This is a genomic window from Schumannella soli, assembly GCF_006517435.1.
GTDB lineage: Bacteria > Actinomycetota > Actinomycetes > Actinomycetales > Microbacteriaceae > Schumannella > Schumannella soli.
The window spans coordinates 870,361-985,703 of record NZ_VHQG01000002.1 but is presented as its reverse complement, the minus strand read 5'-3'; the positions used below and the strand labels follow the sequence as shown (position 1 = coordinate 985,703).

The 115,343-nt window shown below is 70.9% G+C and carries 94 protein-coding genes, 3 tRNA genes and 1 other RNA gene (1 of these 98 running past the window's edge); 31 read left to right on the top strand and 67 right to left on the bottom strand.

Features of this window, described 5'->3' with window-relative positions; translation table 11 throughout:
- The 3 genes in view from FJ657_RS10250 to dut are tightly spaced (each overlapping or abutting the next) and all read right to left on the bottom strand, a layout consistent with a single transcriptional unit that may run on beyond the window.
- Positions 1 to 628 carry the 5' portion of a DUF3159 domain-containing protein gene (locus tag FJ657_RS10250; RefSeq protein WP_141163536.1) on the bottom strand. It extends 143 nt beyond the left edge of the window, so only the first 628 of its 771 coding nucleotides appear in the window; the start codon lies at positions 626 to 628; its stop codon lies beyond the left edge, outside the window.
- The gene (locus FJ657_RS10245; RefSeq protein WP_141163535.1) at positions 625 to 1,371 is read right to left on the bottom strand and encodes a DUF3710 domain-containing protein; all 747 of its coding nucleotides are present in this window, start codon (positions 1,369 to 1,371) and stop codon (positions 625 to 627) included. Before FJ657_RS10245 ends, FJ657_RS10250 begins: the two co-directional genes overlap by 4 nt.
- Positions 1,368 to 1,892, bottom strand: a complete 525-nt coding sequence (dut, locus tag FJ657_RS10240; protein ID WP_181408939.1) for a dUTP diphosphatase — start codon at positions 1,890 to 1,892, stop codon at positions 1,368 to 1,370. The genes FJ657_RS10245 and dut overlap by 4 nt, the downstream gene beginning before the upstream one ends.
- A gap of 97 nt (positions 1,893 to 1,989) precedes the next feature.
- On the opposite strand from dut, the gene FJ657_RS10235 reads away from it, so the two are divergent.
- Positions 1,990 to 2,430, top strand: a complete 441-nt coding sequence (locus tag FJ657_RS10235; RefSeq protein ID WP_141163533.1) for a DUF3093 domain-containing protein — start codon at positions 1,990 to 1,992, stop codon at positions 2,428 to 2,430.
- Positions 2,431 to 2,509: 79 nt separating this feature from the next.
- Here FJ657_RS10235 and FJ657_RS10230 read toward each other — a convergent pair whose 3' ends face one another.
- Positions 2,510 to 2,803 carry a DUF4193 domain-containing protein gene (locus FJ657_RS10230; protein ID WP_141163987.1) on the bottom strand — a complete coding sequence of 98 codons (294 nt, stop codon included), beginning with the start codon at positions 2,801 to 2,803 and terminating at the stop codon, positions 2,510 to 2,512.
- A 200-nt stretch (positions 2,804 to 3,003) separates the two neighbouring features.
- Here FJ657_RS10230 and sepH point away from each other — a divergent pair, with 200 nt between their 5' ends.
- A complete protein-coding gene (gene sepH, locus FJ657_RS10225) occupies positions 3,004 to 4,068 on the top strand; it encodes a septation protein SepH (protein ID WP_141163532.1) in 1,065 nt (354 codons plus the stop codon).
- A gap of 63 nt (positions 4,069 to 4,131) precedes the next feature.
- On the opposite strand, the gene FJ657_RS10220 is transcribed toward sepH, so the two are convergent.
- Complete coding sequence (locus FJ657_RS10220; protein WP_141163531.1) at positions 4,132 to 5,244, bottom strand: alkaline phosphatase family protein; 1,113 nt, start codon at positions 5,242 to 5,244, stop codon at positions 4,132 to 4,134.
- Between the two features lie 12 nt (positions 5,245 to 5,256).
- On the opposite strand from FJ657_RS10220, the gene FJ657_RS10215 reads away from it, so the two are divergent.
- A complete protein-coding gene (locus FJ657_RS10215; RefSeq protein WP_141163530.1) occupies positions 5,257 to 7,728 on the top strand; it encodes a DNA gyrase/topoisomerase IV subunit A in 2,472 nt (823 codons plus the stop codon).
- Between the two features lie 58 nt (positions 7,729 to 7,786).
- Here FJ657_RS10215 and FJ657_RS10210 read toward each other — a convergent pair whose 3' ends face one another.
- Both FJ657_RS10210 and FJ657_RS10205 read right to left on the bottom strand, forming a co-directional pair.
- Positions 7,787 to 9,349 (bottom strand): carboxylesterase/lipase family protein, encoded by a 1,563-nt coding sequence (locus FJ657_RS10210; protein ID WP_181408938.1) that lies wholly within the window; start codon positions 9,347 to 9,349, stop codon positions 7,787 to 7,789.
- A gap of 73 nt (positions 9,350 to 9,422) precedes the next feature.
- On the bottom strand, positions 9,423 to 11,498 hold the full coding sequence (locus FJ657_RS10205; RefSeq protein WP_141163529.1) for a DNA gyrase/topoisomerase IV subunit B: 2,076 nt from the start codon (positions 11,496 to 11,498) through the stop codon (positions 9,423 to 9,425).
- Positions 11,499 to 11,738: 240 nt separating this feature from the next.
- Between FJ657_RS10205 and FJ657_RS10200 the strand changes: the two genes are divergently transcribed.
- Together FJ657_RS10200 and FJ657_RS10195 are read left to right on the top strand one after the other, a co-directional pair.
- Positions 11,739 to 11,948 (top strand): DUF7455 domain-containing protein, encoded by a 210-nt coding sequence (locus FJ657_RS10200; protein WP_141163528.1) that lies wholly within the window; start codon positions 11,739 to 11,741, stop codon positions 11,946 to 11,948.
- 136 nt (positions 11,949 to 12,084) lie between these two features.
- Positions 12,085 to 13,086 carry a sugar-transfer associated ATP-grasp domain-containing protein gene (locus FJ657_RS10195; protein WP_255447254.1) on the top strand — a complete coding sequence of 334 codons (1,002 nt, stop codon included), beginning with the start codon at positions 12,085 to 12,087 and terminating at the stop codon, positions 13,084 to 13,086.
- Positions 13,087 to 13,093: 7 nt separating this feature from the next.
- Here the strand turns inward: FJ657_RS10195 and FJ657_RS10190 are convergent, their stop codons facing one another.
- The 5 genes from FJ657_RS10190 to FJ657_RS10170 form a co-directional block, all read right to left on the bottom strand.
- Positions 13,094 to 13,846, bottom strand: a complete 753-nt coding sequence (locus FJ657_RS10190; RefSeq protein ID WP_141163527.1) for a hypothetical protein — start codon at positions 13,844 to 13,846, stop codon at positions 13,094 to 13,096.
- Positions 13,843 to 15,213, bottom strand: a complete 1,371-nt coding sequence (locus FJ657_RS10185; RefSeq protein WP_141163526.1) for a Mur ligase family protein — start codon at positions 15,211 to 15,213, stop codon at positions 13,843 to 13,845. Before FJ657_RS10185 ends, FJ657_RS10190 begins: the two co-directional genes overlap by 4 nt.
- A 13-nt stretch (positions 15,214 to 15,226) precedes the next feature.
- A complete protein-coding gene (locus FJ657_RS10180; protein WP_141163525.1) occupies positions 15,227 to 16,552 on the bottom strand; it encodes an RNA polymerase sigma factor in 1,326 nt (441 codons plus the stop codon).
- Between the two features lie 184 nt (positions 16,553 to 16,736).
- A complete protein-coding gene (locus FJ657_RS10175) occupies positions 16,737 to 18,053 on the bottom strand; it encodes an MFS transporter (RefSeq protein ID WP_141163524.1) in 1,317 nt (438 codons plus the stop codon).
- 94 nt (positions 18,054 to 18,147) lie between these two features.
- Positions 18,148 to 19,059, bottom strand: a complete 912-nt coding sequence (locus FJ657_RS10170; RefSeq protein ID WP_141163523.1) for a proteasome assembly chaperone family protein — start codon at positions 19,057 to 19,059, stop codon at positions 18,148 to 18,150.
- A gap of 102 nt (positions 19,060 to 19,161) precedes the next feature.
- Here FJ657_RS10170 and FJ657_RS10165 point away from each other — a divergent pair, with 102 nt between their 5' ends.
- The 3 genes from FJ657_RS10165 to sucB all read left to right on the top strand — a co-directional run bounded on the left by FJ657_RS10165 (position 19,162) and on the right by sucB (position 23,772).
- Positions 19,162 to 20,634 (top strand): leucyl aminopeptidase, encoded by a 1,473-nt coding sequence (locus FJ657_RS10165; RefSeq protein ID WP_141163522.1) that lies wholly within the window; start codon positions 19,162 to 19,164, stop codon positions 20,632 to 20,634.
- 147 nt (positions 20,635 to 20,781) lie between these two features.
- Positions 20,782 to 22,155, top strand: a complete 1,374-nt coding sequence (lpdA, locus tag FJ657_RS10160; RefSeq protein ID WP_141163521.1) for a dihydrolipoyl dehydrogenase — start codon at positions 20,782 to 20,784, stop codon at positions 22,153 to 22,155.
- 60 nt (positions 22,156 to 22,215) lie between these two features.
- The gene (gene sucB / locus FJ657_RS10155; protein ID WP_141163520.1) at positions 22,216 to 23,772 is read left to right on the top strand and encodes a 2-oxoglutarate dehydrogenase, E2 component, dihydrolipoamide succinyltransferase; all 1,557 of its coding nucleotides are present in this window, start codon (positions 22,216 to 22,218) and stop codon (positions 23,770 to 23,772) included.
- A 1-nt stretch (position 23,773) separates the two neighbouring features.
- Here the strand turns inward: sucB and FJ657_RS10150 are convergent, their stop codons facing one another.
- On the bottom strand, positions 23,774 to 25,618 hold the full coding sequence (locus FJ657_RS10150; RefSeq protein WP_181408937.1) for a protein kinase domain-containing protein: 1,845 nt from the start codon (positions 25,616 to 25,618) through the stop codon (positions 23,774 to 23,776).
- A gap of 158 nt (positions 25,619 to 25,776) precedes the next feature.
- Here FJ657_RS10150 and lipB point away from each other — a divergent pair, with 158 nt between their 5' ends.
- The 4 genes from lipB (at position 25,777) to glnA (ending at position 29,845) form a co-directional block, all read left to right on the top strand.
- Positions 25,777 to 26,487 (top strand): lipoyl(octanoyl) transferase LipB, encoded by a 711-nt coding sequence (gene lipB / locus FJ657_RS10145; protein WP_141163518.1) that lies wholly within the window; start codon positions 25,777 to 25,779, stop codon positions 26,485 to 26,487.
- Positions 26,484 to 27,476 (top strand): lipoyl synthase, encoded by a 993-nt coding sequence (gene lipA, locus FJ657_RS10140; protein WP_141163517.1) that lies wholly within the window; start codon positions 26,484 to 26,486, stop codon positions 27,474 to 27,476. The genes lipB and lipA overlap by 4 nt, the downstream gene beginning before the upstream one ends.
- A gap of 79 nt (positions 27,477 to 27,555) precedes the next feature.
- Complete coding sequence (locus tag FJ657_RS10135) at positions 27,556 to 28,263, top strand: DUF4191 domain-containing protein (protein WP_141163516.1); 708 nt, start codon at positions 27,556 to 27,558, stop codon at positions 28,261 to 28,263.
- A gap of 157 nt (positions 28,264 to 28,420) precedes the next feature.
- Positions 28,421 to 29,845 (top strand): type I glutamate--ammonia ligase, encoded by a 1,425-nt coding sequence (glnA, locus tag FJ657_RS10130; protein WP_141163984.1) that lies wholly within the window; start codon positions 28,421 to 28,423, stop codon positions 29,843 to 29,845.
- Between the two features lie 159 nt (positions 29,846 to 30,004).
- On the opposite strand, the gene FJ657_RS10125 is transcribed toward glnA, so the two are convergent.
- Complete coding sequence (locus FJ657_RS10125) at positions 30,005 to 31,279, bottom strand: tyrosine-type recombinase/integrase (protein ID WP_181408936.1); 1,275 nt, start codon at positions 31,277 to 31,279, stop codon at positions 30,005 to 30,007.
- Positions 31,280 to 31,384: 105 nt separating this feature from the next.
- On the opposite strand from FJ657_RS10125, the gene FJ657_RS10120 reads away from it, so the two are divergent.
- Positions 31,385 to 32,575 carry a hypothetical protein gene (locus FJ657_RS10120; RefSeq protein ID WP_141163514.1) on the top strand — a complete coding sequence of 397 codons (1,191 nt, stop codon included), beginning with the start codon at positions 31,385 to 31,387 and terminating at the stop codon, positions 32,573 to 32,575.
- Here the strand turns inward: FJ657_RS10120 and FJ657_RS10115 are convergent.
- The 9 genes from FJ657_RS10115 to FJ657_RS10075 all read right to left on the bottom strand — a co-directional run bounded on the left by FJ657_RS10115 (position 32,572) and on the right by FJ657_RS10075 (position 49,788).
- A complete protein-coding gene (locus tag FJ657_RS10115) occupies positions 32,572 to 36,648 on the bottom strand; it encodes a PDDEXK-like endonuclease domain-containing protein (RefSeq protein ID WP_141163513.1) in 4,077 nt (1,358 codons plus the stop codon). The two genes, FJ657_RS10120 and FJ657_RS10115, sit on opposite strands and share 4 nt — an antisense overlap.
- 385 nt (positions 36,649 to 37,033) lie before the next feature.
- Positions 37,034 to 38,536 (bottom strand): hypothetical protein, encoded by a 1,503-nt coding sequence (locus FJ657_RS10110; RefSeq protein ID WP_141163512.1) that lies wholly within the window; start codon positions 38,534 to 38,536, stop codon positions 37,034 to 37,036.
- A gap of 452 nt (positions 38,537 to 38,988) precedes the next feature.
- Positions 38,989 to 39,636 (bottom strand): DUF1345 domain-containing protein, encoded by a 648-nt coding sequence (locus FJ657_RS10105; protein ID WP_141163511.1) that lies wholly within the window; start codon positions 39,634 to 39,636, stop codon positions 38,989 to 38,991.
- A 64-nt stretch (positions 39,637 to 39,700) separates the two neighbouring features.
- Positions 39,701 to 40,111: a PNPOx family protein gene (locus FJ657_RS10100; protein WP_141163510.1), complete on the bottom strand. Its 411-nt coding sequence runs from the start codon at positions 40,109 to 40,111 to the stop codon at positions 39,701 to 39,703.
- A gap of 241 nt (positions 40,112 to 40,352) precedes the next feature.
- Entirely contained in the window at positions 40,353 to 41,795 is a 1,443-nt protein-coding gene (locus FJ657_RS10095) for a UDP-glucose dehydrogenase family protein (RefSeq protein WP_141163983.1), read from the bottom strand.
- A 110-nt stretch (positions 41,796 to 41,905) separates the two neighbouring features.
- Positions 41,906 to 43,354, bottom strand: a complete 1,449-nt coding sequence (locus tag FJ657_RS10090; RefSeq protein WP_141163509.1) for a glycoside hydrolase family 26 protein — start codon at positions 43,352 to 43,354, stop codon at positions 41,906 to 41,908.
- On the bottom strand, positions 43,347 to 44,993 hold the full coding sequence (locus tag FJ657_RS10085) for a glycosyltransferase family 2 protein (protein WP_141163508.1): 1,647 nt from the start codon (positions 44,991 to 44,993) through the stop codon (positions 43,347 to 43,349). The genes FJ657_RS10090 and FJ657_RS10085 overlap by 8 nt, the downstream gene beginning before the upstream one ends.
- A 460-nt stretch (positions 44,994 to 45,453) precedes the next feature.
- Positions 45,454 to 48,405, bottom strand: a complete 2,952-nt coding sequence (locus FJ657_RS10080; protein WP_141163507.1) for a bifunctional [glutamine synthetase] adenylyltransferase/[glutamine synthetase]-adenylyl-L-tyrosine phosphorylase — start codon at positions 48,403 to 48,405, stop codon at positions 45,454 to 45,456.
- Between the two features lie 45 nt (positions 48,406 to 48,450).
- The gene (locus tag FJ657_RS10075) at positions 48,451 to 49,788 is read right to left on the bottom strand and encodes a glutamine synthetase family protein (RefSeq protein WP_141163506.1); all 1,338 of its coding nucleotides are present in this window, start codon (positions 49,786 to 49,788) and stop codon (positions 48,451 to 48,453) included.
- Between the two features lie 35 nt (positions 49,789 to 49,823).
- Between FJ657_RS10075 and FJ657_RS10070 the strand changes: the two genes are divergently transcribed.
- From FJ657_RS10070 to FJ657_RS10055, 4 genes are all read left to right on the top strand, one after another.
- Entirely contained in the window at positions 49,824 to 51,557 is a 1,734-nt protein-coding gene (locus FJ657_RS10070) for an NAD+ synthase (protein ID WP_141163505.1), read from the top strand.
- Between the two features lie 104 nt (positions 51,558 to 51,661).
- Positions 51,662 to 52,348, top strand: a complete 687-nt coding sequence (locus FJ657_RS10065) for a lysoplasmalogenase family protein (RefSeq protein WP_141163504.1) — start codon at positions 51,662 to 51,664, stop codon at positions 52,346 to 52,348.
- Positions 52,349 to 52,384: 36 nt separating this feature from the next.
- Positions 52,385 to 53,200 (top strand): 3-methyl-2-oxobutanoate hydroxymethyltransferase, encoded by an 816-nt coding sequence (panB, locus tag FJ657_RS10060; protein WP_141163503.1) that lies wholly within the window; start codon positions 52,385 to 52,387, stop codon positions 53,198 to 53,200.
- Between the two features lie 2 nt (positions 53,201 to 53,202).
- Complete coding sequence (locus tag FJ657_RS10055; protein WP_141163502.1) at positions 53,203 to 53,409, top strand: hypothetical protein; 207 nt, start codon at positions 53,203 to 53,205, stop codon at positions 53,407 to 53,409.
- 11 nt (positions 53,410 to 53,420) lie between these two features.
- On the opposite strand, the gene FJ657_RS10050 is transcribed toward FJ657_RS10055, so the two are convergent.
- The gene (locus FJ657_RS10050) at positions 53,421 to 53,594 is read right to left on the bottom strand and encodes a methionine aminopeptidase (protein ID WP_141163501.1); all 174 of its coding nucleotides are present in this window, start codon (positions 53,592 to 53,594) and stop codon (positions 53,421 to 53,423) included.
- Between the two features lie 56 nt (positions 53,595 to 53,650).
- Between FJ657_RS10050 and map the strand changes: the two genes are divergently transcribed.
- Positions 53,651 to 54,517: a type I methionyl aminopeptidase gene (map, locus tag FJ657_RS10045; protein ID WP_141163500.1), complete on the top strand. Its 867-nt coding sequence runs from the start codon at positions 53,651 to 53,653 to the stop codon at positions 54,515 to 54,517.
- 45 nt (positions 54,518 to 54,562) lie between these two features.
- A complete protein-coding gene (gene ppgK / locus FJ657_RS10040; RefSeq protein ID WP_141163499.1) occupies positions 54,563 to 55,369 on the top strand; it encodes a polyphosphate--glucose phosphotransferase in 807 nt (268 codons plus the stop codon).
- Positions 55,370 to 55,405: 36 nt separating this feature from the next.
- Here ppgK and rnpB read toward each other — a convergent pair.
- From rnpB to FJ657_RS10005, 7 genes are all read right to left on the bottom strand, one after another.
- Positions 55,406 to 55,784, bottom strand: an RNA gene (gene rnpB / locus FJ657_RS10035) — RNase P RNA component class A.
- A gap of 11 nt (positions 55,785 to 55,795) precedes the next feature.
- The gene (locus FJ657_RS10030; RefSeq protein ID WP_141163498.1) at positions 55,796 to 56,959 is read right to left on the bottom strand and encodes an NAD(P)/FAD-dependent oxidoreductase; all 1,164 of its coding nucleotides are present in this window, start codon (positions 56,957 to 56,959) and stop codon (positions 55,796 to 55,798) included.
- Positions 56,960 to 57,007: 48 nt separating this feature from the next.
- The gene (locus FJ657_RS10025) at positions 57,008 to 57,742 is read right to left on the bottom strand and encodes a zinc ribbon domain-containing protein (RefSeq protein WP_141163497.1); all 735 of its coding nucleotides are present in this window, start codon (positions 57,740 to 57,742) and stop codon (positions 57,008 to 57,010) included.
- A 61-nt stretch (positions 57,743 to 57,803) separates the two neighbouring features.
- Positions 57,804 to 58,616: a Nif3-like dinuclear metal center hexameric protein gene (locus FJ657_RS10020; protein WP_141163496.1), complete on the bottom strand. Its 813-nt coding sequence runs from the start codon at positions 58,614 to 58,616 to the stop codon at positions 57,804 to 57,806.
- A 9-nt stretch (positions 58,617 to 58,625) separates the two neighbouring features.
- The gene (locus tag FJ657_RS10015) at positions 58,626 to 61,748 is read right to left on the bottom strand and encodes a cytosine permease (protein WP_141163495.1); all 3,123 of its coding nucleotides are present in this window, start codon (positions 61,746 to 61,748) and stop codon (positions 58,626 to 58,628) included.
- 107 nt (positions 61,749 to 61,855) lie between these two features.
- A tRNA-Val gene (locus FJ657_RS10010) sits at positions 61,856 to 61,928 on the bottom strand.
- Between the two features lie 70 nt (positions 61,929 to 61,998).
- The gene (locus FJ657_RS10005) at positions 61,999 to 62,475 is read right to left on the bottom strand and encodes a peroxiredoxin (RefSeq protein WP_141163494.1); all 477 of its coding nucleotides are present in this window, start codon (positions 62,473 to 62,475) and stop codon (positions 61,999 to 62,001) included.
- A gap of 271 nt (positions 62,476 to 62,746) precedes the next feature.
- Between FJ657_RS10005 and aceE the strand changes: the two genes are divergently transcribed.
- The 3 genes from aceE (at position 62,747) to FJ657_RS09990 (ending at position 67,793) form a co-directional block, all read left to right on the top strand.
- Positions 62,747 to 65,473, top strand: a complete 2,727-nt coding sequence (aceE, locus tag FJ657_RS10000) for a pyruvate dehydrogenase (acetyl-transferring), homodimeric type (protein ID WP_141163493.1) — start codon at positions 62,747 to 62,749, stop codon at positions 65,471 to 65,473.
- A 41-nt stretch (positions 65,474 to 65,514) separates the two neighbouring features.
- On the top strand, positions 65,515 to 66,660 hold the full coding sequence (locus tag FJ657_RS09995; protein ID WP_141163492.1) for a PucR family transcriptional regulator: 1,146 nt from the start codon (positions 65,515 to 65,517) through the stop codon (positions 66,658 to 66,660).
- Positions 66,661 to 66,791: 131 nt separating this feature from the next.
- Positions 66,792 to 67,793: a chitinase gene (locus FJ657_RS09990; protein ID WP_141163491.1), complete on the top strand. Its 1,002-nt coding sequence runs from the start codon at positions 66,792 to 66,794 to the stop codon at positions 67,791 to 67,793.
- Positions 67,794 to 67,856: 63 nt separating this feature from the next.
- On the opposite strand, the gene FJ657_RS09985 is transcribed toward FJ657_RS09990, so the two are convergent.
- Entirely contained in the window at positions 67,857 to 68,750 is an 894-nt protein-coding gene (locus tag FJ657_RS09985; RefSeq protein WP_141163490.1) for an alpha/beta fold hydrolase, read from the bottom strand.
- 102 nt (positions 68,751 to 68,852) lie between these two features.
- Between FJ657_RS09985 and FJ657_RS09980 the strand changes: the two genes are divergently transcribed.
- The 4 genes from FJ657_RS09980 (at position 68,853) to FJ657_RS09965 (ending at position 72,396) form a co-directional block, all read left to right on the top strand.
- The gene (locus FJ657_RS09980) at positions 68,853 to 69,776 is read left to right on the top strand and encodes an ACP S-malonyltransferase (RefSeq protein WP_141163489.1); all 924 of its coding nucleotides are present in this window, start codon (positions 68,853 to 68,855) and stop codon (positions 69,774 to 69,776) included.
- Positions 69,773 to 70,771, top strand: coding sequence for a beta-ketoacyl-ACP synthase III (locus tag FJ657_RS09975; protein WP_141163488.1), 999 nt, complete (start codon positions 69,773 to 69,775; stop codon positions 70,769 to 70,771). The genes FJ657_RS09980 and FJ657_RS09975 overlap by 4 nt, the downstream gene beginning before the upstream one ends.
- 40 nt (positions 70,772 to 70,811) lie before the next feature.
- A complete protein-coding gene (locus FJ657_RS09970) occupies positions 70,812 to 71,060 on the top strand; it encodes an acyl carrier protein (RefSeq protein WP_141145614.1) in 249 nt (82 codons plus the stop codon).
- A 100-nt stretch (positions 71,061 to 71,160) separates the two neighbouring features.
- Entirely contained in the window at positions 71,161 to 72,396 is a 1,236-nt protein-coding gene (locus tag FJ657_RS09965; protein ID WP_141163487.1) for a beta-ketoacyl-[acyl-carrier-protein] synthase family protein, read from the top strand.
- A 232-nt stretch (positions 72,397 to 72,628) separates the two neighbouring features.
- Here FJ657_RS09965 and FJ657_RS09960 read toward each other — a convergent pair whose 3' ends face one another.
- Positions 72,629 to 73,132 carry a DUF3145 domain-containing protein gene (locus tag FJ657_RS09960; protein ID WP_181408934.1) on the bottom strand — a complete coding sequence of 168 codons (504 nt, stop codon included), beginning with the start codon at positions 73,130 to 73,132 and terminating at the stop codon, positions 72,629 to 72,631.
- A gap of 322 nt (positions 73,133 to 73,454) precedes the next feature.
- On the opposite strand from FJ657_RS09960, the gene FJ657_RS09955 reads away from it, so the two are divergent.
- Entirely contained in the window at positions 73,455 to 74,084 is a 630-nt protein-coding gene (locus FJ657_RS09955; RefSeq protein ID WP_141163486.1) for an Ig-like domain-containing protein, read from the top strand.
- 96 nt (positions 74,085 to 74,180) lie between these two features.
- On the opposite strand, the gene FJ657_RS09950 is transcribed toward FJ657_RS09955, so the two are convergent.
- The 4 genes from FJ657_RS09950 to FJ657_RS09935 form a co-directional block, all read right to left on the bottom strand.
- A complete protein-coding gene (locus tag FJ657_RS09950; protein WP_141163485.1) occupies positions 74,181 to 75,839 on the bottom strand; it encodes a bifunctional 3'-5' exonuclease/DNA polymerase in 1,659 nt (552 codons plus the stop codon).
- Positions 75,840 to 75,930: 91 nt separating this feature from the next.
- Entirely contained in the window at positions 75,931 to 76,347 is a 417-nt protein-coding gene (locus FJ657_RS09945; protein WP_141163484.1) for a DUF779 domain-containing protein, read from the bottom strand.
- Between the two features lie 211 nt (positions 76,348 to 76,558).
- Positions 76,559 to 78,082 (bottom strand): acetaldehyde dehydrogenase ExaC, encoded by a 1,524-nt coding sequence (exaC, locus tag FJ657_RS09940; protein ID WP_141163483.1) that lies wholly within the window; start codon positions 78,080 to 78,082, stop codon positions 76,559 to 76,561.
- Positions 78,083 to 78,239: 157 nt separating this feature from the next.
- Entirely contained in the window at positions 78,240 to 79,526 is a 1,287-nt protein-coding gene (locus tag FJ657_RS09935) for a helix-turn-helix domain-containing protein (RefSeq protein ID WP_141163482.1), read from the bottom strand.
- A 269-nt stretch (positions 79,527 to 79,795) separates the two neighbouring features.
- On the opposite strand from FJ657_RS09935, the gene FJ657_RS09930 reads away from it, so the two are divergent.
- Positions 79,796 to 80,341: a hypothetical protein gene (locus tag FJ657_RS09930; RefSeq protein ID WP_141163481.1), complete on the top strand. Its 546-nt coding sequence runs from the start codon at positions 79,796 to 79,798 to the stop codon at positions 80,339 to 80,341.
- Here the strand turns inward: FJ657_RS09930 and FJ657_RS09925 are convergent.
- The 8 genes from FJ657_RS09925 to FJ657_RS09890 form a co-directional block, all read right to left on the bottom strand.
- Complete coding sequence (locus FJ657_RS09925) at positions 80,319 to 81,353, bottom strand: LLM class flavin-dependent oxidoreductase (protein WP_141163480.1); 1,035 nt, start codon at positions 81,351 to 81,353, stop codon at positions 80,319 to 80,321. The two genes, FJ657_RS09930 and FJ657_RS09925, sit on opposite strands and share 23 nt — an antisense overlap.
- Before the next feature lie 87 nt (positions 81,354 to 81,440).
- Positions 81,441 to 82,274 (bottom strand): DUF1684 domain-containing protein, encoded by an 834-nt coding sequence (locus FJ657_RS09920; protein ID WP_141163479.1) that lies wholly within the window; start codon positions 82,272 to 82,274, stop codon positions 81,441 to 81,443.
- A gap of 118 nt (positions 82,275 to 82,392) precedes the next feature.
- Positions 82,393 to 83,076, bottom strand: coding sequence for a hypothetical protein (locus FJ657_RS09915; RefSeq protein ID WP_141163478.1), 684 nt, complete (start codon positions 83,074 to 83,076; stop codon positions 82,393 to 82,395).
- A gap of 14 nt (positions 83,077 to 83,090) precedes the next feature.
- Positions 83,091 to 83,903, bottom strand: a complete 813-nt coding sequence (locus tag FJ657_RS09910) for a putative protein N(5)-glutamine methyltransferase (RefSeq protein WP_141163477.1) — start codon at positions 83,901 to 83,903, stop codon at positions 83,091 to 83,093.
- Entirely contained in the window at positions 83,900 to 84,346 is a 447-nt protein-coding gene (locus FJ657_RS09905) for an ester cyclase (RefSeq protein ID WP_141163476.1), read from the bottom strand. Before FJ657_RS09905 ends, FJ657_RS09910 begins: the two co-directional genes overlap by 4 nt.
- A 112-nt stretch (positions 84,347 to 84,458) precedes the next feature.
- A tRNA-Ile gene (locus FJ657_RS09900) sits at positions 84,459 to 84,532 on the bottom strand.
- Between the two features lie 70 nt (positions 84,533 to 84,602).
- Complete coding sequence (locus tag FJ657_RS09895) at positions 84,603 to 85,868, bottom strand: glycosyltransferase (protein ID WP_255447253.1); 1,266 nt, start codon at positions 85,866 to 85,868, stop codon at positions 84,603 to 84,605.
- 44 nt (positions 85,869 to 85,912) lie between these two features.
- The gene (locus FJ657_RS09890) at positions 85,913 to 87,082 is read right to left on the bottom strand and encodes a DMT family transporter (RefSeq protein ID WP_141163475.1); all 1,170 of its coding nucleotides are present in this window, start codon (positions 87,080 to 87,082) and stop codon (positions 85,913 to 85,915) included.
- Positions 87,083 to 87,124: 42 nt separating this feature from the next.
- Here FJ657_RS09890 and def point away from each other — a divergent pair, with 42 nt between their 5' ends.
- Entirely contained in the window at positions 87,125 to 87,691 is a 567-nt protein-coding gene (gene def / locus FJ657_RS09885; protein ID WP_141163474.1) for a peptide deformylase, read from the top strand.
- A 278-nt stretch (positions 87,692 to 87,969) separates the two neighbouring features.
- On the opposite strand, the gene FJ657_RS09880 is transcribed toward def, so the two are convergent.
- The 14 genes from FJ657_RS09880 to dusB all read right to left on the bottom strand — a co-directional run bounded on the left by FJ657_RS09880 (position 87,970) and on the right by dusB (position 104,565).
- Positions 87,970 to 88,875, bottom strand: a complete 906-nt coding sequence (locus FJ657_RS09880) for a sensor histidine kinase (RefSeq protein ID WP_141163473.1) — start codon at positions 88,873 to 88,875, stop codon at positions 87,970 to 87,972.
- A gap of 148 nt (positions 88,876 to 89,023) precedes the next feature.
- Positions 89,024 to 89,356, bottom strand: coding sequence for an SHOCT domain-containing protein (locus tag FJ657_RS09875; RefSeq protein WP_141163472.1), 333 nt, complete (start codon positions 89,354 to 89,356; stop codon positions 89,024 to 89,026).
- A 256-nt stretch (positions 89,357 to 89,612) separates the two neighbouring features.
- A complete protein-coding gene (locus FJ657_RS09870; protein WP_141163471.1) occupies positions 89,613 to 90,278 on the bottom strand; it encodes a response regulator in 666 nt (221 codons plus the stop codon).
- Positions 90,275 to 91,612 (bottom strand): sensor histidine kinase, encoded by a 1,338-nt coding sequence (locus FJ657_RS09865; RefSeq protein WP_141163470.1) that lies wholly within the window; start codon positions 91,610 to 91,612, stop codon positions 90,275 to 90,277. Before FJ657_RS09865 ends, FJ657_RS09870 begins: the two co-directional genes overlap by 4 nt.
- A 310-nt stretch (positions 91,613 to 91,922) precedes the next feature.
- Positions 91,923 to 91,998, bottom strand: a tRNA-Asn gene (locus tag FJ657_RS09860).
- A gap of 63 nt (positions 91,999 to 92,061) precedes the next feature.
- Positions 92,062 to 93,162 carry a lactonase family protein gene (locus FJ657_RS09855; RefSeq protein ID WP_141163469.1) on the bottom strand — a complete coding sequence of 367 codons (1,101 nt, stop codon included), beginning with the start codon at positions 93,160 to 93,162 and terminating at the stop codon, positions 92,062 to 92,064.
- 72 nt (positions 93,163 to 93,234) lie between these two features.
- On the bottom strand, positions 93,235 to 94,056 hold the full coding sequence (locus FJ657_RS09850) for an ATP-binding cassette domain-containing protein (RefSeq protein WP_255447252.1): 822 nt from the start codon (positions 94,054 to 94,056) through the stop codon (positions 93,235 to 93,237).
- Between the two features lie 99 nt (positions 94,057 to 94,155).
- On the bottom strand, positions 94,156 to 95,826 hold the full coding sequence (locus FJ657_RS09845; protein WP_141163468.1) for an ABC transporter ATP-binding protein: 1,671 nt from the start codon (positions 95,824 to 95,826) through the stop codon (positions 94,156 to 94,158).
- Positions 95,823 to 96,935, bottom strand: a complete 1,113-nt coding sequence (locus tag FJ657_RS09840; protein WP_141163467.1) for an ABC transporter permease — start codon at positions 96,933 to 96,935, stop codon at positions 95,823 to 95,825. The genes FJ657_RS09845 and FJ657_RS09840 overlap by 4 nt, the downstream gene beginning before the upstream one ends.
- The gene (locus FJ657_RS09835) at positions 96,935 to 98,026 is read right to left on the bottom strand and encodes an ABC transporter permease (RefSeq protein ID WP_141163466.1); all 1,092 of its coding nucleotides are present in this window, start codon (positions 98,024 to 98,026) and stop codon (positions 96,935 to 96,937) included. Before FJ657_RS09835 ends, FJ657_RS09840 begins: the two co-directional genes overlap by 1 nt.
- Positions 98,027 to 98,140: 114 nt before the next feature.
- On the bottom strand, positions 98,141 to 99,784 hold the full coding sequence (locus FJ657_RS09830; protein ID WP_141163465.1) for an ABC transporter substrate-binding protein: 1,644 nt from the start codon (positions 99,782 to 99,784) through the stop codon (positions 98,141 to 98,143).
- A gap of 171 nt (positions 99,785 to 99,955) precedes the next feature.
- Positions 99,956 to 101,911: a DNA primase gene (gene dnaG, locus FJ657_RS09825; protein ID WP_141163464.1), complete on the bottom strand. Its 1,956-nt coding sequence runs from the start codon at positions 101,909 to 101,911 to the stop codon at positions 99,956 to 99,958.
- A 226-nt stretch (positions 101,912 to 102,137) separates the two neighbouring features.
- On the bottom strand, positions 102,138 to 103,418 hold the full coding sequence (locus FJ657_RS09820) for a deoxyguanosinetriphosphate triphosphohydrolase (protein ID WP_141163463.1): 1,281 nt from the start codon (positions 103,416 to 103,418) through the stop codon (positions 102,138 to 102,140).
- Positions 103,411 to 104,565, bottom strand: coding sequence for a tRNA dihydrouridine synthase DusB (gene dusB / locus FJ657_RS09815; protein WP_255447251.1), 1,155 nt, complete (start codon positions 104,563 to 104,565; stop codon positions 103,411 to 103,413). Before dusB ends, FJ657_RS09820 begins: the two co-directional genes overlap by 8 nt.
- 238 nt (positions 104,566 to 104,803) lie before the next feature.
- On the opposite strand from dusB, the gene FJ657_RS09810 reads away from it, so the two are divergent.
- Positions 104,804 to 105,274, top strand: coding sequence for an aminoacyl-tRNA deacylase (locus FJ657_RS09810; protein ID WP_141163979.1), 471 nt, complete (start codon positions 104,804 to 104,806; stop codon positions 105,272 to 105,274).
- A gap of 10 nt (positions 105,275 to 105,284) precedes the next feature.
- On the opposite strand, the gene FJ657_RS17400 is transcribed toward FJ657_RS09810, so the two are convergent.
- From FJ657_RS17400 to FJ657_RS09790, 5 genes are all read right to left on the bottom strand, one after another.
- Positions 105,285 to 105,413: a hypothetical protein gene (locus FJ657_RS17400; RefSeq protein ID WP_255447250.1), complete on the bottom strand. Its 129-nt coding sequence runs from the start codon at positions 105,411 to 105,413 to the stop codon at positions 105,285 to 105,287.
- The gene (locus FJ657_RS09805; RefSeq protein WP_219995893.1) at positions 105,410 to 106,093 is read right to left on the bottom strand and encodes a DsbA family oxidoreductase; all 684 of its coding nucleotides are present in this window, start codon (positions 106,091 to 106,093) and stop codon (positions 105,410 to 105,412) included. Before FJ657_RS09805 ends, FJ657_RS17400 begins: the two co-directional genes overlap by 4 nt.
- Before the next feature lie 27 nt (positions 106,094 to 106,120).
- A complete protein-coding gene (locus FJ657_RS09800) occupies positions 106,121 to 107,197 on the bottom strand; it encodes a type IV toxin-antitoxin system AbiEi family antitoxin domain-containing protein (protein ID WP_141163461.1) in 1,077 nt (358 codons plus the stop codon).
- Positions 107,198 to 107,495: 298 nt separating this feature from the next.
- Positions 107,496 to 108,881 carry a glycine--tRNA ligase gene (locus FJ657_RS09795; RefSeq protein WP_141163460.1) on the bottom strand — a complete coding sequence of 462 codons (1,386 nt, stop codon included), beginning with the start codon at positions 108,879 to 108,881 and terminating at the stop codon, positions 107,496 to 107,498.
- Between the two features lie 63 nt (positions 108,882 to 108,944).
- The gene (locus tag FJ657_RS09790; RefSeq protein WP_141163459.1) at positions 108,945 to 110,024 is read right to left on the bottom strand and encodes an aminotransferase class V-fold PLP-dependent enzyme; all 1,080 of its coding nucleotides are present in this window, start codon (positions 110,022 to 110,024) and stop codon (positions 108,945 to 108,947) included.
- Positions 110,025 to 110,100: 76 nt separating this feature from the next.
- Here FJ657_RS09790 and FJ657_RS09785 point away from each other — a divergent pair, with 76 nt between their 5' ends.
- Complete coding sequence (locus FJ657_RS09785; protein WP_255447249.1) at positions 110,101 to 111,045, top strand: LysR family transcriptional regulator; 945 nt, start codon at positions 110,101 to 110,103, stop codon at positions 111,043 to 111,045.
- A gap of 396 nt (positions 111,046 to 111,441) precedes the next feature.
- On the opposite strand, the gene FJ657_RS09780 is transcribed toward FJ657_RS09785, so the two are convergent.
- Genes FJ657_RS09780 through nadB form a run of 3 tightly spaced genes read right to left on the bottom strand, consistent with a single transcriptional unit; the run spans position 111,442 to position 115,243 of the window.
- Complete coding sequence (locus FJ657_RS09780) at positions 111,442 to 112,662, bottom strand: cysteine desulfurase family protein (RefSeq protein WP_141163457.1); 1,221 nt, start codon at positions 112,660 to 112,662, stop codon at positions 111,442 to 111,444.
- Positions 112,663 to 112,670: 8 nt separating this feature from the next.
- Complete coding sequence (gene nadC, locus FJ657_RS09775; protein WP_141163456.1) at positions 112,671 to 113,519, bottom strand: carboxylating nicotinate-nucleotide diphosphorylase; 849 nt, start codon at positions 113,517 to 113,519, stop codon at positions 112,671 to 112,673.
- Positions 113,516 to 115,243, bottom strand: coding sequence for an L-aspartate oxidase (gene nadB, locus FJ657_RS09770; protein WP_255447248.1), 1,728 nt, complete (start codon positions 115,241 to 115,243; stop codon positions 113,516 to 113,518). The genes nadC and nadB overlap by 4 nt, the downstream gene beginning before the upstream one ends.
- Positions 115,244 to 115,343 lie beyond the last annotated feature (100 nt).

Sequence of the window (115,343 nt, the reverse complement as noted above, 5' to 3'; positions counted from 1 at the left end):
CCAGGTAGAGCGGAAGCTGCACGGCGAGGCGCAGCAGCGAGAGCGCGGCCCAGAAGATCGAGGCGACCGTGGCGACGCGGAGCTTCGCGCGGTCCTTCGGCCAGCCGGTATCGCCGGTCAGGAAGCCGGCGATGATCCCGACGATCGGACGGCGCACGAGGATGGTGATGATCACGAGCAGGGCCGTGCCGCCGTTGATGAAGAAGCCCGGCACGAAGTTGTCGCGCGCATTGCCGGTCCACAGCGCGAGCGCCGCGGAGATGGCGATGCCGAGCAGACCGGCCACCGCGGTCATCACCGGCTGGCGCTGCACCGCCCGCGCGACGATCAGCAGCACGGCCAGCACCGCCGGCGCGATGACCGACGGCAGCAGCCGCTGCGTGATCGTGTAGGTCACGAGGAAGCCGACCCCGGGCAGGATCGACTCGATCAGCCCGCGGATGCCGCCCATGGCGCCGAGCAGAGCACCGGCCGTCGGGGCCTCCCCCGGCGTCACATGCCCCAGACCCGAGCGGCGAGCGGCCTGGGCCATCGCCTCCTGGAACGTCGGCTGCCGATCCGCGTCACCCGCCGCGGTCGCGTCGCTCGCGTCCGCAACGGGCTTGTCGCTGTCGTGCGCGTCGCTCATCCGGCGTCGGGCTGAGCGCCGGCCGGCACGTGCAGCGGGATGAGGTCGCGCGGGGGCATCGGCTGACCGCCGCGCACGACGACGATGCTGCGGAACAGCTCCTCGATCTGCGCCCCGGCCTTCTCGTCGACGGCCGCCTTGCCGCTGATGACGCCGCGCAGGAACCAGCGCGGGCCGTCGACGCCGATGAAGCGGGCGACGCGGGTGCCCCCCTCGGCGCCGGCCGGAGCCGGGATGCGGGTCAGCAGCTCGGGTCCGAGCGCGCCGTCGCGCTCCTCGACCTCGCCGCCCTGGCGGCGCAGCTGCTCGGCGATCTGCTCACGGATCTCGTGCCAGAGCCCGCTCGATCGCGGCGCGGCGAAGGGCTGCACCTGCAGCGTGGACTCCGCGAAGTCGAGCGCGACGGCGACGACCCGCTGGCTGCCCTCCTCGACCTCGAGGCGCAGGCCGAGCTCGGGGCGCGGCAGGATCTTCACCCCGCCGAGGTCGACATAGGGGCGCACCGGGTTCGACTCGGCCTCGTCGAGGGGACCCTCGGTGTCGCGGTCCTCCGGCGCCGACTTCGGCTGATCGACGACGGCGTCCTCGTCGTTCGCGCTGCTCTCGACCGCGGCGGTCGTCGCCTCGAGCTCCTCGTCGGCGACCTCGGTCTCGAGATCGGCCTCGATCTCGGCCACCTCGGCGGCCTCGACCGCGCTGTCGGCGTCGGCCTTGCGGGACTTGCGGGACTGGCGGGGGCTCATCGCTGCTCTCCTGTCGTAGCGGCATCCCCGGTCGGGGCGGCGCCGTTCGCATCGCTGTCGGCGGCCGACGCGGCGCCGGCGTTGCGGTGCGCGTAGCCGGTGGATCCGAAGCCGCCTTCGCCGCGCTCGCTGCCCGGCAGGCGATCCACGGGCACGAAGCGGGCGCGGGTCACGGGCATCACGATCAGCTGGGCGATCCGGTCGCCGACCGCGACAGAATACGGCACCCGGGCGTCGGTGTTGAGGAGCGTCACCTTGATCTCGCCGCGGTAGCCGGCATCCACCGTTCCCGGGCTGTTCACGATCGTGATGCCGTGCTTCGCCGCGAGGCCGCTGCGCGGCACCACGAAGGCGGCGTAGCCGTCGGGCAGGGCGATCGCAACGCCGGTGCCGACGACAGCGCGCTCTCCGGGGGGCAGCACCGCCGGCTCGGCCGCGCGCAGGTCGGCGCCCGCGTCGCCGGGGTGCGCGTACTCCGGCACCGTCTCGGACACGATCAGGACCTCGCACGCCTCACTCACGCTGTCGAGGCTAGGGGGTCGAGACCGCCGGGCGCACGCGGGCGGTCCGCACCCGCCGCGGTCGGCCGTGCGGTCCCCGTGCCCGACAATGGAGACCATGGAGATCTACCGCGAGCGGCTGTCGCCCACGCCGTGGCTGTTCGTCGCGACCGCGCTGCTCATCCCCGCGAGCCTGCTCGTGTTCCTGCCCATCAGCATGGTCGCTGGCGTCATCGCCGCGATCGTGAGCTACGCGGCGGCGGTGGTGATCCTTCTCGCGACCACGCCCAAGCTGGTCGTGACGAGTGACGAGCTCATCGCGGGCCGGGCTCGCCTCCCCCGCGATGTGGTCGGCGAGGTGAGCGCCTACCGCGGAGCCGAGGCGACCCTGCAGCGGGGTCGCCTGCTGGATGCGCGCGCGTGGCTGCTCATCCGCGGCTGGATCCACCCGGTCGTCAAGGTCGAGCTGCGTGACGACGAGGACCCGACGCCGTACTGGCTGGTGTCGACCCGACGGCCGGACGAGCTCGTCGCCGCGCTCGCGCGCTCCTCGGACTAGTCGGCTCGCTGTCCGATGAGACGACGCAGCGCCCGCAGCCTGAGGCTGCGAGCGCTGAAGTCGGTCGGTCGGGTGTCGCTCAGGCGGCGCACTCGTGGCAGATCGGCCCGAGCTTGCCCTCGTGGTCGAGCTGCGAGCGGTGCTTCACGAGGAAGCAGCTCATGCAGGTGAACTCGTCGGCCTGCGGAGGAAGCACGACGACGTCGAGATCGACATCGGCGAGGTCCTGGCCGGCGAGTTCGAAACTGCCCGGGTTGTCGGCGTCTTCGACGTCGACGACACCCGACATCTTGTCGGGAACCCGCTCCTGGAGGGCCTGGATCGACTCGGTGTCGTCGTCGGTCTTCCGGGGAGCGTCGTAGTCGGTTGCCATTCCCATCCATTCCAGAATCAGCCGGACCCGGCGGTTCGGCGGCGTCAGTCTGCATCATCGTCCCTGGTTTGGCAAACCCGTTCCCGGGCGCCTTTCGAGACGTCGATGGAACTCGCGGCGCGCCCGCGATATTCCCGGCTTCCGGGCCCCTCGCGTGGCACTGTTGTCGCGACCATCGAGAGCGGGAGAAGGACCTCATCATGCAGGAGCTGAAGGTCACCGGAGTCGAGGACGGAGCGCTCGTCGTCGTCGACATCCACGGCACCGAGTACCGCGTCGCAGTCGACGACGCCACGGCCGCGCGCCTGCGCCGCCCCCGTGCGGTCGCGCGTGGGGAGCGCAAGGTCGCGCCGCGTGAGATCCAGGCGCACATCCGCGCCGGCCTGTCGGCCGACGACGTCGCCGCGATCACCGGCGCCGACGTCGACGACGTCAAGCGCTACGAGGGTCCGGTGCTCGCCGAGCGCGAGTACATCGTCGAGTCGGCGCTGAGCGTCGCCGTGCACACGCCGCAGGATGCGGACGACGAACGCCCCAGCTTCGGCTCGGTCATCCGCGCCCGACTCGCCGACGCCGAGGCGATCGACGAGCGCTGGAGCAGCTGGAAGGACCCGGAGCAGGGCTGGGTGGTCAAGGTCACCTTCGCCGCGAACACGGTCGAGCACGACGCCCGCTGGGGCTTCGATCCGCGCAAGCGCTCCCTCTCCCCGCTCAACGCCGACGCGATCACGCTCTCGCAGCAGGAGGTCGAGACCCCGGCGCCGCTGATCCCCCGTCTCCGCGCCGTGCCGAGCGAGGGCGCGGGCGAGTCGGCGCGTTTCGACAGCAACGCCTTCCGCGTCGAGCCGGGCAGCGCCGGTCCCGAGGTGCAGCAGGTCGGCTTCGGACGGGAGTCCGAGCTGAACCAGACCGCCGACCTGCTCGAGGCGCTGCGTCGCCGCCGGGGCGAGCGCGAGCCGCTGCCGATGGATGAGCCGGAGCCCGAGATCGACCACCCGTCGCTGTCGACGCCGCCGAGCATCCGTCTCGTCGAGGTGCCGCTCGACGGTCTCGAGGGCGCGTCGTCCGCGACGCCGGCCGTCGACGACGAGCACCCGGACTGGGACGCCGCGGCCGACGCCGCCGCCGAGAGCGACCCGGCCCCCGCTGCGGCCCCGCAGCGCGTCGCGGAGACGACCGGCGCCGCTCGAGCGTCGCGCCGCAGCCGGGCCGCCATGCCGAGCTGGGACGAGATCGTCTTCGGCGCTCGCACCGACGACGACTGAGCCCACGACGTCGCCAGACCGCCGTGCGCGGTTGACGGACGGTCGCCGCCGCCACGGCTCGGATCAGGCTCCGCGGAAGCGCAGCAGCGGCACGAGGGTCTCCTCGGGCGTCGCCGACCCGTGCTGGCCGACCATTCCGCGCGCCGGCGAGCCGGCGTCCTGGTAGAAGGCGACGCGACCGCGCGCGCCGACGAGCACATCGCCGATGCGCGGGGCGATGACCGGATCGACGGTCGCGCCGAAGAGCCCGCCGTCGATGGCCTCATCGCGGGTCGCGACCCACGCCAGCTTGCCCAGGCGGCGCTGCCAGCGGTCGGCGATCGCGACGGCATCCGCTCCGGCCTCGAGATGCAGCTGCAGGCAGCGCGGCTCGCCCGCGACGTGACGCACGCCGTCGAACAGCTCCGGCTCGGGGATGACGTGCCCGTCCTCCGGCACGTCGACCACGCCGTGGTCGGCGGTGACGAGCAGCAGATCCTCGGGGCCGAGCCGGCCGATGAGGTCGCCGAGCGCGGCGTCGGCCTGCTCCAGCGCCGACGTCCACTCCCCCGACTCGATGCCGTGCCGGTGGGCGACCTGGTCGAGCTCGGGGATGTAGAGGTAGGCGAGCAGCCGATCGTGACGCCGCAGCTCCTCGGCCGCGCGTGCGGTCCTGTCGTCGATCGACTGGCCGGGCACGAACTCGGCGCCGCGGAGCGCGGCGCGCGTGAAGCCGGAGTCGCGATAGCGCGGCGGCGCGATCACGACCGCGGGCACCCCGGCGGCGACGGCCCGCTCGAACACGGTCGGCACGCGCTGCCAGTCGAGCGGGTCGCTCAGGGCATCCCAGCCGTTCAGCAGGTTGAGCACCCGGTCGTTGGCCGCATCGAGCGCCGAGTATCCGACGAGACCGTGGATGCCGGGCTCGACCCCGGTGGTGAGCGTCGTGATCATGGCGGCGGTCGTCGACGGGAACCCGACCGCGGCCGTCGCCCCCTTGACGAATCCGGGAGCCAGCCGCCGGGCGTGCCCGAGACGCTCGCGCAGCGCCGCGGCGCCGAGCCCGTCGACCAGTGCGACGATCACCCGGCGCGCCGGCGGCAGGCCGAGGGAACCGGGTTCGCCGAGCACCGTGCGCAGCGAATCCGGCAGCACCTCGGAGAGTCGGAACCGGGTGTCCTGGCGCGCCGGTAGCATGCAGGCGATCTTATGACTCCCCCAGCGAAGAGCCCCGCCAGCGCGGGCGACACCACCGGCCCCGGAGAGCGCATCGAGGACATCGACCTCGCGCTCGAGATGCAGGGCTCGTTCCTCGAATACGCCTACTCGGTCATCTACTCGCGGGCGCTCCCCGACGCGCGCGACGGACTCAAGCCGGTTCAGCGCCGCATCCTCTTCCAGATGGGCGAGATGGGACTGCGTCCCGAGCGCGGGCACGTGAAGAGCGCCCGCGTCGTCGGCGACGTCATGGGCCGCCTGCACCCGCACGGCGACAGCGCGATCTACGACGCCCTCGTGCGGCTCGCGCAGGACTTCGCGCTGCGCGTGCCGCTCGTCGACGGCCACGGCAACTTCGGCTCGCTCGACGACGGTCCGGCCGCCTCGCGCTACACCGAGGCCCGCCTGCAGGCCGCCGCCATGGCGATGATCGACGGACTCGACGAGGACGTCGTCGACTTCGTGCCCAACTACGACAACCAGCTCGAGCAGCCCAGCGTGCTGCCCGCCGCCTACCCGAATCTGCTCGTCAACGGCACGAGCGGCATCGCGGTCGGCATGGCCACGAACATGGCGCCGCACAACCTCATCGAGGTCGTCGCGGCCGCGCGTCACCTGCTCGACAACCCCGAGGCCACGCTCGACGACCTCATGGCCTTCGTGCCCGGCCCCGACCTGCCGACCGGCGGCACGATCGTCGGCCTCGACGGCATCCGCGACGCCTACGCCACCGGCCGCGGCTCGTTCAAGACCCGCGCCAAGGTCAGCGTCGAGCAGCTCGGCCCGCGCCGCACCGGGCTCGTCGTCACCGAGCTGCCCTATCTCGTCGGCCCCGAGCGCGTGATCGAGAAGATCAAGGACGGCGTCGGCGCGAAGAAGATCAACGGCATCGCGGATGTCGTCGACCTGACCGACCGCAAGCACGGCCTGCGGCTCGTGATCGGCATCAAGACCGGGTTCAGCCCGGAGGCGGTGCTCGAGCAGCTCTACCGCCTCACCCCGCTCGAGGACGGCTTCTCGATCAACAACGTCGCGCTCGTCGGCGGCAGCCCTCAGACACTGGGCCTGCGCGAGCTGCTGCGGGTCTACCTCGACCACCGCATCGACGTCGTCACCCGCCGCTGCCGCTACCGTCTCGCACGCAAGCAGGAGCGCCTGCACCTCGTCGACGGGCTGCTCATCGCGATCCTCGACATCGACGAAGTCATCCAGGTCATCCGCTCCTCCGACGACACCGCGCAGGCGCGCAGCCGCCTCATGGACGTCTTCGACCTCAGTCAGCTGCAGGCCGACTACATCCTCGAGCTGCAGCTGCGCCGTCTGACGAAGTTCAGCCGCATCGAGCTCGAGAAGGAGCGCGACCAGCTGCGCGCCGAGATCGCCGACCTCGAGGAGCTGCTGGCCAGCCCGGTCAAGCTGCGGTCCCTCGTCTCGACGGAGCTCGACGAGGTGGCCGAGCGGTTCGGCACCCCGCGTCGCACCCTGCTCACGAACGCGCGCCCCTCGGTCGCGACGGCGGGCGCCCGCAAGGCCGCCGCCGCGGCGAGCCTGGAGATCGCGGATGCGCCGACCGTCGTCGCGCTCTCGACGACCGGCCGCGCCGTGCGCATCGATCTGCCGGAGGGCGTCGAGGAGATCACCCCGCCGGCACGTCGCAGCCGGCACGACGCGATCCTCTCGACCGCGCGCACGACGACGCGGGCGGAGCTCGGCGCGATCACCTCGCGCGGCCGCCTGGTGCGATTCACGCCGATCGACCTGCCCGCGGTTCCGCCGAACTCGGTGCAGCTCGCGGCCGGGGCGAAGATGCGCGAGTACCTCGGGCTCGCCGACAAGAAGGAGCGCGTGCTCGCTCTCGTGCGCCTCGACTCCGAGACGCCGCTCGCACTCGGCACCCGCGACGGCGTGGTCAAGCGCGTCATCCCGAACGCCTGGCCGAACCGGCCCGACTTCGAGGTCGTCGCGCTCAAGGGCTCGGACGAGGTCGTGGGCGCCGCCCCGGCGGACGACGATCGCGAGCTCGTGTTCGTCACCTCGGATGCGCAGCTGCTGCACTTCGCCGCGGGCGGAGTGCGTCCGCAGGGAGCCGCCGCGGGCGGGATGGCGGGCATCAAGCTCGGCAGCGGGGCGACCGCGATCTTCTTCGGCGTCGTCGACCCGGAGGGCGCGGTCGTCGTCACGATCTCGACCTCGGGCGAGACGCTCGTGGGTGCCGACCCGGGCCGCGCGAAGGTCTCCGACTTCGCCGAGTTCCCCGGAAAGGGCCGCGCGACCGGCGGTGTGCGCGCACACGCCTTCCTCAAGGGCGAGACGCAGCTGTCGCTCGCCTGGGTCGGACGCGGTCCGGCGCTGGCCGTCGGCTCGGACGGCCAGCAGCGCGCGCTGCCCGAGGGAGGCGCGCGTCGCGACGCCTCGGGCACCCCGCAGGACGCGGTGATCGGCTCGGTCGGCTCGGGGATCTGACCCCGCGTCACCGCCGAGACTCGAACGGCCCGCCGGTCACCCGGCGCGCCGTTCGTCGTCACACGTGCGGGACGAAGCGCTCCCACGCGCGACGCCGGTCGCCGCGCGGATCGGACTCGATGCGGTCATCGACGTCGATGATGAGCGTGAGTCGCGACTGCTCGTCGTAGCGCGGCCATCCGGGGTCGACCTCACCCGCGTAGGCGAAGTGCAGCCAGTTCGTCCGCACCCGGCGCCCGGCGCGCTCGAAGTCGCGGTATCCGCCGAGCGCGCCCATGACGCGGCCGAGCACGCTGCGGGCCTTGTCGAAGACGGCGAAGAGCTCGATGCCGTGCGTCGCATCCAGCCCCAGCAGTCGCGCCAGCCGGGGCGCGAGGTCGAAGCGGTACATGTAGGTCGGCGCGTAGCGGGAGTGACCGGACGCCGCAGCGACCGACGGGAACCAGAAGGCGTGGTCGCCGGCGAGGTCCATCGCGTGGCGCTGCTTCGGCAGCCCCGGATAGGTCGCGGTCAGCGCCGTCACGGCGTCGGCGGCGGTGCCGGAGAGGATCGCGCGGATGCGGTCGGGCGTCGTCGCGAGGATGTCGAGCCGGCCGCGGAACAGAGAGCCCTCGCGGTCGTTCGTGCCGATGATGAGCGGGATCGGCATCGCGCTGCCGTCAGCGAAGGCCTCGGTCGGCCGCTGCGGCAGGAAGTCGCCGTCGAGCACCCCGACCCAGGCGACCGTGCCCGGTGTGCGGTCGATCGCCCCCTCGGCGAAGCGCTGCGAGGCGATCACCCACGCGGTCGCGGCGGCGTGGTCGAGCACCTCGACCTCGGAGCGCCCCGCGGTCACGCCGGGATGCTTCTCTTCGATGACCTCGCGCAGGATGCGCACGAAGTCGGCGGCCCACTCGGCCTGCAGCTCGCGCGAGTAGACCGCCTCGACGGGCGAGCTCTCGGCGATGGCCTTGGCGAAGAGACCGCGAGCTGCGGGTGCGGTCATCAGGGTCGTCACGACACCGGCTCCGGCGGATTCGCCGAACAGGGTGACGTTGTCGGGGTCGCCGCCGAAGGCCGCGATATTGTCGCGGATCCACTCGAGCGCCGCGACGACATCCCGCAGCCCGAGGTTCGCGTCGATCGGACGCTCCGCCGTGCCGTAGCGGGAGAAGTCGAGCCAGCCGAGCCCGGCGAGCCGGTAGTTGAGGTTGACGAAGACGACGCCGCCGTCGTGCACGAGCCCCTCGCCCTGCTCGGGCATCTCGCGCGAAGAGCCGACCGAGAACGCGCCGCCGTGCACGAACACCATCACCGGGCGCAGCTTCGCGGTCGTCGGCCGCGGGGCGATCACGTTGAGCGTCAGGCAGTCCTCGTCCTGATCGCTCGGCAGCGTCGGGATCGCGACCGGACCGCGCGGATCCTGCGGGGCGACCGGCCCGAACTCGATCGCCGGTCGGACGCCCGACCAGGGCAGGGCCGGTTCGGGCGCGCGCAGCCGGCGCGCTCCGACGGGCGGCGCCGCGTACGGGATGCCTCGCCACATCCGCAGGCCGCGGCGGATGACGCCCTCGACCACGCCGGCGGTCGTCGACACCGTCAGCGTGCCCTCGAGCTGGGTCTCGCCCGCCGTATCCGTCACCTTCCGGATGCTAGGACGCGAGGTGCGCGGTGCGCTGGGAACACGATCCGTGCTCACTCCTCGACGCCTCGGCTCAGGCGTCGATGCGGGCCCGGTTGAGGCCCTGGCCGGCGATGATGAAGTCCTTGCGGGGGGCGACGTCGTTCCCCATCAGCAGCTCGAAGACGTTCGCAGCCGACTCGGCGTCGGTGACCTGCACACGACGCAGGGTGCGGTGCGAGCCGCTCATCGTCGTCTCGGCCAGCTGGTCGGCATCCATCTCGCCGAGGCCCTTGTAGCGCTGGATCGGCTCCTGGTAGCGCCGGCCCGACTTCTTCAGCGCGGCGAGCACCGAGTGCAGCTCCTGCTCCGAGTAGGTGTAGATCACGTCGTTCGGCTTCGAGCCGTTGTTGATCGCGACGACCCGGTGCAGCGGCGGCACGGCGGCATAGACGCGGCCGTCTTCGATCATCGGCCGCATGTAGCGGAAGAACAGGGTCAGCAGCAGGGTGCGGATGTGCGCGCCGTCGACATCCGCGTCGCTCATGATGATGACCTTGCCGTAGCGCGCCTGCTCGAGGTCGAAGGTGCGACCAGAACCGGCTCCGACGACCTGGATGATCGACGCGCACTCGGCATTCGAGAGCATGTCGGAGACCGAAGCCTTCTGCGTGTTGAGGATCTTGCCGCGGATGGGCAGCAGCGCCTGGAACTCGCTGTCACGGGCGAGCTTCGCCGTGCCCAGCGCCGAATCGCCCTCGACGATGAACAGTTCGCTCTCGGCGACGTCGTTCGAGCGGCAGTCGACGAGCTTGGCCGGCAGCGACGACGACTCGAGCGCGTTCTTGCGGCGCTGGGTCTCCTTGTGCGCGCGAGCCGCGATGCGGCTCTTCATCTCGGCGACGATCTTGTCGAGCACGCTCGCCGCCTGCGTCTTGTCTTCCCGCTTGGTCGAGGCGAAGCGCTCGGCCAGGGCGGCGTTCACGACGTTCGAGACGATCGCGCGCACGGCCGGGGTGCCGAGCACCTCCTTCGTCTGACCCTCGAACTGCGGCTCCGGCAGGCGCACGGTCAGCACCGCGGTGAGGCCGGCGAGGATGTCGTCCTTCTCGAGCTTGTCGCTGCCCATCTTGAGCTTGCGGGCGTTGCGCTCGGTCTCGGCGCGGAAGAACTTCATCAGCCCCTGCTCGAAGCCGGTCTGGTGTGAGCCGCCCTTCGGGGTCGCGATGATGTTGACGAAGCTGCGGAACACCGTGTCGTAGCCGGTGCCCCAGCGCAGCGCCAGCTCGACCTCGCACTCGCGGTCGAGCTCGGTCGGCTCCATGTGCCCGTTCGCCTGGAGCACCGGGACGGTCTCCTTGTAGCTGCCGGTTCCGGTGATGCGCCAGACGTCGGTCACCCCGGCATCCGGCGCGAGGAAGTCGACGAACTCGGTGATGCCGCCGTCGAACTGGAACTTCTCGCGCACCGTCTCCTGGCCGCGCTCATCCACCAGCTCGATGCCGAGCCCGGGCACGAGGAACGCGGTCTGCCGTGCGCGGCCGATCAGGTCGAGCAGCTGGAACTCGGCGTCGCGGCCGAAGATCTGCCGGTCGGCCCAGTAGCGGATGCGCGTGCCGGTCACGCCCTTCGCGGCCTTGCCGATGACACGCAGCTCGCTGCCCGAGACGAAGGGCGTGAAGGGCGCGTCCGGAGTCTTCTCGCCGCTGTCGGCGAAGGTGCCGGGCTCGCCGCGGCGGAACGACATCGCGTAGGTCTTGCCGCCGCGATCCACCTCGACATCGAGGCGCTCCGAGAGCGCGTTGACGACCGAGGCGCCGACGCCGTGCAGACCGCCCGAGGCGCCGTAGGAGCCGCCGCCGAACTTGCCGCCGGCGTGCAGCTTCGTGAAGACGACCTCGACGCCGGTGAGACCCGTCTTGGGCTCGACGTCGACCGGGATGCCGCGGGCCCTGTCGCGCACCTCGACGCTCGCGTCGCCGTGCAGCAGCACCTCGATGCTCGAGCCGTGACCCGCCAGCGCCTCGTCGACCGAGTTGTCGATGATCTCCCACAGGCAGTGCATGAGGCCGCGCGAGTCGGTCGACCCGATGTACATGCCGGGGCGCTTGCGCACCGCCTCGAGACCCTCGAGAACCGAGAGGTGACGGGCGGAGTAGTCGTCGGCCACGGGCGTCCTTCCTGGGACCGGAGCGTGGGGGTGCCCCGGGCCGCAGACCAGGATAGGCGCGTGGCCGCCTCCCCCGCCGTCGCCACACGGCACAGGCCGCGGATGCCGTGCCCTGCCCGCACAGACTGCTCCGCCGTGAGCGAAACGAACCCTTCGTGCCGGTGTTCCGAAGCACTCCTGTGGTCGAATGGAGGCATTCGCAACACCAGGTCGCCGACCCGACGCGAGAAGGAGCACCCCATGACGCAGATGACTGACAGCGCCATCGACGCCACCCTCACCGCCCTCGACCGCTGCGACTCCTGCGGAGCCCAGGCGTACATCCGTGTGACGCTCGCCTCGGGTGAGCTGCTCTTCTGCGCCCACCACGGCGCGAAGTTCAAGGAGAAGCTGTCCGGTCAGGCCATCGAGTGGCACGACGAGACGGCGCGTCTCCAGGAGACCCGCTGACCCAGACCCGGGGCTGAGAACAGCCCGAAGAACGGCGCGCACCGCATTCCGCGGGGCGCGCCGTTTCGTCGTGCGGGGTGCCGGGCGACGGCGCCGAACATCGGGGCGATCCGCCCAGCGCCGGTAGGCTCGGCGGGTGCTGCTGCGCCTCCGCTACCTCCTCAACCGCGCCCGTCGACTCAGCCCCGCGAATCTGCTCGGCTTCGCCGGTCGCATCGCCGCCGGCAGCCCGCGGTCGCGGCTCGGCATCCTCATCGACATGCTCTGGTGCTCGGTGCGCTACGAGACGGCGTTCCAGGACTACGCGGACTGGGACTTCCACCTGCTGACGCGCGCCGAGCGCGCGACGTACATGACGCATCCGAAGTCGAACCATCTCGTCGAGCGCTACAACGCGAAGGAGTCGCGGCACACCTTCCGCGACAAGATCGAGTTCAACACGGCGTTCGCGCCCTTCATCGGCCGGGACTGGCTGGATGTGCGCACGGCGAGCCCCGAGCAGATCGCCGACTTCGCGGCGAAGCACGGCCGCATCATGGCCAAGGTGCCCGACAGCCTCTCCGGGCTCGGCATCAAGTCCTACCGGGCGGCGGAGATCGACGACTGGGCGGCGTTCCGCGAGAAGCTGATCGCCGGCCGCCAGTTCCTGCTCGAGGAGTTCATCACCCAGCACCCCGACATGGCGGCGCTCTACCCCGACAGCGTGAACTCGCTGCGCGTCATCACCTTCGCCGAGAAGGGGACGGTGAGCGTGCTGGCCGCCGTGCTCAAGGTCGGCAACGGCGGCGACATCGACAACTTCTCCGGCGGCGGGATGTACACGATGCTCGACGAGCACGGCGTCGCGCACCATCCGGCCTTCGATGCGGCCGGCGGCACCTTCGCCGAGCACCCGATCAGCGGGACCTCGATCGTCGGGTTCCAGGTGCCGCTCTTCGCGGAGACGCTGGCTCTGCTCGACGACGTGGCCGTGCGCATCCCCGAGATGCCGTACATCGGCTGGGACGTCGCGATCGGCGCCGACGCCCCGATGCTGATCGAGGGCAACCCCAACTCGGGCGTCTACCAGCTGAAGCCCTCGCTGTCGGGCGTGCGCACCGGCCTGCTGCCCCGCTACCGCGAGGTCATGCACTTCTGAGTCGGAACTACCGCCGCACCGTCTCGACGGGATGCCAGCGGCGCTCGTCGCGGAAGTCGGCCAGGCGCTGGTCGTAGGCCGCGAGAGCCAGCGACTCGTGGGCGAGTGTCGGCTCGGTCTGCGGGTCGAGCTTCGCGAGCAGGGCGCGGGTGAAGTGCGGATTGTTGACCAGCACCGGGCCGATCAACGAGGTGCCGAGCAGTCCGCCGCGACGCACCCCCTCGACGGCCGTGTGCGTGTTGCGGCCGATGCCGCGCTCGGCGGTCAGGAAGCCGGGCATCGAGTCGGACGCCGTCACCATCGAGAACTGCGACTTGTAACCGACCAGCGGATGCTCGGTCCCGGCCTCCGGCACGACGCCCATGACCTTGCCGCTGTAGCGCCCGAGCATCGACAGCGTGGACTCGAGTTCGAGCACGCCGAGGCCGGCCTCGTCGTAGCCCATCTCGTCGTTGCGGATGCGGGTGCCGAGAACCTCGAGCGCGTTGTGGGTGAAGAGGGCGGGCGTTCCGCCGTCGATGAGCTCGACGAGTCGATCGACGTGCGGGCGCAGGTGCTGGATCGCGAGCAGCTGGCCGCGCTCCGTCAGCGGGCCGAGGTAGAGCAGGTCGACCGGGCCGTCGACGAACGCGGGGCGATCCGTGAGCCCGGTACGCACGATGCGGGCGTCGGGACGGCACTGCGCCAGGTAGTCGATGTTGGCGTTGTCGCCGTGCAGGTTCGCGATCTCCGGGAAGAGCATCTCGATCGTCAGGCTCACGAGGCGCTCCCGCCGAGTCGGTCGCGCAGGCGGTTCTGCACCGGGGTGCCGGTGATGACCGCGTTGTGCACGCTGTGCAGGTTGGCGACGGCCGCCATTCCGTCGACCTCGACCGCCTCCGCCGCCGAGATCTCGTCGACCACCGTCACGATGCGCTCGGGATCGACGCCCGCGATCGCGAGACGCAGCGCCTGGTCGTAGCGACGCACTCCCCCGACGACGATCTGCTCGATCTCGTCGGAGGCGAGGTAGTCGTAGTCGGCGTCGTACGTCCAGGCGGTGTTCTCGACGTTGCTCGTGCGCTCGCTGACCTCGTCGATGTTGAGCACGACCGACTTGCGGCCGGGGAACGCCGCGACGTACTGGAAGGCGCGTGAGCAGGCGACGCCCACGAGCCCCTTCGTCAGCTGGCGCACGATAGTCGTCCGGCCGACCTGCTCGGAGGCGAAGCGCGTCGTCGGCGGAGCGATGCGCTCGAAGGCGGCGACGATCCGATCGCGCGGCACCGCGAGCTGGTCGAGCACGGCGGCGACGGCGATCTCGTTGTAGACGTTGACGATGTTGTCGTTGATGAGGTGCGCGCGGCGCTCATCGCCGGCGAGGTCGAGCGTGAGCTGCCCGGCCGCCGCGTCCACCTCGCGGGCGCGATAGGCCGCCTCGGGCGCGCGGAATCCGCAGTTCGGGCAGAACGCCTTGCCGATGTGGTTGAAGCGCCAGTAATCCCAGCTGAGCGGGTGGTCGCACACCGGGCAGATCGCGACATCCACGGCCGCGCCGGAGGGGGTCGTGCCGTCGCCGGGCTGGCGATCCACGGCGAAGAAGGTGCGGTGGTTGTCGTCGCCGCCGATCGACGCCGCGATCAGGTCGTCGGCGTTGAGCACTAGGTGCGTCGATGGGGCCACCGCCGACGAGACGAGCCAGGCGATATAGGCCGGGTGCGCGTTGCGCTTGATCGAGTCGCGCGTGAGGTTGGTGCAGACGAGCACGTCGGGCTTCAGACCCGGCAGGATCAGCCGGGCCGAGCGCTCATCCATCTCGATGATCGCGACATCGGCGCGAGAGCGTCCCGTCCAGGTCAGGGCGTCGATCAGCGTCATCGCGACGCCGGCGGCCAGGTTCGACCCGATCCGGTTGCTGGCGACCCGGAGGCCTTCGGCCTCGAGCGCTTCGGCCAGCAGGTTCGACACGGTCGTCTTGCCGTTCGTGCCGGTGACCGCGACGACCCGGGCGGGATGGCGCACGGCGCCGATGATGCCCGGGTGCAGCCGACGGGCGATCCGGCCCGGGACGTGCGTTCCCGCACGTCCCGTCAGCCGGAGAGCCAGCGCCGCGAGCTTCGCCGCCCAGATGGTCAGCAGCGTCCGCACGCTCGCGTGCCCCTTACTCGAGGTAGTCGCGCAGCGACTGCGAGCGCGACGGGTGACGCAGCTTCGCCATCGTCTTCGACTCGATCTGGCGGATGCGCTCGCGCGTCACGCCGAAGGTGTCGCCGATCTGGTCGAGCGTCTTCGGCATGCCGTCGCCGAGACCGAAGCGCATGCGGATGACGCCCGCCTCGCGCTCGCTCAGCGAGTCGAGAAGCGACTCGAGCTGCTTCTGCAGCATCGTGAAGCCCACCGCGTCGGCCGGCACGACCGCCTCGGTGTCCTCGATCAGGTCGCCGAACTCGCTGTCGCCGTCCTCGCCGAGCGGGGTGTGCAGCGAGATCGGCTCACGGCCGTACTTCTGCACCTCGATGACCTTCTCGGGCGTCATGTCGAGCTCGCGGCTCAGCTCCTCGGGCGTGGGCTCGCGGCCCAGGTCCTGCAGCATCTGACGCTGCACGCGGGCGAGCTTGTTGATGACCTCGACCATGTGCACCGGGATGCGGATGGTGCGCGCCTGGTCGGCCATGGCGCGGGTGATCGCCTGACGGATCCACCAGGTGGCGTAGGTCGAGAACTTGAAGCCCTTGGTGTAGTCGAACTTCTCGACCGCGCGGATGAGGCCGAGGTTGCCCTCCTGGATCAGGTCCAGGAACTGCATGCCGCGGCCCGTGTAGCGCTTCGCGAGCGAGACCACCAGGCGCAGGTTCGCGCCGAGCAGGTGGCTCTTCGCGCGCTGACCGTCACGGGCGACCCAGGTGAGCTCGCGGCCCAGCTGAGTGCGGTGCTCGCTCGCGTCCATGTGCGAGAGCTTCTCCTCGGCGAAGAGGCCCGCCTCGATGCGCATCGCCAGCTCGACCTCTTCGGCCGCGTTGAGCAGTGCGACCTTTCCGATCTGCTTGAGGTAGTCCTTGACCGGGTCGGCGGTGGCGCCGGTGATCGCGGCCGAGTAGATCGGGGCCTCGTCCTCGTCGGCGTCCGAGAGGCGCAGCGCTCCGGTCGGGAGCGGCTCGTCGACCGAGGTCGACTTCGTGTCGGACTTGTCGTCGCCCTCGGCGTCGTCGCCGTCATCCGAGCTGTCGGAATCGGCGGAGTCGTCCGATGCACTGTCGTCGCCCTCGGCGGGCTCCTCGTCCTGGTCGTCGGCATCCTCGTCGGCGGCCTTGCTGCCGCGCTTGGCGGCGGGCTTCTTGGCGGCGGTCTTCGCCGCGGCCTTCTTCTTCGGCGCCGCCGTGGTCGTGCTGGCGGCGGCGGCCGCCGACGTCACGACGGTCTCCGTCTCGCTCGACTCGTCGACGGTCTGCGTGACCTCGGTGGTCGCTGCCGTGCTTCGGGTGGCCATGCGCTCCCCTTCCCGGGCGTTCTGGGCAGTACTAAGACCCTTGTCAAGCCCCCGGCGGCGAAAGCCACGCGTGATGGGGTAGACAGGGTCTGTAGCTACCGATTATCGCACAGTCCTGCGACGATGCGTGACGCTGTCGCCGGAATCCGCGGCGGAAGGTCTCCTCCGCGGCCCCGGCGCCGGTTCATTCGGTGGGACGCGCCGGTCGCCAGCGTCGGAACAGTGCAACCCAGAGCGGGGCCACCTCTATTCCCGATTCGGCGTACATGAGCGCTCGGGTGCGGCGTCGCGCGACGATCAGGCCGGCGATGCCGCCCGCCACGATGACGCCGGGGATGATCAGCGCGATGCGGAAGCCGTCGTAGGAATAGAGGTCGCGCGTGACGCCGGCGCCATGCAGGGCGTCGAGCACGACGCCGACGAGCAGCATGCTGACGAAGCCGCCGGTGAAGCCGCCGACGTTGACGATGCCCGAGGCGGAGCCGAAGGCGTGACTCGGGTTGAAGCTGCGGGCGACGTCGAAGCCGATGAGCGAGCCTGGCCCGCCGGCCGCGACGACGAGGAAGAAGAGCACGACGAGACCGACCGGCGGCGTTCCCGGCCAGAGCAGCATGAGCGCCCAGACCACGGCGATGGCCGAGACCACGGTCAGGATGAGCGAGCTGCGGCGCAGCGGGAAGCGTGCGATGAGGTACCCGATGATCGGGCCGCAGATGACGCCGCCGACGACGAGGAGGGACATGATCCCTGCGGCGAGTCCGGTCGAGTAGCCGAGGCCCGCTGTCAGGAGCGGATAGCCCCAGAGGATCGCGATCACATTCGTCGGGGTGCCGCCGATGAGATGCACCCAGAAGCCGAGCTGCGTTCCCGGGCGCCGTGCCGAGGCGAGGAGGCGCGCGCCGAATCCGCCCGCCGGCAGCGGACCGGTGAGCGGCTGAGGCTCGCCGCGTTTGACCGCGATCAGCACGACGAACAGCGCGACGAGCGACAGCGATCCGAGCACGGCGAACGCCGGGGTCCATCCCGCCTGCTGCAGCAGCAGGGCGAACGGCACCGCCGAGAGGATCTGTCCGAGCTGCCCGATCGTGCCGACCCACTGCGAGAGCTGCGAGACGATCCGGCCGCTGAACCAGAACGGGAGCAGTCGGATGACGGAGATGAAGGTGAGCGCGTCGCCGGCGCCGACGAGCATCCGGGCGACCACGAGCGGTGCGAAGCTCGGCGAGAACGCGAGCAGCAGCTGGCCGGCCGCCATGAGGCCGGCGCCGATCAGCAGCGGGCCCTTCGAGCCGAGCCGATCGACGAGGGCCCCGACCGGGATCTGCATGGCCGCGTAGACGACGACCTGCACGACCGCGACCGTCGAGATGGCCGACGCGGAGACGTCGAAACGCTCGGTCGCGGGCACCCCGGCGACGCCGAAGGAGGTGCGCTGCGTGACCGACACCAGGTAGGCGAAGACCGCGCCACCCAAGACGATCCAGGAACGCAGCGAGTTCACCCTCGAACGCTACCGGTCCCGTCAGCCACGTTCCCGCATCGCTGCTCCGCCGCGCGCCCGCAGCTGGCGCCAGCAGGCACGGAGGACGGTGCCGTCAGTCGTCGTCGGTGCGGCGCGAAGCGAGGAAGCGCTCGAGCTCGGCGGCGATCGAGTCGGCCGACGGCACGGTGCCGTCTTCCGTGACGAGCGGCGAGGGAAGGGGGTTGTCCTCCATGTAGCTGTCGTGGCGGGTCTCGAGCGTCGCCACGAGCTGCTGCAGCTCCTCATTGCCGGCGACCTGCTCCTCGACCTTGGTCAGGAAGTCGCGGTTCTCCTCCCGCAGGCGATCGGTCGGGAAGATCAGCCCCGTCGCGGCGCTGATGCTCTCCAGGCCGGTGATCGCGGCGGCCGGGTACTCGGTGTCGGCGAGATAGTGCGGCACGAGCAGGACGAACCCGGCGGTCGGCAGGTCGGTGCCCTGCAGGTGGTGCTCGAGCACGTGCAGGACGTTCGACGGCACCTGCGTGCGCGGGCGCCACACCGACATCGACTCGATCAGATCGGCGCGGTTGCCGCTGACCGTGACGCCGATCGGACGGGTGTGCGGCACCGGCATCGGGATGGCGTGCACCCAGGTAGCGCTCGCGACGCCGTAGCGCTCGACGAGCTGCTGGATCGCGGTCACGAAGCTCTCCCAGCGGAAGTCGGGCTCGTATCCGCTGAGAAGGAGGAAGGGTCGACCGAGCTCGTCTTCGACGAGGGCCAGCGTCAGCGTCGCCGGAGTGATCTCGGCGATGTGGTCCTGGTCGAAGAAGGCGACAGGACGGCGTGCACGGTAGTCGAGCAGGATGTCGTTCTCGAAGACGACGACATCCTTCGACTCGAGCGTGTCGCGGAAGAACCCGGTCAGCTGGCTGACGGCGCTGCCCGAGTCGGCGAAGCCGGTGAGGACGGCGACCAGCGGGAGACCGCGCGGGACGTCGGCGTCATCGAGGCGGACGTCGTAAAGAGCGCGGGGATCCTGCATCCCTCGATTCTACGGAGGGCCCCGGCGGCACCGCCGGACCGGACGGACCGCGACGAACGCCCACAGCGAACAGCTGTCGCGGCCGCTCGTTAGGCTGACGACATGACCCTCCCCCGCCTGTCCGTCAGCTCCGCATCCGTCGTCGACAGCAGCGCGGAGGTGATCGTGATCGGCGTCCGCGCCGGCGTCGACGGACCCGAGGCCGTCGGCCTTCCGGAGGGAGTCGAGATCGCCACGGGGACCCTGAAGTCGATCGGTGTGGGCGGCTCGGCCGACGAGCTGGTGCGCATCCCCGCCCTGCCCGGGCTCCCGGCCGCCGTCGCCCTCGCCGGCATCGGTCCGGTCGTCGACGTGGATGCCCTGCGGTATGCCGCCGGGTCGGCCGCGCGCCAGCTGGCGGGCGTCGAGAGCATCGCCCTCGCGCTGCCCGCGGAGTCGCCCGAGGCGACCGCGGCGATCCTGGAGGGCGCCGCGACCGGTGCCTACGTCTACGCGGCTCAGCGCCAGTCGCCGGTGCGCCAGGCCGTTCAGGAGATCACGGTGCACGGCGCCGAGTCGACGGAAGCCGTCGCGCGCGCGGAGGCGCTCGCCGAGGCGGTGCACACCGTGCGCGACCTGGTGACCACGCCGCCGAACGAGCTGTTCCCGCAGAGCTTCGCCGAACGCGCGCGGGCCCTGGTCGGCGATCTGCCGATCGAGGTCGAGGTGCTCGACGAAGCGTCGCTCGCCGAGGGCGGCTACGGCGGCATCCTCGGCGTCGGCCAGGGCTCGAGCCGCGGTCCGCGTCTGGTCGTGCTGCGCTACGCGCCGGCTGGAGCCGAGCGCCACCTCGCCCTCGTCGGCAAGGGCATCACCTTCGACTCGGGCGGACTGTCGCTCAAGCCGGCCGGCTCGATGGTCGGAATGAAGTACGACATGACCGGCGCCGCTTCGGTGCTCGCCGCGACGATCGCGGCCGCGCGACTCGGGCTCCCCGTGCGCATCACGACGCGGCTCTGCCTCGCCGAGAACCTTCCTTCGGGCACGGCCATCCGCCCGAACGACGTGCTCACGATCCGCGGTGGACGGACCGTCGAGGTGCTCAACACCGATGCCGAGGGGCGTCTCGTTCTCGCCGACGGACTCGTCGCCGCGAGCGAGGACCAGCCTGACGCGATCGTCGACATCGCCACGCTGACCGGCGCCGCCAAGGTCGCGCTCGGTGAGCGCGTCGTCCCGATCATGGGCGATGAGGAGCTGGGGCAGAAGGTCGTCGCCGCGGGCGTCGCCTCGGGCGAGCCGTTCTGGCCCATGCCGCTGCCGAACGAGCTGCGTGCGGCCCTGGAGACCGACGTGGCCGACATCGCGAACGCGCGCATCGGCAACACCGCGGGCGGGATGCTGCTCGCCGGCGTGTTCCTGCGCACCTTCATCGGCCGTCGCGACGGCGACGAGGGCGCGACGATCCCCTGGGCTCACCTCGACATCGCGGGGGCCGCGAACCACGTCGGCCGCGGCTTCGGATGGACGACGAAGGGATCGACCGGCATCGGCGTGCGCACCCTCGTGCGTCTCGCCGAGGACTTCGCCGGCTGAGGTCGGACGCCGCGGGCGTGCCCGGCATCGGCACGTCCGCGGCGTACTAAGGTTGAACACCGGCAGGGAAGCCCCTGCGAACCAGGTCGCGCAGCCGAGAACACCCCCTTCGGGCGCGGCCGAATCGACGCACGAGGGAGACACTGAGTGTCCGAGCAGAACTTCGACCTTGTCGTGCTGGGAGCCGGAAGCGGTGGATACGCCGCGGCTCTGCGCGCCTCCGAGCTGGGCCAGAGCGTGGCCCTCATCGAGAAGGGCAAGGTCGGCGGCACCTGCCTTCACGTCGGGTGCATCCCGACGAAGGCGCTGCTGCACAGCGCGGAGATCGCCGACAACGCCCGCGAATCCGCCAAGTTCGGTGTGAAGGCCGACTTCCAGGGCATCGACATCTCCGCCGTCAAGGAGTACCGCGAGGGGATCATCGCCTCGAAGTGGAAGGGTCTGCAGGGCCTGCTCAAGGCGCGCAAGATCACCACGATCGAGGGCCAGGGACGACTCACCTCGCCGACCACCGTGCAGGTGGGCGACCAGATCATCACCGGCAAGAACGTCATCCTTGCGACCGGCTCGTACTCGCGCACGCTGCCCGGTCTCGAGATCGGCGGCCGCGTCATCACCTCCGAGCAGGCCCTCCAGCTCGACTTCGTGCCGCAGAAGGTCGCCGTGCTCGGCGGCGGCGTCATCGGCGTCGAGTTCTCGAGCGTCTGGAAGAGCTGGGGAGCCGACGTCACGATCATCGAGGCGCTCCCCCACCTCGTTCCGAACGAGGACGAGTCGGTCAGCAAGCAGTTCGAGCGCGCGTTCCGCAAGCGCGGCATCGACTTCAAGATCGGCACCCGCTTCCAGAGCGTGACGCAGAACGAGAACGGCGTCGTCGTGACGCTCGAGGACGGCTCGACCGTCGAGGCCGAGCTGCTCCTCGTCGCCGTGGGCCGCGGCCCGGCGACCGCCGGCAACGGCTTCGAGGAGGTCGGCGTGACGATGGACCGCGGCTTCGTCATCACCGACGAGCGCCTGCGCACCAACATCCCGGGTGTCTACGCCGTGGGCGACATCGTCCCCGGCCTGCAGCTCGCGCACCGCGGCTTCCAGCAGGGCATCTTCGTCGCCGAGGAGATCGCGGGCCTCAACCCGATCGTCGTCTCCGACAGCGACATCCCCAAGGTCACCTACTCCGACCCCGAGGTCGCGTCGATCGGACTCAGCACCGCCAAGGCCGTCGAGAAGTACGGCGAGGATGCGGTTCAGAGCTACGACTACAACCTCGCGGGCAACGGCAAGAGCCACATCCTCGAGACCTCCGGCTCGATCAAGGTCGTGCGCGTCAAGGACGGCCCCGTCGTCGGCGTGCACATGATCGGCGCCCGCGTCGGCGAGCTGATCGGCGAGGCGCAGCTGGCCGTCAACTGGGAGGCGTACCCCGAGGACGTCGCCCCCTTCATCCACGCTCACCCGACTCAGAACGAGGCCCTGGGTGAGGCGTTCCTGGCCATCGCCGGCAAGCCGCTTCACGCCATCTGACCGCCCGCCGGAACACCGAACTAAACTTGAACTCGAACGTTCACTAAGGAGCATCAACCGATGAGCGAATCCGTCAGCCTGCCGGCACTCGGCGAGAGCGTCACCGAGGGGACGGTGACCCGGTGGCTGAAGCAGGTGGGTGACCGTGTCGAGGTCGACGAGCCGCTGCTCGAGGTCTCGACCGACAAGGTCGACACCGAGATCCCCTCGCCCGTCGCCGGCGTCATCGAGGAGATCCTCGTCGCCGAGGACGAGACCGTCGAGGTCGGCACCGACCTCGTGCGCATCGGCGACGGCTCGGGCGGCGGCGACGCCGCTCCGGCCGAGCAGCCGGCGGCCGAGGCGCCCGCCGCGGCTCCCGCCGCTGAGGCCCCGGCCGCGGCTCCCGCCGCTGAGCAGCCCGCCCCGATCGAGCAGGCTCCCGCCGAGTCGGCCCCGGCCGAGCAGGCGCCCGCGCCTGCTGAGCAGCCGGTGCCCGTCGCCGAGCAGCCCGTTCCGGCCGCGCCGTCGACCGAGCAGCCGGCCGGCGCCGAGGCGACCGCCCCGGCCGCCGAGCCGCAGGCCGCTCCGGCCGCTCCCGCCGAGCAGCCCGCTGCAGCTCAGCCGGCCGCCGAGCCGGTGGCGGCCGCTCCGGCTGCCGAGGCTCCCGCGGCCGCTCCGGTCGCGCAGGGCGCCGCGGTCGCCGCGCAGGACGGCTCGCGTGCCGGCTACGTCACGCCGATCGTCCGCAAGCTCGCGAACGAGAAGGGCATCGACCTCGACGGCCTGTCGGGCACCGGGGTCGGCGGTCGCATCCGCAAGCAGGACGTGCTCGACGCGGCTGACGCCGTGACGGTTCCGGCCGCCGAGGCGCCGTCGGCGGCTCCGGCTCCCGCCGCCGCTCCGGTCGTCGAGGTGTCGCCGCTGCGCGGCACCACGGTGCCGATGTCGCGTCTGCGCAAGGTCGTCGCCCAGCGCGCGGTCGTGTCGCTGCAGAGCACGGCGCAGCTCACGACCGTTGTCGAGGTCGACGTCACCAAGGTGGCGCAGCTGCGCGACAAGGTGAAGGCCGAGTTCCTGGAGAAGACGGGCACGAAGCTCTCGTTCCTGCCGTTCTTCACGCTCGCCGCGGCCGAGGCGCTCAAGGCGTTCCCGGTCATCAACGCGACCGTCGACGGCGAGAGCATCGTCTATCCCGACCACGAGAACATCTCGATCGCGGTCGACACCGAGCGCGGCCTGCTGACGCCGGTCGTCCGTGACGCGGGCGAGAAGAACCTGGCCCAGCTGTCGCAGGACATCGCCGACCTGGCCGGCCGCACCCGCGACAACAAGCTGCTCCCCGACGAGATGTCGGGCGGCACCTTCACGGTGACGAACACGGGCTCGCGTGGCGCGCTGTTCGACACGCCTCTGGTGTTCCTGCCGCAGGTCGCGATCCTCGGCACCGGCATCGTCGTCAAGAAGCCGGTCGTGGTCAGCCAGGACGGCAGCGACGCGATCGCGATCCGCTCGACCGTGTACCTCGCCCTGTCGTACGACCACCGCATCGTCGACGGCGCGGACGCGGCGCGCTTCCTCACGACGGTCAAGGCCCGCCTCGAGGGCGGCGACTTCGCGGGATCGCTCGGCATCTGAGTCACCCTGCCGCGCTCGAATAGGCGCGGATACGCCATCCGGCCTCCCCTCTGATCAGCAGAAGGGAGGCCGGATCGCTGTTCGGGGCGAGACGGATGACCACCGCGTCGCCGAGTTGCTCGCTCACCTCCGTGGCGGCGAGGTCCACACGGGCGCGATCGGCGACAGTGGCCGATCCGGCGTCGAGTCGCTCGAGCAGCGCGCGGTCGTCGGCGGCGGCCGTCGAGCCCGGGTCGAGCACGCGCGCGAGCCCCTGCACGTCGAGTTCGCGCAGAGAGTCCCGCCTCAGGGTGAGCAGCGCGCGGGCCGCGGCGAGCGGATCGTCCCCCTGCACGGCCTTGTCGGCCCGATCGGGAGCCGCCGTAGAGGGAGCGGCTGAGTCGCTTCGTTTATCGCCGGCACGATCCGTGGCGGCCTCGCGGTCGGCTGTCGCAGCGGAGGACGTGGATGCCGGCGGCACGGATGAGGTGCCGGTCGCGTCCGCCTCAGGGCGGGGCGTCTCCGCCGCCGAAGGGCCGGGTACGAGCAGGAACACGAGGAGGGCGGCCGCAGCCGCGCTTCCGAGGGCGACGGCGCCGCGGCGTCGCCGCGGACTCTGCGTGAGCGCGACGCGGGCCGCCCACGCTCGCGCGGCCGCGACGGGGGCGCCGTCGAGCGCCTCGCCAATGATGCGGCGACGCGCGTCGCCGCCTGTGCGTCGGTGCGTCGTCGACGCCATCGCGTCTCGGGTTCGAGTCGGATCGCCGGCCGATCCGGTCCTCCGCGAGCGTCGGGGCGACCGCGCAGCGCGCCCGTCCCCGATCCGTTCGCCTCGCTCTCGCTGTCGCCGCGTCGCGCGCCCCACGGATCCCGACGAGCCCGACCCGGCGGCACCCCGACCCTCACGGCGTCGTGCCCGGCGACGTCCGCCGGGCGACGACGTCCGATCGCCGTCGCCGCCGAGGTCGGCGTGGTCGCCCCTCCCGCTCATCGCGTCGGCGGGCGCGACCGCGGCTCGGCGCGGCAGCGCCGTGGCGGCCAGCGGCTCCGCCGGCCCCTCGGCGTCCGTCTCGATCGGGAAGCGGACCGGCGATCCCGAGGAGAACGCGAACAGCTCCGCGCTGAGCCGGCCCAGCGGATCATCAGGGTCGGCGGCGGCGCGCTGGACGGCGTCGAGTGCCCGCCGTCCGGCGCCCCCGGTGATCCGTTCCGCGAGTGACCGCGCGAGCAGCGCGACGGCGTCGCGGTCGCGTCGCACACTCTCGAGGCGTTCGAGGTGAGCGGGCGCCAGTCCGTGTTCGAAGAGCTCGGCGCCGCCGAACCCGCACAGCTGGGGCGCGCCGCTCGAATCGAAGAGCACCCGGTGAGCTGTGATCCGGCCGTGGGCGACTCCGGCGCGGTGCAGCCGCGCCACGGTGGAGGCGAGCGGGGCCATGATCGTGACCAGCTCCCCCGACGAGATCGTGGCGCGGTCGCGCAGAAGCCGCGCGAGGTCGCCGCGCTCGGCGCGCTCCAGTACCGCGGCCACCCCGTCGCCGTCGTCGCCGACGTCGATCAGCCGCACGACATGATCACCGCGTGCCCGGTCGAGGGCGCGCAGCTCGCGGTCGACGCGGTCATCGTGACGTGACCAGTGCTTCATGACGCGCGGCGTGCCGCCTTCGTCGTGCACGACGAGCAGGCGGCGCCGCGGACTGCTGTGCAGCACCCGCAGCACGCGCACCGCTGCGATGTGCTCGTCGAGCGCCGACAGAGCCGCAACCGCGGACGACGCGGCTGGCATCGGACTCGGACGCGTGTCGGTCCTCTCGCGCGACGCGGCGGTGTCCGACGCGGCGGTCGCGTGGCGACTCCCGAAGAGATCCATGCGCCCAGACTCGCCCGTGGTCGCGGTCCGCCGCGCTCCTGGACGCCGATCTCGGGACGGTTCGCCGCATCCGCGCCTGGGGAGGGATCGCCGGCGCACCGCGACATGCCGGATCGGCACCCCGACATCCCGCAGTCCGTTCTGCATAGACTGCCGACGTGGTCGACTATGTCGACACGGGGCTAAGCGCCAACTCCGTGTCCTATTCGACGGCCCTCCAGCAGCAGCGTGAGCTCCACGCCGCTGTCGTGGAGCGCCGGGCGCCAGAAACCGTCATCCTGCTCGAGCACCCCTCGGTCTACACGGCCGGGAGACGCACGCAGCCCGAAGATCTTCCCGACGACGGCACGCCCGTCGTCGAGGTCGACCGGGGCGGCCGCATCACCTGGCACGGTCCGGGGCAGCTCGTCGGCTATCCGATCCTCCGCCTGCCGGAGCCGATCGACGTGGTCGCCTACGTGCGCCGGCTCGAGGCGATGCTCATCGCCGTGCTCGCCGACCTCGGCATCGCCGCGGGCCGCGTCGACGGCCGCAGCGGGGTGTGGATGCGCGGCACCGACAAGATCGCCGCGATCGGCATCCGGGTGGCCGAGGGGGTGACGATGCACGGCTTCGCTCTCAACTGCAGCAACGGCTTCGACGCCTACGAGCACATCGTCGCCTGCGGGCTCAGCGACGCCGGCGTCACGAGCATCAGCTGCGAACTCGGGCGCACCGTCACGCCGGAGGAGGTCGCGCCCCTCGTGCAGAAGCACTTCGGGATCGTGACCGGCATCGTGGAGGCGACCGCCGCATCCACGACCTCCGCCGCGACGCCCGCCGCCGACACGCCGGCGGCCGCACCGCAGTTCGCGGGAGCGAGCGCATGAGCGCCCCCGTCGACGGCCGCAAGCTGCTGCGACTCGAGGTGCGCAATGCGCAGACCCCGATCGAGAAGAAGCCCGAGTGGATCAAGACCCGCGCCCACATGGGCCCGGAATACACCGAGCTGATCGGCCTCGTGAAGAGCGAAGACCTGCACACCGTGTGCCAGGAGGCCGGCTGCCCGAACATCTACGAGTGCTGGGAGGACCGCGAGGCGACCTTCCTCATCGGCGGCAGCCAGTGCACCCGCCGCTGCGACTTCTGCCAGATCGACACCGGCAAGCCGGCCGACTACGACACCGACGAGCCGCGTCGTGTCGCCGAATCCGTCGAGCGGATGGGGCTGCGCTACGCGACCGTCACCGGCGTCGCGCGCGACGATCTGCCCGACGAGGGCGCCTGGCTGCACGCCGAGACCGTGCGCGCCATCCACCGCCGCAACTCCGGCACGGGCGTCGAGATCCTCGCGACCGACTTCTCCGGCAACCCCGATCACCTCGCCGAGGTGTTCTCGAGCCGCCCCGAGGTGTTCGCACACAACGTCGAGACCGTGCCGCGGCTGTTCAAGACGATCCGCCCCGCGTTCCGCTACGAGCGCTCGCTCGGCGTCATCACGGCGGCACGGGATGCGGGACTCATCACGAAGTCGAACCTCATCCTCGGGATGGGCGAGGAGCGCCAGGAGATCTCGCAGGCGCTGCGCGACCTGCACGACGCCGGAACGGACATCATCACGGTCACGCAGTACCTGCGTCCGTCGCCCCGGCACCATCCGGTGAACCGCTGGGTGCGCCCGGAGGAGTTCCTCGAGATCAAGGCCGAGGCGGAGGAGATCGGGTTCCTCGGCGTGCTCGCCGGACCGCTCGTGCGCTCCAGCTACCGCGCCGGCCGCCTGTGGGCTCAGTCGATGCTCGCCCGCGGGCGCGAGATCCCGAGCGAGCTGCACCATCTGGCCGAAGCCGCGGAGAGGGGATTCGCGCAGGCGGTGTCCTGACCGCGTCGGTCCCTGCCGGGGCGCTCCGACGAGCGACTCTGGCAGGGACCGCCCTCGAGCAGGCTCTATCCTCGTAACCATGGCGCGCACCACCACCCCCGCGAAGGAACCCGGCCGCATCCGTCAGATGTGGAACGTCTTCCAGATGACCCGCCGCTACGACCCGCTGGTCGTCTGGTACCTGCTGCTGGCGTTCATCGTCCCGGTCGCGGTCGGCATCGTCGTCGCCTTCCTCATCTCGCGCGGGCAGATCCTCGGGATGGTGCTCTACATCCTCGCGGGCGTGCTGCTCGGCGTGCTGCTCGCCATGATCGTGCTCGGCCGTCGCGCCGAGAAGGCCGCCTACTCGCAGATCGCCGGTCAGCCCGGCGCCGTCGGCTCCGTCATCAAGAGCGGCCTCCGCCGCGGCTGGACCGGCACCGAGATGCCCGTCAACATCAGCCCGCGCACGCAGGACGCCGTCTACCGCGTCGTCGGCCGGGGCGGCATCGTGCTCATCGGCGAAGGCCCGCAGAACCGCACCCAGCGGATGCTCGAGGACGAGCGCAGGAAGGTGCAGCGCATCGTCCCGAATGTCGAGGTGCACTTCGTCCACGTCGGCCCCGACGCCGATTCCGTTCCCCTTCACCGACTCGCGTCGAAGCTGACGCGATTCAAGAAGGCCCTGACCACCGCCGAGATCTCCGCCGTCTCGAACCGCCTCGCGTCACTCGCACGCACGCCCGGCGGCATCGGCATCCCCAAGGGCATGGACCCCACGAAGGTCCGCGCGCCTCGACCCCGGTAGGTGACGGCGCCCAACCGCGCCGCTCGTAACATCCCCGAAACAGAAGTGTCACTGCAGGGAAACCGTGGATCCCTACCCTCGGGGACAGTGCTCCGGGCCTCGGCCCGGTGCGATCCGCATCCACGGCTATTTGGAGCAGCACCCTATGTCCACCCCCCTGTTCAGCGACTCGTCTGAAGTCCTCGCCTTCATCAAGGACACGGACGTCAAGTTCCTCGACATCCGCTTCACCGACCTCCCCGGTGTGCAGCAGCACTTCAACATCCCGGCGTCGACGGTCGACGAGGACTTCTTCGCTGTCGGCCAGCTCTTCGACGGCTCGTCGATCCGCGGTTTCCAGTCGATCCACGAGTCGGACCTGCAGCTGATCCCGGACATCTCGACCGCCTACGTCGACCCCTTCCGCACCGAGCGCACGCTCGTCATCATCTTCGACATCTACAACCCGCGTAACGGCGAGATCTACGGCCGCGACCCGCGCCAGGTCGCCAAGAAGGCGGAGAAGTACCTCGCCTCGACCGGCATCGCCGACACCGCGTTCTTCGCGTCGGAGGCCGAGTTCTACATCTTCGACGACGTGCGCTACGAGGTGAAGCAGAACAAGAGCTACTACGAGGTCGACTCCTCGGAGGCCGCGTGGAACTCGGGCCGTGAGGAAGAGGGCGGCAACCTCGCCAACAAGACCCCCTACAAGGGCGGCTATTTCCCCGTCTCCCCCGTCGACCAGCACGCCGACCTGCGCGACGACATCGTGCTGAAGCTGCAGGAGGTCGGCCTCGAGGTCGAGCGCTCGCACCACGAGGTGGGCACCGCCGGCCAGGGTGAGATCAACTACAAGTTCGACACCCTCGTACATGCGGGCGACGACATCCTCAAGTTCAAGTACGTCGTCAAGAACACCGCCAACGAGTGGGGCAAGGTCGCGACCTTCATGCCGAAGCCGCTCATGGGCGACAACGGCTCGGGCATGCACACGCACCAGTCGCTGTGGAACGACGGCAAGCCGCTGTTCTACGACGAGCAGGGCTACGGCGGACTCTCCGACATCGCCCGCTGGTACATCGGCGGCATCCTCAAGCACGCCGCGTCGCTCGCCGCGTTCACGAACCCGACGGTCAACTCGTACCACCGTCTGATCCCCGGCTTCGAGGCCCCGGTCAACCTGGTCTACTCGGCCGGAAACCGCTCGGCGTCGATCCGCATCCCGATCACGGGCACCAACCCGAAGGCCAAGCGCATCGAGTACCGCGCCCCCGACGCCTCGGGCAACCCGTACCTCGCCTTCGCCGCCCAGATGATGGCCGGCCTCGACGGCATCAAGAACAAGATCGAGCCGCACGAGCCGGTCGACAAGGACCTCTACGAGCTCCCGCCGGAGGAGGCCAAGGGCATCCCGCAGCTCCCGGGCTCGCTGGATGCGGCGCTCAACGCGCTCGAGGCCGACCACGACTACCTGCTCGAGGGCGGCGTGTTCACCGAGGACCTCATCGGCGCGTGGCTCGACTACAAGCGCGAGAAGGAGCTGCTGCCCTTCGCCCAGCGCCCGCACCCCTTCGAGTACGAGCTGTACTTCGGGGTTTGATCTCCGTACTTCGGTGTTTGCCCGCCACTCCCCCGTGATTGCTGGTGAGTAGGCGGCTCACACTGGAGGTGACGTAGGTTCCAGGAGCCTCGGGGTCCGCACTTACCCCTCAGATATCTGAGGGGGCGGCCCCGAGGCTCCTTTTGTCGCCTGTCGGGACTACGTGCGGGGGTTCTCCTCGAAGCTGAACAGGTCGTCCAGGCCGGCGGCGTCCACGACCTTCACGGTCGGGGCGATGTACGACTGCCGGGTGGTCCGCGAGTCGGAGTGCCCGAGCAGCGCCGACGCCGCGTCGTCGCCGGAGGCGCGGCTGACGACGGTCGCGACCGACCGGCGGAGCGTGTGCGGGGTCAGCTGCTTGACGATCAGCCCGGTCTTCGCGAGGGCCTCGACCACGGCGGGCCGCTTCGTCACCGCGTCGAAGTGCGTGCCGATGATCGACGGGTTGATCCACGGCGTCTCGACCCCGACGGTCGAGATCCGCCGCACCAAGGGCATGTTGGCGTCCCGCTGTTCCGGCGCGAGCGACTCGTACGCCGCCCGGAGCGCCCGCATGCCCATCCCGTCGGGCAACAGGCGCACGACCCTCTCCTGCCCCTTGGTCTTGAGCTTGGGCTGGCGCTCCAGCGGCTGCCCGGCCAGGTAGACGAGGGTGCCGTTGACGTTCACCGTGTTCCGGTCGAAGTCGACGTCGCCGACCCGGATCGCGAGGGCCTCGGAGATCCGGAGGCCACCGACGCCGAGGATGATGTCGACCACCAGCTGGGACTGGCGGCGGTTCGAGCGGCGCTCACCCTCGAGGACGTAGGCGTTGAACTCGCGGCGGAAGACCTGCACCTGCTCGATGGAGAGCGCGACCGGCTTCTTGCTCTCGTACCGGACCTGCTCGAGGGCGCCCATCGGGCTGTACGCGACGAGCTCAGCCCGCACCGCGTAGCGGAAGACCTGGCGGAGGATCGACATCAGGGTGCGGAACTCCTTACGCCCGACCTTGCGCCCGAGGTCGTTGACCAAGGACTGCATGCGGTGGGCGCGCAGCTCCTGGAGGGCGAGCGCCTCGTACCACTTCGTGAGCCGGTTGATCTTGGTGCGGTACATCTGGACCGTCTGCGGCCGGATCTCCCGGGTGAGGACGATCTCGTCGTACCAGACCTCGAGCAGCTCGGACAGGCTGGAGGCGCTGGTGAGCTCGCCCGCCTTGAGGGCCAACTGGGTCGCGCGCCGCAGGAGCTTCCGCTCGATCTCGTCCGCGGACGCGCCGAACGCCTCGAGCCGGCGCAGCCTGCCGGCGGCGTCGCGCGTGCTGGCGCGCCCGCGCAGCTTGCCGGACATGTCGGTGAACGCGATCTTGCCGATCGCGCCGACGGCGAGCTTGGGCCGGCCGGCGCTGCTGAGGCTCTTGCCCTCGTGGTGGTTGTTGTTGGTGTTCTCCATGCCAGGGTCTATGCGCGGCATGACGCCGAGGATGTGCAACCGCGCTGAATGACCCGGTCAGCGAGCTTTTTCGGATCGGATGCAGACGTCAGCTACCTTCGCTACGTGAGCGAGAGCGTGCCTGATGATCTGGATCCGCGAGCACGTCTCCACCACGCCGATGGGTCGTTCGAGTACGTGCGGCGAGAGGACCTCAAGGGTCTCGACGAGTTCATCGCCGCCTGGCAGCGCAACACCGACCTGCCAGATGAGCAGTCCTTCTCCGCGTGGCAAATGTCGGACGACGAGCACCCAGCGGGAGACGGCGCGCCGGGCTACCGGATCGTCTACAAGACGATCCGCACCGTCTTCGGTCCTGAGCTTCGGATCGACGGCGGTAACCTCCGGATCCAGTTCGGCAACTACGAGGTCACCTGGGGTGAGACCAGGTTCCCCAACGCAATGCCACACCGCCGAGAGGGCAAGTGGCTGATTCCCCAGTGGGGCAAAGTGACGTGGCAGGGCGGCCAAGGTCGCTATGATCCAGATCCGGACGTGCAGATCCAGATCTCTGCTCACCAGGAGACCACCCCGCCTGGCAACTTCGTCGAGTTGCTCTACCGACTGCCTGATGCCGACTCGCTGACCTACGCGCAGAAGCTGACCCTCGGACGGAGCCGCACGGGACCACTGACGGCCACGATGGACCTGCTCTGGGGAGAGCGCATCCTCGGCCCGGTCGTGACCGAGGAGGTCGGCGCCGTCTTCGACGACTGGCACTGGAATCGGCTCATGGGTGGGCCCACCTTCATGTGGGAAGCGCAGGCCCAGTTCCGAAACGCGGTCGGCCCGGAACTGGATCATGCACTCGATGTCGCCTTCAAGATCAACCGCGAGCACACGGAGCCCGAGCGGGACCGTGTACGCACCGCCGCTCAGTGGTACTGGCGGGCGGATCGCGAGTCGGACCCGGTCATGCGGTTCCTGAGCTACTGGCTATGCGTGGAAGCCGTGGCACTGGAACCCGGCGGTCACAAGATCGGTCCCGTGAAGACGATGGTCGCCGCGATCTTGGACACCACGCCGAACATGGTCGGCGGAGTTGGACGGCTCTACAACGTGCGCAGCGAGATCGCACACGGCCATTCCTGGGCAGCCACGACAGACGCCATCGCGGGGGTCAAGGCGATCGCCGAAGCCGTCCTCTCCCGCCGCCTGCTTGGACGCGTCTCGCCAGACCGGGTGCGCGAACTCCGCCGCTACGCGGTCGACGACGTGCCAGAGCGGCAACGCCGTACGAGCGAACCGAGACCCTAGATCCGGCTGGCCGCGATCTGCGCCGCGCGAATCCGTCGGACGATCTTGACGCCCCGCCTCTGGAATCCGAGTGCTTCCATGACGACGGAGAGTTCGTCGTCCGCGCTCCTCACCACCGCGTCACTGCGAACCCAGGCCACAACGTCTCGCAATGTCGAGTCTGTGTAGTCGTCGATAGACGCATACGGATAGAAGCGGGGCTTGGGCAGTGTCCGCTCTCCGATCGGCAGCTCCCAAGCGCCGGGCACATCGGCAACGGGTTCTGACGTCGCCTTCGAGTTGCGTTCCAGGGCCTGCTCGACCGCCCGAAGGACCTGCTGGACCTCGGCATCGGCGTCGTTGAACCAGTCCGTGCTCCAGATCCGGTGGAAGGTCCACCCGCGTCGTTCTAGAAGCTGTTGACGCAGTCGATCTCGTTCGCGGGCGATGTGTCCCGAGTGATATGCCGCGCCGTCTGCCTCGATCGCCAGGATGTGCCTGCCGGGCATGACCGGGTGACGAACTGCGAAGTCGATTCGGTAGGAGCCGACTCCAACTTGAGCGTCAAGGTGAAGCCCGGCCTCCTGGAGGCGATCGCGGATGTCGATCTCGAAAGGGTTGAGGGCTACGCCGTTGTTGGGTCCGTCTCCGAGCTCTGCGCCGCGCGAGGCGACGAAGCGGACGAACTGGTACATGAGCTTGTAGCCGGGGCTGTCGTGTCCGTCAGCCGCGAGGTCGTCTGGCCCGAAGCTTGAGATGAGCGTGAGCCGCAGCCGCGCGCGACTGATCGCCACGTTGAGCCGCCGCTCTCCCCCGGCTTGAAGAAGCGGACCCCAGAACAACCGAAGCACTCCGTCCTGCCCGCGTCCGTATCCGACGGTCAGGAGGATCGCATCACGTTCGTCGCCCTGAACGCGCTCGATCGACTTGACGAAGAAGGGCTCCTTGGAGTTCAAGGTCTCGAGGAGGTTCGGGTCTGCGGCGAACTCGGCGTCCAGAGCAAGTTCGAGCCGCCGTTGATGCTTGATGCCGAAGGCGATCACGCCGATCGACTCGTCGGGATGTTCGCTGGCGTGTCGCTTCACTGCGGCGACGACCTCGGCGACCTCGGCGTCGGGGCTGTTGGTCCCGCCGTTGATGCCAGGACTGTAGGCCACCTGCGTGTGGGTGATGGCGTCTGGGGTGTCGGCCGAGGGGAACGTGGTCAGCGAGTTCGAGTACACGAACCGGTTGGACGGCGCGATAAGACGTTCGTCCCTCGACCGGTAGTGCCAGAGCAAGCTCCGGGACTGGCCAGCCAGTAGCCGGTCTACAGCGAACAGGATGCTTTCGGCGTCGCGAGTGAACGATCCGAGCTTTCGCGACGGCTGAGCACTCGGCAGAGTGGCCTCGAAGCCCAAGTCCTCGTCGCGATCATCAGCGTCGTCGTCATCCCCGAGGGTCTTGGTGAAGAACTCAGTCGGGGGAAGCTGCCGGCTGTCGCCGGCGACGATGAGCTGGCGGCCACGCAGGATGGCGGGGATCGCGTCCGCGGGCTTCACCTGACTCGCTTCGTCGAACACCACGACATCGAAGATCTGTTGGCGCGGGAGCAACCGGGATACTTGGAGCGGACTCATGGCCCACACCGGCTTTGCCGAGAGCATGACATCTCCGAGATCCCGCACGAGACGTCGAACCGGAGTGAACCGCGCGCGCCGCGTCACTTCCTTCCGTAGAAGAAGGTGCTGATCCTGATGTTCGTCGAGGGCGACCTTGAGCGCCTCGGCTACGCGGCGGCGCACTCTGACTGCGTTCGCCTCAAGGTGGTCGAGGTCGGCCCTCTGGAAGTCGCGTGCAGCCTGATCCAGATCGGCGCCCGAGACCGTTGAGAGTTCCGGGTCGAAGAACAGCGCCTCGTCGAGGAGAGTCGAGGTGACGGCGGCGTCGAAGATCCATCCGGCCAGCTCCGTGCCCTGATGCGATACGTCCATGCGGTCCGCGAGCTCCTGCAGAAGGGGCTCGACTCCCCTGCCCTCGAGCGAGCCCTTCATAGCTGCCACCTGGGGCATCGCTGCACGCCTTCTGTCGGCTGCGAGGCCACGAAGCTTCTCAACTAGGCCCGTAGTCGGGCTGGTCACCAGGTCCGTGTCGATCAAGTAGGTCGACAAGCGGCTCAGACCGTCGCGGAACAGTCCAGCCTGAGTCCAGATTTGGGCCCACCCCTCGTCCGGTCGCGATGGAGTGCCGGCAGGCCATTGCTCTCGGAGCTCGACGACCGCGCGGAGAGTTGAACCGCGGTCTCGCCTTGCTAGGTGACCTACGAGCTTGCGCACCAGTTCGCGCGCCGACTTTTTCTGGGAACTCGCCAGGCGCATGCCGGAAGACTTCCGGTATGCACGGTCTACGATCGTCAACGCCTGTCGCAGATCGTCGAGCGTGATGTCTTGCTCGACCGCTTGCGGCACCATGCCGGCCACGCGCTCGACTCGCTCCATGAACCCGCCAGCGACTTCAAGGTCCTGGAAGCTCTGGAGAGGAGGCAGGTTCGCGGACGTGAGCACATCCGTTGTGGCGGTCAGCCTCGGAGTTAGGTCTCGCGACAGTTCTCCGAGCAGTTCTTGCGTCGCACGCAGGATCTCCGCCGTAGTGATGTGCTCTGGCGCCCATCCCCCGGCAACGTTCCAGTCCGCATCGAAGGCTCCGAGCCTCGCCAACTCGACCACGGCTGCGCGCGCTTGGATGGCGTCGCTCTCCGACCACTGGTTCAAGGTGGGAACGTCAAGACGGGTGGCGCTCGTCACGCCGTCGGGCTGACCCGCAGCTCGTGCGAGCAGTTGCGAGACGCTCAACCCCCAACCGCGGGTTGGCAAGTGCATCGCTCGGTTGTGCCTGACCAATCGGTCGCGCGTCGAGCCGAGGGTGAAGTGAAGCTCTTGTGTGTTCGCCTGACCTGCCGTCGCCTGCCGATCGAGGGCCTCCTGCAGCTGTTCGGCGATGAACCTGCGGGAGCTCGCTGCCGCGAACAAGTCGAGCACGACGTGCCCAAGGTCGACCTTCTCCAGACGATCGAGCACCGCTGACACGGCGGCACGCTTCTGAGCGACGAACAGGACCTTTCGGCCGTAGGCCGCGGACGTCGCGATGATGTTGGCGATCGTCTGGCTCTTGCCAGTTCCCGGGGGCCCCTGCACCACGAGGTTTCGTCCGGCGAGTGCCGCGTTCACGACATAGCTCTGACTCGAGTCGGCGTCTAAGACGAGATACTCAGCGTCAACGGGGACGAGGTCCGGGAGCTCGTCGGTGACACCGTCGCTCACGGAACGAATCCGCTCCGCGGCCGCCGCATCGCCCGCAAGAGCCGCAACCAAGTCGGACTCAGCCAGCGCGTCGACGTCGCTGATGTCGTCCACCATCGGCTGCTTCACGTAGCTGAACGCCCCGACGAGCAGCGTCGGCTCGATCGAGAAGTCGGCGACGTCATCGCAGGCGTACTCGACGTCCGCGTAGGCGTCGCGGATCGAGTCGGGCGAATCGTCGTCCATGTCGGCGAGGAGATCGTCGGAGAGCCGCTCGCGGTCCGCGTTCAAGACGTGCATCATCACGCCGTTGAGGGCGAAATCGTCGTTCAGTCGCAGATCCCATGACTGTTGGGCGCCTCTTCGCAGTTCGATCTCCACCGACCTCAGAAGAACGGGCGACCTGGGGCGCGTGTAGGTCGGCTTCTTCCGAGGAACCTCTGCAGTCGTCTCGTCCTCTTCGATCTCGGCCTCGACGAGATCCGGGTTACCCTCCGGATCCCACGACGCCAGCCCCGCGGCGAGCGATGTGACGGAGATCCCGTATTCCTCCACCGCCTCGCGTTGCTTCCGCGCGAGCGCAGCGCATGCCTTCTGAGCCCGTTCGAGATCCAAAGCCGACGGATAGAGCTCGGAGAGCCGAACCGTCTCGCCGCCGAGGAACCGGGCAAGCACTCGCGGCGGGCAGTCGTCGAGCACGAGCGTTGCGGCGGTGTTGCGGTAGTACAACAGGCGGTTGCTTCCGCCGACGTCGATCAGCCCGTTTCGCCACTCTCGCGATGCCGTTGCGAGCGAATCGGAAATCTCGTCGTTCAAGCTGGCTACCTCTCATCTTGCCGCGAATGGTCAGCATCGCACACGGCGACGACACGACGAAGACCCACTCCGAGGCTCCACGCAGGCTGCGTGCCATTCAGTCTCTTGCGCATTGCTCCGAGCAAGGAGTCGCGGTCCTCAGTCGTCGCGACGAAGCATCGAGTGCTCAAGCCAGTCGCGCGGTTCACCCATCGGTCCCTGCGCGAGGGTAGTAACGAACGCGGCTTCACGCTCCGCGACTTGTTCCTCGGAGAGCGGCACCCACGCAAAGGGGTTCTCCCGGCCCATGCGGTGCGGGAGGCGGTCGAGCAGGCGGTCATACGTGAGGGCGAAGCGAGGATGGTCCACGTCGGGTCGGAGTCCCTCGACGGTGTGGAAGTTCGGATCAGCGTCCTTGGCATAGCCGCAGGCGGCGAAGGCGGACCAGGAAGCGCCGAGGCGCCGAGCGATTCGATCGAGCTTTGCAATCTCCGTAGCCCCCCACGGCGCCGGCGCTGCGCTTCGCCTCCACGGGGACGACATTGCCGTTCGGGAACAGCATCGTGAGGTCAATCTCGCCGACGCCGTTGCCGCCACGGGCCTCGCGGACGTTCATACCCGGGTGGAGGCCGATGATGTCGACCCTGCCGCCGCCCACGAAGTAGAGGACGGCGAAGTAGCGCAGCGCGGGCAGGTGGCCCATCGCGTCGTGTTCGTAGACGCGTCTCATCCGCTCGCTCAGCCGGTAGCTGAACTTCACCAGGTTGGGGTTCTCGAACGGGTACTCCATCGGTTTGCCGCACCCGCGGCAGATCAGTGGCAGGGCGAAGGCGCTGACGGGGATCCACTGCTTGGACTGGCAATGCAGGCATCGCGTGGAGAACCCCCGGATGACAACGCCCGACCGTTCGGCCCAGTTCAGCCACTCGTTGGTGGCGCGGGTGTTGTTGCCTAGGCGCTCCTTGAACTTCTCGTAGGAGCGTTCGGCCAGGTCGTCGACGGATGCGGGGACCTCGCCGGAGAGTCGTTGGTCACGGGGTGTGCGCGTTTGCCGCTTCGCCCAGGCCGCGCTGTTCTGCGATGCCATGTCGTCGAGGAGGCGCAGGAGCGGCTCATGTGCGAGGTTGCCAATCTCCCAGTAGTTGCGGAAGTCAGATAGCGCGGTGACGCAAGCCGTGCCAGGCTCCGATGGCTCGGCGTCAAGGCCGCGGGCGTCGAGGACGGTGCGGAGCATGAGCATCTTGCTCGGCCACGCGATCTCGATCGGTTCGTCGCCGCTGAGGGTCGCACGGTGCGTCACGGCGCCCGCTGCGTAGCGGACGTTGGGGGCGCGTGTTCGCACGTCAAGCGGGTTGGGTAGCGGGTCGGCGGGCAGGCGTACGTCGACCTCGAACAGTGCTCGCGGCGAGAACCCACCTTGCTCGCGCTGACGCTGCACCCGTCGGTCGGTGAACGGCACGAACGTCGCCGCACCCTCGTGCCAGAGGAGGACCTCGTCGCGGTTCCACCCTGGTGCGCGACCCAGCGTCATGACCTGGCGCGGGGCGACGAACTCGAAGTGGATGGGCGACGGCGCGGAATCGGGCGTCTGGGCGGCGAGTTCGGTGATGGGGACGCTCGTGCTCGTCACGTACAACGCCTGGGGCCAGCCAGGGTGGTCTTCGGTGACTTGCTGGCGGATGTATGCGAGCACGTCCTTCGTGAACTCCGCGGCGGGGATGCCGATGGGCAACGCGAAATGGTCTCCGTGGGCTGCGCGGAGGGTCCAGAGCAACGCCAAATCACCGGTGTCGCCCGGAGAGCACACGACGATGACGTTGGGGCTCGGCGACGGTGCCGCGTACTTGGGGACGGGGATCGTGTCGTCGGGGCCGTCGAGCGACCAGGAGTTCTCGGGAGCCCTGAACAACTACTCGGGATTCTCGAGTAGTTCCTGCCTCCGACCAGACGTCGCTTCGCCTGCGCACCCCCTTCGTCGGCGACGCGGGCGGGCACCGCGCATTCGTAGCGAGAGCGCAAGGCGCGCAGCCGCCGCCCACAGCCGAGAGGCGTCGGCTGCGGAATGATGGCCGGAGACGCCCGAGTCCACGCCCTACAGCCGCCCTACACAAGTCATCGTCGCCGGATGTCGTCGTATGTCGTTCGAGGTACCCCATTGTCGGTGGGATTCGGCCATGCGCCGGTCTTCTCGGATGCGAGCTGTACTTCGGGGTCTGATCCCGCGATCCGCACGACGGCCGTCCTCCCTTCGGGGTGGGCGGCCGTCGTCGTCAGGAGGTGAGCGAGTCAGAGTCGAGGCGAGTCGTGCGGTGCGCCGCGCGGGTCCGACGACCCGCGGCTCAGGCCAGACCGACGATCACCTCAGGCCAGACCGACGATCACGTTGATCGTCGAGGCGAGCACGAGCGTGCCGAAGGCGTAGGAGAGCACCGTGTGGCCGAGCACGATGCCGCGCAGCTGCGAGGTACGCAGCGAGGTGTCGCTGATCTGGGAGGTCATGCCGAGGTCGAACGACACGTACGCGAAGTCGATGTAGCGCGGCTTCTCGTCGTCGTTGAAGTCGATCCCGCCGACGGGCTCCGAGTAGTAGATGCGCGCGTACCGCAGCGTGTAGAGCGTGTGGATGAGGGTCCACGACAGCGCCACGCTCGCGAAGCCGAGCCCGGCGGCGAGGAGCTTGTCGCTGCCGGCGCGGGTCTCGAGGATGAGCAGCACGACCGCGACGACCGAGGCGAGCGCCGCGAGCAGCACGAGGATCTCGCCGGGCACGATGCCGGGGTCCTCGCGGGTGGCGTGCGTCTCGGTCGCGTCGGCGTCGAATCGCAGCACGACGAGCCACACCCACACGACGAACAGCAGCGCGGCGGCGATCCAGCCCGCGACGGGCGCGTAGGTCCAGCTTCCGAAGAATCCGACGACGAGGGCGACGGCGATGCCGACCGACGCCATCACGACGAGCCGCACGACGGCGACCGGGATCAGCAGGCGGCGCGCAGGCGACGAGGTCATGGCCTCATTCTCGTCACGACGCGGCTCTGTCGCGGTGTCACGACCTCATCACCGTGTCGTGTCGTTAGTCGGATGCGTCGCCGCCCGAGCCCTCGACGCGGAGCAGCAGGAACTCGTGCCGGCGCAGCAGACGGAGAACCCAGGATCGGGGCGGCCCGTAGGCGGCCAGTCCTTCGGCGACCGGAAGCGATTCGACGCTCTCGATCTGCCAGCCCTCGTCTCCGCGCGCGAGCTCGCACCGGCCTCCGGCCGCACGGATGTTGCGGTACCACTGCACCGACTGCCCGTAGGTGAGCTCGGCGGCGAAGTCCGGCCCGCGTCGCGCGACGATGATGGGCGTCTCGTAGATCGTGCCGGATCGGCGACCGCGATGCCGGACGATCGTGAACGGCGCGCTCCCCCTCCGCGCGGCGGCGAGCGTGAGCGGGTTCAGGCGTCGGCCGATGAAGCGCAGCCAGCCGCGGCGGGCATCCATGACGCCGGCGTTACGCCGCCCCGACCCGCCGCGATACGGCCGGTCGAGCGCGGTCGACCGCTCGCTGCCCGCTGTCGGAAACTCAGGCACGGTCTCGCTGGAGGGCGCGTACTCGGCGCGATCGAGCACGGAGACGAGCCCTCTGCCTGAGTTTCCGACAGGGTCGGCGGATCGTCTGGACGGGCGGACGGAACCGGCGGAGCGGGTGGAGGGATGGGCGGGTGCGGCGTGCCGGGGTGCGTCAGGCGACCGCGAAGACCGGGGCCGACGACGGGAGGTGCGGGGCGTCGCCGACTCCGAGGCCGATGACCGTCCAGCCCGCCGCTTCCCACGCGCCGCGATCGAGGCAGTTGCGGGCGTCGATCACCGTGCGGTGGTGGACGACCTGCGCCAGTTCGGCCGGATCCGCATCCGAGAAGTCGTCCCACTCCGTCAGCACGAGCAGGACATCGGAGGCCTGGGCGGCCGCGGCGACGCCGTCGACGAAGCTCAGCGTCGGGAACATTCGGCGCCCGGTCTCTCCCGCGGCCGGGTCGAATACGCCGACCTGCGCGCCCCGCAAGTGGAGCGCGGCCGCGACATTGAGTGCCGGCGAGTCGCGGACGTCGTCGGTCAGCGGCTTGAACGCCGCTCCGAGAACGCCGATGCGCCGGTTGAGCACCGATCCGCCCGCGGCCTGCAGCGTCATGTCGATGACCTTCTGCCGCTGACCCATGTTGATCTCGTCGACCTGCTGCAGCAGCCCGACGGCCTGCAGTGCACCGAGCTCGCCCGAGCGGTGCATGAGCGCCCGGATGTCCTTGGGCAGGCAGCCGCCGCCGAAGCCGAGCCCGGCGTCGAGGAAGGCGCGGCCGATGCGCGGGTCGTAGCCGATCGCGTCGGCGAGGGTGCGGACGTCGGCGCCGGCCGCCGTGCAGATCTCGGCGATCGCGTTGATGAACGAGATCTTCGTCGCGAGGAAGGCGTTGGCGCTGACCTTGACCAGCTCGGCCGTCGGCAGGTCGCAGGCGACGAAGGCGGCGCCCTCGGAGATCGGCCCGGCGTAGAGCTCGCGCAGCAGCGCCTCGGCGCGGGCGCTGGCCCCGCCGACGACGACGCGGTCGGGGTGCAGGGTGTCGCCGACGGCCTTGCCTTCGCGCAGGAACTCCGGGTTCCAGACGAGCTCGACGTCGATGCCCGCCGGCGCGAGCGCGGTCGCGAGCTCACGCATCCGCTCGGCTGTTCCGACCGGAACCGTCGACTTGCCGACGATCACGCCGTCGTGGGTGAGCGACCGGGCGACCTCGGCGACGGCGGCTTCGACGTAGTCGAGGTTCGCCGCGTGGCTGGTGGCGCGCTGCGGCGTGCCGACGCAGACGAAGTGGATGTCGGCGGCCGCGACCGCGTCGGCCGTGTCGGTCGTGAAGCGCAGGCGGCCGCTGTCGAGATGCCGAGCGAGGAGCTCATCCAGGCCGGGCTCGTAGAACGGCACGACCCCGGCCTGGAAGGCGGCGATCTTGGCGGCGTCGGGATCGGCGGCGACGACCTCGAAGCCGAGCTCGGCCATGGCGGCGGCGTGGGTCGCGCCCAGGTATCCGCTGCCGATCACGCTGATGCGCGGCGCGGTCGCGCGGTCATCGGCGGGAACCGGTGCGGTGTCGGCGAGCGGGGTGGAGACCTCGTTCGTGCTGTCGTCGGTGCTCATCGTGCTGCTCCCTTCGGTCGGATCGTGCTGGCTGGCGTCGTGATCATGCGGATCGTGCTGGCCGGGGTCGTGCGGGGTGGCTCGTGGCGTGCTGTCGTCGGTCATGCCGCTCATCCCCCGCCGCTGAATCGCCCGCCGGGCGCATTCAGCCCGGCCTTGAACGCGGCGATCGACGCCGCGGTCGAGTCGACCCGCCAGTCGTTGGTGGCCAGCACCCCGTCGACCTTGCTGCTCACCGTGAGGCTGAACCAGGAGAACCCGACGATGTCGGCGTTGGCGGGGTCGTCGAGCCCGCGGAAGAACGAGGCGAGCCAGTCGGGCTTGTGCCCCTCCACCTCCGAGGCGCCGACCTCGGCGAGCAGGATGCGCTTGCCGGGCGCCACCTGTCGCAGCTGGGTCAGCGTCGCGCCGAAGGTCTGGTCGAAGCCGATCTCCTGGTTCGCTTTGAAAGGCGGACGGAGGTAGCCCGACATCCCGACCCAGTCGACGTACTCGTCTCCGGGATAGAGGGAGCGGAGGTAGTCGAGGCCCCTGCGGTCGGCGGCGAGCTTGTCGATGCGGTTGGGCGCCCAGTTCCAGATCGCGAAGCGGTTCGCGCCCTCGCGCTCGAAGATGTCGTGCACGTGTCGCCACGCCTGCACGTACTGCCCCTGCGTGTTCGTGTTGACGCCCTCGGCCCAGGGGTACCAGTCGCCGTTCATCTCGTGGTCGAAGCGCAGCACGAACGGCAGCCCGGTCGCCACCACGTCCTGCGCGAACTGCGTGATGTAGGCGTCGTGGGATCCGCCGATGATCGACGACAGGGTGTAGTCGGGCTCCTCCTTCTGGTCGTTCGCCGAACCGATCGGGCGCGACTCCCAGGTGACGAGCGGCAGGGCGCCGTGCTTCCAGGCGCGGGTCACGCCGCTCGCCCGGAAGTCCTCGTCCCAGCCGGAGAAGAAGCCGGCGAGGTTCGGCGTCGCCCCGACCTTCTTCGCGGTGGCGTCGTACTCGGCCCAGTTGAAGGGCGACTGGGCGGTATAGAGGCCGAAGTACGGGGATGCCGGCTGGATGAGCTGTTCGCGGGTCGGGGTCACGATCGGCGCGGGTGCCGCCGGCGTCGCTGAGCCGGGCGATCCCGTGCCGCTCGGGTTCTTCGCCCCGGCGGATCGGGACGAGCCGCTGCCCGCGCTCTTCGCGGCCGCCTTCGCGTCGGCGAGCTCGGCGCGGGCTGACTGCACCTGTCCCTTGAGCGACGCGATCTGCGCGCGCAGCGCCTCCTCGCGGGACGCCGCGCGCGCGACCTTCCCATTGGCTTCGTCGAGCTTCTTGCGGCTGCTGACCGAATCGCTCAGCAGCTGGTTGCGCTCCCCGGTGAGTCGCTGCACCCCGGTGATGTCGGCGACGACCCGGTCGACGCGCTGGGCCGGTGAGCCGGGTGAGACCCAGATGACTCCGGTGACGGTCGCGAGCGACGCGACGAGGGTGACGGCGCCGAGGAGGGCGCCGCGGGCGCTGCGCCGACTCGAGGCCCACCACTGTGCGGCGGGGGCGAGGGCGTTCGTGATGGCTCTAGACAAGGAAGATCGCCTCCAGCGCGAAGATGCCGGCCGCGATCAGGTACGGGATCGCGGCGTAGGGGTTGGGTCGGCGGCGGCGCGCCCGAATCGGCCTGCTCGAGGTCGAGGCCGGTGCGGCGGGCGCGCTGGTCGTCACCGCCGCGACGAGCTGCGCACTGTGCGTCCTCGTCTCGAGCTCGTCGGTCGTGCTGAGCGGTCGGATGGCGGTGATCGGCCGCAGCGCGGTCGTCGTCCGGGTCGCGGTGAGGGTCGCGCCGGCACCGGAGCCGACGTGTTCGGGGGCGGTGACGGGCGGTGACGTGACCGACGAATCCGACGCGGGCTGGGTACCGCGCATCGGGATCGGAGCTGCGGCGGATGCGGCTTGCGGCGCGGCGGGCACGTCATCCGCACCGCCCGAGTACGCCCCGGCCCGGGTTCCCCATCCGCTCGCGTGCGCCATCCGCACGAAGCCGAGCAGCCGCACCGGCATGAGGAACAGCGTCGACACGATGATGAAGAACGGCAGCCGGAAGAAGTCGCTCGGCTTCTCGGCCAGGTGCCGCAGCTGCCGGATGCCCATGCTCAGCACCGAGGAGACCACCATGAGGCCGAGCACCCAGATGAGCCCCGTCGAGAGCCCGTACTCGTCGAGGATCGCGCGATAGAAGTCGTAGCCCTGCCCCGTGATCGAGCGGTAGATCCAGCCGAGGATCACGCCGTAGAGCAGGAAGGGCAGCAGGATGTCCATGACGAAGAACAGGGCGAGAACCGGCGCGTGACCGAGCATCCACGGCAGCATCCGCAGGGTGTTGTACTGGCTTCCGCGAGCCCAGCGCAGCTGCTGCTTGAACAGCTTCTTCAGCTGCAGCGGCGCATCCGTGTAGACGAGGCTCGTGTACTGGTACACGGTGCGGTACCCGGCCTTGAGCGTGAGGTTCGTCAGTGTGCGGTCGTCGCTGACCTCGAGGAACACGCCCAGGAACTTCTGCGTCATGAAGTCGTGCATGACCTGCTCGAGGATGCGACGGCGGAACGCGATCGTGCGTCCGGGCAGGCATCCGACCTGGCCGAGAACGCTCTGCGCCGGCATCGAGTAGAGCGCGCGGCTGTTCTCGAGCCAGTCGGCCCAGCGGGTGATCCAGCTGCGCTGCGGGTCGAGGATGCGCTGGCGGGTCGTGACGCCGCCGACCCGTTCGTCGGCGAAGGGCCTGACCAGCTCGGAGAGCGTGTTCTCGGTCCACACCGTGTCGGAGTCGACGAGCACCGTGATGTCGCCGCGCGAGAGCTCGGTGCCGATCTTGACGGCGTTCCGCTTTCCCGGGATCGGCGTGTGCACCCAGCGCACGAGCGGCGCGAACTCGTCGCAGACCTCGACGAGCCCGGGGTTCTCGGCGCCGTTGATGACGACGATGATCTCGCTCGGCTTCTGCTCGACCATGCGGCCGATGACGTCGCGGAACAGGTCGAGCGGCTCGTCGACCACCGGGACGACGACGCTCGTGGTGCCCGAGTAGGTGCCGGTGAACGGCCGGTAACGGGTCGAGATGACGGTCTTGACGAGCCAGAGCAGCCAGATCAGGGCCGAGTAGACGGCGAAGAGGTAGATCGCCGGGTGGCCTTCGATCAGGTGCCGGAGCTGCAGGATGAAGATGAACACGAGACCCCGCTTTCACGCGACGGGAGGGGTGTCCGCGACGTCGGGGACCTGGACGGTGCTGCAGGTGCGCCCATCCTGAGCAGTCGGCGGGTGAAACCGCAAGACCACCCCTCGGTCGCCCCCGCTGGCGTGTCGAGGTCGACGCGGATGACCGGTCTACCCCGGTCGGGCGAATGGCTGACGCGCTGGCCCGTGTCCGCATTTCTGCCGTCGGCACTTCTGTGACGCCCGCCGAAATCCCCGGTCAGAATGCCTTCGCAACCGTGCGTCGCGGCGCGCTGTCCTCGCGGGCGGCGGGTGTCCCGATCCCGCCGCCGCTCGATCGGGGTACGTGCGACCCTCATTCGGGGGACGAGAGCGGTGAGGCCGAAATCAGTGAAAGAAAGTTCTGCTCACGCGCTCTCGCGGGCCGATGTCGGGCGTGTCGCGGGTGGACGGGTGAGCGCGGGAGGGGCTGAGGTCAGCGTTGCGTCGACGACAGCCGCGGCCCGTAGAACAGCGTCTCGAAGACCTGACGCGCGACGCGGGTGGTGCGCAGGTAGTCCTCGTCGAGGGCGTTCGCTCCCCCGGCCGGGTAGGCGAGCAGCCGCGCGACGCCCTCCAGCGCCTGGCGTTCGGTCGGCAGCACATCGCCCGTCTTCGCCGTCCACAGCGTGAGGGCCGACCGGGCGCGCGAGGCGATCAACCAGGCGTCACGGAGGCGATCGGCATCGGCGGCGGAGACGAGGTCGGCCGCCACGGCAGCCGCGAGGGCGTCGAGTGTCGACGTCGTGCGCAGCGCCGGCACCGCGGCCGCGTGCTGCAGCTGGATGAGCTGGACCAGCCACTCGACATCGCTGAGCGAGCCGCGACCGAGCTTGAGGTGCCGTGCAGGGTCGGCGCCGCGCGGCAGCCGCTCCGACTCGACCCGGGCCTTGATGCGCTTGACCTCGCGCACATCCGCCTCGGGGATCGACGCCGGGTAGCGGATGTCGTCGGCCATGTGCAGGAAGTCGAGGGCCAGATCGCGATCGCCGGCGGCGACGCTCGCCCGCAGCAGCGCCTGCGCCTCCCACGTGAGCGACCAGCGCGCGTAGTAGGCGCGGTAGGAGTCGAGCGAGCGCACGAGCGGGCCGTTCTTGCCCTCCGGGCGCAGGCCCGCATCCAGCTCGAGCGGAAGGCGCAGATCCTCGCTGAGGCGGATCAGCTCGCGCACGATCTTCTCGGCCTGCTTCTGCGCGTCTTCCGGCGTCGCGCTGGTCGGCCGGTGCACGTAGAGGATGTCGGCGTCGCTGCCGAAGCCGAGCTCGCCGCCGCCGAAGCGCCCCATCGCGATGACCGCGAACTCGAGCCCCTCGGTGTCGCGTCGTGCGAGGGTGAGGATGCCGTCGATCAGGGTCGCGGTGATCTCGCTGAGACTGCGTCCGAGCTCCTCGACCGTGATCACGCCGACGATCCCCGCGAGGGCGAGTCGCAGCACCTCGCGGCGTCGGGCGGTGCGCAGGGCGAGGGCGGCCGCATCCACGTCACCGCGGTGCCGGGCGAGAGTCGCCGCGGTCTCCTCGGCGAGCAGCGCGGCCGAGCGCGGACGCAGCTCGCTGTCGTTCTCGAGCCAGGCGGCCGCCTCGGGGAAGCGCTCGAAGAGCACGCCGACGAAGCGCGAGCTGGAGAGCACGTCGGTCAGGCGACGGGCGCCGCCCGCGGAGTCGCGGAGCATCCGCAGGAACCAGTACGCCTCGCCGAGATCGTCGCTGAGTCGGCGGAAGGCGAGCAGGCCGTAGTCGGGATCGGGCCCGTCGGAGAGCCAGGAGAGCATGACCGGCAGCAGCGTGCGCTGGATGGCGGCGCGGCGCGAGACGCCGGAGGTGAGCGCGGCGATGTGGTGCAGCGCCCCGCGCGGATCGCGGAAGCCGGCTGCCGACAGCCGCGCCTCGGCCTGCTCGCTGGTGAGCTGGAAGTCCTCGTCGGGCAGACCCGCGACGGCGGAGAGCAGCGGACGGTAGAAGAGCCGCTCGTGCAGGCCGCGCACCTCGATCTTGATCCGCTGCCACGCCTCGATGAGGGCGTCGCCCGAGGCGGCGAGGCCGCTCGTGCGGGCGAGGGCGCGCAGCGCATCGGGATCGCGCGGCATGAGGTGCGTGCGGCGCATCCGGCTGAGCTGGATGCGGTGCTCGAGCACGCGCAGGGTGCGGTAGTCACGCGAGAACTCGGCCGCCTCGGCGCGGCCGACGTAACCGCTGCCGGCGAGGGCCTCGAGCGCATCGAGCGTCGACCGCCGCCGCACGCTCTCGTCGTGCTGGCCGTGCACGAGCTGCAGCAGCTGGATCGTGAACTCGACGTCGCGCAGTCCGCCCGGGCCGAGCTTGATCTGCACGTCGACCTCGTCGGCCGGGATGTTGTCGGTGACGCGCTCGCGCATCCCCTGCACCGACTCGACGAAGCCGTCGCGGCCGGCGCTCGTCCAGACCAGCGGCCAGATGCGCTGCAGGTACTCGTCGCCGAGGTCGGCGTCGCCGGCGACCGGTCGCGCCTTCAGCAGGGCCTGGAACTCCCAGTTCTTCGCCCAGCGGTCGTAGTAGGCGCGGTGCGAGTCGAGAGTGCGCACGAGCGCGCCGTCCTTGCCCTCGGGGCGGAGGTTCGCATCCACCTCCCACAGGGCCGGCTCGACCGCGAGCTCGCTGACGACGCGCTGGGTGTCGATCGCGAGGCGGGTCGCGATCTCGACGGCGCGGTCGTCGCCGAGCACCGGAGTGCCGTCGGCGTCGCGGCGCGCGTCGCCGACGTAGATCACGTCGATGTCGCTGAGGTAGTTGAGCTCCCGCGCGCCGGTCTTGCCCATCGCGATGATCGAGAAGCGGGTGGCGGCGACCTGCTCGGCCGGGAAGCGGCTCGCGCGTCGGGCGATCTCGATCGCCACGTCGAGCGCGGCACTCGCGAGATCGGCGAGACCGGCGGCGACCGTGTCGAGCACGGCGACGGCGTCGGAGCTCGACAGATCCCACGAGGCGAGACGGGTCAGCTCGCGGCGGTAGGCGACCCGAAGGCGCACCCAGGCGACCTCATCCGCTCCCCCGTCGACCGCGTCGGCGAGCACGGCGCGCGCCGCGTCGTGATCGAGCGGGACGAGCAGCGGATGCTCGAGCGCGTCGAGGGCCTCCGGCCGCCGCAGCAGGAAGTCGGCGAGCCCCTCCGACGCGCCGATCAGCCGGACGAGACGCTCGGCCGACTCGGGGTCGGCGAGCACGCGATCCACGTCCGCAGCCGAGCGCTCCCGCAACCGGATCAGCAGCCGCAGCGCCGCATCCGGATCCGCCGCGCCGGCGAACAGCGGCAGCGTCGACTCGGGCACCTCGCCGATCAGGCGACCCGCCTCGCTCAGCTCGGAGAACCCGAGCCGGGCGAGTTCCGACAGCTTCGGCGCGGGGCGGCTCATGCGACTGCTCGTTTCAGCGTGCGGACCCGGCAGGCGGGTCGAGGGTCAGAGGATCTCGAGGTTGCTCGCGAGCTCGTAGGGGGTGACCTGGGCGCGGTATTCGGCCACATCGCGGCGCTTGTTCGCCAGCACGAAGTTGAAGACGTGCTCGCCGAGCGTCTCGGCGACTAGCTCGCTCTCCTCCATCAGACGCAGGGCGCGGTCGAGGCTCGCGGGCAGCGGGGCGTAGCCGAGCGCGCGACGCTCGCCGTCGCTCATGTTCCACACGTCGCCGTCGGCCTCGGCCGGCAGCTCGTAGCCCTCCTCGATGCCCTTGAGCCCGGCCGCGAGGATGAGCGAGTAGGCGAGGTAGGGGTTGGCGGCCGAGTCGAGGGCGCGGTACTCGACGCGCGCGCTCTGGCCCTTGCCCGGCTTGTAGATCGGCACCCGCACGAGCGCGGAGCGGTTGTTGTGACCCCAGGTGAGGTAGCTCGGAGCCTCGTCACCGCCCCAGAGGCGCTTGTAGGAGTTGATGAACTGGTTCGTGATCGCGGTGATCTCGGGCGCGTGCTGCAGCAGCCCGGCCACGAACTGACGTCCGATGCGCGAGAGCTGGTACTCGCCCGAGGCGTCGTAGAAGGCGTTGCTGTCGCCCTCGAAGAGCGAGACGTGGGTGTGCATGCCCGAGCCCGGCTGGCCGGAGAACGGCTTCGGCATGAACGTCGCGTAGCAGCCCTGCTCGATCGCGACCTCCTTCACGACCGTGCGGAAGGTCATGATGTTGTCGGCGGTGGTGAGCGCGTCGGCGTAGCGCAGGTCGATCTCGTTCTGGCCGGGGCCCGCCTCGTGGTGGCTGAACTCGACCGAGATGCCCAGGTCTTCGAGCATCCGCACGCTGCGGCGGCGGAAGTCGTGCGCGGTGCCGCCGGGCACGTTGTCGAAGTAGCCGGCGCGGTCGACGGGAACGGGCTGGCCGTTCTCCATCTGCGACGACTTCAGCAGGTAGAACTCGATCTCGGGATGCGTGTAGAACGTGAACCCGCGGTCGGCCGCCTTCGCGAGGGTGCGCTTGAGCACGTTGCGCGGATCGGCCATCGCCGGCTGACCGTCGGGCGTCGTGATGTCGCAGAACATGCGCGCGGTCGGATCGACGTCGCCGCGCCACGGCAGGATCTGGAATGTCGTGGGATCGGGGATCGCGAGCACGTCGGCCTCGGAGGTGCGCGTCAGGCCCTCGATCGCCGAGCCGTCGAAGCCGACGCCCTCGGTGAACGCGCCCTCGACCTCGGCGGGTGCCAGGGCGACCGACTTGAGGGTGCCCACCACATCGGTGAACCACAGCCTCACGAACTTCACTCCGCGCTCCTCGATGGTGCGGAGAACGAAGTCACGCTGCTTGTCCATGCAGGCCCTTTCTGCTCGGTCATTAGGCTAGCGGCATGCCCCGCCTCCGACTGGCACTCGCTCAGACCGACCCGGTGGTGGGAGACCTCGCCGGCAACACCGAGCAGATCCTCGCCGCCGCCCGTGACGCCGCCGCCGCCGGCGCCGACATCCTCGCCGCGGGCGAGATGGCGCTCTCCGGCTACCCGATCGAGGACCTGGCCGCGCAGCCCGGATTCCTCCGCGCGAGCGGTGAGGCGGTCGCGAAGCTGGCCGCCCGACTCGACGAGGCCGGACTCGGCGAGCTGGTCGTGGTGGTCGGTCACCCCGACGGCCCCCACTCGCCGCGCCTGATCGGCACCTCGAACGCCCCGACGGCGATCGCGCAGAACTGCGCGAGCGTGCTGCACCGCGGCCAGGTCGTCGCCCGCTACGCGAAGCACCACCTGCCCAATTACTCGGTGTTCGACGAGTACCGCGTGTTCATCCCCGGCGACGAGCTGCTCGTGCTGCGCATCAAGGACGTGGATGTCGCGCTCATCGTCTGCGAGGACCTCTGGCGCGACGGAGGCCCGGTCGGCCGGGTCCTCAGCGCGGATGCGGGCCTGCTGCTGGTCGTCAACGCGAGCCCCTTCGAGCGTGACAAGGACGAGGTGCGCCTCCCCCTCGTGACCCGCCGCGCGGTCGAGACGGACACGATCGTCGCCTACGTGAACATCGTCGGCGGCCAGGACGACCTCGTGTTCGACGGCGACAGCGTCGTGGTCGACGGCGCCGGCGAGATCCTCGCCCGCGCGCCGCAGTTCCGCGAGCATCTGCTCATCGTCGACGTGGATCCCGAGGCGGCGACCGACACGCCGCTGCCGGACGCGGTGCGGCGCGTCGAGATCGACACCGACTCCCCCTCTGACCGTCGAGAGCTCGGGCGCGACATCGCCGAGCTGCCCGACGACCGCGAGCAGATCTGGAACGCCCTCGTTCTGGGCCTCCGCGACTACGTGGAGAAGAACCGCTTCCCGAGCGTCGTGCTCGGGCTCTCGGGCGGCATCGACTCGAGCGTCGTCGCCGCCCTCGCGGCCGACGCCCTCGGCGCCGATCGCGTCTACGGCATATCGATGCCGAGCCGCTACAGCTCCGACGGCTCGAAGGACGACGCGCGCGATCTCGCCGAACGGATCGGCCTGCACTACTCGGTCGAGCCGATCGCCGACCTCGTCACCCCGATCGAGGAGCAGCTGCACCTGACCGGCGTCGCCGCCGAGAACCTGCAGGCGCGCATCCGCGGCATGATCTGGATGGCCGCGTCCAACAGCGACGGCCACCTGGCGCTCACCAACGGCAACAAGACCGAGGTCTCGGTCGGCTACTCGACGATCTACGGGGATGCCGCGGGCGGCTTCGCGCCGATCAAGGACGTTCCGAAGACCCTGGTGTGGGAGCTGGCGCGCTGGCGCAACGCGCACGCGCTCTCCCGCGGCGAGGTGGAGCCCATCCCGGCCGCCTCGATCGAGAAGCCGCCGAGCGCCGAGCTGCGGCCCGATCAGACCGACCAGGACACGCTGCCGCCCTACGAGCTGCTCGACGAGATGCTCGAGCGCTACGTGACCCAGCGCCAGGGGCGCGAGGAGCTCGTCGAGGCCGGCTACGACCCCGAGACCGTCGACTTCGTCACCAAGCTCGTCGACCGCTCGGAGTGGAAGCGCCGGCAGGGCGCGATCGGACCGAAGATCTCGGGCATGGCCTTCGGGCGCGACCGGCGTCTGCCGATCACGTACCGACCGACGCGCTGAGTCGGGCGAGCTGAGGCGGCTCCCGGGTCCGGGCAGGCACTGACGCTCGCCCGGACACGCCCGCGGTGGACCGATCGTTCCCCCTCGCGCGATACCTTCGCGGGGTGACCGACCGCCCGAGCTCGCGCATCGCGGTGCTGTCGTTCCTGCCGTTCGCCGTCATCGCGATCGTCCACGTGGCCAGCAAGCTGCCCGAGCTGGCCGTGATCGACTCGGCGACGAAGCCGCTGCTCATGCCGATGCTCGCGCTGCCGATCATCGTGATCGGCCGTCGCGGCCGCATCCTGCCGCTCGTCCTGCTGCTCGCCGGCGTGCTGTTCTCCTGGATCGGTGACGTCACGATCGGCGACCTCCCCGTCGGCCTCGGCTTCTTCCTGCTCGCCCACGTCGCCTATCTGGCCATGATGTTCGTGGCCTACCGCCACCGGCTGTCGTGGTGGGCGCTCGCCTATCCCGCCTGGTGGGTCGCGCTGCTCGTGCTGCTCGCGCCGTATCTCGGCGGGATGCTCATCCCGCTCGCGGTGTACGGACTCGCTCTCGGCGGGATGGCCGCGGTCGCGACCCGCGGCTCGGTCGTGCTCGCACTCGGCGGCGCCTCCTTCGTCGCCTCCGATTCGCTGCTCGCGGGCCGGCTCTTCGTGCCGGGGCTGCTGGAGGGCCCGCTCTCCGACGCCGTCATCATGGCCCTCTACCTGCTGGCGCAGGCGCTGCTCGTCGCGGCCTCGCTGCGGCACGAGGCGCGACGCGGAACCCGCAGCGGACTGCGTCACCTCGAGGCCGAGACCGTCTGACGGAACGGTCGGATGCGCGGGTCTAGGCTCGAGCGCATGGCAGACGAGGTGGTCAAGCGGGTTCGCACCCGGCATTTCCAGAACGCGAAGCAGCAGGGCCTGAAGATCACCGGGCTGACGAGCTACGACCAGCTCACGGCCGGGATCTTCGACCGCGCCGGGATCGACTTCCTGCTCGTCGGCGACTCCGCCGGCAACAACGTGCTCGGCTACGACACGACGCTGCCGATCACGGTCGACGAGCTCATCCCGCTCGCCCGCTCCGTCGCGAACGCCGTCAAGCGCGCGCTCGTCGTCGCCGACCTGCCCTTCGGCTCCTACGAGACCGGCACCGATGACGCGCTGCACACGGCCTTCCGCTTCATGAAGGAGACGCGCGCGCACGCGGTCAAGCTCGAGGGCGGCGTGCGCAGCGCCGAGCAGATCCGCCGCATCGTCGAGGCCGGAATCCCGGTCATGGGCCACATCGGCTACACGCCGCAGAGCGAGCACGGTCTCGGCGGCCACGTCGTGCAGGGCCGCGGTGCGGGCGTCGAGCAGCTGCTCGCCGACGCGCACGCCGTGCAGGATGCGGGGGCATTCGCCGTCGTGCTCGAGATGGTGCCCGCCGCCGCGGCGAAGCGCGTCACCGAAGAGCTCAGCATCCCGACGATCGGAATCGGCGCCGGACCCGACACTGACGGACAGATCCTGGTCTGGACCGACTGGGCCGGCATGACGACCGGACGTCTGCCGCGCTTCGTGAAACAGTACGCCCAGCTGGCTCAGACGCTCGAGGATGCGGCGCGCGCCTACGCCGCCGACGTCACGGGCGGCGTCTTCCCGGCCGCCGAGCACAGCTTCGAGGACTGAGCGTGAACGACCCGGGCCGGATGGCCAAGCGCGTCATCATCACGCAGTGCCTGTCGCTGGCGATCGCGATCGCCGTGCTGATCTGGGGTGCGGCGAGCGACAAGGCGCCGCTGATGATCCTCGGCTTCGTGCTCGTCGTCGCGGCGTCGGGGATGCTCGGAGTCGGCGTCTGGCTGCTGCGGCGCTCCCGGCCGGCATCGCGCGGCTGAAGCGGTTCGGATCAGTCGCCCTCGGCGGCCTCGTCCGCGGCCCACTGGCGTGCCCGCTCCTGGGCGATCTGCGGGGCCCGGGCGGCTTCCTCGCGGGAGGCGAAGGGACCGTCGCGGTCCGACCCGAGCGACTGCGCGCCCTCTTCGACCTCGCCCGTCTTGTGGTTGTACCACCATTCAGTCATGTCGCCAGCGTAGGCGCGGCACGGGTGCACAGCACCCCGGCTCTAGGCTGACGCTCATGCCTTTCGACGCCTCCGGCCACCTGATCCCCGGTCCCGTCGGCGCTGAGCGCCCCGTTCCGCGCCACATCCCCCGACCGGAATACGTCGGACGCCCCGGCCCGCGGCGCTCCGACCGTGGTGACGTCTACGACTTCGGCGAGGTCGCGCGCATCCGCGAGTCGAGCCGCATCGCCGCCCGGGCCGTCGAAGCGGTGGGCGCGGCGATCGCACCCGGTGTCACGACCGACGAGCTCGACCGGGTCGCTCACGAGTTCCTCGTCGACCACGACGCGTACCCGTCCACGCTCGGCTACCGGGGCTACCCGAAGTCGAGCTGCACGAGCGTCAACGAGGTGATCTGCCATGGCATCCCCGACGACACGGTGCTGCGGGACGGCGATCTCGTGAACATCGACATCACGGCCTACGTCGACGGCATGCACGGCGACCTCAATAAGACCTTCCTCGTCGGCGAGGCGGCGCCCGCGACCGTCGACCTCGTCGAGCGCACGCGCGAGGCGTTGAATCGCGGCATCAAGGCCGTCGCTCCGGGTCGGCAGATCAACGTCATCGGCCGGGCGATCCAAAGCTACGCCGCCCGCTTCGGCTACGGCGTCGTGCGCGACTACACCGGGCACGGCGTCGGGGCGACGTTCCACTCCGGCCTCGTGATCCCGCACTGGGACGACCCGAGCGCGACCACGGTCATGGAGCCCGGGATGGTGTTCACGATCGAGCCGATGCTCACGATCTCGGGCGAGGAGCGCTGGGACCTCTGGGCCGATGACTGGACGGTCGTCACCCGCGACCGCAGCCTGACCGCGCAGTTCGAGCACACGCTCGTCGTCACCGAGCGCGGCGCCGAGGTGCTGACGCTGCCCTGACCGCGGGCGCTCGGTCGCGCATCCCGCCGCCGTTAGGCTGGTCGGGTGAGTTCACGGGCGATCGGCATCGACATCGGCGGCACCGGGATCAAGGGAGCGCTGGTCGATCTCGACAGCGGCGAGCTGCTGAGCGATCGGCTCAAGAAGCCGACGCCCGAGGGCGGCGAGCCGGATGCGATCGTCGCGGTCGTCAAGGAACTCGTCGACGAGCTGGCGGGCGAGACCCTGAACGGCTCTGCCGTTCCCGTCGGCGTCTGCTTCCCGGCCGTCGTGATCGACGGCCACACGATGTCCGCCGCGAATGTGTCGAAGAAGTGGATCGGCCTCGCCGCCGAGGAGCTCTTCGAGAAGGCGCTCGGCCGCGACATCCACTTCGTCAACGACGCCGATGCGGCCGGCGTCGCCGAGCTGCGCTACGGCGCGGCGAAGGGCGAGCGCGGCGTCGTGCTGCTCACGACCCTCGGCACCGGCATCGGCACGGCGCTGATCAACGACGGGGTGCTCGTGCCGAACACGGAGCTCGGCCACCTCGAGATCGACGGGCACGACGCCGAATCCAAGGCCTCCTACGCCGCGAAGGAGCGGCACGAGTGGGACTGGGACAAGTGGGCGAAGAAGCTGCAGCGCTACTACGGCACGATCGAGGCGCTGTTCTCGCCCGCGCTGATCATCGTCGGCGGCGGCGTGTCGAAGCACCACGAGGAGTTCCTGCCGCTGTTGAAGCTGCGGGCGCGGATCGTGCCGGCGAAGCTGCGCAACAACGCCGGGATCCTCGGCGCGGCAGCGCTGACCTCGAAGGGACACGTAGCGCCGCACGGTGGAGGACCGCTGCACAGCACGACCGCGTCCTGAGCTGAGTGCTCGGTGTGCGAGTCATCGGCCGAGCTGAGGAACGGGCCGGCGATACGCCGGGTTCTGTACGGACGAGTCCGTGACGGCCATCTTTCTCGGGGATGCGTTGCCGCAGCCCTCCAGCGGTCTACCCGACACCTCGGCGAGCAGCTTCAATCGGTGTCTGTCTGACCTTGCTCCGGGCGAGGTTTACCCAGCGAGCCCGATCACTCGGGCCCCTGGTGGTCTCTTACACCACCGTTTCACCCTTACCCCGTCCGCTCCGCCCGAAGGCGGCGCGACCGTGGCGGTCTGCTCTCTGTTGCACTTTCTCGCGGGTCACCCCGGGTGGGTGTTACCCACCGCCCTGCTCTGTGGAGCCCGGACGTTCCTCGGCGCCCTCCGAGGAGGACGACGCGACCGTCTGCCGGCCCGTTCCCCGCGAGTCTACCGGCGGTCGGAGTGCTGGCCGATGCGCGTGGCCTCGCTGAAGTCGTGCGGCGCCGCGCCCGGGTCGAAGCGGCGGATGCCGTAGGCGAGCACGTCGTCGTCCTGCGGCAGCCCGTCGACGAAGTCGGCGAGCACGAGGCCCATCAGCGCCGAGTACTTGAAGCCCTCGCCGACGTCGCCGCAGCCGATGACGATGCCGTCGCCGACCGCATCCAGTACGAAGTCGCCGTCGGGGGTGTCGGTCCACGAGCAGACCTGGGCGTCGAGGGGATCGGGGACGAGCGCGCCGAAGTCGCGGGCGACTCTCGCTCGCAGCTGCTCGGTGCGATCGGGCGACGGCGTGCGGTCGTGATCGTCGTCGGAGTGCGCACGCAGCGGACCGTCGAGGCCGATCTTGTAGCCGATGCCGAGGCTGGGCATCGCGTAGATGCCGGGCTCGTCCTCACGCGGTCCGTCGAACAGCACCGGGAGCGCGTCGCCGTCGACGCCAGCTCGCGCCGCGAAGTGGACGACCTGCTCGAGGTGCGTGTGCAGCGGGGCGGGCAGGTCGAGCGACTCGAGCAGGCGCTTCGCCCCGGGGCCGGCCGCGATCACGACCGCGTCGGCGTCGTCGTGGGTGCCGTCGGCGAAGCGGATGCGCGGGCCGCTCGTCCGCCGCTCGACGCTCACGGCGTGACGGCCGGTGGAGAGCCGCCCGCCGGCCGCGCGGAACCGGGCCAGCTGGGTCTCGAGCACCCGGTCCGCGACGAGCGTGCCCGCGTCGGGCAGCAGGACGGCGTCGCGGCCGTCGCCACGCAGGCCGGGGAAGACCGCGGGAACCCGATCGGCCGGGATCAGCTCGTGGTCGAGCTGCTCCGCCTCCGCCGTGCGCACGAGCGCCGCCGCGGTCTCGGGATGCCGCCACAGCATCCCCTGCCGACGGAAGAGCGGAATCTCGGTGAAGCCCTGCAGCCGTTCGAGCGCGGCGAGCCCGCGACGGCCAAGCCGCACGCGTCGCGGATCGGGGTCGCCGATCCGCCAGATCCGGCTCGGCCCCGACGATGACGCGAGCGCGTTGCCGATCCCGTAGCAGTCGACGAGGTGGACCGTGTGACCGCGCGTCGCCAGTTCTGCCGCGGTGGGCAGCCCCCACGCTCCTCCGCCGATGACCACGACCTTCATGCCGCGCTCCTCACCCGCTCGCGAGATCCGTCGTCGCGTCGGCGGCGGTCAGAGACCGGATTCGTCGGTGCGCACCAGGATCGCCTGCGACTCCGGGCACAGCAGCACGTCGTCCGCCGCCGCCGCGCGCACGGCCGTGAGGTCGCTCGCGTTGAGCGCCACCCCCGCGGCGACCGAGACGCCGCGTTGCAGCAGCGAGGCGCCGATCCCGTAGCGGGCCCGCTGCTTCTCGTAGAGGGCGAGGAGGTCGGCCGGGATGCGCGGCAGAAGCCCGCCGCGGGCGGTCTCGGCCGCGATGCCGTCGCTGCGCAGCGACTCCTGCGCGCCAGCGAGACGGGCCTGCGCGTCGGCGGAGCGCTGCTCGAGGTCGGCGAGCCCGGCGCGGGTCTTCTCGACCTCGGCTGCGCGCTCCTCGATCGTCTCCATCACCGCGAGCTCGATGTCCTCGAGGTCGCTTTTGCGCTTCTGCAGCGCGGCGAGCTCCTGCTCGAGTCCCTGGATGTCCTTCACCGAAGTGCTGGCCTGCAGGCGGTCGCCGTCGCGGGCGATGCGCGCATCCACCACCGCGACGTCGGCCTCGGTGCGCTTCAGCTCGGTCTGCGCGTCTTCGAGAGCGCCGTTCTTCTGCGCGAGCTCCTGGCGCAGCACGTCCCGGCCCTCGGCGATCGCGCGCAGCTCCTCCTGCTCGGGCAGCTTGGCGAGCTGGACGCTGACGCGGTGGATTCGCGTGTCGAGCTCCTGCAGCTCGAGCAGGAGGGCCTGGTCGGCGGGTGCGGCCTTCATTCGATGTCTCTCGTCTCGTGGTGGCGGTTCGGGTGCGGCGCGATCGTGGGCGGGGCCGGGATCAGTCGACGCGGAAAGTCCAGGGGTCCGTGCTGAGCGCGCTCACGCTGACTTCGACGCCCGGCAGTTCACGTCGCAGCTCGGACGCAGCGGTGTCGAGCCAGATCGATTCCGCGGCCCAGTGCGCGATGTCGACGAGCGCCGGTCCGCCGGCGATGTCGGCGTTCTCGATGGCCTCGGAGGCGGGATGGTGGCGCAGGTCGCTCGTCAGGTACACGTCGGCGCTGAGCACGGCCGGGTGCGCGACCAAGGAGTCGCCGGCGCCGGCGCAGAGCGCGACGGTGCGGATCATCCGATCGGGGTCCCCCGCCACGCGGACGCCTCCGACGGTGCTCGGGATGGCGTCGCTGACGCGCCGCGCGAACCGCCGCAGCGACTCGGGCTCGTCGAGCGTTCCGATCCGTCCCAGACCGAAGCCCTCGAGCGCTCCCGGCACCAGGGGCGCCGATCCGCGCAGCCCGATCCGATCGGCCAGGACCGCCGAGGTGCCCGTCGGCACGACGTCGGCGTTCGTGTGGGCCGCGAGCAGAGCGCATCCGCCGCGCAGCAGCGTGCCGATCACGGCGCCCTTGTAACGGTCTTCAGCGACGCTCGTCACGCCCCGCAGCAGCAGCGGGTGGTGCACGAACAGCAGGTCGGCGCCGAGATCGACGGCTTCGCGCGCCGTGGCGACGGTCGCGTCGAGTGCGAGGTGGATGCGGGAGATCCGCGCGGAGGGCGCTCCCGCGAGCAGACCGGGGGCGTCCCACGACTCCGTGCCCGAGGCGGGCCAGAGCCGCTCGGCGACCGCGGTGACGTCGGCGAGGCTCGGCATCCGCCCAGTCTAGGAGTCGGACGGCGTCGCTTCGACGACCGCGCGTTCCTGTCGCCGCACCGCGCCCAGCCCGGATGCGAGGCCGGCGAGAAGGCCGCCGACCAGCGCGACGAGCACACCGGGCTGCGCCGCGACGCCCGCGTCCCCGAACGGGGCAAGCAGGCCGCCGACGACAGCGAGTCCCGGGAGCGCCGGATGCAGCAGCAGCCAGCCGAGCACGGTGAGACCCAGCAGCGTCACGAGCGGTGCGGGGCGCGCATCGGGATAGACCCCGCGACGACGAAGCAGAGACGGCGTGTGCAGGCGGCGGGTGCGCAGCAGGAGGTCGCCGCCGACGATCCCCGCCCACGCGGCCACGGGCACCGCGAGCAGCTGCGCCGCATCGTGCAGCAGGGCCGAGGCGTCGATACGGGCCGCGAGCAGCAGCACGGCGACGAGGGCGGCGATCAGCGCGGGCGGCACGGTCGCGAGCGGACGCGGCGCCCGCACCCCCGCCGCGGTGACGGCGAGACCGGCCGAGTAGATCGCGATGGCGGCTCCGGCGACACCGCTGACCGCGACGGCGGCGAGCAGCGGAGCGGCGGCGGCGCTGGGGAGCAGTTCCACCAGTGCCGTGATCGGCGCGGCGGCGAGACGGCGCGCCAGCTCGGGGTCGGAGGCGGCGAGCAGTGAACCCCAGCCCGTCAGCGCGAGAACAGGGAGCGCGGCGCCGAGAACCGCGGCGACACCGTGCGATGCCGCCGCTCCCCCGGTTCGCTGGTAGCGGGCGACATCGCCGATCGACTGGACCAGGGCGAGCCCGCCGACCGCGACGACGAGCCCCGCGCCGCCGACGACGAGCGACCATGAGCCATCGGGCAGCGACAGCGCCCTGGTCAGATCCACCCGGGTGACGGTCAGCGCGATCACGGCCGTCGCGCCGGCGACGCCCACGACAGTCGCGATCGCCTGCACGAGACCGAGCAGCCCGTAGCCGAGAGCGGCGATCAGGCCGGTGAGCAGGATGCCGACCACGAGTGCGACGACGCGCACGGATCCGGCGTCGCCCGACCCGGCCGCCGCGGCCACGCCGCCGACCGCATCCGCCGTCAGCCAGAGCAGCGCTCCGGCCCAGCCGATGCGCGTGACGGCCGCGAGCACGGCCGGCAGGGCGTTCCCGACGACGCCGAACACGGCGCGGGAGGTCACGAGAGCGCTCTGACCACTCCACCGTGCGGCGAGCACCGAGAGCGCGATCGGCAACGCGGAGAGCGCGGCGCCGATCACCACGGCGACGACCGCCTGTCGCAGGCTGGCGCCGGCGGCGATGAGACCGGCCCCCACGCCGAGCAGCAGCAGGGACGCCGTCGGGGCGAAGGCGAGCCAGAACAGGCGTGGTGCGCGACCGGCGCGCAGTTCGGCCGGCGTCGGCTCGACCGCTCCGAACTCGACACCGAGGATGCGCGGCAGACGCGGCGGGGCGGTCACGGCGGTCGTCGTTTCGGCCGCGGCCGCCGGGGCCCCGGACACGCTGTCGAGGTCCGGGTCGGGTCGGGTGCCGGGGTCATCGTCGGCACCGTCGAACGCGGTGTCGAGCCCGGCGTCCGAGGCCGCGCGCCGGAGCTCATCGGGGTTTGGCTCGGTCGGCCACGGCGGCGGTGCCACGCTGCCCGCCGGGACCGTGGATCCTGCAACGCGGTCGTCCGGATCGACCGACCCGTCGTCGTCATCCGAGTAGGCCGAGTCGCTCGTCGCGGCCGCGCTGAGCCGCGGATCGATCAGCGACGACACCGCGAGGTCGGGCGCGAGGGCCATCACCGATGCGGACACCGGCGCGGGTGGCCCGTCGTAGCTCTCGTCGAACGCGGCGACCATCCGGTCGAACGCCGTCGACGGCGCGGACGGCACCGACGGCACTTTCGACGTCGCACTCGCGGCGCCGACCTCCGCCGCGCGGTCTGCGCCGTCCGCGTGCGCGCTGCGCTCGGCGAGCCAGGCCTCTGGGGGCAGGGTGATCAGCCCCGAGGGCGGCCCGAGCGGCGCGGCGAAGGCGGAGAGGTCGACGGTGTCCTGCACCGGGATCGGACCGGGCGGTGCCGATTCCGGATCGGCGACCGACGCGTGCTCCGGAACCGCGGTGTGCGGCGCGCGCTCCGGAGCTGCGGAATCCGGCGAGACGGAGGACGCGAAGCCGGCCGCCCACGACGGCGGCTCGACGAGCGCGGGAGGCGAGAACGCCGGCGGCGGTGCGGCAGACCAGCTCTGATCAGGCTCCGCGGACGGAAGGTCAGCTGCGAGCGGCGGCGCTCCTTCTGAATCGAGAGGATCCGGGATCACGCCCGCAGACCGCGCGACCGCGTCGCGATCCGGGGAGGTCGCGGGGACGGGGGTCGCGGGACGGTCGATCTCCCCGTCCGCGTCGTGCGCATGATCGTCGGCGAGCCCCTCGGCTGCGACCCCGCCGGCGGCGCTCGACGGCGGTGCGGGCGCGGCCGCGGGAGGAACGGCGGCGGAGGGGTCGGGCGGCGCGAGCTCACGCAGTCGCGAAGCCAGGGTGGTCGCGAGGTCGTCGTCGCCGGCCGCGAAACCGCCGAGCAGACCGTCGCCGGCGACCGTGGAGGCTGGATCCGGGCCGACGACCGTGGCGGGCGCTGCGACGACATCCGCGGCCGCGTCGCGAGGTGCAGCGAGGGTCTGATCGGCGGACTCGCCGGGCACGGCACGCGACGGGTCGAGGAGCTCGGCGGGCGGCAGCGGCAGCTGCGCCGTCCACGTGAAGGCGGCCGCGGGCGCCGGAGCGACCGCCCAGGGTTCCGCGTCGGCGGTGTGCGCCGCCGGGATGACCGTCGGCCCTGCCGGTACGTCGTCGCGCGGGGACGGTTCGCGACGCGGTCCGCTCGCGCCGGACAGAGCGCTGTCCAGCGGCGGAGCCGAGGGGGCGAGTGGTCCGGCGAGCGGCGTGTCGACGGGGGCTGGCGTCACCGGGGTGTCGACCGGGTCGACGGCGCCCGGAGCGGCGGTTTCCGTGCCGACGCCGACGCCGGCGCCGTCGTCAGCGGGGACGATGACCGGGATCGCCGCGGTGAAGCTGGCGAGGATCGCGTCGGCGAGGGCGTCGTCGTCCGCACGAGCGGAGTCGGGTTCGCCGGTCATGCCCGGATTCTAGGGGTGATCCTCAGCTCTGCGGCACGCGACCAGGCGCGGGCGGGCTCGTCGCTGCGGTGCGCCGACGCGGTCCGAGCGATCACGCGAGTCGACGGTGGGCCCTGAGGGACTCGAACCCCCGACATCCTCGGTGTAAACGAGGCGCTCTACCAGCTGAGCTAAGAGCCCGGTCGCGCGCGGAGCATCCGCGCCGGCTCGATGCTATCGGCCCGAGCGCACCCGATCACCGACGGCCCGATCAGCCGACCGGCGCCGGGAGGATCTCGGCGAGGGCCTCGCGGTACTCGTCGATTGAGCGGGCCTCGCCCGGCGCGGTGATGAACGAGGCGCGGATGATGCCGCGGGTGTCGATCACGAAGGTCGCGCGGTTCGCGAAGCCCTTGTGCTCGAGGAACACGCCGTACTCCTTGGCGACGTCGCCGTGCGGCCAGAAGTCGGCGAGCAGCGTGAAGTCGTAGCCCTCCTGCTCGGCCCAGGCGCGCAGCGTCGCCTTCGAGTCGACCGAGACGCCGATGAGCTCGACGCCCTTCTCCTTGAACATCGCCAGGTTGTCGCGCAGCGCGCACAGCTCGCCGGTGCAGGTGCTCGAGAACGCGAGCGGGAAGAAGACGAGCGCGACCGGGCGGACGCCGCGGAAGTCGCTGAGGCGGATGTGCTCGCCGTACTGATTCGGCAGCTCGAAATCGGGTGCCTGGGTGTCGTTCTCCAGAGCCATGGACGTGCGTTCCTTTCCGGCCGGCCCCCGATGGGATCCGGCAGACACAGCGCGTGATACTACGCCTGTTCCGGCGGGATGACCGGATCCCGGCGGCCGCGTGCCGTCGCCCTCAGCGCATCCTCGGCTCGGGCACGCGCCCCCACGTGCGCCGTGCGCAATAGAGTGGTCGAGCACCACGCCCCCTCCCACGACCCCGGGACGATCGCGCGTGCGTGCCTGCAGCGTGGTCCACCGGCCACGCCGAGCGACACACAGGAAGAGGTCGAGGGTGACGGTCAACGATCAGGACCCCTACTCGTCGGAGCACATCGACAGCGATCCCGAAGAGACGTCGGAGTGGCAGGAGTCCCTCGACGCGCTCGTCGAGGCGCAGGGCCGCGGTCGCGGTCGCGACATCATGCTGAGCCTGCTCAAGCGCTCCAAGGAGCTGCAGCTGGGCGTGCCGATGGTGCCCACCACCGACTACATCAACACCATCGCGCCCGAGAACGAGCCCGCGTTCCCCGGCGACGAGGAGCTCGAGCGCCGCTACCGCCGCTGGATCCGCTGGAACGCGGCCATCACGGTGCACCGCGCACAGCGCCCCGGCATCGGCGTCGGCGGCCACATCTCGACCTATGCCTCCTCGGCGGCGCTGTACGAGACCGGGCACAACTGGTTCTTCCGCGGTCACGACGCCCCCGGCGGCGGCGACCAGGTGTTCTACCAGGGCCACGCCTCCCCCGGCATGTACGCCCGCGCCTACCTCGAGGGGCGCCTCAGCACCGACCAGCTCGACGGCTTCCGCCAGGAGCGCTCGCACGCGCCCAATGGCCTCTCGTCGTACCCGCACCCGCGGCTCATGCCCAACTTCTGGCAGTTTCCGACCGTGTCGATGGGCCTCGGCCCTATCAACGCGATCTACCAGGCCCAGTCGAACAAGTACCTGACCAACCGCGGCATCGCCGACCGGTCCGAGGGCCAGGTCTGGGCGTTCCTCGGCGACGGCGAGATGGACGAGGTCGAGAGCCGCGGCGCCCTGCAGTGGGCCGCCAACGAGGGCCTCGACAACCTCAACTTCGTGATCAACTGCAACCTGCAGCGCCTCGATGGGCCCGTGCGCGGCAACGGCAAGATCATCCAGGAGCTCGAGAGCTTCTTCCGCGGCGCCGGCTGGAACGTCATCAAGGTCGTCTGGGGCCGCGAGTGGGATGACCTGCTCGCTCGCGACACCGACGGCGCCCTGGTCAACCTCATGAACCAGACGCCGGATGGCGATTACCAGACCTACAAGGCCGAGAACGGCGCCTACGTTCGCGAGAACTTCTTCGGCCGCGACCCGCGCACGCTCGAGCTCGTGAAGGACTTCACCGACGAGCAGGTCTGGAACCTCAAGCGCGGCGGTCACGACTACCGCAAGGTCTACGCCGCGTTCAAGGCCGCGACCGAGCACAAGGGCCAGCCGACCGTCATCCTCGCGAAGACCGTCAAGGGCTACGGCCTGGGGCCGCACTTCGAGGGCCGCAACGCGACCCACCAGATGAAGAAGCTCACGCTCGACGACCTCAAGCAGTTCCGCGACGAGATGCGCATCCCGATCACCGACGCGCAGCTCGAGGAGAACCCCTACCTGCCGCCGTACTACCACCCCGGTCAGGACGACGAGGCGATCCAGTACCTGCAGGAGCGCCGCCGCGAGCTCGGCGGCTACCTGCCCGAGCGCCGGCACACGCACGTGCCGGTCACGCTCCCCGAGGAGTCGGCCTACTCGGTCGTCAAGAAGGGATCGGGCAAGCAGGAGGTCGCCACGACGATGGCCTTCGCCCGCCTGCTGAAGGACCTGCTGCGCGACAAGCAGTTCGGCAACCGCATCGTCCCGATCATCCCGGACGAGGCGCGCACCTTCGGCATGGACGCCTACTTCCCGACGGCGAAGATCTACAACCCCAAGGGTCAGCACTACACCTCCGTCGACCGCGAGCTGCTGCTGGCGTACAAGGAGAGCCCCCAGGGCCAGATCGTGCACGTCGGCATCAACGAGGCGGGCGCCTTCGCGGCGTTCACCGCGGCCGGCACGTCGTATGCGACGCACGGCGAGCCGCTCATCCCGGTCTACGTCTTCTACTCGATGTTCGGGTTCCAGCGCACCGGCGACGCCATGTGGGCCGCCGGAGATCAGATGGCGCGCGGCTTCATCATCGGCGCCACCGCCGGCCGCACCACCCTCACGGGTGAGGGCCTGCAGCACGCCGACGGCCACTCGCACCTGCTCTCGGCCACCAACCCGGCCGTGATCAGCTACGACCCGGCGTTCGGCTACGAGCTCGGCCACATCGTGCGCGCGGGTCTCGAGCGCATGTACGGCGGCACCCACGCGGATCCCGACGTCATGTACTACCTGACGGTCTACAACGAGCCGATGGTGCAGCCGGCCGAGCCGGAGGACGTGGATGTCGACGGCATCCTGCGCGGCATCCACCTCATCAGCAAGAACGAGCACCCGGGTGTCAAGGTGCAGCTGCTCGCCTCCGGCGTCGGCGTGCCGTGGGCGCTCGAGGCGCAGGAGCTGCTGCAGAAGGACTGGAACGTCTCGGCCGACGTCTGGAGCGTGACCTCGTGGACCGAGCTGCGCCGTGACGGCCTGGCCGCCGACGAGCACAACTTCCTGTTCCCTAACGAGACCCCCGTGGTCCCATACCTGACGCAGAAGCTCGCCGACGCCGAGGGCCCGAAGATCGCCGTGTCGGACTTCATGCACGCCGTGCAGGACCAGATCCGTCCCTTCGTGCCGGGCGACTACTACACGCTCGGCGCCGACGGCTTCGGCTTCAGCGACACGCGTGCCGCCGCCCGCCGCGACTTCAAGATCGACGGCCCCTCGATGGTCGTGCGCGCGCTGCAGGCGCTCGTGCGCCGCGGTCAGGGCGACCCGTCGATCGTGCAGCAGGCGATCGACCGCTACCGTCTGCACGACGTGTCGGCCGGCACCTCGGGTTCCGCCGGCGGCGAGAGCTAGGCCGGGCCACGGAGCGCACGAAGGCGCAGACGCTCACCCGTCTGCGCTCTCTCTCGGGAGAGCTCGCCACCAGCACGCTGAAGCGGCTGGATGACGAGCTCTCCTGGTACCGCGACATGCCGCCGGGCCGACGCAGCGCCGTCGGCCTGGTGGCGCAGGCGGGCATCACCTCGTTCATCTCCTGGTTCGAGGATCCGACGACCACCGCGTGGATCGCCGCCGACGTGTTCGGCGCGGCGCCGCGCGAACTGCTGCGCTCGGTGAGCCTGCAGCAGACGCTGCAGCTCATCCGCATCACGGTCGAGGTCGTCGAGCACCGCGTCGGCGACGACCCGATGCTGCGCGAGGCGATCCTGCTCTACTCGCGCGAGATCGCCTTCGCCTCGGCGGATGTCTACGCTCGCGCGGCCGAGGCCCGGGGGCTGTGGGATGCGCGCCTCGAGGCGCTCGTCGTCGACTCGATCCTCACGGGCGAGTACGACTCCGAGCTGCCGAGTCGCATCGCCGCGCTGGGCTGGAACGGCCACGGCGCCGTGAGCGTGCTGGTCGGCACCGCCCCGCGGATGCTCGACGTCGATCAGCTGCGCCGCACGGCGCGCCACCTGGATGCGGATGTGCTGATCGGCGTGCAGGGCAGCCGTCTCGTGCTCGTGATCGGCCGCACGGATCCCCCGGAGGAGAGCGAAGCGGACGCGCAGCGTTCGTTCCTCGAGATCGCGAAGGAGCTCGAGCCCGGGTTCGGCAGCGGGCACCTGGTGCTCGGCCACGAAGTGCCGACGCTGCTGGATGCGGCGAAGAGCGCCCGAGCGGCCCTGGCCGGATTCGCGGTCGCGCGGTCCTGGCGCAACGCTCCGCGTCCGACGCTCTCGGACGATCTGCTGCCCGAGCGCGCCTTCGCCGGCGACTCGCTGGCTCGGGGCACGCTCATCAACCGCATCTACAAGCCGCTGCAGGCGCACTCCAAGGAGCTGCTGACCACCCTGTGGTGCTACCTCGACAACGGCCGATCCCTGGAGGCCACGGCGCGGGAGCTCTTCGTGCACCCGAACACCGTGCGCTACCGCCTCAAGCGAATCAGCGAGGTCATCGGCTACGACGCGACGGGCGCACGTGAGGCGCTCGTGCTGCAGTCCGCGTTGATCGTCGGCTCGATCGCCGAGGCGCCGGAGCGGGGCCAGCGCGGCTGACCTCGCGGGCGGTTCGCCGCTCGTCCCGTTCCTGGGAACCACCGCAGAGCCCGCGGATGCGCTTCAGCGCGCCCTCTAGCCTGGCCAGACCCGAGTATGTAACCGAACCTTACAAAATCGGAAGGTCAGCAATGAAGCTCACTCGCCCTCGCGGCATCCTCTTCGCGGCGCTCACCGCAGCCGCCGCCCTCACCGTCGGAACCGCTGGCGCGCTCACCACGGCCGGCCCCGCCCACGCGGCCGACGTGCGCGCGCACACCCTCACCGGCTACTGGCAGAACTTCGACAACGGCGCCGACGTCATGCGGCTCGGCGACGTGCCGGATGCCTACGGCATCGTCGCGGTCGCCTTCGCCGACGCCGTGCCGGCGACGCCCGGCGCGATCTCGTTCACTCTCGATTCCGGCGTGGCCGGCAAGCTCGGCTACGACACCGCCGCGTTCAAGTCCGACATCGCCCAGCTGCACTCCGAGGGCCGCAAGGTCGTGCTCTCGGTCGGCGGCCAGAACGGCGCGATCTCGCTTCCGGATGCGGCCGCGGCCGACGCCTTCGCCTCCAGCTCGCTCGCCCTCATGGACGAGTACGGCTTCGACGGGGTCGACATCGACCTCGAGAACGCGCCCGATCTCGAGAACATGACGAGCGCGCTGCGGCAGATCGCCGCCGTCAAGGGCAGCGACTTCGTGCTGACGATGGCGCCCGAGACGATCTACGTGCAGCCCGGCGGCAGCTATCTCGCGCTCATCGACCAGGTCAAGGATCTGATCACGGTCGTGAACACGCAGTACTACAACTCGGGCAGCATGCTCGGCCGCGACGGCAAGGCCTACAGCGCCGGAACCGTCGACTTCCAGACCGCGCTGGCCGACATCCTGCTCGACGGCCACCTGCGGGCCGACCAGGTCGGACTCGGACTCCCCGCGACCGCGCAGGCCGCCGGCAGCGGCTACGTCGACCCCTCGGTGGTCAACAACGCCATCGACTGCCTTCGCACGGGTCAGAACTGCGGCAGCTACGTCCCGGCCGCGACCTACCCGGAGCTGCGGGGTGCGATGACCTGGTCGATCAACTGGGACTCGACCTCGGGCTACTCCTTCGCGAACACCGTCGGCGGGCACCTCGCCTCGCTCTGATCCGCGAGAACTCGCAACTGAGATGACACCGACGCGCCGACTCCGGTCGGCGAGGACTCGCCCCTAGAGCAGGAGGCGTCGGATGGCCGCGATCACGGCCTCCGGCGCCTCCTGCGGCACGTTATGACCGATGTCCGGCAGTTCGACCACGTCGACGAGGTCGGTGAAGTGCTCGGGATCGGCGTCGGGCTCGCCGGGGATCCCGGCATCCAGTCCGTCGGCCAGCGGGGTGAGCACGATCGTCGGCACGGCGATCGGCGGTTGCGCTGCGATCGCGCGGGTCAGCTCGGCGTAGCGGGAGTCCCCGGGAACAAGTGCGTGCCGCACGCGATAGGAGTGCGCGACGACGTCGACGAAGTCGGGATTGTGCAGACTCGGCGCAGATGCCGCGAAGGCACGGTCGGCATCCGCCCACTGCGGGGACCAGTCCCGCCAGAGCAGTCGGCAGAAGCCCTCGCGGTCGCGATCGAGCGCCCGCCGCCCGCGCTCGGTCTGCAGGAAGTACTGGTACCAGAACGGCTTCTCGGCGGCGGCTGGCGCCGGTTCCCCGGCAACCGCCAGGTCGTGCACGTTGTAGCCGTCGACGGTCACGAGCGCCGTGACGCGATCCGGGCGGAGCGCGGCGACCACGCACGCCGCCCGACCGCCCCAGTCGTAGCCCACCAGCGCCGCGCGCGGGATCTCGAGCGCATCCAGCAGGTCGAGCAGATCCTGCGCCAGCGCCGACTGCTCACCCGATCGCAGTGTCTTCGCCGATCGGAAGCGCGTCGGGCCGTATCCGCGCAGCCACGGCACGATAACCCGCAGGCCCGACGCGGCGAGGGTCGGCGCGACCTCGTCGTAGGCGCGCACGTCGTAGGGGAAGCCGTGCAGCAGCACGACGGCCGGTCCGTCAGCCGGGCCGTGCTCGAGGTAGGCGATGTCGAGCACAGGGGTGGATGTGATGCGGTGCTCCATCGCCCCATCCTCGCGCGCATCTGTAGAGATCCCACAGGGTCTCGCCGGATTCTTCGTGGCGCAGAGTGCGCCGAACGCCGCCGGGCCTGGCAAGGTAGACCCGTGAGTGTCGTCATCGTCGCGCCCGGTCAGGGCTCGCAGACCCCCGGATTCCTTGAACCGTGGCTCGCCGAACCCCGGTTCGCCGAGCATCTCGCCGCCCTCTCCGAGGCGGCCGGAGTCGATCTGGCGGCGCACGGCACCACCTCCGACGCCGACACCATCCGCGACACCGCGGTCGCCCAGCCGCTCATCGTCGGCGCGAGCCTGCTCTCGCTGGCCGCTCTGCTCGAGCGTGTCGACCGCACCCGCCTCGCCGGCATCGCCGGCCACTCGGTCGGAGAACTCGCCGCCGCTGCCGGCGCCGGCATCATCTCCGAAGCGGATGCGCTGCGTCTCGTCGCCGTCCGCGGTCGCGCCATGGCCTCCGCGGCCGCCGAAGCCGAGACCGGCATGAGCGCCGTGATCGGCGCCGACGCGGATGAGCTCGCCAGGAAGCTCGACGAGCTGGGCCTCAGCCCCGCCAACTTCAACGGCGGCGGCCAGATCGTCGTCGCCGGCGCGCTTCCCGCCCTCGCCGCGCTCAAGGACGCTCCCCCGGCCGGCGCCCGCGTCATCCCGCTGCAGGTCGCCGGAGCCTTCCACACGGCGTACATGGCGAGCGCCGTGGATGTGCTGCGCGAGGCCGTGCAGGGAGTCGAGATCTCCGATCCCACCCTGCCGATCTGGACCAACCGCGACGGCGCGCCGATCACCAGCGGCCCCGTGTTCATCGACCTGCTCGTCGGTCAGGTCGCCTCTCCCGTGCGCTGGGATCTCACGATGGAGGCCTTCGCGGCCGCCGGCGTGACCGGCCTCGTCGAACTGGCCCCGGCGGGTGCGCTCGTCGGACTCGCCAAGCGCGGGCTCAAGGGCCTGCCGACGGTCGCGGTGAAGACGCCCGCCGACCTCGATGCCGCCGCCGACCTGATCGCGAGTGCCGAATGACCACGCTGAAGCAGGGCGTCGGCCCGCAGTTCACCCGCATCCTCTCCCTGGGCGCCGCCCGCGGCGACCTGGTCGTCCCCAACGACGACCTGATCGGGCCGATCGACTCGAGCGACGAGTGGATCCGTCAGCGCACCGGCATCATCGAGCGCCGTCGCGCGAGCAAGGGCGTCGACGCCGTCGACCTCGCCGAGACCGCCGCCCGCGAGGCCATCGAGAAGGCCGGGATCACCCCCGACCGCATCGGCGCCGTGCTCGTCTCCACGATCAGCAACGTCGCCGTCACGCCGTCGATGTCGGCGCTGCTGGCTGATCGGATCGGCGTCACGCCGGCTCCCGCCTACGACATCAGCGCGGCCTGCGCCGGGTACACCTACGGGATCGCCCAGGCGGATGCGCTCATCCGCGCCGGCGCCGCCGAGTACGTGCTCGTGGTGGGCGCCGAGAAGCTCTCGCAATACGTCATCCCGACCGACCGCTCGATCTCGTTCCTGCTCGGCGACGGCGCCGGTGCGGCCGTGGTCGGCCCCGCGGACGAGCCGGGCATCTCGGCCTCCGTCTGGGGCTCCGACGGCTCCAAGTGGGGCGCGGTCGGCATGAGCGCGACCTTCGAGCAGTTCCTCGACGGCGACTCGGAGTGGCCCTACATGCGCCAGGACGGCCAGACCGTCTTCCGCTGGGCCGTCTGGGAGATGGCCAAGGTCGCGCAGCAGGCGCTCGAGGCCGCCGGCGTCACCGCCGACGAGCTCGTGGCCTTCGTGCCGCACCAGGCCAACATGCGCATCATCGACGAGCTCGCCAAGCAGCTGAAGCTGCCCGAGCACGTCGCCATCGGCCGCGACATCGCGACGACCGGCAACACGTCGGCCGCCTCGATCCCCCTCGCGACCCACCGTCTGCTCGAGGAGCAGCCCGAGCTCAGCGGCGGTCTGTCGCTGCAGATCGGATTCGGCGCCGGCCTGGTCTTCGGGGCCCAGGTCGTGCGGCTCCCCTAAGCTTTATCCCGGTCAATCGACACCCCCTAGGAGATACGCAATGGCACTGTCCAACGACGAGGTCCTCGCCGGCCTGGCCGAGCTCATCAACGACGAGACCGGCATCGCGACCGACACGGTCGAGCTGGACAAGTCGTTCACCGACGACCTGGACATCGACTCGATCTCGATGATGACCATCGTGGTCAACGCCGAGGAGAAGTTCGACGTGAAGATCCCCGACGAAGAGGTCAAGAACCTCAAGACCGTCGGCGACGCCGTCACCTACATCGTCAACGCGCAGGCCTGACCGGCGCGACGACACCACGGAGGCGGGGGCGCCGCTCAGGGCCCCCGCCTTTTCCGACCGCGGCCAGAAGCCATCCGGTCGGCTGCCTAGGAGAGTGAGAATGACCAAGAAGATCGTCATCACCGGCATCGGGGCGTCCTCGCCCCTCGGCGGCAACGTCGCCGACACCTGGAAGGCCCTCAACGCCGGGGAATCGGGCGCGCGCACGCTGCCGCACGAGTGGGTCGAGAAGTACGAGCTGCCGGTGAAGTTCGCCGCCGAGGCCAAGGTGCGCCCCACCGAGGTCATGGAGCGCGTGGAGACCAAGCGTCTCGACCCGGTCGCCCAGTTCGCCGTGATCGCCTCGCGCGAGGCCTGGGAGGACGCGGGTTCGCCCGAGGTCGAGCCCGAGCGCCTCGGCGTCGACTACGCGACCGGCATCGGCGGGCTCTGGTCGCTGCTCGACGCCTGGGATGTGCTGCGCGAGAAGGGTCCGCGCCGCGTCCTCCCGATGACGGTCCCCATGCTCATGCCGAACGCCGCCGCGGCCGCCGTCTCGATGCGCTTCGAGGCGCGCGCCTTCGCCCGCACCGTGGCCTCCGCCTGCGCCTCCAGCACCGAGTCGCTCGTCAACGCCTACGAGCACCTGCAGGCCGGGCTCGCCGACGTGATCATCGCGGGAGGCTCGGAGTCGGCCGTCCACCCGATCACCATGGCCTCCTTCGCGTCGATGCAGGCGCTCTCGAAGCGCAATGACTCGCCCGAGACGGCCTCCCGTCCGTACAGCGTCGACCGCGACGGCTTCGTCATGGGCGAGGGCGCGGCGAGCCTCGTGCTCGAGACCGAGGAGCACGCCAAGGCCCGCGGTGCCAAGATCTACGCCGAGCTCGCCGGCGGCGGCGTGACCGCCGATTCGTACCACATCACGGCCAACGACCCGGAGGGTCGGGGCGCCTCGCGCGCCGTCGCCCTGGCGCTGGCCGCCGCGGGCGCCTCGCCCGACGACGTGACGCACATCAACGCCCACGCCACGAGCACCCCGGTCGGCGACATCGCCGAGTACGCGGCGCTCAAGGTCGCGTTCGGTGATCGCGTCGACGGCATCCCCGTCTCGGCCACCAAGGGCGCGACCGGCCACCTGCTCGGCGGCACCGGCGCGCTCGAGGCGATCTTCACGGTCCTCGCGATCCAGAGCCGTCAGGCCCCGCCGACGATCAACCTGTCGGAGCAGGACCCCGAGATCCCGCTGACCATCAGCGGCAGGCCGATCGATCTCGGATCGGGCGAGCAGCTCGCGATCTCCAACTCCTTCGGCTTCGGCGGACACAACGCGGTGGCGGCCTTCCGCAGCGTCTGAGTCCCCCGAGAGAGGCGTCCGGGTCACGAGCCCGGACAGACGACGAGCCCCCGCCTACCGGCAGGGGCTCGTCTCGTCTCGGCGTCAGAACGCCGAGGAACCTGAGGATGCGGGATCAGACGCCCACGCGAGACCGTCCGAACTCGGCGCGGTGCTGCTCGCGCCGCGCCAGCCACGCGCGCCCGACGCGGCTGCGACGGCGCCGGAGGCGCGAGAGGATGCGGGCCACGACTCAGCCCACCTTGTGCAGCCAGACGACCGACGAGTCGTCGGAGGCGGTGCGGAAGGGCTCGAGCTCGTCGTCCCACGCCTGCCCGAGTGCGAGGCGAAGCTCGCGGTGCAGCTCGAGGGCGTTGGATCCGGCGGTCTCCATCGCCGAGCGGACCCGGTCTTCGGGGATCACCATGTTGCCCGCGGTGTCGGTCTGCGCATAGAACACGCCGAGGTCGGGCGTGTGCATCCACCGACCGCCGTCGCCGCCCAGGCCGGCGTCTTCGGTCACCTCGTAGCGCAGGTGCTCCCAGCCGCGCAGCGCGGAGGCGATGACGGCACCGGTTCCGCGCGGGCCCTGCCACGAGAACTCGGCGCGCTGGGCACCCCGAAGAACGGGCTGCTCACGCCACTCGACGGTGACGGCATGCCCGAGAGCGCGACCGGCCGCCCATTCGACATGGGGGCAGAGCGCGCGAGGAGCGGAGTGGACGAAGACCACTCCGCGCGACGGTGTTGCGACCACTTTCTTCTCCGATCGTCAGGTGCGACTTCCCCATCGACCTGTGAGCAGAGAACAGCGTGCCCGCTATCGCGATTATGCCTGACCAGCGCGGGAGATGACAAGCGTGTGATTCGGCGATTCGAGACCGGCCGTCAGCGAGCTCGCCAGGCGCGACGACCCTCATCCCGCCCCGCCCGACACGGTGCGAACCGATCCGCGTGGCTCTAGCGCCGCCGCGGCGGATCGCTCTACTATGAGCTGTCCCCCAAACGGCCGACATGTCCCCGCATCGACGCCACCCCTCGCAGTCCCCCTGCTGCGCCTACCCGAATGGTCTCCCCCGATGACCGCTGTTCTCCGTCCCCGCCTGCGCGCCCTCCCGGGCGCCCTCCTTCTCGGCGCCGCGCTCGCGGTCGCCGGCCCCGCGCTCGCCTCGACCGCGGACACCGCCACTCCCGTCGCCCTGCCGAGCTCGGCCTCGACGGCCGCCGGCACGACGGTCTCGATCCCGCTGCGCGGCACCAGCCCGAGCGGCGCCGCCCTGCAGTACCGCCTCGCGCTCTTCGCCAGCTACGGCGACGTGAGCATCTCCGGCAGCACCGCGACCTACACTCCGCGGGCCGGCTTCTCGGGCAGCGACCACTTCGCCTTTCTGGTGAGCGACGGCGCGTCGGCCTCAGACCCGGTGGATGTCACCGTCACGGTGGCGGCGCCGGTCGTCGTCGCGCCGCCCGCTCCCCCGGCGCCGGCCGCTCCGGTGACCGCCGCACCCGTCGCCCGCTCTGCCGCTCCGGCGCCGAGCGCGTCGACGCCCGCGTCCGCCGCGCCCGCGCCCGTGGCGTCGGTCGCGTCTCCGAGCGAGACGGCCGGCACCTCAGCCGGTGCGGACGAGTCCAGCGCTCGATCCGACATCGCGGCCGCGCTGCGCGCGCTCAGCAAGGGACTCTCGGCGGCCGCCGAGTCGATCGGCTGAGCAGCCTCCGACGTCAGCGATTCCGAGACCGGCCTCGACCGCGCCCCACGGCGCCGTCGAGGCCGCTCTCGTCGATCCGCAGCATGCCGCCGCCGGCTACTTCGCGCGGTCGTAGCTGTCGACCTGAGCCACCGTGAGCGCGAACTCGACCGGAGCGGACGGGAAGAGCATGCGCCCCGCATCGGCCGCGGCGGCCCGCACCTCCTGCTCCACCTGATCGGCGAACTCCGCCGGGGTGTGCACCATGACCTCGTCGTGCAGGAAGAACGCCAGATGCGGCCGTCGATCGAAGGGATGCCGTGCGGCGCTCTGAGCACCCTCGCCCAGCTCCCAGAGTCGACGCCGCAGCGATCCCATCCAGCACATCGCCCATTCGGCCGCCGTGCCCTGCACCACGAAGTTGCGGGTGAAGCGCCCCCAGGAGCGGGCGTCGGAGCGAGCTCGATCGCGCGCCTCGGAGCTCAGCGTCTCGTCGTAGCCCTCGCCTCCGCGCGACGGGGAGGTGCGGCCGAGCCAGGTGCGCACCCGCTCGCCGCGCTCACCGGCGCGCGCCGCCTCCTCGACGAGCCGCATCGCGTCGGGGAACACGCGGCGCATCCGCGGCAGCACGCGTCCGCTCACGCCCGTCGTGCCGCCGTAGATCGCACCGAGCATCCCGTATTTGGCCTCGTTGCGGTCGGCGACCGCGCCGCTCTCCACGATGCCCTCGTAGAGGTCCTGCGCGCGACCCGCGCGGGCCATCGCGGCATCGCCCGACATGGCGGCGAGCACGCGCGGCTCGAGCTGCGCCGCGTCGGCGACGACGAGCTTCCAGCCGGGATCGGCGACGACGGCGCCGCGCACCTGATGCGGGAGCTGCAGCGCGCCGCCGCCGTCGGAGGCCCAGCGGCCGGTCACGACGCCGCCGACGACGTAGACCGGACGGAACCGACCCTCCCGCACCCAGCTGTCGACCCAGTTCCAGCCGTTCGCGGTGAGCACCCTGGCGAGTTTCTTGTACTCGAGGAGCGGGGCGATCGCCGGATGCCTGAGCTCCTTCAGCTCCCAGGAGCGGGTCGAGCGCGCCGGGAGCCCGGCGTTCTGCAGCGCGCGCAGCAGCCGCTCCGGCGAGTCGGGATCGAGCTCGGGCGCGTCGAGCAGCTCGCGCAGCCGGACGACGAGCGCCTCCATCCGCTCGGGACGGCCCGCGACCGGGCGCGCGCCGAGCAGTCCGGTCAGGATCTCGTCGTGCCGCCGCGCGCTCCACGGCAGACCCGCGTGAGACATCTCCGCCGCGGTCAGCGCCCCGACGCTCTCGGCGGCGAGCAGCAGAGCGAGCACGCCGGGCTCTCGGCTGCGCGCGACGGCGTCGGCCTGACGGAGGTACTCCTCGTGGGCGGGGCCGCGCTCGACGCGCTCGGTGAGATCGAACAGCGCGGCGCCCGGCTCGACGACGGGTGCCGCCGCTGCGGCATCCCAGCCGTCGCGCGGCAACCCCGCGAGCGGCGTCGAGCTCGTCGCCTCGGCGGAGCGCAGGATGCGTCGGCAGAGCCGGAGATCGGCGGCGCGCTCGACGCGCACGCCCGCGAGCAGAAGGCGCGGATACCACTCGGCGGTGTCCGACCACACCCAGCGCGGGTGCTCGGCGGCGTCTCGCTCGGCGACGTAGGCCGGCAGCGTCTCGGACGGGATCTCGAGGATGGCGACCTCGACTCCGCCGTCATCGAGATCGCGGGCGACCACGGAGTCGCCTTTCCGATCCAGCACGACGGGCACAGCTCGATTCTGCCGCGCGCCGCCGACAGCGGGCGCACCACAGGGGCGCGCGTCGGGCACGACGTCGGTCGACGACGGCGACGGTGATGTGTCAGACGAAGGGCGTCGCGGACTCCATGAGGCGCGAGCGCAGAAGGAAGCGCACGCCCTCGGGCGCCTCGACCGAGAAGCCGGAACCGCGCCCCGTCACCACGTCGACCGTGAGGTGGGTGTGGCTCCAGTAGGCGAACTGCTCCTGCGACATCCAGAACTCGATCATCTGCGGATCCGCGCCTTCCGGCGCGATGTCGAACACGCCGAGGAGGACGTCGGCGGGCCCGGTCAGGAAGTCGCCGGCCGGGAAGCACATCGGCGAGCTGCCGTCGCAGCATCCCCCCGACTGGTGGAACATCAGCGGACCGTGGAGGTCCCAGAGCCGCCGCAGCAGCTCGACGGAGGTGTCGGTGAGCGCGACACGGGAGACGGTCTCTCCCTCGATCGCGACGGCGGAATCGAGCAGTGCGGGCATGGTGGCCTCCTGGGCACAGGGTACGCGCGTGCTTCGGCGGACGACGGGGAACCAGGCATCCCGCCGCCCGCCGAGCTGAGATGGCCGGATGCGCGCCACCCGACGGGCGCGCATCCGGCCCGGCGACCTCCGCGAGGGAGCGGCCGTCACCGCGGTGCGTCGTGGGCGGGCGCCTGATCTCGGCCGCCCAGGGCAGCCGGTGGACTCGAGCTCAGAAGAATCCGAGCTTGTTCTCGCTGTAGCTGACCAGGAGGTTCTTGGTCTGCTGGTAATGGTCGAGCGCCAGCGCGTTGTTCTCGCGGCCGATGCCCGAGCTCTTGTATCCGCCGAAGGCCGCTCCCGCGGGGTAGGCGTGGTAATTGTTCACCCAGACGCGTCCGGCCTGCAGATCGCGTCCGGCGCGGTAGGCGACGTTGCCGTTGCGCGACCAGACGCCGGCGCCGAGCCCGTAGAGGGTGTCGTTGGCGATCGAGATCGCGTCGTCGTAGTCGTCGAAGCTCGTGACCGCGACGACCGGCCCGAAGATCTCCTCCTGGAAGAGGCGCATCTTGTTGTGGCCTTCGAAGATCGTCGGCTGCACGTAGTAGCCGTCGGTCAGGTCGCCGCCGAGGTCGACCCGCTCGCCGCCGAGCGCGAGCTTCGCGCCCTCCTGCTTGCCGATGTCGATGTAGCTGAGGATCTTCTCCAGCTGGTCGTTCGACGCCTGTGCGCCGACCTGCGTGTCGGTGTCGAGCGGGTTGCCCTGCTTCGCGAGCTTGGTGCGCTCGATCGCGTCGCCGAGGAAGCTGTCGTAGATCGGCTTGTGCAGCAGTGCACGGCTCGGGCAGGTGCAGACCTCGCCCTGATTGAAGGCGAAGAGCACGAAGCCCTCCTGCGCCTTGTCGTAGAAGCTGTCGTCCTGCGCGGCGACATCCTCGAAGAAGATGTTGGGGCTCTTGCCGCCGAGCTCGAGCGTCGCCGGGATGATGTTGGCCGACGCGTACTGCAGGATCAGCCGGCCGGTCGTGGTCTCTCCGGTGAAGGCGATCTTGCGGATGCGCGGGCTGGACGCGAGCGGCTTGCCGGCTTCGGCGCCGAAGCCGTTGACGATGTTGACCACGCCCGGGGGCAGGATGTCGCCGATCAGCTCGATCAGCACGAGGATCGACACCGGCGTCTGTTCGGCCGGCTTGAGCACGATCGCGTTGCCGGCGGCGAGGGCCGGGGCGAGCTTCCAGACGGCCATGAGGATCGGGAAGTTCCAGGGGATGATCTGCCCGACGACGCCGAGCGGCTCCTTGTAGTGGTAGGCGACGGTGTCGTTGTCGAGCGGAGTCGACTCGTCGACCTGGGCGCGGATGACCGACGCGAAGTAGCGGAAGTGGTCGGCGGCGAGGGGCAGGTCGGCGTTGAGCGGCTCGCGGATCGGCTTGCCGTTGTCCCAGGTCTCGGCCACGGCGAGCAGCTCGAGGTTCGCCTCGATCACGTCGGCGATCCGGTTGAGCACGGCGGCGCGCTCGGTCGTCGAGGTGCGGCCCCAGGCCGGTGCGGCCTTGTGCGCTGCGTCGAGCGCGGCATCGATGTCCTCGGCGGTGCCGCGGGCGACCTCGGCGAACGGCTTGCCGTTGACCGGCGAGATGTCCTCGAAGTACTGACCCTTCACCGGCTTGACCCACTCACCCCCGATCCAGTGCTCGTAGCGCGGCTTGAAGGTCACCTTCGCGTCGGGCGAGCCGGGTGCGGCGTAGACGGTCATCTCTGTCTCCAACTCCATCGTCGGGTGCGGGCTGGGTGGCCCGGTGCGCCCACGGTAGGACGGCGGAGGTTGCAGAGAGTTGCGCGGGTCGATCCAGAGCGCCGAGGCACCGCGGCGACGACTCGGCGCCGCCGTCAGCCGCGATCTGCTGCAGCAGTCAGCCCAGCTCGGCCTGGATGCGCTCGATGCGCGTGACGACGCCGGCGCGCTTCGGCGACCGCGCCGGCAGCATCCTCAGCACCTGCTGCCACACCTCGACATCCCAGGCGGCGTCGTCGGTGCGGGCGTAGTCGAGCAGGGTGTCGACCGCGGCGTCGGACATGAGCGTCTCGCGCAGCACGGCCGCGAGCTCGGTGCGGATCTCGACGATGCCGGGGGCGGTGGAGCGCGGAAGCAGCGGTCCGCGGTAGGCGCCGAGGGCGACCTTGTGGGCGCCGCGTTCGAGGAAGCCGAGCAGGCGCTGCGCATCCAGCTCGACCGGCTCGGGCAGTCGGTAGGGCTTCGACAGCGGCGCGAAGCGCTCGGGCAGGATCTTGCGGAGTCGCACCATCTCGGCGCGCAGGGTGACGAGCGCGTCGTCGCGCCCGTAGAGCAGCTCGGCCAGGCGCTCGGCGGTCAGTCCCCCGCGATGCCAGGCCAGCAGGGTCAGCATCTCGGCGTGCCGCAGGCTGAGCTCGTGCCGATCGACACCCCAGGCGAGCTCGCCGTCGTCGCGCCCCAGCACGTGCAGCTCGGGGGTCGCGGGACGGGTGCGGGTCGGCGCGGTGGTGCGGCGGCGCGGCGCCACGACGTCGTCGAGACGCTGCACCCGCAGCTCGGCCTCGACGGCCGCGACGGCCGCCTCGAGCAGCGGGAGCGTCGCCGGGGCGACGGCCTCGTCGCCGCCGGTGATGTCGATCACGCCGAGCACGGCGCCGCTCGCCGGGTCGTGGACCGGGACGGCCGTGCAGCTCCACGGGTGCACGAGTCGCGTGAAGTGCTCGGGGCCGGAGATCTGGATGCCGTGGTCGAGCTGCAGCGCCGTTCCGGGTGCGCTCGTGCCGACGACCGACTCCGACCAGTCCGCGCCTTCGACGAACAGCATGCCCTCGGCGCGGCGGCGCAGTTCACGGTCGCCGTCGATCCAGAGCAGCCGACCGGCCTCGTCGCCGATCGCGATGATGAGCCCGGCGTCGAAGGTGTGCCGGATCAGCAGCCGGTGCAGCGTCGGGAGCGCATGGCGCAGCGGGTGCTGCTCGCGGTAGTCGCGCAGATCGGAGTCGCCGAGCGGGAGGCGGGCGACCGCCTTGTCGGGATCGATCTCGTGCGCGAGCGAACGCCGCCACGACTCCTCCACGAGCAGACGGATGCCGGGGCTCTCGACCCGCTCGCCGATCACGCGATCGTGCGCCACGCGCAGGGTCGCGCGGCTGTCGGCGGGTGCCGCCGTCCACGGACTGGACATGCCGTCTCCGATCGTCATCGCTCGTGAGTGCGTACAGGGTAGCGCTCGTTCGTGCGATTCCCCGCCCACGTGCGCCCGGTCGTGACGAACGCGGATAGCCTCGCCGCATGCCTCTGACGACTGCTCACCCCTCGGTCGTCCGGATCGGCGCACGCCTGCTGCTGGTCGATCCGACTCTGACCGGTGATGCCCGCGGATCGGTCCGGGACGCTCTGCGCCGCGCAGCCCATCGGCGTCAGACGACCGAGCGCGCCGCGCTCATCGCCGGTGTGGTGGTCGTGATCGCGGTCATCGTGCTGCTGCGGGTCGTCCCCGATGATGATCGACGCGATGCCCTGGCATGGCTCCCCGACGGGCTGGACCCGGTCGTCGGCTTCGGATACCTCACGGTCCTGATCGGCGCGGCGCTCATCGTCGCGCTCGTGACGCTCGTGCGGTCGACGCCGCGGCCCGACCTGACGCGGGTGCGGACCAAGGAGGTCGGTCTGCTTCCCTATCTCGTCATCGACGTGCCCGATTCGGTGGACGCGTCGCAGATCTGGCGGTTCGTGGAGGCGGTGGAGGACTTCACCGAACTGGACGACGAGGCACTCGAGTCGGCGACGCGAGCCGAGTTCGAGGCGCGGCTTCCGGCGCTGCAGCGATGCTATGACGAGGTGCTGATGCTCGCGAACCGAGCTGGCGTGCGGATCGACCTCGATCGCTTCGTGATCGCGAGCCCGGACGAGTTCGACGACGAGGTCCCCGGCCGCGGCGCCGTCGATGGCGTTTCGGGTGACGACGCCGCCGACATCACTCGCCGAGGCCCGGCTTGATGTCGCGCACGATCGACTCGAGCATGCGGGCGTTGAGGTCGACGCCCAGCTGGTTCGGCACCGTCACGAGGATCGTGTCGGCGGCCTGCACCGCCGGATCCTGGGCGAGCTCCTCGACGATGCGGTCCGGCTCGCCGATGTAGCTGCGGCCGAAGCGCGCGATCGTCGTCGCGTCGAGGTGGCCGACATGATCCTGCGAGTCGGCCTGCGCGCGCAGGCCGAACCACTGCCGCGTCTCGTCGTCGATGATCGGCAGGATGCTGCGGCTGATCGACACGCGCGGGGTGCGCTCGTGCCCGGCCGCCGCCCAGCTGTCGCGGAACATCTGGATCTGCTCCGCCTGCAGCTCGCCCAGCGGTACTCCGGTGTCCTCGGTGAGGAGAGTGCTGCTCATCAGGTTCATCCCCTGCTCGGCCGCCCACACGGCCGTCGCGCGGCTGCCGGCGCCCCACCAGATCCGGTCGCGCAGTCCCTCGGAGCGCGGCTCGATCGGCACCGGCCGCTCCTGACCGGTCATCGCGGGATTCGACGTCGCGACACCGGCGCCCTCGAGCGCGGCGAGGAGCAGCTCGGTCTTGTCTCGGGCGAGCGTCGCCTCGTCGCTCCCCTCCGAGGGGGCGTAGCCGAACGAACGCCAGCCGTCGAGGGCCGTCTCGGGCGAGCCTCGGCTGATGCCGAGCTGGAGGCGCCCCTGTCGACCGCTGCCGGCGCTGATCAGGTCGGCGGCCGCGGCCTCCTCCGCGAAGTACAGAGGATTCTCGTACCTCATGTCGATGACGCCCGTGCCGATCTCGATGCGACTCGTGCGGGCCGCGACGGCCGCGAGAAGCGGGAACGGCGCAGCGAGCTGGCGCGCGAAGTGGTGCACGCGGAAGAACGCGCCGTCGACGCCGACCTCCTCGGCCGCGACCGCGAGGTCGATCGACTGGATCAGGGCGTCCTGCGCGGTGCGCACGAGCGAGCCGGGCACGGCCTGGTGGTGACCGAAGGAGAGGAATCCGATGCGCTTCACGATCGATGTGAACGCATGAATCGGAGGATCTGTTCCCGTGCCGCGCTCGCACCGCTGACGCAGCGTCGACGGCGCAGCGCCGCTGGGTCAGTGCAGCGGCGCGCCCGACTTCGCCAGCACGTTCTTCTCCCCCGCCTCGATCGGCACCGTGAAGCGGTTCTGCTTCGGCGGCATCGGGCAGTTGAAGGCGTAGCTGAAGGCACACGGCGGCAGCACGGCCTGGTTGAAGTCGAGCGTGATGGTGCCGTCGGGACGCGGCGCGACGAACAGGAAGCGGCCGACGCTGTAGGTGGAGTCGCCGCTCGTCGCGTCGGCGAACACGATCTGCAGAGCACGACCCGACTTGAACGCGGCCAGGTCGTAGTCGACGCCGTCCTTCGAGAACGTGATCGACCCGGGGATGACCTCCTCGCGGGTCTGGCCATCGTCCTTGAGGTGCTCGAAGCCGAGCGTCGTGCCCTCGGGATTGGGCGAGAAGTCCGCCTGCACGATCCACTCGGGATTGAAGTCGAAGGTGTCGATCGAGCCGAATTCCTGGATCGCATCGGACTGCGCATCCCACACGCGCAGTGCGTAGCTGCCGCCGTGCTGCGCGATCACGAAGCCGCTGACGGTGTCGCTGAAGACGACCTCGCTGGGCGACTCGTCGTCCTTGCCGCGCACGATCGCCGTGCCGTCGACCAGCTCGCCGTCGACCCGGATGCCGTCGCCCGCCGTCGCGGTGACCGTCAGGCCCGACCCGCCATCGGCGCGCGGCGCCCAGGTGCCGGGCACGCCCCAGATCGTCTGCTCCGCATCCACCTGCTGGGTCTGCGTGAGGGCGAGCGATCCGCGCGGCTGCACGACCGATTCCTCGCGACGACGGTGGAAGCGGTCGAGCGCCTCCTGCGGCGTTGCGGGGGCGGCCTGGGCGTCGGTCATGGTGTCTCCTCGACGGTCGTGCGATGCGGGTTCCGATCCTGTCACCCTGCCCGGTGCAACCGACATCGACACGGCGGCCATTCCCGGGCCCGCCAGGACGGGCGCGTCCTGGCGCGGTTCAGCAGTCGCGAGCGTAGAAGACCGGTGAGTCGATGCGCGTGAGCTTGCCGGCGTCGATGAGCGCGAGCGCGCCGTAGTAGGTGCTGGGATCACCGGACGCGGAGCCGTTCGCCACGTCGTAGTGCACCTCGGTGCCGTCGGCCGACTCGAAGCGCGGGGCCTTGAGATTGGCCTCGATCACGTCGTCGCCGGCATCGCCGACGGCCTGACCGCTCGGCAGCTCGATGCGGATCCCGCCGCCCGTCTTCTCCGCGTCGGCCGTGACGTAGAACTGGGCGTTGAGCGGGCGGGTGAGCCCGTCGGGCGAGCTGAAGATGTGCAGGCCGCCGAAGCTCTGCTCGTCGAGCAGGGGATAGCAGGCGTCATCGGAGACGGTCGCGCTCACGGGAGTCTCGTCGAGCGCAGTGCCGAGCCGCGAAGCGGCGGTCGCCGCGTCGGCGGTGAACGGCACCGACGCGGCCGTGCCGCCCGAGGCATCGAGAACCGTGACGCCGTCGGCGTCGATCACCACTCTGACCTCGCCGGCCGACGTCGCGGACGCGGACGGCGTCGCCGCGGTGCGCGTGGCGGACGGCTTCGGAGCGGGCTTCGCGGGGCTCGCGGCGCACCCGGTGAGCACGAGCACGGCGGCCGTGGCGAGCGCGACGAACGGGATCGCGGCGAGACGGGGGACGCGCGGCATGGCCACAGCCTAGATCAGGGCGCCGCGCTCCCCCGCAGTCGGCCGACCACGATGGTGCCGTCCACCTCGGCATCGCGGTGCACCCGCGCCGTGTATCCCGCCGCCTCGAAGAGATCCCGATCGGCGTCGGCCTGTCGTCGGCTCGTCTCCATCAGCAGCAGGCCGTCGTCGACGAGCCACTCGGGAGCTTCGTCGAGGATGCGACGGTGCAGGTCGAGACCGTCACGACCGCCGTCCAACGCGGCGGCCGCCTCGTGCTCGCGGGCCTCGCTGGGCATGAGGGCGATCTCGGCGGTCGGCACGTAGGGCGCATTGGCGACGACCGCATCCACCCGGCCGCGCAGCGCCGAGGGAATCGCGGCGAAGAGATCGCCGACCTGCGCACGTTCGGGCGACACCCCGACCTGCGCGAGTGCCCGACGCGCGCAGCCGATCGCAGCCGGATCGAGATCGCCGAGATGCAGCTGGAGCCCGAGCCCGGGGTGCTCGTGGGCGAGTGCCGCGGAGATCGCGCCGGCGCCGCAGCAGAGCTCGACGACGACATCCGCGGGCCGCAGCAGCGGCGCGAGAGCGTCGACGAGCGCACCGGAGCGGAGACGCGGCACGAACACGCCGGATGCGACCGGGATGCGCAGTCCGCGGAACTCGGCCCATCCGATCAGCAGCTCGAGCGGTTCGCCCGCCGCCCGCCGGGCGACGATGCCGTCGCGGCGCGCGGCGTCGACCTCGGCGGCGATCAGCGCCGTCTCCTCCTCAGCGAAGAGGCAGCCCGCCGCGTGCAGCGTCTGCGTCGTCTGCGCGAGCCAGGCCGAGTCGGGTGCGGTCACCGGTCTATCGTCGCGGATCGCAGCTGCGCGAGCATGCGGGGTGCGTCACCGGATCCCGAGTGCTCGACGATCAGACCTCCCTGGCAGCGGAAGAAGCCGAACTCGGTCACGTCGAGCACGAGGCCAGGATGGTCGCGGCCGAGCCAGGGCTGCTCCTGACGTCCGGTGAAGCGCATCCGCGCTGCGACGCGCCGGCCGTTGGCGATCGACTCGACGACCTCCCAGCGGCAGTCGGGGAACGCGCGCCAGAGCGCGGCGAGACGTCCGACCATCCGGTTGCGGCCGACGACCTCGCCATCGACCACGATGTCGGCCGACAACAGGGCGCCGACCGCGTCGGCGTCGTGGGCGTTGCAGGCGGAGATGAGTCGGGCGAACAGCAGTCGCGGCTCGGTCACACCGAACGGCGACCCCGGCCCGCCCTGACCGGGTTCGGCTCGCATGACTCTGTAGATACTCGTACGCCCGCCCGAGCGCGACCGCTCTCGGCGGATTCTCACTTTGCTGACCCGGCCGCGAAACCGGACCCGGGCGAGCCCGCTGGTCTCGGATCAGTAGGGCGGACGGGACTTGAACCCGTGACCGACGGATTATGAGTCCGCTGCTCTAACCAGCTGAGCTACCGCCCCGTGGCGGCGGACGGTGCCGCGGCCAGGTTCACGATAGCGGCCACGACGCACGCGGCCGCGCATCCCGTGGTCAGACCGTGCGGGGCTCCGGCGCCGGCGCCGGCGGCAGCGGCTCGCCGCGATACAGCGCCTCGAAGATGTCGAGGGTGTGCTCGACATCGTGCACCGCGACCAGACGCAGCGAAGCCTCGCGCATCGCGTGCAGCTCGTGCTCGGGGGCGGTGAGCACGTCGGTGAGCCGCGCCGCGAATCCGTCGATGTCGCCCGGCTCGAAGAGGTAGCCGTTGACTCCCTCCTCCACCAGGTGCGGCAGCGCCATGGCGTTCGCGGCGACGATCGGCTGGCCGGAGGCCATCGCCTCCAGCGTCGTGATGCTCTGCAGCTCGGCGACCGACGGCATCGCGAAGACCTTGGCGCGCGTCAGCGTCTGGCGCAGCTCGTCGTAGCTGACCTTGCCGGCGAGACGCACGCGATCCTGCAGTCCCAGCTCCTGGATGAGGTGCTCGAGCTTCGTCTTCTGGTCGCCATGGCCCATGATCACGGCCTTCGCGTCGAGCGCCGGGTCGAGGCGGGCGACGGCCTTCACGAGCTCGTCGATGTTCTTCTCGTCGTCGAGGCGGCCGAGGAAGACGATGAGGTTCTCGTCGCGGGGACCGAGATCGGCGGTGTACTTCTCGAGCGAGATGCCGTTCGAGATCGCGATCGTGTTCTTCAGCCCCGTGTTCCTGTCGAAGTAGTCGGCGCTGCGCTGCGTCGGAGCCGTGACCGCGTCGGCCATGCCGAACCACTTCGCCGCCGAGGCCCACTGCTGCTTCACGAGCCAGCGGAGAGCCGGCGGCGGCAGGATCTGCACGTGCTGGGTGATGTTCTCGGGCATCGTGTGGTTCGTGCCGACGAGGCGGATCCCGCGCTCCTTCGCGGCGGGGGCCAGCCCCTGGCCGACGACGATGTGCGACTGGAAGTGCACGACATCCGGGTGGAACTGGGCGATGATCCGGCGCGCGTTGGCCTTGATCCGCCACGGCAGCGCGAAGCGCAGCCAGGGGTGCGGAAACCAGCGCCAGCTCAGCAGACGGTGCACGCGCAGGGTGATGCCGCCGTGCTCCTCACGACGCACGCCCCAGCCGTTATCCGGCGACGGAGCCACGACCTCGACGGCGTGGCCGCGGCCCGCGAGACCGGCGGCGAGCTGACGAGCGAAGGTCGCCGAGCCGTTGATGTCGGGCGGGAAGGTGTCGGCGCCGATGAGGATGCGCAGGGGGCGTCGAGCGGCCGAGCCGGCAGGGGTGCCGTCGGCGGGGTTCTCGTCGGAGTGGGCGGTGGTCCCGTCGGTCACGGCGTGGTGGTCCCTCGGTCGGCGAACATCCCCGCCACGCTACCTCAGCGCTGATCGGCTCCCGGTCGCTCGTGCGGCGAGGCGTCATTCCCTGAGAGCGGACGGGCGTCGGACTGACCGGGCACGCCGTGGTGGCCGGCGCGCCCGTCGCCGTCGGCTCGGCGCTCGAGCGGCACGGCTTGGGGTTCGGGTTCGACCGGGTCGCCGTCGCCGGTCATCGGCGTGTCCGGGCTCTCGCCGGAATCGAGCGCGCGCCGCTCCGACGTCTCGACCGGGCGCGGCACGGGCTCGACCTCGCCCGTGTCGCGCTGATGAGTCTGCGGGTGGTGCTTCGCCAGCTGGAAGACGCCGAACACGGCCACGGCGCCCGCCACGATCCAGAGGATGATGATCGGCAGCCCCACCTGCTTGGCCTCGCCCAGCACGACGATCGCGATCGCCACCGCGACCATCGGATCGACGACCGTGAGCCCGGCGACGACGAGGTCGGGCGAGCCGACCGAGTAGGCGGTCTGCACGAAGTAGGCGCCCAACGCCGCGGCGCCGATGAGGGCCGCGATCGAGAGGATGCTGAGCCAGTCGAAATCGCCGAAGCGGATGCGCGTGATCACGACCTTCGCGAGCGTCGCCACGAATCCGTAGAGCACGCCCGCCGCGGTGATGTAGAAGATCGCGGGCAGACGCTGGCGGAACAGCGCGAAGATCGTCGCCAGGATCGCGACCACGACGGCGAGGATGATGACGACCGTCAGCAGCTGGGTTTCGTCGATCTTGGTCTCGACCGCCGCGATGGCCGCGGTGATGACGAAGGCGCCGACGCCGATCACGCACAGCGCGATCGCCCGGATCGTGGGACGGTCGAGCTTCACCTTCGAGACGCGCGAGTTGACGATCGAGGTGATGACGAGGCCCGCGACACCGAGCGGCTGGACGACGATGAGCGGAGCGAAACCGAGACTCGTCAGCTGGAAGACGATCGCCAGCCCGAGAAGTATCGTGCCGAACAGCCACGACGGGCGCAGCAGCAGGCGCACGAGCTGACCGATGTTCAGCCCGGCCTTCTCGCCCGTTCCGTGCGACGCCTCCACCTTCGACACGCCACGGTGCTGCAGCTGCGTCCCCAGCGACAGGAAGACGGCGCCGATCAGCGCGATCACGATGCCGATGAGTGTGTTCCACCCGTTCGTGTCGAGCGTGTCGAGGGCGTCATTCACGCGTGCGACCCTACCCGCGCAGCCCCCGATAACCTGGACGGCATGGCCGTTCTCCCCATCTCCATCACGGGAGAACCCGTGCTCCACACCCGGGCCGAGGAGGTCGGCGCGATCGACGACCGCATCCGCACCCTCGTCGCCGACATGTACGACACCATGACCGCGGCGCCCGGCGTCGGGCTCGCCGGTCCGCAGGTGGGCGTTCCCCTGCGACTCTTCGTCTACGACTGGACGGACGAGGAGGGGCGCCGCCACCGCGGCACGGCCATCAACCCCACGCTCTTCATCTCCCCCGGCCCGACGGGCGAACCGGACGAGGACGACGACGCCGAGGGCTGCCTGTCGGTGCCGGGCGAGCGGTTCCCGCTGCTGCGGTCGCAGCGCGCCCTGCTGCGGGCGACGGATGTGGGTGGCAACGACTACGAGATCGAGGCGACCGGCTGGCTCGCCCGCATCTTCCAGCACGAGTACGACCACCTCGACGGGGTGCTCTACGTGGACCGGCTGCAGCTCCCTTTCTCGCGACGCGCGCAGAAGGCGATCCGCAAGCAGGGCTGGGGAGCTGCCGGCGCCACGTGGATGCCGGGAGTCGACGAGCTCGACGCCTGATTTGTCCTGGCCGTCGATCGTTCTCGGCGCCTGACGACCCTCGATGCTGGCTCTGCGCTGGCGTCACACAGCCGGCCGACGGGCACCTGCTCGGAATTTCCTCGGGCGTCTGTCGGAAACTCAGGCAGGCGGCACGTCCGGGCGCCTGACGCGGTGATCCGAGCGACCCGACGAGCTGCGCTGCCTGAGTTTCCGACAGCGCGCTCGCGCCCGGATCCGTGCGGTCGCCGGCGTCGAATACCGAGCGATGAAGCCGACGCAGCGATGCGGGTCGCGCTTTAGAGCGGGACGCCGTGCACGCCGTTGTGGTGCCGCAGGTCGGGGAACGCCGCCGACACGGTGAAGCCGACGCCCGGCGTGCGGTGAGCGCTGAACACACCGCCGAAGAGCTCGCTGCGCTCGCGCATCTCGGTGATCCCCCGGCCCCAGGGCGTGTCGGTCAGCGCCGCGCGGTCGTCATCGGCGGTGTACTCGGCCGGAGCCTGTGGGTCGCGCCCATCGCGCAAGGCCGCCGCGCGCTCGCCGTCGTCGTCGATCTGCAGCTGCAGGCCATCCGTCGACCAGCGCACCGTCACCGCGGCCGTCGTACCCGGGCCGCCGTGCGTCGCGGCGTTCTCCAGCGCCTGCTGCACGATGCGCAACAGCGCCAGATCCGCCGCGGGAGTGAGCGGGAACGGCTCGCCCGTCGACGCGAGCGTCGCCGTCAGCCCGTTGCCCGCGAGCGCTTCGACGAGGCGATCGAGATCGGCGAGTCCGGGAGTCGATCCGAGTTCGGCCGCATCCGCGGCGCCGTCGCGAGCGAGCGTCGACCCGCGTCGCAGATCGGCGAGAGCGCGGCGCGCGGAATCGACCAGCGCATCCGCCGCCCGCACCGTCGACCCGGCATCGGTGCCGGCGATACGGCGGATGCGATCGGCCGCTGCGATCACGTCGGTCAGCGCCGCCGCGGCGAGATCATCGAGTTCGCCGGCGATGCGCAGACGGTCGGTCTGCTCGGCGAGCGTCAGCTCGAACTCCACGCGGTCCGCGCGAGCCTGCTGGGCCGCCGCCCGATGACGCCGTGCCGCACCGCGGGCGACGAGCCAGAGCACGAGCAGCACGACGACCGCGGCCGCCAGGGCGATCAGCACGACGGCGAGCACGGGTGAGACCGTGAGGACGACGGGCTGTACGGACAGAATCACGGTCCGAGGGTAGCGGGCACGGCGTCCGGCGGGAGCGAGTACTGCTCACACGCGGGCCCGGGACTCCGTCGGAATCGTGACGGAGCCCCGGGGCGGAGTGGTTCAGCGCGGTGCTGACGGGTGGCTTCACCCCGTGGACGGGCTGGGATCAGCCGCGCGGCGGCATCGGCGGCTGCTGGTTCGCGCGCAGCACCTCGAGGCGGGCGCGGTACTCCTGCTCTTCGATGTCGCCGTTGGCGAAGCGGTCGGCGAGCACCGCCTCGGCGCTGCGAGCACCGCCGGTCGCGTTCGCGGCCCAGTACGCGTGCGGGCCGTATCCGCCGGCCCAGCGCGCGCGGCGCCAGCGGCGGCCGACGAGGGCGAAGATCAGCGCGAACACGCCGATCCAGAAGAGCGGGATGAGGAAGAACAGCCACGGCGCGCCCCCGCCGACCCAGTGCGGGTGGGCGGCGACGGCGGTGAGAGCTGCTGCGGTGATCATGGTGTCCCCTTGTCGTGAGGCCCGGTTCTTCCGGGATGCCTCCACTCTCGTCGCGGACGCTTCTCGGCGAATCCGCCGCCCGGAGCGGCGCGCTACTCCCCCGAGAGCAATCGCGCGCTCGAGTCCTGCTCCCGTCGGCACGGCGCCGTCGGAAACTCAGGCTGCAGCGTCGGTCCGGTTGACCGGATGCACCTTCGCATTCCGTTCTGCCTGAGTTTCCGACACAGCTCGATGCGTGAACGAGAACCGGACAGCGTCAGTCGGGGCGGCCGGCGCGCACGAGCCCAGTCTCGTAGGCGATCACGACGAGCTGCACGCGATCTCGGGCCAGCAGCTTCGACATGATGCGCGAGACGTGGGTCTTCGCGGTCAGCGGGCTGAGGAAGAGCGCGCGGCCGATCTCCTCGTTCGTCAGTCCCTGGCCGACCAGCCCGAGCACCTCGCGTTCACGATCCGTGAGGGGCGCGAGCCGTGCGTCGTCGAGCGGCCCGCCGAGCGCGTCGGCGACCTGCTCGAGCAGGCGCCGCGTTACGCGCGGACTCAGCAGCGCATCCCCCTCGGCGACGACATGGACTGCTCGGATCAGCTCGACCGGCTCGGTGTCCTTGACGAGGAACCCCGAGGCCCCGGCCTTGATCGCCCGGGCGACGTACTCATCGAGTTCGAAGGTCGTCACGATCACGATACGAGTGCTGGCGAGCTCGGGGCGCTCGACGAGCTGCTCCGTGGCCCAGAGTCCGTCGCCGTCGGGCATGCGGATGTCCATGAGCACGACATCCGGACGCGTGCGCGCGACCACATCGACGGCCTCGCGACCGGTCGCGGCCTCGCCGACGACCTCGAGGTCGGGCTCGGCATCGAGCAGGCTGCGGAATCCGGCGCGGATGAGGTGCTGGTCGTCGGCGAGGACGATGCGGATCACGGTTCCTCCGTCGCGGTGGTGAGGTCGGGGACGTGACGTACGGCGGGTGCTGTCGACCCGGAACCGGGTGAATCCGCCGGCGCGGGCATCGGGATCGGGATGCGCGCCTCGACGCGGAAGCCGGGATCGGCATCCGCGATGCGCAGCTCGCCGCCGAGCAGCTCGGCGCGCTCGCGCATGCCCAGCAGGCCGCGCCCCTCTGGCGCCCCCGCGCGCCCGCGCCCGTCGTCGGTCACCGTCAGCACGATCAGGTCGGGCTGGCTCTCCGACGCAGCGCGAGGCGCGGCATCGCGGCCTACGCCCGAGTCCGGGCGCGCGTCGTCACGGCTCACGGCGCCTCCGGAGTGCCGCGCGAACCGGAGTTCGAGTCGCACCCGCGACGCGCCCGAGTGACGGCGCACGTTCGTGAGCGCCTCCTGAGCGATGCGGTACACCGCGGCCTGCGTCGACTGCGGAACCGACGAGAGCTCCGCCCACGACGGAGCGGCGAGGGTCGCATCGAGCCCGCCGAGCCGGGCGTCGTCGACCAGGGCCCCGAGCCGCGAGAGGTCGGCGGTCGGCAGCAGCGGGGCATCCCCGCCGTCCTCCGAGCGCAGCACGCCGAGCACCGCGCGGACCTCGTCGAGCGCCTGCTTGCTCGTGTCCTTGATCGCCAGCAGCGATGACTCGGCCTGCTCGGGCCGGCTCTTCAGCAGGTGGAGTCCGACGCCCGCCTGCACGTTGATCGAGCTGAGCGAGTGCGCGAGCACGTCGTGCAGTTCGCGGGCGATGCGCACGCGCTCGGCCTGCAGCGCATCGTGCTGCTGCTGACGACGGCGCGTCCGCAGGGCGCGGAACCGCTCGCGGCGGCCGCGCATCGCCTCGCCGATGCCGACGACGACGAGGATGCCGATCGTCACGGCGGCGATGCGCGCCGGCTCCCAGCGGTACCCGACGACGAAGCTCAGCGTGATCGTGGCGACCCAGCAGACGGCGATCGAGACGAAGGCCCAGATGCGCGCGCGACGCACGAGGGCGCTGAGCAGCGCGAAGGCGAGCGAGACGTAGGGAGGGCCGAAGCGCACGTCGGTGAAGAGATCCGCGGCCGCAGCGACCGAGACGATCGCGACGACCGGGCCGGGGAATCGCCTCGCGAAGATCAGCGCGAGGGGGCCGACGAGCGCCAGGCCGACGGTCGCGAGGGTCAGCTGCAGTGAGAGCTGCAGGTAGCGGCTGATCGCGATCGATGCCGGCACCTGGGCGATGAAGCTGATGACCACCGGCGCCCAGAGGGTGAAGCTGCGCGGCATGCGCCACTGCGGGCCGTCGACATCCCAGTGCTCCCCGCGCGGCATGGGTCGATGCTACGCGCGCCCGGCCGCCGGGCCGTCGGCGCGCGGGAGGTGCCGTGTACTCCACCGGGAGTACCTTGCGGCCCGACCGGATCGTCGTCGGAAACTCAGGCGGGGACGCAGCCGCCGCGCGATCCGGCGGCTGGTTCGCTGCGCCGCGTCACCGGCTGCCTGAGTTTCCGACAAGACGGGTATGCCTGAGTTTCCGACAGGACGGGTGGGCCTGAGTTTCCGACAGGACGGACGGGGCGGGGTCGGTGTGGGACGGCGACGCCGGGAACGACGAAGGCCCGGCGTGAACCGGGCCTTCGGATGGCTCCCCCATCTGGACTCGAACCAGAAACCTATCGGTTAACAGCCGATTGCTCTGCCAATTGAGCTATGGAGGATCGCTGCGTTGACAGCCGGATCAGACTACCAGGATTTCGAGTCGCCTCTGACCGCGCGCGGCCTCACCGGCGCGTCGCGACGGAGGCCCACGGCGTGTCGTCGACGCGCACCAGATGGGTCGGCGACGGCACCGCGACCGAGCCGAGCGGATGCGGAGCAGCGACGCCGGTCGCATCCAGCCGGTAGGCGCTCACCGAGTTCGAGAGCTGGTCGGCGACGAGCAGCAGATCGTCGACCACGAGGACGTGGCGGGGCCAGCTGCCCTGACCCTCGACGGCGTCGAGGCCGCTGAGCCGGGCGGCGCTGGGCACGCTCGCCGGTGCGAGGTGCACGCGCGAGACCCGGTTGCTCCCCCGGAGCCCGACGTGCACGACGCCGCTCGCCTCGTGCAATGCGAGCGCGGCGGCATGATCGCCGTCGACGGCTCCGAGCAGCTCGACGGTCTCGATGACCTCGAGCTCCGGCTCGATCCGGATGCGGTGCACGGTGCCATCGAGCTCGCCCAGCACGAGCACGGTGCCGTCGTCGAGGCGCAGCAGATCGCGCGGCCCGGTGCCGGGCGGGAACTCGAGCGAGATCCACTCCTCGTCACCGCGCGGATGGATCAGCACCACCCGATCCGATCCGAGGTCGGCGACGAGGATGACGGTCTCGCTCCAGATGAGCGTCGTGTGGGCGTGCGGCGCGTCCTGCTCGGGTCGAGGACGCCCGCCGACCGCCTGCAGCTCGAGCTCGAGGTCGAGATCCGGCGCGACCCGGTCGCGCAGCCGATGCCGTGAAACCGAGCCGCTGGCGTAGGCGCTCGCGTAGGCGAGCCCGTGACCGAGGGCGAGGTGGCACACCGCCTCGCCTCCGGTCTCGGCGCGCGCGAGCTCGATGACGCCCTCGGCGCCGCCGTCGCCGAGGCCCAGCTGCTCGGCATCGATGCGCGAGGCCGCGTCGGTCGCTCCGACCGCGACGGCCAGCGTCGCGAGCTCGGCGTCGCCTTCGAGCGCGGCATAGAGACGATCGCCCTCGACCACGAGCCAGGACGGCGAGGGCAGTGTCGCGACGAGGCCATCGGAGGTCAGCGCGCCGTCATCATCCACGTGGAGGCGGACGATGCCCGAACCCTCGCCGCCCATGTCGGGTCCGTATCCGCCGACCAGGATCGTCGCACTCACGGCAGCAGCACCTCCGGTGCGGTCGGGATGTGTCGGGTTACGGGTGGCGGACGGTCGCGGAGCTGGGGCAGGTCAGAGCCGCGCGTGCCGCGGGTAGAGCGACGCCAGCGCCTCGACGTAGTCGTGGGTCGGCTCGGCGAGCACCTGCTCCATCTGGCCGAGGCCGACGATCGCACCCGCGTGCATGACGGCGACCCGGTCGGTGATCGACCGCAGCTCGCGCAGGTCGTGGCCGACGACGACGGCCGAGAAGGCGCGCTCGCGCTGCAGATCGGCGAGCACAGCGAGGATGTGCCCGCGCACGAGCACGTCGACGCCCATGGTCGGCTCGTCGGCGACGAGCAGCCGCGGCTCGAGCACGAGGGCCTTGGCGAGGGCGACGCGCTGCCGCTGGCCGCGGCTGAGCTCGTGCGGGAACCGCTCCATCACGGTGAGCGGCAGCCGCACCGCGTCGATGAGCGCGGCGACGTGTCCGCCGGCCTCGAGCCGATCGAAGCGGCGGTCGCGGTCGTAGATCGGCTCGGCGACGTTCTCGGCGATCGTCAGATGGGGAGTCAGCGAGGACTCGGCGTCCTGCGGCAGGTAGCCGACCTCGAGCGCCATGACCTCGCGGGCGCGTCGGCCGTGGTCGCGCACCTGGTGGCCGAGCACCGACAGCGAGCCGCCGACGATGACCGGACCGGGCCCGGTGCCGCGGCGGAGTCGCCCGGCGATCGCGGCCGCGAGCGTGCTCTTGCCCGAGCCCGCCTCCCCCACCACGCCGAGGATGCCGCCGGCCGGAACCTGCAGCGTCACCCCGTCGACCGCGGGCGTCGCGCCGGGGCGCGTCGTGTAGGCGACCGTCAGATCGTCGGCGACCACGACCGGTCCGGTGTGGTCGATGGTGGTGCGCACGCCGATCCCCTTCCGGACGCCGGATGCCGTCGGCGCCGTCGCACTCATGCTGTCACGCTCCGGGCGGGAGCGGCATCCGGGTTCGCCCCGGGCGCCGGGTCAGGCATCCGCGGCCCGGCGGCGCTCCTCGCGACGCTCGGCCTGCCGCACCGGGTCGGGCACGGGGAGCGAGGCCAGCAGACGCCGCGTGTACGGGTCCTGCGGAGACCCCAGCACCTCGGCGGCGCGCCCCTGCTCGGCGACCTGTCCGCGGTGCAGCACGACGACGCGGTGCGCGAGCTGGTCGACGACCGCGAGGTCGTGCGTGATGAACAGCGAGGCGAAGCCGAAGCGCTCCTGCAGCTCGGCGAAGAGCTCGAGCACGCGCGCCTGAACCGACACATCCAGCGCGCTCGTCGGCTCGTCGGCGATGAGCAGCTTCGGGTCGAGCGCGAGCGCGCGAGCGAGAGAGGCGCGCTGCCGCTGGCCGCCCGAGAGCTCGTGCGGGAAGCGGTCGCCGTAGGCGCGCGGCAGCTGCACCGCCTCGAGCAGCTCGTCGACCCGTCCGCGCGCGGCCGAGGCGTCGCGGGCGACGCCGTGCACGATGAGCGGCTCGGCCACGCACTGCGCGATCGTCAGCAGCGGGTTGAAGCTCGTCGCCGGGTCCTGGAAGACGAAGCCGATCTCGCGGCGGCGCGGCCGGAAGTCGCGTTCGCGCATCCCGTTCATCTCGACGCCGAGCACGTCGAGCGAACCGCCGGTGACCTTCGTGAGACCGGCGATCGCGCGCCCGATCGTCGTCTTGCCCGAGCCGCTCTCTCCGACCAGACCGAGCACCTCGCCCGGACCGAGGTCGAAGGAGACGCCGTCGACCGCGGTGAAGCCGGGACGCCCGAGGCGGCCGGGGTACTGGATGACGAGATCGCGTGCGCTGACCAGCGGCGCCGCCGGCTCGGGCTGGGCCCGGTCGACGATCTCGAGCTTCGGCACCGCGGCGAGCAGCGCCTTCGTGTAGTCGGCCTGCGGGTTCGCGAAGAGCTCGCCGACGGGCGCGGTCTCGACGGTCTCGCCGCGGTACATGACCACGACGCGGTCGGCGAGGTCGGCGACGACGCCCATGTTGTGGGTGATGAGCACGATCGCGGTGCCGAACTCGTCGCGGCAGCGGCGCAGCAGGTCGAGGATCTCGGCCTGCACGGTCACGTCGAGCGCCGTGGTCGGCTCGTCGGCGACGATCACGGCCGGGTCGAGCACGAGGGCCATCGCGATGACGACGCGCTGCTTCTGCCCGCCCGAGAACTGGTGCGGGTAGTAATCGACGCGCTCCTCCGGCTCGGGGATGCCGACCCGCCGCAGGATGTCGATCGCCTTCGTCCGCGCCGCGGCCTTGCTCAGCTTCGCGTGGGCGCGCAGGCCCTCCGCGATCTGCCAGCCGACCGTGTACACCGGGTTGAGCGCGGTCGACGGCTCCTGGAAGACCATCGCCGCATCGGCCCCGCGCAGCTGCTGCAGCAGCGCCGGCGACGCCGAGACGACGTCGGTGCCGCGCAGCAGCACGGCGCCGGTCGCGGTCGCGGTCTCCGGCAGCAGCCCGAGGATCGTGCGCGCGGTCACGGTCTTGCCGCTGCCCGACTCGCCGACGATGGCCAGCACCTCTCCCGGCTGCACCTGCAGCGAGACGTGGTCGACGGCGTGCACATCGCCGCCGTCGGTCGTGAACACGACATCCAGGTCGCGGATGTCGACGGCTGCGTCGGTCGACGCCGCACCGGTGGTCTGCGTGGCGCTCATCGGCCCGCCTCCTGGTCGTCGATGCCGGTCGTCGCGGTCGAGGATGCCGCAGCCGCCTCGGAGGCGCTGGTCACACCCACGACATCCGTCGCGGACGCCGGCGAGCCGAGCGGTGCGGACGCCGCCGCGTCCGCCGCGGTCGCGCCGCGACGGCGACGCCGGGCGCGCAGGCGCGGGTCGGCGAGGTCGTTCAGGCTCTCGCCGATCAGCGTGATGCCGAGCACCACGAGCACGATCGCGAGACCCGGGAAGACGCTCGTCCACCAGATGCCTGCCGTCACATCCGACAGCGACTTGTTGAGGTCGTAGCCCCACTCCGCCGCCTTGGTCGGCTCGATGCCGAAGCCGAGGAAGCCGAGGCCCGCGAGGGTCAAGATCGCCTCGGAGCTGTTGAGCGTGAAGATCAGCGGCAGCGTGCGGGTCGAATTGCGCAGCACGTGCCGGAACATGACGCGCGGCGCCTTCGCGCCGATGACCTTGGCGCTCTCGACGAAGGCCTCCGACTTCACGCGCACGGCTTCCGCGCGGATCACGCGGAAGTACTGCGGGATGAACACGACCGTGATCGAGATCGCCGCCGCGAGGATGCCGCCCAGCAGGTCGGACTCGCCGCCCGTGATGACGATCGCCGTGACGATCGCGAGCAGCAGGGTCGGGAAGGCGTATACCGCATCCGCGATGACGACCAGCACCCGGTCGACCCAGCCGCCGAGGTAGCCCGAGACGAGCCCGAGCAGGATGCCGGCGAAGATCGACAACAGCACGGCGAAGACGATGACGAGCAGCGCCGTCTGGGAGCCCCAGATCACGCGCGAGAGCACGTCGTAGCCGCCGACGGTGGTGCCGAGCAGATGAGCCGGGCCCGGGGGCTGCTGCGGCGCGAAGCGGCCGGAGTCGTCGCGCAGCTGGCCGTAGCCGTAGGGCGCGAGCAGCGGGGCGAAGATCGCGACGAGCACGAAGAGGCCCGTGATGATCAGACCCGCGACGAGCATGCCGCGCTGCAGGCCGACGCTCTGCCGCAGGTGGTGGATGACGGGCAGACGACGCCAGATCGCGCGCAGCGACCGGGGGTTCTCGGTGGAGGCCACCGGGGTGGAGTTCAGAGACATCAGAACCTCACTCGGGGGTCGACGATCGCCGCGATGACATCGACGATGAAGTTGGTGACGGCGACGATCACGGCGAGCAGGGCGACGATGCCCTGCACGGCGACGAAGTCGCGTGCCTGCAGGTAGTGCGCCACCTGGAAGCCGAGGCCCTCCCACTCGAAGGTCGTCTCGGTCAGCACGGCGCCGCCGAGCAGCATCGCGATCTGCAGACCCATGACGGTGATGATCGGCACGAGAGCGGGCCGCAGCGCGTGCTTGCGCACGAGACGCGACTCGCTCACGCCGCGCGAGCGCGCCGCATCCACGTAGGGCATCGAGAAGGTGCCGATGACGTTCGTGCGCACGAGGCGCAGGAAGATGCCGGCGGTCAGCAGGCCGAGTGCGACGCCCGGCAGCACCGCGTGCGAGAGCACGTCGCCGATGATGTTCGGGTTGCCGGTGCGGATCGCGTCGATCAGGTAGATGCCCGTCGGGTCGTCGATGCTCGTGATCTGCAGCTCGGTGCGGGCTGAGGCGCGGCCGGCGACCGGCAGCACATCCAGCCAGACCGAGAAGACCAGCTTGAGCAGCAGACCCGCGAAGAAGACCGGGGTCGCGTAGCAGAGGATCGCGAAGATGCGGAGGACCGCGTCGGGCCAGCGGTCGCGCAGGTAGGCGGCCAGCATGCCGAGCGGGATGCCGACGATGAGCGCCACGATCAGCGAGTAGAACGCGAGCTCGAGCGTCGCGCCGCCGTACTGGAACAGGATCTGCGTCACCGGCTGGTGGTCGGTGATGCTCGTGCCGAAGTCGCCGCGGGCGATCTGGCCCAGGTACTCGACGTACTGCACGAGGATCGGCCGGTCGTAGCCGGCCTCGTGGATGCGCTCCTGCAGCTGCGCGGGGCTGAGGCGTCCGCCCTGCGCCGCGGTGATCGGGTCGCCGGTGACCCGCATGAACAGGAACACCATCGTCACGAGGATGAAGACGGTGGGGAAGATCAGGAGGAAGCGCACCAGCAGATAGCGGGCGAGGCCGCCTCCGCCGGACTTCGACCGCGCCGGCTTGGCGGCGGTCGGGGGTGAGGCCGGAGCCTCCGTGGTGGTCGTCATGAAGAGCCTGTCGGGTCGTTCGGCGAGCTCGGGGGTCGGGAGCTCGTTTGTGCGGAAGGGAGGGGACGGTGGTGCCGTCCCCTCCCCCGTGTCACAGCTGCGTCAGCGCCGCGGTCACTTCTCCAGCGGGGCGAAGCGGAACTTGAACGAGGCGTCGAGCGTGACGCCCTTGATGTCCTTGCTCGTCACGACGACCTGCTTGCCGGTGAGCAGCGGCAGGATCGAGATGTCCTGCGCCTCGATCTTCTGCGCCTCCTCGATCAGGGCGGTGCGCTTGGCCTTGTCCTGCTCGGTCTGCTCGCCCTGGATCGCCTTGGTGATGGCGTCGTTCTCGTAGCCGTTCTGCAGGAAGCCGCCGCCGACCGGGTTGCCGTCCGCGTCCTTGCCCGGGAGGAAGAACACGCTCAGGTAGTTGTCCGCGTCGGAGAAGTCGGGGAACCAGCCCATCTGGAAGACGGGGTAGCTGTTGACGCGCTCCTTCGAGTACGTCACCCACTCGGTCGACTTGAGGTTGACCGTGAAGAGCTTGGTCTCCTCGAGCTGGCTCTTGATCGCCGCGTACTCATCCGCCGAGCTCTCGCCGTAGTGGTCGGGGTTGTACTGCAGGTCGATCTGCACCGGGGTCTGCACACCGGCGTCGGAGAGGAACTTCGCCGCCTGCGTCACGTCCGGCTTGCCGTCCTTGCCGTAGAGGTCCTTGAACGGCGTGGATGCACCGGTCAGGCCCTCGGGAACAGCCGAGTAGGCGGGCGTGTAGGTGTCCTTGTAGACATCCTTCGCGAGCGCTTCGCGGTCGACCGAGGCAGCGAAGGCCTGGCGGACGGCGAGCGCCTTGGCCGGGTCGGCCTCGGGCGTCTCGGTGCCGTAGGGCTGCGTGCGGAAGTTGAAGGTGATGTAGCGCGACTCGCCGCCGGGGCCGTCCCAGACCTTCAGCTTCGAGTCCTTGCGCAGGTCGGCGACGTCGGTCGGGGTCAGGCTCCGCGTGGCCGCGTCGATCTCGCCCTTCTGCACCTCGAGCTTCATGTTCGACGACTGGGCGTAGTAGTTCAGCAGGATGCCGGCGTTCTTCGGCTTGCCGAGCAGGCCGTCGTAGTCCTTGTTCGGCAGGAAGCTGATCTGCTTGTTGAGCGAGAACTTCTCGATGCGGTACTGGCCGGCGAAGCCGTCGCCCTTGACCACATCGGCGTCGGGGGTGACCTTCGTCGCCGAGAAGGTGTCCTCGTCGACGATCGGACCGGCCGGGCTCGAGAGCACCTGCGGGAAGGTCTGGTCGGCGCTCTTGAGCTTGAAGACGACCGTGGTGTCGTCGGGCGTCGAGATGCTGTCGAGGTTCGCGAGCAGCGACGACGGGCCGTTGGGGTCGTTGATCTTGATGACGCGGTCGAAGCTGAACTTCACGTCGGAGCTCGTCAGCGCGTTGCCGTTGGCGAACTTCAGACCCTTCTTGAGCTTGACCGTGTACTCGGTCGGCGCCGTGAACTCGGCGGAGGTCGAGATGTCGGGCTCGACATCCGGGCTGCCGTAGGCGGTGTTCACCAGGAACGGGAAGACCTGGGTCTGCACGTTGTACGAGCCGTTGTCGTACGAGCCGGCCGGGTCGAGCGTCGTGAGCTTGTCGGTCGTGCCGACGACGAGCAGGTCTCCGTCGCTGGAGCCTCCTCCCCCGCCGGCGCAGCCGGCCAGGACGACGGCGAGGGTCGCGGTGCCCGCGGCGGCGGCGAGGATACGCGCACGTCGCGAGCTGAAAGCGGAACTCATGGTGATGGTCCTCATCTCTGTGCAGGGGGACGAGCCGTGGCGCGATGCCAGGACGGAGTCATGACAGCGGTGTCGTGCGACGGCGCCCCACAGTCTTAGCACGGGGCGCGGCCCGAACGGGATTCAGCGAGCATTCGGGACGGGATCGTCACCTGCGCGAAACACGCGCCGTCACTCCCCCGTGAGCCGCCGGCGCTGCGTCTCGATCGCGAGCAGCTCGCGGCTCAGCTCGGCGGCGCGGACGCCGTCGCCGCTCGACTGCGCGCGCATCAGCGAACCCTGCAGATCGGCCTTGCGCCGCACGAGCTCGCGCTCGACGACGTTCACCACGACGCGCTGCGCGTAGGCATCGACCTGAGTGCTGCGCGCGGGCAGCGGAGCCACGCCCATCTGGGAGACGAGGCTCGCGTACATGCTCGGCACCTCGCCGGCCACGATCGTCATCCATGCCGGATCCTCGACCCGATCGAGGGCGGCGCCGATTCCGTCGCGCACGACCGAGAGCGTCTCGTTCGAGAAGCGCGAGCGCACAGCCTCGCCGATGAGCTCGGCGCCGATCGCGCCCGGACGCTGCAGGATCGCCATGAGCGCGTCGCGCTCGAGACGCGAGCCGACATCGGTCGGCAGCATCGTGAGGTCGACACGGATCTCGGGCGGGGTCGCGAGCGACGGATCACCGGGCATCCCGCCCGTTCCGGCGCCGCGGTCGTCGTATCCCGCACCCGCGGCCGGGCCATCGTGGCCGCGACGGTCGCCGGGACGCTCGCCGCGGTCGCCGCCGTCCGGTGTGTTCGCGAGACGGGCGCGCGCGGCGTTGACCGCGCGGCCGACCTCGTTCGGGTCCATGCCGAGCCAGCCGGCGAGATTGCGCACGTACCCGGCGTTGAGGGCGCGATCACGGATGCCCGCCACGACCGGCGCCGCCGAGCGCAGCGCCGCGACGCGCCCCTCGACCGTCTCCAGGTCGTGTGCGGCCAGCTGACGCCGCACCATGAACTCGAACATCGGCTTGCGATCGTCGATCAGCTGACGCACGGCGCCGTCGCCGCGGTTCAGGCGCAGGTCGCAGGGATCGAGCCCCGCCGGCGCCACCGCCACGAAGGTCTGCGCCGCGAAGCGCTGCTCCTCCGCGAAGGCTCGCGTCGCGGCCTTCTGACCCGCCTCGTCCGGATCGAAGGTGAAGATGACCTCACCCGTCGTGTCGGTGTCGCCGAGCACCCGGCGCACGACCTTGATGTGGTCGACGCCGAAGCTCGTGCCGCAGGTCGCGACCGCGGTCGTGACGCCCGCGAGGTGGCAGGCCATGACATCCGTGTAGCCCTCGACCACGACGACCTGCTTGCCGCGCGCGATGTCGCGGCGGGCCAGATCGAGCCCGTAGAGCACCTGGCTCTTGTGGTAGATCGGCGTCTCGGGGGTGTTGAGGTACTTCGGACCCTTGTCCTGGTCGTCGGGCAGCAGCTTGCGCGCGCCGAAGCCGATCGTCGCGCCCGTCACATCCCGGATCGGCCAGATCAGCCGGCCGCGGAAGCGGTCGTAGGCGTTGCCGCGGTCGTTCGTGGAGAGCAGTCCGGCGGTGATCAGCTCCTCCTGCGAGAAGCCCTGGGCCTTGAGCGCGGACCCGAGCGCGTCGAAGGACTTCGGCGCGAAGCCGACCGCGAAGTGATCGGCCGCGGCCTCGTCGAATCCGCGGCCGCCGAGGAAGTCGCGGGCGAGCTGCGCCTCGGGAGTCGCGAGCTGCTCGCGGAAGAACGTCTCGGCCGCGGTGTTCGCCGCGATGAGGCGGGCGCGGCTGCCGTAATCGCTCTTCGCCTCGCCGCCGTCTTCGTAGTGCAGCTCGAAGCCGATGCGCCCGGCGAGCCGCTCGACCGCCTCGCGGAAGCTGACATGATCCATGCGCTGCAGGAAGGTGTAGACGTTGCCGCCCTCGCCGCAGCCGAAGCAGTGGTAGAAGCCGACCTGCGGGCGAACGTGGAAGCTCGGGCTGCGCTCGTCGTGGAAAGGGCACAGGCCCTTCATCGACCCCACGCCCGCGCTCTTGAGCGTCACGTACTCGCCGATGATGTCGGCGATGTTGGTGCGCGCCCTCACCTCGTCGATGTCGCTCTGTCGGATGAGGCCGGGCATGGATGAATCCTACTTTTCCGGCGTCGCCTCCGCCGCGCGCTGTCCCCACCCCGAGTCCGTCCCCGGGCCCGCCGTGGTCCAGTGTCGGAAACTCAGGCAAGTGCGGCGATAGCCGTGCATGGATGACGACTCGCCGAGGGCGAGCGCGGGCTCTGCCTGAGTTTCCGACAGACCGCCGAGTGACGTCGGAGCGGCGTCCGGCGGCGCAGCGTCAGGTGACGTGGCGTCAGCCGACGAGGCGCTCGTGGCGGCTCATGGCCGACTGGTCAGTCAGCGAGGCGACCTGGTCGACGATCACGCGACGACGCGCGGTGTCATCGGCCGCGTCGGCCCAGTCGGCCGCGAAGCCGGCATCCAGGTGCTCCGGTCCGGTCGCCCACAGCTGGTCCGCGAGTTCGGTGAGGATGCCGCGCTGCGCCGCATAGAGCGGCTGGCGCGCGTTCGTCGACATGACGTTCGCCGCCACGACGCCCTTGAGCACGGCGATCTCGGCACGGGTCTCGGCCGGCACGACGACGGAGCCGCCGAATCGCGCGAGCGACCCCGAGTAGGCGTGGCGCGTCGCGTGCACGGCTTCGTGGGCGAACCGCCCGATCAGCTGGCTCGTGAGGTTCTTCAGACGCGCGAGGTCGGCCCGGCTGCCGTCCCAGCGGTCGATCCAGAAGGGCAGGCCATCGAGGCGGTCGAAGGCGGCCATCAGGTCGTCCTTGCCGATCTCGCCGCCGATCCAGTCGAACATCGCGTCGACGAGGTCGGCGTGATCGACGCGGGCGCTCAGCGCGCTCACGTCGAGGAAGCCGCCGACGATCGCATCCTCGAAGTCGTGCACCGAATAGGCGATGTCGTCGCTGAGATCCATGACCTCGGCCTCGATGCAGCGGACGCGCTCAGGAGCCCCGGCGCGCAGCCACTCGAAGACCGGGAAGTCGTCGGCGTAGAAGCCGAACTTGCTGCGGCCTGACGGGTCGGGGATGCCGTGCTGCTCGGGCCACGGGTATTTGCAGCTCGCGTCGAGGCTGGCGCGCGTCAGGTTGAGTCCGACGCTCGTGGCCGAGCCGTCCGCCTCACGGCGGAACACCTTCGGCTCGAGCCGCGTCAGCAGACGCAGTGTCTGCGCGTTGCCCTCGAAACCGCCGATGTCGAGCGACCACTCGTTGAGGGCGCGCTCCCCGTTGTGACCGAACGGCGGATGCCCGAGATCGTGGGCGAGGCACGCCGTGTCGACGACGTCGGGATCGAGCCCCAGGCTCGCCGCGAGCTCGCGGCCGACCTGTGCGACCTCGAGGGAGTGCGTGAGCCGGTTGCGGGCGAAGTCGAGCCCGGCGGTGGGACTCAGCACCTGCGTCTTCGCGGCGAGACGGCGCAGCGCGCTCGAGTGCAGCACGCGGGCACGGTCGCGAGCGAAGTCGCTGCGGCGGGTGGAATGGCGCTCGGGCAGCCAGCGCTCGGCATCGACGTCGTCGTAGCCGGGGGTGATCTGCCCGTGCGAACCGTGCGGCTCAGCCACCGCTGTGGTGCAGTTCGGCGGCGGTGAGCTCGGCGCGGAACGACTCCGGCAGCTCGCGGCTGTCGAGCCAGTTCTCGGGCAGGCTCGGGACCTTCGGAGTTCCGGCGCGACCGCGCTGGCCCTCGGCATCCGCGCCCGGGTAGGGCTGGTCGTGGTCGAGCCGCGCGAGCAGCTCGTCGATCTCGTCGAGGCTGCTCGACGCGGCCAGCGCGGCGCGCAGTTCGCCGCCGACGGCGTAGCCCTTGAAGTACCAGGCGACGTGCTTGCGGATGTCGCGGCAGGCGCGGTTCTCGTCGTCGAAGAAGTCGACCAGCAGCTCGGCGTGACGGCGGAACGCGATCGCGACCTCGCCGAGCGTCGGCTCGGCCTTCAGCTCCTCGCCGCGGAACGCCGCCGCGAGGTCGCCGAACAGCCACGGGCGGCCGAGGCAGCCACGACCGACCACGACGCCGTCGCAGCCGGTCTGCTCGACCATGCGCACGGCATCCGCCGCGCTCCAGATGTCGCCGTTGCCGAGCACCGGGGTGTCGGTGATCGTCTCCTTGAGCTTCGTGATGGCCGACCAGTCGGCCGTGCCCGAGTAGAACTCCGCCGCGGTGCGCGCGTGCAGGGCGATGCTCGCGACCCCGGCGCCCTGCGCGGCGCGCGCGGCCTCGAGGTAGGTCAGGTGGTCGGCGTCGATGCCCTTGCGCATCTTGACGGTGAGCGGGATGTCGCCGGCGGCCTTGACGGCGCCCTCGACGATCGCGCGGAAGAGGTCGAGCTTCCACGGCAGTGCCGCTCCCCCGCCCTTGCGGGTGACCTTCGGAACCGGGCAGCCGAAGTTGAGGTCGATGTGATCGGCGCGGTCTTCAGCGACGAGCATCGTCACGGCCTCGCTGACCGTCTTCGGGTCGACGCCGTAGAGCTGGATCGAGCGCGTCGTCTCCGACTCGTGGTGCTGGATGAGGCGCATGCTCTCCGGCGTGCGCTCGACGAGCGCACGGCTCGTGATCATCTCGCTGACGTAGAGGCCCGCGCCGTACTCGCGGCACAGACGGCGGAAGGCGGTGTTGGTGATGCCCGCCATGGGCGCGAGCACGACCGGGACGTCGAGCGTCAGCGGCCCGATCGAGAGCGGCGCGGCGGGCGCGAGAACGGTGGACACGCATCCATTCTCCCAGACGCGGCGAGGCGCTCGCTCCGTTCGCCGGTCCCGCATCCGGGTGGTCCTGGTCGTCGAGGTCCGGCGAGCGTCGGGTGCCGGCTGGGATGATCGGGGCATGAGCGCCCCGCAGGACCCCGCCGACGACATCGCCACCGCCGACGCCGCCGACAGCACCGAGCGCGTCGTGTTCGCGCCGACGTCATCCTCGGCAGCCGGAGAGACGGGCGCGGACTCGGACATGACGGATCGGGTGGTCGCTGACGCGGCGGCGCGCGGCATCCCGATCGAGCTGCAGGCGACCGAGATCGCCGGCTCGCTCGACGAGGCCGCCGCACTGCGCGGGATCTCACCCGCCGACATCGTCAAGACCCTGGTGGTCAAGCGTCACGACGGCGACTACCTGCTGGCCCTGGTTCCGGGCGATCGGCAGATCGCCTGGGCCAAACTCCGTGCGGTGGTTGGCGTCAACAAGCTGCGCCTGCCCGATCCGGATGCGGCGTTCGCGGCGACGGGCTACGTGCGTGGCACGATCACGCCCTTCGGATCGACCACCGCGTGGCCCGTGTACGCCGACGAGCGAATCCGCGGACGCCGGGTCTCGATGGGCGCCGGGCGCGCGGGGCGCACGCTCTACGTGGACGCGGATGCGCTCCTCAGCGGGTTCGATGCCACCGTCGCCGACATCACCAACCCGCGCGACGCGAGCTGACCGCTTGGCGCTAGGCCGAGGTCTCGGCGTCGACGCCTGCACCTGGGATCTCGCAGACGCCGTCGATGCAGACTGGCGCATCCGTGCCGACCATCGTGAATGCGGGCACGGACGCCGCGCCCGTGCCGGTGCCGCTCACGCGCGCACCTCATCCACGTCGTCGGCCGGAGCCGTCGCGCGCTCGGCTGCCACGGTCTCGAGCACCTGCTGGAATGTCGCCGACTCCTGCGCACCCGAGACGCCGTACTTCCCGTCGATGACGAAGAACGGAACGCCGTTGATGCCGTAGGCGGCCGCCTGCGCGACATCGGCCTTGACGTCGGCGAGGTGACGGTGATCGTTCAGCACAGCGAGCGCCTCGTCGCGGTCGAGGCCGATCTCGGCGGCGAGATCGGCGAGGTCCTCGGGACGTCCGACGTGGCGCCCATCCACGAAGTAGGCCTTCAGCAGACGCTCCTTGAGGTCGAGCTGACGGCCCTGCGACTTCGCCCAGTGCAGCAGCTCGTGCGCGAGCACCGTGTTCGTCTGGTGGATGTCGTCGTAGTGGTAGTCGAGTCCGACGCTCTCGGCGATGCCCGTGACGCGCTGGATCATCTGACCGGCCTGCTCGCGCGAGACGCCCTTGCGGTCGCTCAGGTAGTCGACCGGGGTCCCCTCGTAGTCGACGGGCGTGTCGGGAGCGAGCTCGAAGGAGTGGTACTCGACCTCGACGTCACCCCCGAAGGCCTCGGCGGCCGTCTCGAAGCGGCGCTTGCCGATGTAGCACCAGGGGCACTGAACGTCGGACCAGATGTCGACCTTGATGGGGGCGTTGCTCACGACGGGTGCAACGCGAGCGCCCTCCGCCTATTCCCGCCGTGCCGATCCCGCCGGCGCCCTCCCGCACGCGTATCCCGACCCGTCACCCGCTCTCTGCCCCCCTGTTCCCCGCGCTGTCGGAAACTCAGGCGGTGGGTCGGCGCCGGCCCTGTCTTGCAGGCGTCGACGCGAGAAGCGCGCCGCTCTGCCTGAGTTTCCTGCGGAGCGTTCGGCGGAGTGTTCGGCGGCGGAGGTGCGAGCGGCACGGTGGCGGGCGAGCGCGGCGTCGAGCGCCGTCAGCACAAGCGGCCAGCCGTCGCGGATGTGGTCGGCGCCGACGCGCACCGGCGTCATCCCCTCCGTCAGGATCAGCAGGTCCTTCTCGCGGTCGCGCACGAAACGACCCTCGTGGAAGCGGCGGCCATCGCACTCGAGTGCTACGCAGTCGTCGATGAGCAGATCGATGTCACCTCCGCCCGACAGCGGGGCCTGAGATCTGACTCTGTGTCCGCGCCGGAGCAGCCGGATGCGCGTGACGCTCTCCAGCAGGCTCTGCGATCGCGCGTCCATCAGACGCGCAACCCGGCGACCGGCTCGGCCGCATCGCTTCAGGACCCATTCGACGGCGACCCGATCGATCCGTCCTTCGCAGCAGGCCCAATCGAGCGCGAGCGCGGCGACGTCGTCAGGTTCCTCGCGCACGACGCGGACCAGCGCATCCAGAAGCGGCTCGAGAGTCGTGGCATCCGGACCGCGGCGCGGGAGCTCCGCATCCCAGGAGACGCGGACTCGTCGGTCGAATCGGTCACGCGGGCGACGTCGCCCCGTCGAGGATCGCAGTCGCGAATCGCCGTGCCGCACCACCACCCGGAGCACCCGATCGGCCTGCCATTCCCAGACGCCGAGGATGCGGAGCGCGGAGAGGCCCGCGAGCATCCCGCCGACGCGGGCGGCGCGGAACTCGGGATCGTCGGCCTCGCGCGTCGAGTACCAGCCGTTGCGAGCGCGTCGAAGCCGGCCAGTGCGCACCGCAGAGGTGAGCATCCGCTCGGTCGCTCCCGCCGCGAGCAGCTGACGCGTACGGGCGAACCCTCCGGCGCGCTCGACCCACTCCTCGACCTGCATGCGACGAGCTTGAAGTCCCGGCGCCGACGGTGTGGCTCGCGAACCCCGATCGGTGCACAACAGCGGTGATCCGCTCCCTGTGACGGAGTCGTATCGCACGGATGTCGGAAACTCAGGCAGCGGCGCCCCGCCAGACCCGATCGGGCCGGAATCCGGCGAATCCGAGGAGCGCTGCCTGAGTTTCCGACACAGCAGCGGTCGTGAGGCGCGCGGGAAAGTGCGGGAAAGGCGAGGGTCCCGCCGGCCGGTGGCCGACGGGACCCGAAGCGGATCGCGAGCGTGTGCGCGGATGCGGCGCTCAGGCGCCGCGGAGCCGCTCCGCGAGGTAGCTCTCGAGACGGTCGAGCGAGACGCGCTCCTGCGACATCGTGTCGCGCTCGCGCACCGTCACCGCCTTGTCCTCGAGGGTGTCGAAGTCGACCGTGACCGCGAACGGGGTGCCGATCTCGTCCTGACGGCGGTAGCGGCGTCCGATCGCGCCGGCGTCGTCGAAGTCGATCGCCCACAGCTCGCGCAGGTTCGCGGCGAGCTCCTTCGCGACGGGCGTGAGCGCCTCGTTGCGCGAGAGCGGGAGCACCGCCACCTTGATGGGCGCGAGCCGGCGGTCGAGCCGCAGCACCGTGCGCTTGTCGACGCCGCCCTTCGTGTTGGGCGCCTCATCCTCGGAGTAGGCGTCGACCAGGAAAGCCATGAGCGCGCGGGTGAGGCCGAAGGCCGGCTCGATCACGTAGGGCGTCCAGCGCTCGTTCTTGGTCTGGTCGAAGTAGGACAGGTCGACGCCCGACTCCTTCGAGTGGGTCGCGAGGTCGTAGTCGGTGCGGTTCGCGACGCCCATGAGCTCGCCCCACTCGCCGCCGGTGAAGCCGAAGCGGTACTCGAGGTCGACGGTGCGCTTCGAGTAGTGGGAGAGCTTCTCCTTCGGGTGCTCGTACTGACGCAGGTTGTCGGCGTTCAATCCCAGCCCGAGGAACCAGTTCTCGCACTGGTCGATCCAGTACTGGTGCCAGGTCTCGTCGGTGCCGGGCTCGACGAAGTACTCCATCTCCATCTGCTCGAACTCACGCGTGCGGAAGATGAAGTTGCCGGGCGTGATCTCGTTGCGGAAGCTCTTGCCGACCTGGGCGATGCCGAACGGCGGCTTCATCCGCGCGCTCGACACGACGTTGGCGAAGTTCGTGAAGATGCCCTGCGCGGTCTCGGGGCGGAGGTAGTGCAGGCCGGCCTCGTCATCCACCGGTCCGAGGTAGGTCTTGAGCATGCCGCTGAAGGCGCGCGGCTCGGTCCAGTTTCCGCGCTGACCGGTCTCGGGGTCGGGGACCTCGTCCCAGCTCTCCGGCTCGCGGCCGTGCTTCGCCTCGAAGGCCTCCCAGAGGTGATCGGCGCGATAGCGCTTGTGGGTCACGGTCGACTCGACGAGCGGGTCGGTGAAGACCTCGACGTGGCCGGACGCCTCCCACACGCGCTTCGGCAGGATGACGCTGGAGTCGATGCCGACGATGTCGTCGCGCGTCTGCACCATGAACTTCCACCACTGGCGCTTGATGTTCTCCTTGAGCGCCGTGCCGAGGGGCCCGTAGTCCCACGCGGAGCGCGAACCGCCGTAGATCTCGCCCGCCTGGTAGACGAACCCGCGGCGCTTCGCGAGAGAGATGATCGAGTCGAGGGCGGACGGCTGCTTGGCCACGAAGTGCTGCTCCTGGAGGTTCTGCCGGGCTGGATGCGCGGCGAGGGCGTTGGGGCGTCCAGCCTAGCGGCGGGCGGCCACGGCGAGGTGCGGGCGCAGCGGCGCGAGCGCGTCGGCGGCGCGGGCGACATCCTCGGCCGTGTTCCAGAGGTGGAAGGCGAGCCGGACCCGCCCGGCTCGGCCCGAGGCGCGGAGCCCGGCGGCGCCCAGCGCGGCGAGGGCTGCTCCCTCAGGGTCGGGCCAGGTGACGATCGCCTGACGCTGCGGCGCGCATCCCAGCGTCGTCGCCAGTAAGTCGCCGAGACCGCTCGCGTGCTGCCAGACCTCGGCCATGTCGAGCTCGGCGAAGAGCGCGATCGACTGCTCGGCTCCGACCCACGCCTCCCAGGCCGGCGAGACGTCGAAACGGCGGGCGTCGGCGGCGAGGTGGATGTCCGGCCCGTAGCAGCTCGCCCAGACGTCGTCGCCGGCGTACCAGCCGGCCTGTCTCGGAGTCACGAGGTCGGCGAACTCGGGCGAGATGGTGAGGAACGCGACGCCGCGCGGCGAGCAGAGCCACTTGTAGGCGTGGCCGACCGTGGCGTCGAAGAGCGCGGCGTCGACGGGATGGACTCCCGCGGCCTGGGTGAGGTCGGCGAGCGTGCGCGCGCCGGTGCGGTGAGCGGCGGCCACGATGTCGGCGACCGGGGCGACCTCTCCCGTCGCGGACTGCACGAGCGAGAACGCGGTGAGCCAGGTGCTCGAGGTCATGGCATCGGGGAGGTCGGCGAGCGGGACGACGCGCGTGCTCACCTCGGTGCGCACGAGGAAGGGGTACATGAGTGAGGCGAAGTCGCCGTCGGCGAGCAGCACCTCAGCGCCCGCGGGCACAGCGTCGGCGATCAGTGCGACGAGAGCCGAGGTCTGGGACCCGATCGCGACCCGGTCGACCGGCACCTGCACGAGTCGGGCGTAGGCCTCGCGGGTCGCGCGCACGACGTCGTCGTAGCCCTTCGCGTCGCGACGACCGGATGTCCACGCGTCCAGGTCGGTGCGCAGGGCCTCGACCGCGCGTCGGGGCGGGAGTCCCGAGGTCGCGGCGGCGAGGTATCCGCGCGCGCCGGCGAACTCGGCGGCGGCGTCGGCGAGGATCAGCGCGGTCATGAGTCCACGGTCCCGCGCGACGTAATATTGCACAACAGGATGTTCCGATTGGATGACCGTGTCTAGGGTTATGCATATGGACCCCGAGATCGACCTCCACTCGCTGCGCATCGTGCGCGCGATCGCCGAGCACGGCAGCATCTCGGGCGCAGCCCGCGCTCTCGGCTACAGCCAGCCCGCCATCAGCCAGCACCTCCAGCGCGCCGAGAGCCGGATCGGGATGCCGCTCGTGCAGCGGGTCGGACGCGCATCCCAGCTCACCGAAGCGGGCGAAGCCCTGGCGCGACACGCGGTGCAGATCGGCTCGGCCGTGGAGGCCGCAGCGGGCGAACTGGCCGGGCTCGCCGGCCTCGAGCACGGGCGCGTGCGGCTCGCGGCGTTCCCGACCGCCTCGTCGACCCTCGTGCCGGGACTGCTCGGTGCGCTGCGAGCCGCGCATCCCGGGCTCGCCGTCAGCTACGTCGAAGCCGAGCCGCCCGAGGCGCTGAGCCTGCTGCGCGACGGGCTCGTCGACCTCGCGATCACCTTCGCCTACCCCGGCGACCGCGCCGACCCGCACCGGGACGAGAACCTCGAGGTCGTCGAGCTCTTCGCCGATCCGGTGGCGGTCGTGCTGCCCCGGTCGCACGCGGAGGCGGATTCTGAAGCCGTGGAGCTGACGGCCCTGGCGGACGAGCGCTGGATCGCGGGATGCCCGCTCTGCCGAGGACATCTGCTCGCCGCCTGCGAGGCGGTCGGCGTCGATCCCGACATCGGACTCGAGACCGACAACTCGACGGCCGTGCTGCACCTCGTCGGCGAGGGACTGGGGGTGGCGCTGCTCCCCCGCCTCGCGCTGCGCACGGCGGCGGTGCCGGAGACGGTCGTCGTGCGGCCGACCGCACCCACCAGCGATCGAGCGGTGCGGATCGTCGGGCGCGTCGGCGGCCGCCGAGTGCCCGCGATCGGTGCGACGCTCGCGATCGCCGAACGACGCTGGGCCGGGTTCGCGGCGGTCGCACCGGAGGCGGCCGTCGTCTGAGCGACGGACGCGCTCAGGTCCGCAGCGTCACAGCGTCGACATGTTCGGGTCCGGGCTGTCGGATCGACGGGCCGGCGCCGCGGTGCGCAGGCGTGTGAGGACGCCGTGCCGCGTGTGCGCACCCGGGTCAGCCGGAGACGACCGCGTCGCCCCACTCGGCCGCGCATCCCGTCGGAAACTCAGGCAGGGCGTTCCCGGCCGGGCATCTCGCGCTGTCGGCCGACCGCTGTGCCTGAGTTTCCGACAGAGCGCGGCGACGGCGCGGTGGCCTGGGTGCTGGCGCCGTCGCGCCGGGGCAGGCTCGGCCGGGCCGGGTCTGGCGCGGCCGGGTCTGACGTGGCCGAGAGATGCCGGCTCAGCGCATCGGCGTGGGACGGGTCGGCGCCGAGCGGATCCTCAGGGCGCCAGCGCTCGCACGCGATCGACCGCGGCCGCGAGGGCCTCGGCGACGCGCACGGCATCGTCGTTCGTGAAGTCCGACGCCAGAGTGAAGCGGATCGCGGTGCGGGCGACATCCTCGTCGTAGCCGAGCGCCAGCAGCACGTGCGAGGCCTCGTCGCGTCCGGCGGCGCAGGCCGAACCGCTCGAGCCGATCATGCCGAGCTGCTCGAGCTCGAGCAGCACCGCCTCTCCGCTCACGCCGGGCAGCACGAACGATGCGGTTCCGGGCAGCCGGCCGCCGGCATCCCGCTGCGCACCGATGTCTCGCGGCTGCCCCGAGACCACGGGTCCCGGCGAGCCGAACGACGACGCTCGCGGATCCGCGCCCGTCAACGCGGCGATCGCCACCCGGCGCTCGACCTCGTCGATCAGGGCGTCGCGCGCGACGGCGACCGCGGCCGAGCGCTCCTCGGTCTCGGCGCGCGTGGACTCCAGTGCGACAGCCAGCGCGACCGCGCCCGCCACGTTCTCGGTGCCGGAGCGGCGTCCGCGTTCCTGACCGCCGCCGGCGATCACCGGCTCGAGCGGGATGCCCGCCCGGACGGCGAGAGCGCCGACCCCCTTCGGTGCGCCGAGCTTGTGCCCCGAGATCGTGAGCGCGTCGACACCCAGCTGTCCGAGCCCGACCGGGAACCAGGCCGCCGACTGCACGGCATCCGTGTGGAACGGGACGCCGCGCGCGTGCGCGACCTCTGCGAGCTCGGCGATCGCCTGCACGGTGCCGACCTCGTTGTTCGCGTGCTGGATGCTCACCAGGGCGGTGTCGTCGCGCAGTGCCGCCGCGAGAGCAGCCGGGTCGACGCGACCGGCCCGGTCGACCGGGAGCAGCGTCACGCTCGCTCCGTGGAGGCGCTCCAGCTGCTCGAGGGCGGCGAGGACCGCTTCATGCTCGATCGGGGTCGTGACCACGTGTCGTCCGCGCGGTGACGCGAGCACGATCCCCTTGACGGCGAGGTTGTCGGCCTCCGTTCCGCCGGAGGTGAGCACGATCTCGGACCCACGGCATCCGAGCTGGGCCCCGATGCGGCGGCGGGCATCCGCCAGCCCCTCGGCGGCGCGACGGCCGAGGTCGTGAGTGCTCGACGGATTCCCGAATTCGCCGGTCAGCCACGGCCACATCGCCTCGAGCACCTCGCGGCGCACCGGCGACGTGGCGGCGTGATCGAGGTAGAGCATGGCGGGGCCTAGCCCACCCGCACGTCGAGGCCCAGGTCGAGCGCGCGCACACTGTGCGTCAGAGCGCCCACCGAGATCACGTCGACGCCGGTGGCGGCGATGGCCGCGACGGTCTCGAGTGAGACCCCGCCGCTCGCTTCGACCAGAGCTCGTCCGGCGACCACGGCGATCCCCTCGACGAGCTGCTCCGGCGTGAAGTTGTCGAGCATGATCGTGTCCACGCCGGCGCTGACGACCTCCTCGATCTGGTCGATGCGATCGACCTCGACCTCGAGGTGCGTCGTGTGGCCGAGGCGAGCGCGCACGCTCCGGATCGCATCGCCGAGCCCGATGCCCTGCGCCTGCAGGACGGCGAGGTGGTTGTCTTTGGCGAGCACCGCGTCGCTGAGCGAGAAGCGGTGGTTGTGACCGCCGCCGTTGCGAACCGCGTGGCGTTCCAGCGCGCGGAGTCCCGGGGTGGTCTTGCGGGTGTCGACGACGCGGGCCCGGGTTCCCGCGACCGCGTCGACGTAGCGCGCAGTCTGCGTGGCGATGCCCGACATCCGCTGGGCGAGGTTCAGCGCGACGCGTTCGGCGCGCAGCACCGAACGCGCGCTGCCGCGCACGATCGCGAGCTCGGCACCGGGTGCGAAGCGGTCGCCGTCGACGGCGAGCAGCTCGACCTCCGCCGTCGGCTCGATCAGCGTGAACGTGCGCGCGAAGACCTCGATCCCGCTCAGCACGCCGGCCTCGCGCGCGGCCAGCACGGCGATCGCCGGCGCGCCGGCGGGCAGGAACGCCTCGGAGGTCGCATCGCCCCAAGGGGCGTCTTCGGCCAGCGCGCGGCGGAGGACGTCATCGATCTGCTCGGGGGTCATGCCAGGGTCGCTCTCGTCGTGGTTCCTGTGGAGGTGATCGTCGTCGCGGGAGCATCCGCCGATGTCGGAAACTCAGGCGAGCCGGTGGCGGACCGGGGTCCGTCACTCGACGAGCTCGGCGCGGCGGATGCATGACTCGCGCGCTGGATCCAGCTGACTCGGCGCTGCCACGCCGGGTCCGGAGCCGGGTGGTCACGCCGGAAATGGGCGCCCCGCGACTCCTCGCGATAGCGCGCGGCATCCACGATCAGAGTCGCGAGTTCCGCGAGATTCCGGGCCTCCAGCGCCGCGATGTCGCCCGGCGCCGCCGAGTCGCGAGGGATCGCTGCGAGCAGCCGGCCGGCCTGCTCGAGGCTCTCAGCCGACCGCTCCAGACCGACGTGGTCCCACATGATGCTCTGGATGCGGGCGATCTCGTCGGCGTGAGACTCCGACGCCGACTCGGGGCGCTCGAACGGGTCTGCCTGAGTTTCCGACAGGCCGACGGGAGTGCTGGCGTGCGGCGGCGCGACCGGCGCGACCGTGCGCACCTCGCCGCGCGGGAGCGGCGCGAGCGGGCGCCACGCCACGTCGAGCGCTGCGGCGGCGCGCTCGGCGAAGACGAGCGACTCGAGCAGCGAGTTCGAGGCGAGGCGGTTCGCCCCGTGCACGCCGGTGCAGGCGGCCTCGCCGACGCAGAACAGGCCGGGCAGGCTGGTGCGTCCGTCGACGTCGGTGCGGACGCCGCCCATCCAGTAGTGCGCTGCCGGGGTCACGGGGATGGGCTCGGTCGCCCAGTCGAATCCGTGGGCGCGCGTCGTGGCGGTCAGGCCGGGGAAGCGGCGCTCGAGATAGTCGGCGCCGAGCACGGTCGCGTCGAGCAGCACCGGACGCCCGTTCTGGCGCGCCATCGCCGCCGCGATTCCCCGGGCGACGACATCGCGCGGAGCCAGCTCGCCATCGGGGTGCACGTCGAGCATGAAGCGGCGCCCGTGCTCGTCGAGCAGCACACCGCCGTCGCCGCGCACCGCCTCCGAGATCAGCGGGGTTCCCGGAACGGCCAGCGCCGTCGGGTGGAACTGGTAGAACTCGACGTCGGTGAGCTCGGCTCCGGCTCGCCACGCTGCCGCGACGCCGTCTCCCGTCGTCACGGCCGGGTTCGTTGTGTGCGCGAAGAGGCGACCGGCGCCGCCGGTCGCGACGATCACCGCATCCGCCGGCTCGACGATCAGACCGTCGGGCCCGAGCAGTTCAGCGCCGACGATCCGGCCCTCGCTGAGGATGAGCTCCGCGAGGGCGGTGTTCTCGTGCAAGGCGACCGCGGAGGCGCGCACAGCCGAGAGCAGGGCGCGCTCGATCTCGCGGCCGGTCGCGTCACCGCCCGCGTGCACGACGCGGCGCGCGGAATGAGCGGCCTCGTGCCCGCGCGCGAGCTCGCCCGAGGCACGGTCGCGATCGAAGGCGACGCCGAGCTCGATGAGCTCGCGCACGCGGGCGGGCCCCTCCGAGGTCAGCACGCGCACGGCCTCGGTGTCGGCGAGCCCGTCGGCAGCGCGCAGCGTGTCGGCCGCGTGCGACTCGGCGCTGTCGTCAGGGAACAGCGCGGCCGCGATGCCGCCTTGCGCGTAGGCGGTGTTGGCTTCGCCGGCCGCGGCCTTCGTCACCAGCACCACGTCGTGCCGCTGGCTGGCGCGGTACGCGGCGATCAGGCCGGCGATGCCCGAGCCGACCACCAGGACGCGCACGTCAGGCTCCGATGACCGGCGTGACGCCGGCGCCGGCGGTCGCGCCCGAGCCCGCGTTCGCCACGTCGCCGCCCGACGCCGCGACCGCATCCGCCACACC

Coding starts and splice junctions, on each gene's coding strand:
- FJ657_RS10095 (WP_141163983.1), bottom strand. CDS start 41,795: ATGAGCACCGACGACAGCACGAACGAGGTCTCCACCCCGCTCGCCGAC.
- FJ657_RS09830 (WP_141163465.1), bottom strand. CDS start 99,784: ATGAGTTCCGCTTTCAGCTCGCGACGTGCGCGTATCCTCGCCGCCGCC.
- FJ657_RS10020 (WP_141163496.1), bottom strand. CDS start 58,616: ATGCCGAGCCTCGCCGACGTCACCGCGGTCGCCGAGCGGCTCTGGCCC.
- FJ657_RS10075 (WP_141163506.1), bottom strand. CDS start 49,788: ATGGACAAGCAGCGTGACTTCGTTCTCCGCACCATCGAGGAGCGCGGA.
- FJ657_RS09840 (WP_141163467.1), bottom strand. CDS start 96,935: ATGTCTCTGAACTCCACCCCGGTGGCCTCCACCGAGAACCCCCGGTCG.
- FJ657_RS10050 (WP_141163501.1), bottom strand. CDS start 53,594: ATGACTGAATGGTGGTACAACCACAAGACGGGCGAGGTCGAAGAGGGC.
- dnaG (WP_141163464.1), bottom strand. CDS start 101,911: ATGCCCGGCCTCATCCGACAGAGCGACATCGACGAGGTGAGGGCGCGC.
- FJ657_RS10080 (WP_141163507.1), bottom strand. CDS start 48,405: ATGAGCCGCCCCGCGCCGAAGCTGTCGGAACTCGCCCGGCTCGGGTTC.
- FJ657_RS09790 (WP_141163459.1), bottom strand. CDS start 110,024: ATGACCGCGCTGATCCTCGCCGACGCCGCCGCCGAGTTCGCCGGCGCG.
- FJ657_RS09780 (WP_141163457.1), bottom strand. CDS start 112,662: ATGCTCTACCTCGATCACGCCGCCACGTCGCCGGTGCGCCGCGAGGTG.
- FJ657_RS10015 (WP_141163495.1), bottom strand. CDS start 61,748: ATGACCGGCGAACCCGACTCCGCTCGTGCGGACGACGACGCCCTCGCC.
- FJ657_RS09965 (WP_141163487.1), top strand. CDS start 71,161: ATGACCAAGAAGATCGTCATCACCGGCATCGGGGCGTCCTCGCCCCTC.
- sucB (WP_141163520.1), top strand. CDS start 22,216: ATGAGCGAATCCGTCAGCCTGCCGGCACTCGGCGAGAGCGTCACCGAG.
- FJ657_RS10030 (WP_141163498.1), bottom strand. CDS start 56,959: ATGAAGGTCGTGGTCATCGGCGGAGGAGCGTGGGGGCTGCCCACCGCG.
- FJ657_RS10220 (WP_141163531.1), bottom strand. CDS start 5,244: ATGCTACCGGCGCGCCAGGACACCCGGTTCCGACTCTCCGAGGTGCTG.
- FJ657_RS09955 (WP_141163486.1), top strand. CDS start 73,455: ATGACCGCTGTTCTCCGTCCCCGCCTGCGCGCCCTCCCGGGCGCCCTC.
- FJ657_RS09970 (WP_141145614.1), top strand. CDS start 70,812: ATGGCACTGTCCAACGACGAGGTCCTCGCCGGCCTGGCCGAGCTCATC.
- panB (WP_141163503.1), top strand. CDS start 52,385: ATGGCAGACGAGGTGGTCAAGCGGGTTCGCACCCGGCATTTCCAGAAC.
- FJ657_RS10025 (WP_141163497.1), bottom strand. CDS start 57,742: ATGAAGGCCGCACCCGCCGACCAGGCCCTCCTGCTCGAGCTGCAGGAG.
- def (WP_141163474.1), top strand. CDS start 87,125: ATGGCCGTTCTCCCCATCTCCATCACGGGAGAACCCGTGCTCCACACC.
- FJ657_RS09975 (WP_141163488.1), top strand. CDS start 69,773: ATGACCACGCTGAAGCAGGGCGTCGGCCCGCAGTTCACCCGCATCCTC.
- FJ657_RS09920 (WP_141163479.1), bottom strand. CDS start 82,274: ATGACCGACGCCCAGGCCGCCCCCGCAACGCCGCAGGAGGCGCTCGAC.
- FJ657_RS10165 (WP_141163522.1), top strand. CDS start 19,162: ATGACCCTCCCCCGCCTGTCCGTCAGCTCCGCATCCGTCGTCGACAGC.
- map (WP_141163500.1), top strand. CDS start 53,651: ATGCCTTTCGACGCCTCCGGCCACCTGATCCCCGGTCCCGTCGGCGCT.
- FJ657_RS10170 (WP_141163523.1), bottom strand. CDS start 19,059: ATGCAGGATCCCCGCGCTCTTTACGACGTCCGCCTCGATGACGCCGAC.
- FJ657_RS09985 (WP_141163490.1), bottom strand. CDS start 68,750: ATGGAGCACCGCATCACATCCACCCCTGTGCTCGACATCGCCTACCTC.
- FJ657_RS09935 (WP_141163482.1), bottom strand. CDS start 79,526: ATGTCCAGTCCGTGGACGGCGGCACCCGCCGACAGCCGCGCGACCCTG.
- FJ657_RS10200 (WP_141163528.1), top strand. CDS start 11,739: ATGACGCAGATGACTGACAGCGCCATCGACGCCACCCTCACCGCCCTC.
- FJ657_RS10100 (WP_141163510.1), bottom strand. CDS start 40,111: ATGGATGCCCGCCGCGGCTGGCTGCGCTTCATCGGCCGACGCCTGAAC.
- FJ657_RS09845 (WP_141163468.1), bottom strand. CDS start 95,826: ATGAGCGCCACGCAGACCACCGGTGCGGCGTCGACCGACGCAGCCGTC.
- FJ657_RS10215 (WP_141163530.1), top strand. CDS start 5,257: ATGACTCCCCCAGCGAAGAGCCCCGCCAGCGCGGGCGACACCACCGGC.
- FJ657_RS09835 (WP_141163466.1), bottom strand. CDS start 98,026: ATGACGACCACCACGGAGGCTCCGGCCTCACCCCCGACCGCCGCCAAG.
- FJ657_RS09990 (WP_141163491.1), top strand. CDS start 66,792: ATGAAGCTCACTCGCCCTCGCGGCATCCTCTTCGCGGCGCTCACCGCA.
- FJ657_RS09915 (WP_141163478.1), bottom strand. CDS start 83,076: ATGCCGCGCGTCCCCCGTCTCGCCGCGATCCCGTTCGTCGCGCTCGCC.
- lipA (WP_141163517.1), top strand. CDS start 26,484: ATGAGCGCCCCCGTCGACGGCCGCAAGCTGCTGCGACTCGAGGTGCGC.
- FJ657_RS09865 (WP_141163470.1), bottom strand. CDS start 91,612: ATGCCGCGCGGGGAGCACTGGGATGTCGACGGCCCGCAGTGGCGCATG.
- FJ657_RS09785 (WP_255447249.1), top strand. CDS start 110,101: ATGGACCCCGAGATCGACCTCCACTCGCTGCGCATCGTGCGCGCGATC.
- FJ657_RS10235 (WP_141163533.1), top strand. CDS start 1,990: ATGGAGATCTACCGCGAGCGGCTGTCGCCCACGCCGTGGCTGTTCGTC.
- FJ657_RS10180 (WP_141163525.1), bottom strand. CDS start 16,552: ATGGCCACCCGAAGCACGGCAGCGACCACCGAGGTCACGCAGACCGTC.
- FJ657_RS09945 (WP_141163484.1), bottom strand. CDS start 76,347: ATGCCCGCACTGCTCGATTCCGCCGTCGCGATCGAGGGAGAGACCGTC.
- FJ657_RS09800 (WP_141163461.1), bottom strand. CDS start 107,197: ATGCAGGTCGAGGAGTGGGTCGAGCGCGCCGGAGGGTTCGCCCGTACG.
- FJ657_RS10105 (WP_141163511.1), bottom strand. CDS start 39,636: ATGACCTCGTCGCCTGCGCGCCGCCTGCTGATCCCGGTCGCCGTCGTG.
- FJ657_RS09905 (WP_141163476.1), bottom strand. CDS start 84,346: ATGCGAGCCGAACCCGGTCAGGGCGGGCCGGGGTCGCCGTTCGGTGTG.
- FJ657_RS10230 (WP_141163987.1), bottom strand. CDS start 2,803: ATGGCAACCGACTACGACGCTCCCCGGAAGACCGACGACGACACCGAG.
- FJ657_RS09875 (WP_141163472.1), bottom strand. CDS start 89,356: ATGATCACCGCAGCAGCTCTCACCGCCGTCGCCGCCCACCCGCACTGG.
- FJ657_RS09810 (WP_141163979.1), top strand. CDS start 104,804: ATGACGGATCGGGTGGTCGCTGACGCGGCGGCGCGCGGCATCCCGATC.
- exaC (WP_141163483.1), bottom strand. CDS start 78,082: ATGACCGTCTACGCCGCACCCGGCTCGCCCGACGCGAAGGTGACCTTC.
- FJ657_RS10245 (WP_141163535.1), bottom strand. CDS start 1,371: ATGAGCCCCCGCCAGTCCCGCAAGTCCCGCAAGGCCGACGCCGACAGC.
- FJ657_RS10125 (WP_181408936.1), bottom strand. CDS start 31,279: ATGGAGAACACCAACAACAACCACCACGAGGGCAAGAGCCTCAGCAGC.
- sepH (WP_141163532.1), top strand. CDS start 3,004: ATGCAGGAGCTGAAGGTCACCGGAGTCGAGGACGGAGCGCTCGTCGTC.
- FJ657_RS10150 (WP_181408937.1), bottom strand. CDS start 25,618: ATGGATCTCTTCGGGAGTCGCCACGCGACCGCCGCGTCGGACACCGCC.
- FJ657_RS10070 (WP_141163505.1), top strand. CDS start 49,824: ATGCCCCGCCTCCGACTGGCACTCGCTCAGACCGACCCGGTGGTGGGA.
- FJ657_RS10005 (WP_141163494.1), bottom strand. CDS start 62,475: ATGGCTCTGGAGAACGACACCCAGGCACCCGATTTCGAGCTGCCGAAT.
- nadC (WP_141163456.1), bottom strand. CDS start 113,519: ATGACCCCCGAGCAGATCGATGACGTCCTCCGCCGCGCGCTGGCCGAA.
- FJ657_RS10135 (WP_141163516.1), top strand. CDS start 27,556: ATGGCGCGCACCACCACCCCCGCGAAGGAACCCGGCCGCATCCGTCAG.